The organism is Providencia sp. PROV073 (assembly GCF_033688125.1).
GTDB lineage: Bacteria > Pseudomonadota > Gammaproteobacteria > Enterobacterales > Enterobacteriaceae > Providencia > Providencia hangzhouensis.
Genome location: NZ_CP096353.1, coordinates 3,402,615 through 3,517,957 on the forward strand (window position 1 = coordinate 3,402,615; position 115,343 = coordinate 3,517,957).

The 115,343-nt window shown below is 40.6% G+C and carries 96 protein-coding genes, 3 tRNA genes and 2 riboswitches (2 of these 101 cut by a window edge); of the genes, 39 read left to right on the forward strand and 60 right to left on the reverse strand.

Going from position 1 to position 115,343, the window contains the following annotated elements; translation table 11 throughout:
- From lpxD to rpsB, 11 genes are all read right to left on the reverse strand, one after another.
- Positions 1-102 carry the beginning of a UDP-3-O-(3-hydroxymyristoyl)glucosamine N-acyltransferase gene (lpxD, locus tag M1F17_RS15515; protein ID WP_094961138.1) on the reverse strand. It extends 936 nt beyond the left edge of the window, so only the first 102 of its 1,038 coding nucleotides appear in the window; the start codon lies at positions 100-102; the stop codon falls past the left edge of the window.
- A gap of 3 nt (positions 103-105) precedes the next feature.
- Positions 106-600: a molecular chaperone Skp gene (gene skp, locus M1F17_RS15520; protein ID WP_036957991.1), complete on the reverse strand. Its 495-nt coding sequence runs from the start codon at positions 598-600 to the stop codon at positions 106-108.
- An 89-nt stretch (positions 601-689) separates the two neighbouring features.
- The gene (gene bamA, locus M1F17_RS15525) at positions 690-3,104 is read right to left on the reverse strand and encodes an outer membrane protein assembly factor BamA (protein ID WP_004257462.1); all 2,415 of its coding nucleotides are present in this window, start codon (positions 3,102-3,104) and stop codon (positions 690-692) included.
- A 42-nt stretch (positions 3,105-3,146) separates the two neighbouring features.
- On the reverse strand, positions 3,147-4,499 hold the full coding sequence (gene rseP / locus M1F17_RS15530; RefSeq protein ID WP_004257481.1) for a sigma E protease regulator RseP: 1,353 nt from the start codon (positions 4,497-4,499) through the stop codon (positions 3,147-3,149).
- 8 nt (positions 4,500-4,507) lie between these two features.
- Entirely contained in the window at positions 4,508-5,368 is an 861-nt protein-coding gene (cdsA, locus tag M1F17_RS15535) for a phosphatidate cytidylyltransferase (protein ID WP_004257484.1), read from the reverse strand.
- Between the two features lie 9 nt (positions 5,369-5,377).
- A complete protein-coding gene (gene uppS, locus M1F17_RS15540; RefSeq protein WP_004257489.1) occupies positions 5,378-6,133 on the reverse strand; it encodes a polyprenyl diphosphate synthase in 756 nt (251 codons plus the stop codon).
- 186 nt (positions 6,134-6,319) lie between these two features.
- Positions 6,320-7,513 (reverse strand): 1-deoxy-D-xylulose-5-phosphate reductoisomerase, encoded by a 1,194-nt coding sequence (gene ispC, locus M1F17_RS15545; RefSeq protein ID WP_094961136.1) that lies wholly within the window; start codon positions 7,511-7,513, stop codon positions 6,320-6,322.
- Positions 7,514-7,660: 147 nt separating this feature from the next.
- Positions 7,661-8,218, reverse strand: coding sequence for a ribosome recycling factor (gene frr / locus M1F17_RS15550; RefSeq protein ID WP_004257496.1), 558 nt, complete (start codon positions 8,216-8,218; stop codon positions 7,661-7,663).
- A 107-nt stretch (positions 8,219-8,325) separates the two neighbouring features.
- Positions 8,326-9,054, reverse strand: coding sequence for a UMP kinase (gene pyrH / locus M1F17_RS15555; protein WP_004257499.1), 729 nt, complete (start codon positions 9,052-9,054; stop codon positions 8,326-8,328).
- 191 nt (positions 9,055-9,245) lie between these two features.
- Positions 9,246-10,097 (reverse strand): translation elongation factor Ts, encoded by an 852-nt coding sequence (gene tsf, locus M1F17_RS15560; RefSeq protein WP_004908761.1) that lies wholly within the window; start codon positions 10,095-10,097, stop codon positions 9,246-9,248.
- Between the two features lie 142 nt (positions 10,098-10,239).
- Positions 10,240-10,965 (reverse strand): 30S ribosomal protein S2, encoded by a 726-nt coding sequence (gene rpsB, locus M1F17_RS15565; RefSeq protein WP_004257504.1) that lies wholly within the window; start codon positions 10,963-10,965, stop codon positions 10,240-10,242.
- A 649-nt stretch (positions 10,966-11,614) separates the two neighbouring features.
- Here rpsB and map point away from each other — a divergent pair.
- The 4 genes from map to M1F17_RS15585 all read left to right on the forward strand — a co-directional run bounded on the left by map (position 11,615) and on the right by M1F17_RS15585 (position 16,849).
- On the forward strand, positions 11,615-12,412 hold the full coding sequence (gene map / locus M1F17_RS15570) for a type I methionyl aminopeptidase (RefSeq protein ID WP_036957992.1): 798 nt from the start codon (positions 11,615-11,617) through the stop codon (positions 12,410-12,412).
- A gap of 109 nt (positions 12,413-12,521) precedes the next feature.
- Complete coding sequence (gene glnD, locus M1F17_RS15575) at positions 12,522-15,158, forward strand: bifunctional uridylyltransferase/uridylyl-removing protein GlnD (protein WP_318837054.1); 2,637 nt, start codon at positions 12,522-12,524, stop codon at positions 15,156-15,158.
- 63 nt (positions 15,159-15,221) lie between these two features.
- Positions 15,222-16,049: a 2,3,4,5-tetrahydropyridine-2,6-dicarboxylate N-succinyltransferase gene (gene dapD, locus M1F17_RS15580; protein ID WP_094961134.1), complete on the forward strand. Its 828-nt coding sequence runs from the start codon at positions 15,222-15,224 to the stop codon at positions 16,047-16,049.
- 419 nt (positions 16,050-16,468) lie between these two features.
- Positions 16,469-16,849 carry a DUF3461 family protein gene (locus M1F17_RS15585; RefSeq protein WP_004908747.1) on the forward strand — a complete coding sequence of 127 codons (381 nt, stop codon included), beginning with the start codon at positions 16,469-16,471 and terminating at the stop codon, positions 16,847-16,849.
- 83 nt (positions 16,850-16,932) lie between these two features.
- Here the strand turns inward: M1F17_RS15585 and M1F17_RS15590 are convergent, their stop codons facing one another.
- Genes M1F17_RS15590 through M1F17_RS15600 form a run of 3 tightly spaced genes read right to left on the reverse strand, consistent with a single transcriptional unit; the run spans position 16,933 to position 18,508 of the window.
- Positions 16,933-17,385 (reverse strand): flavodoxin, encoded by a 453-nt coding sequence (locus M1F17_RS15590; protein WP_004257522.1) that lies wholly within the window; start codon positions 17,383-17,385, stop codon positions 16,933-16,935.
- 21 nt (positions 17,386-17,406) lie between these two features.
- Positions 17,407-18,165 carry a tRNA pseudouridine(65) synthase TruC gene (truC, locus tag M1F17_RS15595; RefSeq protein ID WP_164455916.1) on the reverse strand — a complete coding sequence of 253 codons (759 nt, stop codon included), beginning with the start codon at positions 18,163-18,165 and terminating at the stop codon, positions 17,407-17,409.
- A 7-nt stretch (positions 18,166-18,172) separates the two neighbouring features.
- Entirely contained in the window at positions 18,173-18,508 is a 336-nt protein-coding gene (locus M1F17_RS15600; RefSeq protein ID WP_004257526.1) for a YqcC family protein, read from the reverse strand.
- Positions 18,509-18,763: 255 nt separating this feature from the next.
- Between M1F17_RS15600 and M1F17_RS15605 the strand changes: the two genes are divergently transcribed.
- Positions 18,764-19,660, forward strand: coding sequence for a DUF535 family protein (locus M1F17_RS15605; protein ID WP_094961133.1), 897 nt, complete (start codon positions 18,764-18,766; stop codon positions 19,658-19,660).
- 467 nt (positions 19,661-20,127) lie between these two features.
- Here the strand turns inward: M1F17_RS15605 and syd are convergent, their stop codons facing one another.
- On the reverse strand, positions 20,128-20,688 hold the full coding sequence (gene syd / locus M1F17_RS15610; RefSeq protein ID WP_318837055.1) for a SecY-interacting protein: 561 nt from the start codon (positions 20,686-20,688) through the stop codon (positions 20,128-20,130).
- Positions 20,689-20,833: 145 nt separating this feature from the next.
- Between syd and queF the strand changes: the two genes are divergently transcribed.
- From queF to xni, 3 genes are all read left to right on the forward strand, one after another.
- Complete coding sequence (gene queF / locus M1F17_RS15615; protein ID WP_094961131.1) at positions 20,834-21,679, forward strand: NADPH-dependent 7-cyano-7-deazaguanine reductase QueF; 846 nt, start codon at positions 20,834-20,836, stop codon at positions 21,677-21,679.
- A gap of 85 nt (positions 21,680-21,764) precedes the next feature.
- Positions 21,765-23,132: a nucleotide 5'-monophosphate nucleosidase PpnN gene (ppnN, locus tag M1F17_RS15620; protein ID WP_094961130.1), complete on the forward strand. Its 1,368-nt coding sequence runs from the start codon at positions 21,765-21,767 to the stop codon at positions 23,130-23,132.
- An 18-nt stretch (positions 23,133-23,150) separates the two neighbouring features.
- Entirely contained in the window at positions 23,151-23,906 is a 756-nt protein-coding gene (gene xni, locus M1F17_RS15625; RefSeq protein ID WP_094961129.1) for a flap endonuclease Xni, read from the forward strand.
- A 59-nt stretch (positions 23,907-23,965) separates the two neighbouring features.
- Here the strand turns inward: xni and rlmM are convergent, their stop codons facing one another.
- From rlmM to M1F17_RS15640, 3 genes are read right to left on the reverse strand one after another with little or no spacing between them, the layout of a single operon-like run.
- Positions 23,966-25,069, reverse strand: coding sequence for a 23S rRNA (cytidine(2498)-2'-O)-methyltransferase RlmM (gene rlmM, locus M1F17_RS15630; protein WP_094961128.1), 1,104 nt, complete (start codon positions 25,067-25,069; stop codon positions 23,966-23,968).
- Complete coding sequence (locus M1F17_RS15635; RefSeq protein WP_004908716.1) at positions 25,062-25,457, reverse strand: DUF423 domain-containing protein; 396 nt, start codon at positions 25,455-25,457, stop codon at positions 25,062-25,064. The genes rlmM and M1F17_RS15635 overlap by 8 nt, the downstream gene beginning before the upstream one ends.
- A 27-nt stretch (positions 25,458-25,484) precedes the next feature.
- Positions 25,485-26,426 (reverse strand): transcriptional regulator GcvA, encoded by a 942-nt coding sequence (locus M1F17_RS15640; RefSeq protein ID WP_004257564.1) that lies wholly within the window; start codon positions 26,424-26,426, stop codon positions 25,485-25,487.
- A gap of 699 nt (positions 26,427-27,125) precedes the next feature.
- Here M1F17_RS15640 and csdA point away from each other — a divergent pair.
- Together csdA and csdE are read left to right on the forward strand one after the other, a co-directional pair.
- A complete protein-coding gene (gene csdA, locus M1F17_RS15645; protein WP_036957995.1) occupies positions 27,126-28,331 on the forward strand; it encodes a cysteine desulfurase CsdA in 1,206 nt (401 codons plus the stop codon).
- Between the two features lie 18 nt (positions 28,332-28,349).
- A complete protein-coding gene (csdE, locus tag M1F17_RS15650; protein WP_094961126.1) occupies positions 28,350-28,808 on the forward strand; it encodes a cysteine desulfurase sulfur acceptor subunit CsdE in 459 nt (152 codons plus the stop codon).
- A gap of 41 nt (positions 28,809-28,849) precedes the next feature.
- On the opposite strand, the gene tcdA is transcribed toward csdE, so the two are convergent.
- Positions 28,850-29,665, reverse strand: a complete 816-nt coding sequence (tcdA, locus tag M1F17_RS15655) for a tRNA cyclic N6-threonylcarbamoyladenosine(37) synthase TcdA (RefSeq protein WP_004257579.1) — start codon at positions 29,663-29,665, stop codon at positions 28,850-28,852.
- Between the two features lie 30 nt (positions 29,666-29,695).
- Positions 29,696-30,817 carry a murein transglycosylase A gene (gene mltA / locus M1F17_RS15660; RefSeq protein WP_318837056.1) on the reverse strand — a complete coding sequence of 374 codons (1,122 nt, stop codon included), beginning with the start codon at positions 30,815-30,817 and terminating at the stop codon, positions 29,696-29,698.
- A 232-nt stretch (positions 30,818-31,049) separates the two neighbouring features.
- Between mltA and M1F17_RS15665 the strand changes: the two genes are divergently transcribed.
- The 3 genes from M1F17_RS15665 to M1F17_RS15675 all read left to right on the forward strand — a co-directional run bounded on the left by M1F17_RS15665 (position 31,050) and on the right by M1F17_RS15675 (position 31,359).
- Positions 31,050-31,126, forward strand: a tRNA-Met gene (locus M1F17_RS15665).
- Between the two features lie 61 nt (positions 31,127-31,187).
- Positions 31,188-31,264: transfer RNA gene (locus tag M1F17_RS15670), tRNA-Met, on the forward strand.
- Between the two features lie 18 nt (positions 31,265-31,282).
- Positions 31,283-31,359: transfer RNA gene (locus tag M1F17_RS15675), tRNA-Met, on the forward strand.
- A 141-nt stretch (positions 31,360-31,500) separates the two neighbouring features.
- Here M1F17_RS15675 and amiC read toward each other — a convergent pair.
- Positions 31,501-32,751 (reverse strand): N-acetylmuramoyl-L-alanine amidase AmiC, encoded by a 1,251-nt coding sequence (gene amiC, locus M1F17_RS15680; protein WP_004257585.1) that lies wholly within the window; start codon positions 32,749-32,751, stop codon positions 31,501-31,503.
- 362 nt (positions 32,752-33,113) lie between these two features.
- Between amiC and argA the strand changes: the two genes are divergently transcribed.
- Positions 33,114-34,457 (forward strand): amino-acid N-acetyltransferase, encoded by a 1,344-nt coding sequence (gene argA, locus M1F17_RS15685; protein ID WP_036957996.1) that lies wholly within the window; start codon positions 33,114-33,116, stop codon positions 34,455-34,457.
- Positions 34,458-34,561: 104 nt separating this feature from the next.
- On the opposite strand, the gene M1F17_RS15690 is transcribed toward argA, so the two are convergent.
- The 13 genes from M1F17_RS15690 to rppH form a co-directional block, all read right to left on the reverse strand.
- Positions 34,562-35,131 carry a hypothetical protein gene (locus M1F17_RS15690; RefSeq protein ID WP_094961122.1) on the reverse strand — a complete coding sequence of 190 codons (570 nt, stop codon included), beginning with the start codon at positions 35,129-35,131 and terminating at the stop codon, positions 34,562-34,564.
- Positions 35,132-35,184: 53 nt separating this feature from the next.
- On the reverse strand, positions 35,185-37,032 hold the full coding sequence (gene recD / locus M1F17_RS15695; RefSeq protein WP_144139801.1) for an exodeoxyribonuclease V subunit alpha: 1,848 nt from the start codon (positions 37,030-37,032) through the stop codon (positions 35,185-35,187).
- Positions 37,032-40,640 carry an exodeoxyribonuclease V subunit beta gene (gene recB, locus M1F17_RS15700; RefSeq protein ID WP_318837057.1) on the reverse strand — a complete coding sequence of 1,203 codons (3,609 nt, stop codon included), beginning with the start codon at positions 40,638-40,640 and terminating at the stop codon, positions 37,032-37,034. Before recB ends, recD begins: the two co-directional genes overlap by 1 nt.
- Entirely contained in the window at positions 40,637-43,534 is a 2,898-nt protein-coding gene (ptrA, locus tag M1F17_RS15705; RefSeq protein ID WP_094961119.1) for a pitrilysin, read from the reverse strand. Before ptrA ends, recB begins: the two co-directional genes overlap by 4 nt.
- Positions 43,535-43,551: 17 nt before the next feature.
- On the reverse strand, positions 43,552-46,926 hold the full coding sequence (recC, locus tag M1F17_RS15710; RefSeq protein WP_164455924.1) for an exodeoxyribonuclease V subunit gamma: 3,375 nt from the start codon (positions 46,924-46,926) through the stop codon (positions 43,552-43,554).
- Positions 46,904-47,290: a prepilin-type N-terminal cleavage/methylation domain-containing protein gene (locus M1F17_RS15715; RefSeq protein WP_164455926.1), complete on the reverse strand. Its 387-nt coding sequence runs from the start codon at positions 47,288-47,290 to the stop codon at positions 46,904-46,906. The genes recC and M1F17_RS15715 overlap by 23 nt, the downstream gene beginning before the upstream one ends.
- Positions 47,290-47,730, reverse strand: coding sequence for a DUF2509 family protein (locus M1F17_RS15720; protein ID WP_094961116.1), 441 nt, complete (start codon positions 47,728-47,730; stop codon positions 47,290-47,292). Before M1F17_RS15720 ends, M1F17_RS15715 begins: the two co-directional genes overlap by 1 nt.
- Entirely contained in the window at positions 47,727-48,332 is a 606-nt protein-coding gene (locus M1F17_RS15725) for a prepilin peptidase-dependent protein (protein WP_094961115.1), read from the reverse strand. The genes M1F17_RS15720 and M1F17_RS15725 overlap by 4 nt, the downstream gene beginning before the upstream one ends.
- Positions 48,333-48,498: 166 nt before the next feature.
- A complete protein-coding gene (locus M1F17_RS15730) occupies positions 48,499-48,810 on the reverse strand; it encodes a prepilin-type N-terminal cleavage/methylation domain-containing protein (RefSeq protein WP_318837058.1) in 312 nt (103 codons plus the stop codon).
- A 317-nt stretch (positions 48,811-49,127) separates the two neighbouring features.
- The gene (locus M1F17_RS15735; protein ID WP_164455932.1) at positions 49,128-49,979 is read right to left on the reverse strand and encodes a thymidylate synthase; all 852 of its coding nucleotides are present in this window, start codon (positions 49,977-49,979) and stop codon (positions 49,128-49,130) included.
- Positions 49,980-50,098: 119 nt separating this feature from the next.
- Complete coding sequence (lgt, locus tag M1F17_RS15740; protein ID WP_112307518.1) at positions 50,099-50,995, reverse strand: prolipoprotein diacylglyceryl transferase; 897 nt, start codon at positions 50,993-50,995, stop codon at positions 50,099-50,101.
- Positions 50,996-51,157: 162 nt separating this feature from the next.
- Positions 51,158-53,404 carry a phosphoenolpyruvate--protein phosphotransferase gene (ptsP, locus tag M1F17_RS15745; RefSeq protein WP_094961112.1) on the reverse strand — a complete coding sequence of 749 codons (2,247 nt, stop codon included), beginning with the start codon at positions 53,402-53,404 and terminating at the stop codon, positions 51,158-51,160.
- A 3-nt stretch (positions 53,405-53,407) separates the two neighbouring features.
- On the reverse strand, positions 53,408-53,941 hold the full coding sequence (rppH, locus tag M1F17_RS15750; RefSeq protein WP_004257639.1) for an RNA pyrophosphohydrolase: 534 nt from the start codon (positions 53,939-53,941) through the stop codon (positions 53,408-53,410).
- A gap of 112 nt (positions 53,942-54,053) precedes the next feature.
- A riboswitch (TPP riboswitch) is annotated at positions 54,054-54,151 on the forward strand.
- 58 nt (positions 54,152-54,209) lie between these two features.
- On the opposite strand from rppH, the gene thiB reads away from it, so the two are divergent.
- The 6 genes from thiB to rluA all read left to right on the forward strand — a co-directional run bounded on the left by thiB (position 54,210) and on the right by rluA (position 64,005).
- On the forward strand, positions 54,210-55,214 hold the full coding sequence (gene thiB / locus M1F17_RS15755) for a thiamine ABC transporter substrate binding subunit (RefSeq protein ID WP_096864076.1): 1,005 nt from the start codon (positions 54,210-54,212) through the stop codon (positions 55,212-55,214).
- Positions 55,190-56,794, forward strand: a complete 1,605-nt coding sequence (gene thiP / locus M1F17_RS15760; RefSeq protein WP_206277536.1) for a thiamine/thiamine pyrophosphate ABC transporter permease ThiP — start codon at positions 55,190-55,192, stop codon at positions 56,792-56,794. The genes thiB and thiP overlap by 25 nt, the downstream gene beginning before the upstream one ends.
- A complete protein-coding gene (gene thiQ / locus M1F17_RS15765; protein WP_144139815.1) occupies positions 56,787-57,497 on the forward strand; it encodes a thiamine ABC transporter ATP-binding protein ThiQ in 711 nt (236 codons plus the stop codon). The genes thiP and thiQ overlap by 8 nt, the downstream gene beginning before the upstream one ends.
- Positions 57,498-57,571: 74 nt before the next feature.
- Complete coding sequence (locus M1F17_RS15770; protein WP_164455936.1) at positions 57,572-59,923, forward strand: DNA polymerase II; 2,352 nt, start codon at positions 57,572-57,574, stop codon at positions 59,921-59,923.
- 377 nt (positions 59,924-60,300) lie between these two features.
- Positions 60,301-63,207 (forward strand): RNA polymerase-associated protein RapA, encoded by a 2,907-nt coding sequence (gene rapA, locus M1F17_RS15775; protein ID WP_004257655.1) that lies wholly within the window; start codon positions 60,301-60,303, stop codon positions 63,205-63,207.
- A 144-nt stretch (positions 63,208-63,351) separates the two neighbouring features.
- Positions 63,352-64,005 carry a bifunctional tRNA pseudouridine(32) synthase/23S rRNA pseudouridine(746) synthase RluA gene (gene rluA / locus M1F17_RS15780; RefSeq protein WP_110591266.1) on the forward strand — a complete coding sequence of 218 codons (654 nt, stop codon included), beginning with the start codon at positions 63,352-63,354 and terminating at the stop codon, positions 64,003-64,005.
- Between the two features lie 453 nt (positions 64,006-64,458).
- Here rluA and djlA read toward each other — a convergent pair whose 3' ends face one another.
- On the reverse strand, positions 64,459-65,274 hold the full coding sequence (gene djlA, locus M1F17_RS15785; protein WP_318837059.1) for a co-chaperone DjlA: 816 nt from the start codon (positions 65,272-65,274) through the stop codon (positions 64,459-64,461).
- A gap of 178 nt (positions 65,275-65,452) precedes the next feature.
- Here djlA and lptD point away from each other — a divergent pair, with 178 nt between their 5' ends.
- From lptD to apaH, 6 genes are all read left to right on the forward strand, one after another.
- A complete protein-coding gene (gene lptD / locus M1F17_RS15790) occupies positions 65,453-67,828 on the forward strand; it encodes an LPS assembly protein LptD (RefSeq protein ID WP_094961105.1) in 2,376 nt (791 codons plus the stop codon).
- A 192-nt stretch (positions 67,829-68,020) separates the two neighbouring features.
- Positions 68,021-69,340: a peptidylprolyl isomerase SurA gene (gene surA, locus M1F17_RS15795; protein WP_036958000.1), complete on the forward strand. Its 1,320-nt coding sequence runs from the start codon at positions 68,021-68,023 to the stop codon at positions 69,338-69,340.
- The gene (pdxA, locus tag M1F17_RS15800; protein WP_144139821.1) at positions 69,324-70,316 is read left to right on the forward strand and encodes a 4-hydroxythreonine-4-phosphate dehydrogenase PdxA; all 993 of its coding nucleotides are present in this window, start codon (positions 69,324-69,326) and stop codon (positions 70,314-70,316) included. The genes surA and pdxA overlap by 17 nt, the downstream gene beginning before the upstream one ends.
- Complete coding sequence (gene rsmA, locus M1F17_RS15805) at positions 70,313-71,122, forward strand: 16S rRNA (adenine(1518)-N(6)/adenine(1519)-N(6))-dimethyltransferase RsmA (RefSeq protein ID WP_180312103.1); 810 nt, start codon at positions 70,313-70,315, stop codon at positions 71,120-71,122. Before pdxA ends, rsmA begins: the two co-directional genes overlap by 4 nt.
- 18 nt (positions 71,123-71,140) lie before the next feature.
- On the forward strand, positions 71,141-71,518 hold the full coding sequence (gene apaG / locus M1F17_RS15810) for a Co2+/Mg2+ efflux protein ApaG (protein WP_004257676.1): 378 nt from the start codon (positions 71,141-71,143) through the stop codon (positions 71,516-71,518).
- A 2-nt stretch (positions 71,519-71,520) separates the two neighbouring features.
- A complete protein-coding gene (gene apaH, locus M1F17_RS15815; RefSeq protein WP_180312104.1) occupies positions 71,521-72,348 on the forward strand; it encodes a bis(5'-nucleosyl)-tetraphosphatase (symmetrical) ApaH in 828 nt (275 codons plus the stop codon).
- A gap of 73 nt (positions 72,349-72,421) precedes the next feature.
- Here the strand turns inward: apaH and folA are convergent, their stop codons facing one another.
- Positions 72,422-72,916: a type 3 dihydrofolate reductase gene (gene folA / locus M1F17_RS15820; protein WP_004257684.1), complete on the reverse strand. Its 495-nt coding sequence runs from the start codon at positions 72,914-72,916 to the stop codon at positions 72,422-72,424.
- A 238-nt stretch (positions 72,917-73,154) separates the two neighbouring features.
- Here folA and M1F17_RS15825 point away from each other — a divergent pair, with 238 nt between their 5' ends.
- Entirely contained in the window at positions 73,155-73,769 is a 615-nt protein-coding gene (locus tag M1F17_RS15825) for a LysE family transporter (protein WP_004257687.1), read from the forward strand.
- A 67-nt stretch (positions 73,770-73,836) separates the two neighbouring features.
- Here M1F17_RS15825 and ftsP read toward each other — a convergent pair whose 3' ends face one another.
- From ftsP to nudF, 7 genes are all read right to left on the reverse strand, one after another.
- Positions 73,837-75,252 (reverse strand): cell division protein FtsP, encoded by a 1,416-nt coding sequence (gene ftsP / locus M1F17_RS15830; RefSeq protein ID WP_004257690.1) that lies wholly within the window; start codon positions 75,250-75,252, stop codon positions 73,837-73,839.
- Positions 75,253-75,604: 352 nt separating this feature from the next.
- Positions 75,605-76,339 (reverse strand): 1-acylglycerol-3-phosphate O-acyltransferase, encoded by a 735-nt coding sequence (locus tag M1F17_RS15835; RefSeq protein WP_136134329.1) that lies wholly within the window; start codon positions 76,337-76,339, stop codon positions 75,605-75,607.
- Between the two features lie 109 nt (positions 76,340-76,448).
- Positions 76,449-78,704: a DNA topoisomerase IV subunit A gene (gene parC / locus M1F17_RS15840; protein ID WP_096864070.1), complete on the reverse strand. Its 2,256-nt coding sequence runs from the start codon at positions 78,702-78,704 to the stop codon at positions 76,449-76,451.
- Between the two features lie 33 nt (positions 78,705-78,737).
- Positions 78,738-80,633, reverse strand: a complete 1,896-nt coding sequence (parE, locus tag M1F17_RS15845; protein ID WP_094961099.1) for a DNA topoisomerase IV subunit B — start codon at positions 80,631-80,633, stop codon at positions 78,738-78,740.
- 87 nt (positions 80,634-80,720) lie between these two features.
- On the reverse strand, positions 80,721-81,302 hold the full coding sequence (yqiA, locus tag M1F17_RS15850; RefSeq protein WP_272666986.1) for an esterase YqiA: 582 nt from the start codon (positions 81,300-81,302) through the stop codon (positions 80,721-80,723).
- Positions 81,303-81,309: 7 nt separating this feature from the next.
- On the reverse strand, positions 81,310-82,149 hold the full coding sequence (cpdA, locus tag M1F17_RS15855) for a 3',5'-cyclic-AMP phosphodiesterase (RefSeq protein ID WP_004257710.1): 840 nt from the start codon (positions 82,147-82,149) through the stop codon (positions 81,310-81,312).
- Between the two features lie 143 nt (positions 82,150-82,292).
- Entirely contained in the window at positions 82,293-82,931 is a 639-nt protein-coding gene (gene nudF / locus M1F17_RS15860) for an ADP-ribose diphosphatase (protein ID WP_004257715.1), read from the reverse strand.
- 305 nt (positions 82,932-83,236) lie between these two features.
- On the opposite strand from nudF, the gene tolC reads away from it, so the two are divergent.
- From tolC to M1F17_RS15875, 3 genes are all read left to right on the forward strand, one after another.
- A complete protein-coding gene (gene tolC, locus M1F17_RS15865) occupies positions 83,237-84,625 on the forward strand; it encodes an outer membrane channel protein TolC (protein ID WP_036958003.1) in 1,389 nt (462 codons plus the stop codon).
- Between the two features lie 399 nt (positions 84,626-85,024).
- Positions 85,025-85,729, forward strand: a complete 705-nt coding sequence (locus tag M1F17_RS15870; RefSeq protein ID WP_004257725.1) for a DUF1190 family protein — start codon at positions 85,025-85,027, stop codon at positions 85,727-85,729.
- Positions 85,730-85,735: 6 nt separating this feature from the next.
- The gene (locus M1F17_RS15875) at positions 85,736-86,899 is read left to right on the forward strand and encodes a glutathionylspermidine synthase family protein (protein WP_004908587.1); all 1,164 of its coding nucleotides are present in this window, start codon (positions 85,736-85,738) and stop codon (positions 86,897-86,899) included.
- 81 nt (positions 86,900-86,980) lie between these two features.
- Here M1F17_RS15875 and ygiD read toward each other — a convergent pair whose 3' ends face one another.
- Together ygiD and ribB are read right to left on the reverse strand one after the other, a co-directional pair.
- Complete coding sequence (ygiD, locus tag M1F17_RS15880) at positions 86,981-87,784, reverse strand: 4,5-DOPA dioxygenase extradiol (protein WP_226617205.1); 804 nt, start codon at positions 87,782-87,784, stop codon at positions 86,981-86,983.
- A 225-nt stretch (positions 87,785-88,009) separates the two neighbouring features.
- Complete coding sequence (gene ribB, locus M1F17_RS15885) at positions 88,010-88,663, reverse strand: 3,4-dihydroxy-2-butanone-4-phosphate synthase (protein ID WP_206277514.1); 654 nt, start codon at positions 88,661-88,663, stop codon at positions 88,010-88,012.
- A 158-nt stretch (positions 88,664-88,821) separates the two neighbouring features.
- A riboswitch (FMN riboswitch) is annotated at positions 88,822-88,974 on the reverse strand.
- 233 nt (positions 88,975-89,207) lie between these two features.
- Here ribB and ubiK point away from each other — a divergent pair.
- Positions 89,208-89,474: a ubiquinone biosynthesis accessory factor UbiK gene (gene ubiK, locus M1F17_RS15890; protein ID WP_004257742.1), complete on the forward strand. Its 267-nt coding sequence runs from the start codon at positions 89,208-89,210 to the stop codon at positions 89,472-89,474.
- Between the two features lie 40 nt (positions 89,475-89,514).
- Here the strand turns inward: ubiK and M1F17_RS15895 are convergent, their stop codons facing one another.
- From M1F17_RS15895 to M1F17_RS15910, 4 genes are all read right to left on the reverse strand, one after another.
- Positions 89,515-89,868 (reverse strand): type II toxin-antitoxin system HicB family antitoxin, encoded by a 354-nt coding sequence (locus tag M1F17_RS15895; protein ID WP_004257748.1) that lies wholly within the window; start codon positions 89,866-89,868, stop codon positions 89,515-89,517.
- Positions 89,869-90,038: 170 nt separating this feature from the next.
- Positions 90,039-91,466, reverse strand: a complete 1,428-nt coding sequence (gene hldE, locus M1F17_RS15900; RefSeq protein ID WP_110591262.1) for a bifunctional D-glycero-beta-D-manno-heptose-7-phosphate kinase/D-glycero-beta-D-manno-heptose 1-phosphate adenylyltransferase HldE — start codon at positions 91,464-91,466, stop codon at positions 90,039-90,041.
- A 92-nt stretch (positions 91,467-91,558) separates the two neighbouring features.
- Positions 91,559-94,405, reverse strand: coding sequence for a bifunctional [glutamate--ammonia ligase]-adenylyl-L-tyrosine phosphorylase/[glutamate--ammonia-ligase] adenylyltransferase (gene glnE, locus M1F17_RS15905; RefSeq protein WP_164455952.1), 2,847 nt, complete (start codon positions 94,403-94,405; stop codon positions 91,559-91,561).
- Positions 94,406-94,417: 12 nt separating this feature from the next.
- Positions 94,418-95,380, reverse strand: a complete 963-nt coding sequence (locus M1F17_RS15910; protein ID WP_096864067.1) for an inorganic triphosphatase — start codon at positions 95,378-95,380, stop codon at positions 94,418-94,420.
- 280 nt (positions 95,381-95,660) lie between these two features.
- Here M1F17_RS15910 and M1F17_RS15915 point away from each other — a divergent pair, with 280 nt between their 5' ends.
- Together M1F17_RS15915 and M1F17_RS15920 are read left to right on the forward strand one after the other, a co-directional pair.
- Complete coding sequence (locus M1F17_RS15915; RefSeq protein WP_036958005.1) at positions 95,661-96,275, forward strand: TIGR04211 family SH3 domain-containing protein; 615 nt, start codon at positions 95,661-95,663, stop codon at positions 96,273-96,275.
- Positions 96,276-96,289: 14 nt separating this feature from the next.
- Positions 96,290-97,519, forward strand: coding sequence for a multifunctional CCA addition/repair protein (locus M1F17_RS15920; protein WP_094961093.1), 1,230 nt, complete (start codon positions 96,290-96,292; stop codon positions 97,517-97,519).
- Between the two features lie 39 nt (positions 97,520-97,558).
- On the opposite strand, the gene folB is transcribed toward M1F17_RS15920, so the two are convergent.
- Entirely contained in the window at positions 97,559-97,918 is a 360-nt protein-coding gene (gene folB, locus M1F17_RS15925) for a bifunctional dihydroneopterin aldolase/7,8-dihydroneopterin epimerase (protein WP_004257772.1), read from the reverse strand.
- Positions 97,919-98,026: 108 nt separating this feature from the next.
- Between folB and plsY the strand changes: the two genes are divergently transcribed.
- Positions 98,027-98,683, forward strand: a complete 657-nt coding sequence (plsY, locus tag M1F17_RS15930) for a glycerol-3-phosphate 1-O-acyltransferase PlsY (RefSeq protein WP_004257775.1) — start codon at positions 98,027-98,029, stop codon at positions 98,681-98,683.
- Positions 98,684-98,965: 282 nt separating this feature from the next.
- The gene (locus M1F17_RS15935) at positions 98,966-100,498 is read left to right on the forward strand and encodes a methyl-accepting chemotaxis protein (protein ID WP_094961092.1); all 1,533 of its coding nucleotides are present in this window, start codon (positions 98,966-98,968) and stop codon (positions 100,496-100,498) included.
- Between the two features lie 70 nt (positions 100,499-100,568).
- Here M1F17_RS15935 and tsaD read toward each other — a convergent pair whose 3' ends face one another.
- Positions 100,569-101,588, reverse strand: a complete 1,020-nt coding sequence (tsaD, locus tag M1F17_RS15940; RefSeq protein WP_094961091.1) for a tRNA (adenosine(37)-N6)-threonylcarbamoyltransferase complex transferase subunit TsaD — start codon at positions 101,586-101,588, stop codon at positions 100,569-100,571.
- Positions 101,589-101,918: 330 nt separating this feature from the next.
- Between tsaD and rpsU the strand changes: the two genes are divergently transcribed.
- From rpsU to rpoD, 3 genes are all read left to right on the forward strand, one after another.
- On the forward strand, positions 101,919-102,134 hold the full coding sequence (gene rpsU, locus M1F17_RS15945) for a 30S ribosomal protein S21 (protein WP_001144069.1): 216 nt from the start codon (positions 101,919-101,921) through the stop codon (positions 102,132-102,134).
- A 170-nt stretch (positions 102,135-102,304) separates the two neighbouring features.
- On the forward strand, positions 102,305-104,050 hold the full coding sequence (dnaG, locus tag M1F17_RS15950; protein WP_110591259.1) for a DNA primase: 1,746 nt from the start codon (positions 102,305-102,307) through the stop codon (positions 104,048-104,050).
- Positions 104,051-104,237: 187 nt separating this feature from the next.
- Positions 104,238-106,091, forward strand: a complete 1,854-nt coding sequence (gene rpoD, locus M1F17_RS15955) for an RNA polymerase sigma factor RpoD (RefSeq protein ID WP_004257799.1) — start codon at positions 104,238-104,240, stop codon at positions 106,089-106,091.
- Positions 106,092-106,161: 70 nt separating this feature from the next.
- On the opposite strand, the gene M1F17_RS15960 is transcribed toward rpoD, so the two are convergent.
- On the reverse strand, positions 106,162-106,554 hold the full coding sequence (locus M1F17_RS15960; protein WP_110591258.1) for a hypothetical protein: 393 nt from the start codon (positions 106,552-106,554) through the stop codon (positions 106,162-106,164).
- On the reverse strand, positions 106,555-107,886 hold the full coding sequence (locus tag M1F17_RS15965) for an MFS transporter (RefSeq protein WP_318837060.1): 1,332 nt from the start codon (positions 107,884-107,886) through the stop codon (positions 106,555-106,557). It abuts the gene before it with no gap.
- A 99-nt stretch (positions 107,887-107,985) separates the two neighbouring features.
- Between M1F17_RS15965 and M1F17_RS15970 the strand changes: the two genes are divergently transcribed.
- Positions 107,986-108,885, forward strand: coding sequence for a LysR family transcriptional regulator (locus tag M1F17_RS15970; protein ID WP_206277508.1), 900 nt, complete (start codon positions 107,986-107,988; stop codon positions 108,883-108,885).
- Positions 108,886-108,997: 112 nt separating this feature from the next.
- Here M1F17_RS15970 and M1F17_RS15975 read toward each other — a convergent pair whose 3' ends face one another.
- From M1F17_RS15975 to M1F17_RS16005, 7 genes are all read right to left on the reverse strand, one after another.
- Positions 108,998-109,297 (reverse strand): HdeA/HdeB family chaperone, encoded by a 300-nt coding sequence (locus M1F17_RS15975; protein ID WP_036958008.1) that lies wholly within the window; start codon positions 109,295-109,297, stop codon positions 108,998-109,000.
- A gap of 232 nt (positions 109,298-109,529) precedes the next feature.
- Positions 109,530-110,825: an MFS transporter gene (locus M1F17_RS15980; protein ID WP_112307502.1), complete on the reverse strand. Its 1,296-nt coding sequence runs from the start codon at positions 110,823-110,825 to the stop codon at positions 109,530-109,532.
- 93 nt (positions 110,826-110,918) lie between these two features.
- On the reverse strand, positions 110,919-111,380 hold the full coding sequence (locus M1F17_RS15985; RefSeq protein WP_094961087.1) for a RidA family protein: 462 nt from the start codon (positions 111,378-111,380) through the stop codon (positions 110,919-110,921).
- Positions 111,381-111,389: 9 nt separating this feature from the next.
- The gene (locus M1F17_RS15990; RefSeq protein WP_004257824.1) at positions 111,390-112,550 is read right to left on the reverse strand and encodes a M20 family metallopeptidase; all 1,161 of its coding nucleotides are present in this window, start codon (positions 112,548-112,550) and stop codon (positions 111,390-111,392) included.
- Between the two features lie 15 nt (positions 112,551-112,565).
- Positions 112,566-113,633: an alanine racemase gene (locus M1F17_RS15995; RefSeq protein WP_144139858.1), complete on the reverse strand. Its 1,068-nt coding sequence runs from the start codon at positions 113,631-113,633 to the stop codon at positions 112,566-112,568.
- An 11-nt stretch (positions 113,634-113,644) separates the two neighbouring features.
- Positions 113,645-114,304 (reverse strand): transcriptional regulator, encoded by a 660-nt coding sequence (locus tag M1F17_RS16000; protein ID WP_004257829.1) that lies wholly within the window; start codon positions 114,302-114,304, stop codon positions 113,645-113,647.
- Positions 114,305-114,588: 284 nt separating this feature from the next.
- Positions 114,589-115,343: the 3' portion of an ABC transporter substrate-binding protein gene (locus M1F17_RS16005; protein ID WP_004257836.1), read on the reverse strand. 346 nt of this gene lie beyond the right edge of the window; only the last 755 of its 1,101 coding nucleotides appear in the window; the start codon falls outside the window, past its right edge; the stop codon is at positions 114,589-114,591.

Sequence of the window (115,343 nt, forward strand, 5' to 3'; positions counted from 1 at the left end):
CGCTGAATGCATTGGAGCAATACCGGTGATGGTAATATCACCATCACCGTGTAATTGCGCATTCAACTGCTGAGCAAGGTCAGCCAATCGAATTGAAGACATCTATTATTTAACCTGTTTTTGAACCTGACTTGTAATGTCAACGCTATCTTTTGCATAAGCAACTGCATTTGCATCGATAACGACATCATAGCCTTCTTTAGCTGCAACAGCCTTAATAGAGTTCTGAATACGAGTTAAAATTTTAGTACGCTCTTCGCCTTGGCGACGGCGGTTGTCTTCTTCAAATTTTTGAGCTTTTTCAGCGAATTGATCACGTTTAGTCATGAGTTCAGATTCAAGCTTTTCGCGCTCACTTTGTTTCATTGTTGCACCATCACGACGCAATTTTTCAACACGAGTTTGCAAATCTTTTTCTAGATTTTGTAACTCAGTCGCACGACTTTTGAATTCACTTTCAAGCTGTTTAGCAACGGCTTCACGCGCTGGCATATTTTGGAAAATTTCACCAACATTGACGATAGCGATTTTCTCAGCATAAGCCCCCGCAGACATTGCTAAAGCAATACTCACACCCGCTGCACACAACAATTTTTTCACACTAAACTCCTTAACCCATACGTATGGCTGGAAATTTCGGTTGCTCCCACAAAAACATGGGAGCCTTCATAGATAGAAACTGGAATAGATTACCACGTTCTACCAATATTAAATTGGAACTGTTCTGATTTATCCCCTTCGTAGTCCTTAATCGGCTGCGCATAAGAGAAGACCAGTGGTCCAAGTGGAGACATCCATTGTAAAGCCACACCCGCAGAAGCTCGGATATTGCTTGCCTTACCATAGTCAGGCATACCTTCGCGCCAAGCCGCAGGAATACTGTTCCAATTAGTGTCCCATACCGTACCTGCATCAACAAAGAGAGAGGTACGAACGGAGTTCGAATACTTCTCGTCAATAAATGGAGTCGGAGTGATTAACTCAAATGATGCCGCGTACATCGCATTACCACCGACCGCATCACTTGATGGGCTTCCAGGCTCTGGGCCATCTTTTCCATTAATTTTCTTCAAATAAACCGCTTTTGGACCGATATTATTCGAACGGAAACCACGAATAGTGCTTGAACCACCCGCATAGAAGTTTTCATAGAATGGCATTTGCTTACTGCCAATACCATCACCATAACCTGCTTGTGCACGCCCCAGAACTACCCAAGTTTCGTCTTCGTCCAGTGGATAATACTGCGCTGTATCAAAGCGTAGTTTATAGTATTCGTTATCAGAACCAGGAATTGTCACTTTACCCGATACGTTCGTTTTATTACCCGATGTCGGGAAGAAACCACGATTTAACGAGTTATAAGTCCAACCTAAGTTAAGTGTGAAGTCATCCGCATCAAAGCTTTCTTTATTACGTCCGTTCTCTGTAACTGGTGGATTTTTACCCATAGAATCAAGGTAATCCCACATAGCAGCTTGAGCACGCATATCCGAAAGTCGGTTATGAACATAACCCGCACCGACGCGGAAAGAGTTATTTTCATTAAATGGGAAGCTTAAGAAACTGTCTAGGCCATACGTTTTGTTGTTATAGCCTGATAGATCCGCATCTTTCGCACTAAAGTCGTTATAGAAAATACGACCGCCTAAGCTCACACCATTAACGGTGAAGTACGGGTCAGTAAATGAGAATTCAACGTTAGTTGAGTAGTCATTTTTACTTGCGTTAATACCAACTGCGTTACCTGTACCTAACCAGTTATCTTGTGTAACCCCAACTTGGAAGCTCACACCACTTTCAGTACCAAAACCGATACCAAAGTTCATTGAACCAGTATTACGCTCTTTAACCTTGTAGATAACATCTACTTGGTCGGGGCTACCAGGTACACGTTGAGTCTCTACATCAACAGTTTCGAAATAACCTGTACGATTCAGACGTTCTTTACCTAGTTCAACTAAATCATTTCCGAGCCATGCACCTTCCATTTGGCGCATTTCACGACGTAAAACAGTATCTTTACTGGTGTCATTGCCTTGGAAACGAATCTCACGCACATAGAAACGGTTACCTGCATCAATGTTTAAGTGCAATTTAACTGTTTTATCTGCATCGTTGATTTCAGGTTGTGTCATTACTCGAGGATATGCATAACCATAGCGGCCAAACATATCTTTGATTTTGTTTTCCATACTTGTCACTTGAGCACCGTTATATAATTCTCCCGGTGTAATAGTGATAAGCTCTTGAATTTCAGTTAAATGATCAGCCGTATTACCATTAACTTCGACACCCGATATTTTATATTGGTCGCCTTCAGTAATGTTAATAGTAATATAAATACCTTTTTTGTCTGGGGTCAGACTGACTTGCGTGGAGTCTATATTAAAACGCGCATAACCACGATCAAGATAAAAACTGCGCAGAGTTTCTAAGTCACCCGCCAGTTTTTGCTTCTGATATTTCTGGTCAGCAGCGAGGTTCCACCAAGGAACATCATCACGCAATTGCAGCTTATTAACTAATTCTGCTGTAGTGTAATTTTTATTACCTACAATATTAATTTGCTGAATTTGAGCTGAAACACCTTCAGAGAAAACAAATTTTAAATCCACACGGTTACGTGGCAAAGGCGTTACAACAGCTTTTACTGTTGCATTATATTTACCAACGCTATAGTAAAAGTCTTCTAAACCTTTTTCGATATTTGCAATTGTCGTGCGGTCGAGTGCCTCACCAACGCGGATATTTGAAGCTTCCAAGTTCTGCTTGAGCATATCATCTTTAACAGACTTATTGCCTGTAAAGGTGATACTTGCAATCGTTGGCCGCTCTTTAACTTGAACGATCAGCGTGTTTCCATCACGCAGGACCCTAACATCTTCGAAGTTACCGGTTGAAAATAGGGAACGAATCGAACGGCTGATATCATCGTTATCAACTGAATCGCCAACCCTAACTGGCATGTTCAATAATGCTGCACCAACGGCGACGCGTTGTAGACCTTCGAAACGAATGTCTTTAACTACGAATCCGTCTGAACCGTATGCAGTGGCGCTGCCGAAAAGCAGCGACGCTATGAGCAACTTTTTCATCGCCATCGTTGTTATGCGTATTCCTTACTGGTCCCCAGCTTACAAAAATTAGAAGCGAGAGAAATCATTAAAAAGTGCAAGTCCCATTAACAGAATCAATGCCATTGCACCTATCCGAAAACTAAAGTCTTGTACTCGCTCAGACACCGGACTTCCTTTAATTTTTTCAATTAATAAGAAGAGCAAGTGCCCCCCATCTAAAACAGGCAATGGAAACAGATTGATGATACCTAAATTGACGCTAATAAGCGCAATAAACATCAAATAATATACCAAGCCTGACTCGGCGGATACCCCCGCACCTTTAGCGATAGATATCGGACCGCTTAAGTTATTGAGTTTGACATCCCCAACAACCAGTTTACCCATCATATTGACCGTCAACTTCATTAACTGCCACGTCTTATCACTGGCTTGGTAAAACGCAGAAAATGGCCCATATTGTTGCACCATCTTATATTCATCTGCTAACGGTAACACTGAAAGTTCTACGCCTGCAAACCCAATTTTCTCCCCACGCGGCCCATCTTGGCTATCAGGGGTCAACGTGAGTGAAATCAATTGCTGCGACCGTTGCACTTCAAGTTTTAACGGGACGCCCGGATTATTACGAATAATTCGTGTAACGGGATCCCACAGGCCCAGAACTTCCCCGTTAACACTCACTATTCTGTCGCCTTTCTGCAAACCTGCCCGTTCACCAGCTAACCCTTGCGTTACTTTTTGGATAACAGGGTCAATTCTTGCAGAGACAGGCATTATGCCTACTGACAAAATTGGATCTTGTTTCTCTGGATCAAACTGCCAAGTGGTTAAATCAACCGTTTTAGTAATCGGTTCATTATAACCACTGGGTAATACTTGTGCTGTCAGTTCACGGTCACCGATTTTACCGACCAATGCTAAACGAACTGAATTCCAATCAGGAGTTTCGATGCCATCAATAGATTTTAGTTCCATTTTTGGTTCAAAATTTGCAATTGCCGCAATAGAGCCTGGCTTTACGTCTTCAATGACAGGTTTCACAGAAGGAACACCAATCATAAAGACTATCCAATAGACAACAATTGCTAATAAAAAGTTCGCGATTGGCCCTGCACCAATAATGGCAGCTCGTTGACCGACAGTTTTATTGTTAAACGCTTGATGGCGACGTTCAGGAGAAACGCTACCAACTCGCTCATCAAGCATTTTGACATAACCCCCTAACGGGATTATCGCCAAAACAAATTCGGTACCATTCTTATCGACTTTGCGCCATAAGGTTTTGCCGAACCCTATAGAAAAGCGCTCAACATAAACACCACAGCGGCGAGCAACCCAGTAATGGCCGAACTCGTGTACTGTAATTAGCACACCTATTGCGATAATAAAGGCAACTAAACTCCAAATAAATCCCATGTATCTTCCTAAAGACCAAAACCGTTAAAAATTAACAAATTTAGCCCAGCAAAAACTGGGATTGCTGCTGTTAGGCTATCAATACGATCCAAGATACCGCCATGCCCTGGAATTAAATGACTACTATCTTTAATACCTGATTGACGCTTAAACATACTCTCGGTTAAATCACCAAACACAGATACTACAACAACAATAATTGAAGTCACTAGCAAATAATCAGGCATCACGGGGATTGGCGCAAAGGCGCTAAATAACCATGAAATAATCCCAGCAGTTATAAGGCCACCCACCAAGCCTTCCCATGTTTTACCAGGAGATACCTTCGGTGCCATTTTGTTGCGCCCGATAGTACGACCAAATGCATAGGCACCTGAATCAGCCCCCCAAACTAGCAACATGACATACAATAACCACCAAGCTCCAAAGAATGTATCACTTTGATAACCAACGGTTCTTAAAACCATCATTCCACAATAAAATGGGATAATCGTTAACACGCCAAATAATAAGCGAATAACAACTGATTTGCCCCAAGAAGCGGAGGCGGGATAGGTAACAACTAAAATAATCGCTATCCCCCACCAAATAAGGCCAGCCCATAAACCATACAAAATCATAGGCTCAGAGGAGAACTGATTTATATCGGAAATAAAAAATTGCATTGCAAGTAATATTGCAGCAAAAACAACCGCTAAGCCTATGCGCTTAGCTTGAGAGTGCCAGCCGACAAATTGTGCCCATTCCCAAGCACCTAAAGCACAAACCGCGATCACGACAAGCCCAAAATTCGCTGGGGAAAGTAAAAACAGCGCCGCAATAACAATCGGTATTAAAATTATCGCAGTAAGCAAACGATATTTCAGCACATCTTTCCCCTATTCTTTGCCCAGTTCATCATCTGATTCAGCTCCACCATAACGGCGCTCACGCTTACTAAAAGCATCAACTGCACTCTGAAACACCATTTCATCAAAATCTGGCCACAAAACGTTGGTGAAATAAAATTCCGCATATGCGACTTGCCATAATAGGAAGTTGCTTATGCGATGCTCCCCCCCAGTTCTTATGACTAAATCGACATTTTCTTGGTCATGCATACAAATATGGTTATCGATACTTTCTTCATTGATGTCATCAATAGAAAGCTCACCACTTTGTACCTTTGCAAATACTTGTTTTACACTGTTACTAATATCCCAGCGGCCACCATAGTTCGCTGCAATATTCAGTTTTAGCCCAGTGTTGTTTTGCGTTAATGCTTCTGCCTTATCAATTCTTTTTCTGAGGCGTTCACTAAAACGGCTAATATCACCAATGACTTTTAGTTTTACATTGTTTTTATGTAGGTTCTTAACTTCATTATCAAGAGCAAAAACAAATAGCTCCATGAGAGAACTGACTTCTTTCTCTGGCCTTCTCCAGTTTTCACTGCTAAAAGCATACAATGTGAGCGAACTAATCTTATTTTTTACCGCAAAGCGCACAGAATTACGGACAGATTCAACGCCTGCCTTATGACCTGTAATTCTGAGCTTCCCTCTTTGTTTAGCCCATCGGCCATTACCATCCATAATGATAGCAACATGCTTAGGCATCATTGAATCAGAGAGATTTTCACCACTAGAGTTCATTAAATATTAATCCTTGTGAGTACCACTTTGAGTATACAGACCAATAATAACTACTATTATTGAATTTGCTGATAAGACACATCCTTAAATCTCTAAGAGGTACTATGTTATTTTTCTTTTTTTAAACACATCACATATTAAAGAGTTATTATGGCTATCAGCAACTAAATAAAACACATACCAGCGTTAAATTGTCTGAGCGATTATTTTTTCTGCATTTTTACGCGCTCGTTCGTCGATTTCTAAGACCTCTTCAATCGAAACAGGTTCAGAAAAAACTTGGCTATCTAATACATTGCGATTAATTTTTGCTATATCCGTAAAGCGTATTTTGCCTTCGAGAAAAGCAGCAACTGTCATTTCATTCGCACCATTAAGTGCCGTCGTAGCGGCTTGCCCTTGGTGGCAGGCATCGATTGCGAGCTTCAAGCAAGGATAGCGTTGATAGTCAGGCTGAACAAATGTTAATGATGAAAGTGTTGCAAAATCAAGAGGTTTCGCACCAGACATGATACGCTTAGGATAAGCCATACTGTATGAAATTGGAGTGCGCATATCAGGTGTGCCCAGTTGTGCTATCACGCTGCCATCTTTATACCGAACCATGGAATGAATAACAGATTGAGGATGGATAATCACTTCCATTTGCTCGGCGCTCGCATTAAAAAAATAGCAAGCCTCGATATATTCTAGCCCCTTATTCATCATTGTCGCTGAATCGACTGATATTTTTCGCCCCATCGACCAATTTGGGTGGTTACATGCTTCATCAGGGGTCACATTATCAAGATGCGATAACGGTGTATCCCTAAATGGCCCACCTGATCCGGTTAAAACAATACTTGAGATACCGGAAGCTGATAAATCGGCAAAACCTAAATTCAGTTGAATAATTTCAGGTAAACTCTGGAAGATAGCATTGTGCTCGCTATCAATAGGAAATACTGTTGCATTGTGCTTACGAATCTCATTAAAGAATAAACGGCCACTAGTAATTAAAGACTCTTTATTCGCTAATAATATTCTTTTACCTTTGCGTATTGCCGCTAAAGTAGGAAGTAAACCGGCAACCCCAGTAATGGCTGACATAACTTGGTCAGCATCATCCAGACCAGCAAGGTCAATTGCAGCTTGTTTTCCTGACAAAACTTCAGTTTTACAATTATTCTCAGTCAAAATAGTTTTTAGCGCTTTTGCTGACGATTCATCCGCCATTGAGGCATATTTCGGATTAAACTCAAGGCACTGTTTCGCCATTTCAGTGACATTCTTTCCTGCCACTAGAGCAACGATTTGAAATTTTTCGGGATTTTGGCGAACAACAGAAAGTGTATTTGTACCAATTGAGCCTGTAGAACCTAGGATTGTCAGACATTTCATAGTGATTGAGTACTCTGTATTAATTCAATACTGAGATTATATCAGCTTAGAGGTTAGAAAGGATTTTTTAATAAGCTTGAAAAATAATAAAGCCACGCTAACGCACACTTTTACAGTTTGCATTGGTGGCTTTATTATTATGATGGATTAAAATTCCATCAACTCTGCTTCTTTTTGCGCTAATGCTTCATCAACTTTTTTGATGTAGCTATCAGTCAGCTTTTGGATATCATCTTGTGAACGACGCTCGTCATCTTCACTGATTTCTTTATCTTTCAGTAATGCTTTCACTTTGTCGTTAGCATCACGGCGAACGTTACGGACTGCGATACGGCCTTGCTCTGCATCACCACGAACCACTTTAATTAAGTCTTTACGACGCTCTTCCGTTAATGGAGGAAGTGGAACACGGATAACAGTACCCGCTGATGATGGGTTTAAGCCTAAATCAGATGCCATGATTGCTTTTTCAATCGCAGGTGACATGCTACGGTCAAAAACAGAAATAGCTAATGTGCGTGAATCTTCAACAGTGACGTTAGCTAATTGGCGCAAAGGTGTCGCTGAACCATAGTATTCAACAGTGATACCGTCTAATAGGCTTGGAGATGCACGGCCTGTGCGAACTTTACTAATTTGGCTTTTGAATGCTTCAAGGCTCTTTTCCATACGGTCTTGAGCATCTTTTTGGATTTCGTTAATCACGTTTTCAACCCTTAAGAACTGGTTATTAAAGGCCGCATGCGACCTCGCTTAAATTGTCTGAATTTATATTAGATAATACATTTAAACTCAGGTCATGTCTCTGAGTATTAATTGTGAGAAATCAGAGTTCCTTCATTTTCGCCCATAACAACGCGACGTAAAGCGCCCGGTTTATTCATATTGAATACGCGAATCGGTAAGTTATGGTCACGTGCTAATGTGAATGCCGCTAAATCCATCACTTTAAGTTCACGTTCCAAAACCTCTTGGTAACTCAGATTTTCATAAAGGACTGCGTCTGGGTCTTTAGCAGGGTCTGCTGAATACACACCATCAACTTTTGTCGCTTTTAACACGACATCCGCTTCAATTTCAATACCACGTAGGCATGCAGCGGAGTCTGTTGTAAAGAATGGGTTGCCTGTTCCTGCAGAAAAAATAACAACACGGCCGTGACGTAACAAGCTAATGGCCTCTGCCCAGCTATAGTTATCACAGACACCGTTAAGTGGGATCGCAGACATCAGTCTTGCATTCACATAGGCGCGATGTAATGCATCACGCATTGCGAGTCCGTTCATCACAGTTGCTAGCATCCCCATGTGGTCTCCGACAACACGGTTCATTCCAGCTTGTGCCAAACCAGCACCACGAAACAGGTTACCACCGCCAATAACCACACCGACCTGTATACCCAGTTCTATGAGTTCTTTAATTTCCTGAGCCATACGATCTAAAACGCTAGCATCGATACCAAAACCTTCTGCCCCTTGTAAGGCTTCGCCACTTAATTTAAGCAGAATACGCTGATAAACGGGTTTTGCATTGGTTGCCATGGTGTTCTGTCCTAACAGATATTTATTGGGGTAACACACGTAGAATTACAGTGTTCTACGTACCTAAATTTTGAATTAGTTTAAATATAATTTTTTTATACACAAGAATTCTAGCGCAATGCCTATGACGCTAACATCGCAGGGAATATACGTATATAAAACAGAGCCGCCAATTGGCGGCCCTTAGTTGATTACTTGCTCATTGCAGCAACTTCTGCTGCAAAGTCAGTTTCAACTTTCTCGATACCTTCACCTACTTCGAAACGAAGGAAACCAGAAACAGTAGCACCTTTCTCTTTCAGTAAGTCACCAACAGATTTGCTTGGGTCCATTACGAAAGGCTGGCCAGTCAGAGAGATTTCGCCAGTGAATTTGTTCATGCGACCGATAACCATTTTTTCAGCGATTTCGCGTGGTTTGCCAGATTGCATTGCGATGTCTAACTGGATTTGGTGCTCATGAGCAACAACATCAGCAGGAACATCATCTGGAGTCACATATTCAGGTTTGCTTGCAGCGATATGCATAGCGATGTGTTTCAGTAATTCTTCGTCAGCGCCTTCAGCCGCAACTAAAACACCAATACGAGCACCGTGCAGGTAGCTACCTACTTGTGCGCCTTCCAGGATAGCAACACGACGAATATTGATGTTTTCACCAATTTTCGCAACTAATGTTGTACGAGCTTCTTCGAATTTTGCTTTCAGCGCATCGATGTCAGCATTTTTGTCAGCAACAACAGAAGCCAAAACTTCTTTACCGAATGCTAAGAAGCCTGCGTCTTTAGCAACGAAGTCAGTTTCACAGTTCAGCTCAACCAGAGCACCTGTTTTACCACCGTTGAAAACTTCAGTCAGGATAACACCTTCAGCTGCAACGCGACCTGCTTTTTTAGCCGCTTTTGCTTGACCTGATTTACGCATGTTATCAATCGCTAATTCGATGTCGCCATTAGCTTCAACGAGTGCTTTTTTACATTCCATCATACCTGCGCCAGTACGTTCGCGCAGTTCTTTTACCAATGCAGCGGTAATTCCAGACATGTGATTTATTCCTCGATATTCCCCGTGGGAGTCTTCCCCACGTGGATAGTTCTGATTCATATATAGAAGGGGCCTAAATCAGGCCCCTTCTAACATATAGCAGTACCTGTATAGCAATACCTAAATAAGGGTTTGGGCCTTATTACTCAGCTTCTACTAAGCTTTCTTCTGCTTGAACAGCCAGATCTTGTGAACGACCTTCACGAACGGTGCTTGCTACAGCGCCCAGATACAGTTTGATTGCACGGATTGCATCATCGTTACCAGGGATAACGAAGTCGATACCGTCTGGATCAGAGTTAGTATCAACGATAGCAAATACTGGGATACCCAGGTTGTTTGCTTCTTTAATAGCAATGTGTTCGTGGTCTGCATCGATAACGAACAGAGCGTCAGGTAAACCGCCCATATCTTTGATACCGCCTAAGCTGTTTTCTAACTTACCAAGTTCACGAGTACGCATCAGCGCTTCTTTCTTAGTCAGTTTGTCGAAAGTACCGTCTTGTGATTGAACTTCTAAATCTTTCAGACGTTTGATTGACTGACGAACGGTTTTCCAGTTAGTCAACATTCCGCCTAACCAGCGGTGGTTAACGAAATACTGATCACAGCTGTTAGCAGCTTCTTGAACGGCTTCGCTTGCAGCACGTTTAGTACCGACAAACAGAATTTTGCCTTTACGAGAAGCAATTTTAGTCAACTCAGCCAGAGCTTCGTTGAACATTGGAACAGTTTTTTCCAGGTTGATGATATGAACTTTGTTACGCGCACCGAAAATGAAAGGTTTCATTTTTGGGTTCCAGTAACGAGTCTGGTGACCAAAGTGTACGCCTGCTTGTAACATATCGCGCATGGAAACAGTTGCCATTTAATACCTCTGTATTTAAGTAATTGGGGTTATGCCTCCACAAATCCCATGCTACCGACTCCAAAGCTGCGTTAAAACGCATAAGAGCACCCCGGTGCACGTGTCGATTTGTGTGTGTTATTACACAATTGAGTTTTAAGTTTCGCACATCCAATATTTTATCAACGACTTTATCTTGATGCCATAAAATGACATTTCGATGATGGTGATAAGAAATAAATGGATTGCCGGCGCGCTTTATACCATAAAACCAACCTAGAAGCCAACTTTTGTTGCTTTTTTCGCTCACAAAAATGCCTAAAAGTGGTTTTGATTTAAAGCCATTGACCTGAGCAATATTTAACCATTGCTCAGGTCAATTATAGACGCTATTTGGCAAGATAAAAAAACCTTATTTTTGCAATATCGTCTAGATGGCCTTCGTTACTATTTTGCATTTTGTGCTGTTAAAAGCTCAAAATGAACAAGCTCCACTCCTTTCCTTATCTACTATAAAGTGACTTCGACTTTCGAGTCCGCTCGATAGCTAGTTGGCAGAAAATGCGGTGGCTGTTACCATATATCTCATCGATGTAAAATGGGCTACCTATTTTTCCCCCTCTTTTTTAACATGCCATCAAATCAATGTTGGCATGAATGGACTAAATTCATGGCTATTATTATCAAAACTGAAGAAGATATTCAGAAAATGCGTGTTGCTGGCCGCTTAGCAGCAGAAGTGTTAGAAATGATTGCTCCGCACGTTGTGCCGGGTGTTAGTACGGGTGAATTGGATCGCCTATGTCATCAACATATTGTTGACGTACAGCAAGCTATCCCTGCGTGCCTGAATTATCACGGTTTTCCTAAATCTGTTTGTATTTCTGTCAATGATGTCATCTGCCACGGCATTCCTAGTGATGATAAAATCTTAAAAGATGGCGATATTGTTAATATTGACGTCACCGTTATTAAAGATGGTTTCCATGGCGATACCTCCAAAATGTTTATTGTTGGTAAACCAACTATTCAAGGTGAGCGCCTTTGCCAAGTCACACTAGACAGCTTATATTTAGCAATCCGGATGGTTAAACCGGGTATTCGCTTACGTACTTTGGGTAAAGCCATTCAAGAATTTGTCGAAAAACAAGATTTCTCAGTTGTGCGTGAATATTGCGGCCACGGCATTGGCCAAGGTTTCCATGAAGAACCACAAGTTCTGCACTATGATGCTGACGACAGTGGCGTGGTTCTACAAAAAGGGATGACTTTTACCATTGAGCCTATGGTCAATACAGGCGATCACCGTATTCGCACCATGAAAGATGGCTGGACAGTTAAAACCAAAGACCGCGGTTGGTCTGCACAATATGAACACACGTTAGTTGTGACGGATAACGGCTGTGAAATCCTCACTCTACGTAAAGAAGAAGAGCCGTTTATCTCTGCAGTATTAGTTAACGAATAATCTTCTCCATTGAGCCTTCCTAACCGAAGGCTCTTCCTCTGTTCATTTTTATCAAAAAACCGTAAGCTGGTAGCTACCCCCCTATTGCTATCAATACGGAAAGATAAAGATGACTGTAAATTCAGCTTCCTACCTCCCCCCTAATCAATTTAGTACTCATGACCTTGAACTTAATTTATTAAGACAACATGTCGATGATTTCGATCAGTGGCTGGAAGAGGCTTTCAACCAAGGTAAAGATGTTGTCGACCTTATTCACTTGCGAAGTGATTACCTTGATGCGTTACTCACTCGATTATGGCAATCCTTTCAATTTGATAAGCAGCCTGATATGTCACTAATCGCCGTTGGGGGTTACGGGCGCCATGAACTACATCCACTTTCTGACATTGATATTTTAGTTTTAAGTAAAAAACCGCTTCCAGAACACATCGCTAACGAAATTGGGCAATTTATCACTCTATTATGGGATTTGCGGTTTGATATCGGCCACAGCGTCCGTTCCCTCGCTGAATGCATTGAAGCCGGAAATGCAGACCTAACCACCGCAACTAATCTCATTGAATCACGGTTAATTTGTGGTGATGTCGCCCTGTTTTTACAATTACAAAAAACTATTTTTAGCGATGATTTTTGGCCTTCCGCGGTCTTTTTTGCTGCAAAAATTGAAGAACAACAAGAACGCCATCAACGCTACCATAGCACTAGCTATAATTTAGAACCCGATATTAAAAGTAGCCCTGGGGGATTACGGGATATCCATACCTTACTATGGGTCGGGCGGCGTCATTTTGGTGCAACCACCGTCGATGAAATGGTAGGTTTTGGTTTTCTCACTGAAGAAGAGCGCCAAGAACTCAAAGAGTGCCTAATATTTTTATGGAAAATTCGCTTTGCGCTCCATTTAGTGGTGAAACGTCATGATAATCGCCTGCTATTTGACCGCCAGTTTAGTGTGGCTCGGTTACTGGGTTATGAAGGCGAAAAAAACCAACCCGTTGAACGAATGATGAAAGATTTTTATCGCGTCACTCGCCGTGTTCGGGAACTCAATCAAATGCTATTGCAGTTATTTGATGAAGCTATTTTAACGCTTAACCCCAACGAAAAGCCCCGTCCTATTGATTCTCTATTCCAATTACGCGGATCATTGATTGACGTTATTGATGAAGAGTTATTTATCAAGCAGCCAGCCGCTATTTTAAAAATGTTTTACCAAATGGCTCGCTACCCAAATATTACAGGGATCTATTCCACTACTTTACGGCAACTACGTTATGCGCGGCGCAACCTTTCAGTGTCATTATGTGAAATCCCTGAAGCCCGAAAACTGTTTATCAAAATTCTACGCCACCCTCGCGCCATCAAAGGTGCATTTGTCCCAATGCACCTTCATAGTGTACTGAGCGCTTATACCCCACTCTGGAGCAATATCGTTGGTCAAATGCAGTTCGACCTATTTCATGCATATACCGTTGATGAACACACTATTCGCGTACTGCAAAAAATTGATAGCTTTACGTTAGAAGAAAATCGTCGTGATCATCCACTGTGTGTCAGTGTTTATCCCAAATTATTGCAACCTGAACTTTTACGATTAGCTGCCATTTTTCACGATATAGCTAAAGGCCGATCAGGAGATCATTCCGACCTTGGCTCTGATTTTGTTTATGATTTTGCCTTACTGCATGATTTTTCTGTCAAAGAAGCTGAATTAGCTTCATGGTTGGTTAAAAACCACTTATTGATGTCGGTGACAGCTCAACGGCGTGATATTCAAGACCCCGATGTCATTAAACAATTTGCAGGGGAAGTTAAAACTGTTTCACGGCTTAACTACTTGATGTGTTTAACGGTTGCAGACATTTGCGCGACAAATAGCACACTGTGGAATAGCTGGAAACAAAGTTTAATTCGTGAACTTTTTTTATCTACAGAGCATCAATTAAATCAAGGCATGCAGAGCACCCCTGACTTACGCGAACGCATTCGTCATCATCGTTATCAAGCTTTATCATTACTACGCCAATCATCAATTGATGAAGAAAAACTGCAGGGGTTATGGTCCCGCTGCCATGCCGATTATTTTTTACGTCATACGCCATCCCAATTAGCATGGCATGCTAAGCACTTACTAGCCCATGATTTGAGCCAGCCTTTGGTATTAATCAGCACACAACCTAAACATGGCGGAACAGAAATTTTTATTTGGTGCCATGATAAACCCCATTTATTTGCCGCTGTCGCCAGCGAATTGGATCGGCGAAATTTAAGCATTCACAGTGCTCAAATTTTTACTAACAAAGACAATATGGCCATGGATACCTTCGTCGTTCTTGAGCCTAACGGTAGTCCTCTGTCCAAAGACAGATACGACCACATCCGAAAAATGTTGTTATTAGCCGTTCAGCAACCAGAAATATCACTGCCTAAGCCACGTACTCTGCCGTCAAAATTACGTCACTTTACCGTGCCAACAAAAGTCAATTTTCTACATTCCACCAACGACCGTCGCACCTATATGGAACTGTTCGCCTTAGATCAACCAGGTTTATTGGCTCGCATCGGTCATATTTTTGCTCAAATGGAAATTTCTCTATATGGCGCACGCATCACGACAATTGGCGAAAAAGTGGAAGATTTCTTTGTTTTAGCTGATAAGGAACACAAAGCGTTGACTAAAAATATGCAACAAGAGTTATCAGAAAGGTTGACAGAGGCCCTAAAATCGAAGGATAAAATATAGCGTCCATCACATTTTTATGGTGAACGTTCACTTTTTATAACATTCAAGAGGAAAATACAATCAATGCAGCATTTACAAGCGATCATTGAACAAGCGTTCGAAGAGCGAGCCAGTATCACACCAAATACGGTATCAAACTCAGTAAAACAAGCCGTGTTAGATACCATTGCATTACTCGATAGCGGAGAACTACGTGTAGCTGAGAAAATTGCCGGTGTTTGGGTTACCCATCAATGGCTGAAAAAAGCTGTTTTGTTATCATTTCGCATTCAAGATAACCAAGTGATTGACGGTGCAGAAAGCCGTTATTTCGATAAAGTTCCAATGAAATTTGCGGATTATGACCAAGCTCGCTTCGAAAAAGAAGGCTTCCGAGTTGTTCCTCCTGCCGCTGTTCGTAAAGGCGCTTATATCGCTAAAAATAGCGTATTAATGCCGTCATATGTCAATATTGGTGCTTACGTCGATGAAGGCACAATGGTAGATACATGGGCAACCGTTGGTTCATGTGCACAGATTGGTAAAAACGTGCATTTATCTGGTGGTGTAGGGATCGGTGGCGTATTAGAGCCATTGCAAGCTAGCCCAACAATTATTGAAGACAACTGCTTTATTGGTGCTCGTTCTGAAGTGGTCGAAGGGGTGATTGTTGAAGAGGGTTCCGTTATTTCAATGGGGGTTTATCTGGGGCAAAGCACCAAAATCTATGACCGTGAAACAGGTGAAATTCATTACGGCCGAGTCCCTGCTGGCTCCGTAGTTGTTTCAGGTAATTTGCCATCTAAAGATGGTCGCTACAGCCTGTATTGCGCCGTCATTGTAAAAAAAGTTGATGAGAAAACTCGCGGTAAAGTGGGTATTAATGAATTATTAAGAACGATTGATGAGTAATTAAACGCCTAAAATCTCACGCCAAACCTGTTACTGGTTTTTATAATAAACTTTTATAGTGAGCCACTGTAATTAGGTTAAAAAACTAAAGCTATCCCGAATCGCATACCCCCGTATGCAACTCGGGTGGCCATATCAGTGTTACCTTTTAATATTAGCGCATTAATTGCAAAGAGAAGTTTGTCAATTTCTACAAATCGCGCATAATATGTCCGTGGCTTTTGCCGTTTACCTCTAATAAAACTGTATTATTTTATTTTTCATTATAATGATGCTGTTTGTGTAATAACATCATTATATCTATCACCCAAACGAATGGGATAGATAGCTTATTAACGAGAAATAGACCGATATTGTTACGGCCTGCTCACACTATCACTTTGTTCACCGACTCTGTCTCTACAGTAAAGCGAGCTAACATGTACGATAATTTGAAAAGTTTAGGCATCAGTAACCCTCAAGATATTGACCGCTACACCTTACGCCAAGAAGCGAATAATGACATTTTAAAAATTTATTTTCGCAAAGATAAAGGGGAGTTTTTCGCTAAAAGCGTAAAATTTAAATACCCACGCCAGCGTAAAACTATTGCGGATGGTAATAATAATTTCAAAGAAATTAATGAAATTAACACTAACCTACGTTACGCCATTGAAGAACTAGATCAAATTTGCCAAACAGATCAAACTGACATTGATTTAAAACACAAAATTCTCGATGACTTACGCCATCTTGAACATGTGGTTTCAAATAAGATCGCAGAAATTGAAGCAGATCTAGAAAAATTGACCCGTAAATAATTTACAGGTGAAATGATTAATTTACTGCGCCGTAGCACTGCCAATATTTATCATTAATATAGGTAATACTACGGTGCAGACATTTAAAGCAGCTCCGCCCATGCTTCAACCCAAGGCTTAGCAAACTCCTCAGGAACATCCACCTCAATTGCATCAATAAATAAAATATCGCCAATACGGGTCGCTGATTGTTCAGCTAACAGTTCATCGAAACGAATACCTGCGCCACAAAAACTTTCATAGCTGCTATCACCTAAAGCAATTATTCCGTAACGTAAATCAGGTTGATAACCGACAACATCTTTGATTTCACTATATAACGGAGCGATGGTGTCAGGTATATCCCCTTGCCCTGTAGACGAAGTCACAATAAGTGCAATTTCATTACCTGAATTATAAAGTTGCCAATCGCTCAAGGTGGGCTCATCAAAAACAACCACTTCATGCCCTTGCTGCTCTAAAATTTCTTGTGCCGTTTCCGCAACAGCTAAAGAGTTACCATAGACAGTTCCAACAAAAATGCCTATTTTTGACATAACATTCCCTCTATTTCATAGTTAACTTGATGAGTTAATAACGTTTATCCCTAATTTTGCAACTGTATCTGACCATCCAAATTGCTCAATTAATGACAACCATTGTGTATCCCACGCGGCCACTAACGATATATTTTCTTTTGTTATTGGGTGATTTAAATTTAATAAGCTGGCATGTAACATCAGGCGAGACACTGAAAAATGCGTATTCACCCCTCGGTTTTGGCGTAAGTCTCCATGCTTGCTATCACCAATAATAGGGTGACGAAGATGAGACATATGCCTTCTCAATTGATGTTTACGGCCAGTTTCAGGTTTTAACTCAACTAAACTAAATCTTGATGTTTCATATCGCCCAATCGCAATAGCACATTCAACTGTCGCTATCGGTTTACAGTGGGTAACGCATTCCTGTAAAACAGGTTCACGTGATGCATGTTTATCCGCAATTTTATCTAACTCTTCTAATAGCGGGTAATCGATGGTTTGCTCTTCGGTTAAATAACCGCGAACGACAGCGTGATACACTTTTTCTAACTGATGGTTTTCAAATTGAGCCGATAACAGCCTTGCGACATCACTCGATAACGCAAATAGTAATATACCTGATGTCGGCCTATCGAGGCGATGAATGGGGTAAACATACTGGCCAATTTGGTCACGTAGTGTCTGCATCACAAATACGGTTTCTTTACTGTCCAGCCAACTGCGATGCACTAACATACCAGCAGGCTTATTAACCGCTACCATATATTCATCGTGATAAATAATTTCCAGCATCAATAAATTACCCGCAGGTCTTAGTGGAGAAAAAACCATCTAACTCACGCAAATAATTGATAAGTAGAGTATATTGTTCTTCTTCATCATGCTTATACGCTTCTTCAAAATAAGGAGCGACCGCAAAATTAGTTGGCAGCGTAGCCCCTTGTTCAATTAACATTTGTAGACGAGGTATTAAAATCCACTGCAGCCACTCTATAGCCTCCATCGTATCAATACAAAAAGGCTCTACGCTGTTAAAAGCCTCGGGGGAAGGTGGCTGTTCATTCCAAAGAGATTTTAATTTCATTTCCTCTTCTAAGTGACGAAGTTTCTCAATAATACGTTGTTCAATATTCATACTTAAACTCATTTAGTGATGGCTGCAGCAAATATACGGTATTTTCTATCATAATTCTGTCGGATACATGGGGTTAAGCCTTAGCAAATACAAGTTTATTTATTTTGCATATTGATAATAATTATTATCGTAGCTATTAATCGAACAACTCATTTAATAAGATTCGTTTATGTTTTGTTGCAGATAGCACATGTAAGATTAAATGTTTTATCAATTTAGTACTTACAGAATAATTAACAACAAAATGGTTTATCTATGGGACGACTAAAACAGTGGCGTAAGGAAAATAAAGTCTGGAAAGCTTTAAACTCTAACTATATTGAATTAAAAAGAAAAATACGTATTTCAAAGCTACCTTCGTCACAATATCAGCATTATCAAGTTATGTGCCAAAACTACCGTAGTGCGCAATTTTCTTCAGTTATTGAAGGCGTTCCTCATTTTATCGAACGCCCTATAAATAAGTATCTACATAAAAGCTGGAGCGGAAAACAAAAATTATCAACCGCCAGCTACACGCTCAATTTAATTGAAAGTACATTCAAGCCCGAAGCTATTGAAGCTATGTTTTCTGCTAAGCGAGAAGGGCTTCTAGTGGCAAACATTGAATTAAAATCAGGGGAGCTTGCTCAATTAACATTGATTTACTCTCAATACCCTCGAGAAGGCGACCTCACTTTACACTTGAGAAATGAGACCGGTGACGATATTTATTTAATGAGTTTTTCCTTCGGCCCAGAAGGACAATTGTACGTGTGCTCTTTGCAAGGCCCTTCCACTGAACAAAGTGTCGATCAAGTTAGGTTGATAACTAAGCAAATGCACGGTATGAGGCCCAAAAATTTATTAATGTCAGCGGTTTATGCAATAGCAGCCTTCTTTGATGTAAAATCAATATTAGGAATTTCAAACCAGTGTCATATTAAGAGCCAGCATTTGAAATCAAGCTATGATACGTTTTGGCAAGAATGCGGTGCCACGAAAACACCTGATGGTTGGTTCCAATTACCTATTCAAGAACCCGTACGAGATATAGAGTCAGTGAAAAGCCAGCGTCGTGCTGAATTTCGCCGCCGAGAAGCGCTCCGAGATTCCATGACCCAAGATATTATTGCTTCGCTAACTAAAAATTCAATTAGATTAGAACATTGATTTAAATAAATTAAAGTATCTTTAATTTTTTCACATCACTCCGCTACAATAGGTATTAACTAAAAAAGCCAGTCAACCGAAGCTGACTGGCTCATACTTTAAAATTTACGCATCCTGCTAATGACTTCCCGTCATTCAACATCCTGTTGATTAAAACAAATTTATAGATTTATCACCTAATCGCGTTCCATCGCCTTGTTTTAAACAATTTTTACACCTCACATGAAGGTATAAAAAGCTAAACGAGTTTACCCTGTCCAGCGCGATAAGAATGCATTAAATCTATTAATGAAACAACCTAGCAAAATAAACAATAACACGGTAAAAATACGCAAAAAGTACAAACCAGATAGTAACGCCATGAAATTAAAAGTTAAATAATTATCATTACAATATAAAGAACATTTTTTAAGAAATTACTTAGCTTAATTGTAGGCATTTACTTACACAAACCCGCTTAAAAACACTTACCCCTGAGGCTCAACAACAACCACTAGCTCATCGAGAAAACTTGTTAAATTCGAAGAAAGTACACGCCTTTCCTGACTACCAAATTTTTCTAATATAATTTCCCCCGTGATATTACACATTGATATCATTTCAATCTCTGATTCCAACGTTGCAATGAATAGCGTGGGTGATAGTTTTAAACGCTTTTGAGTCACTAAATGACCAATTAAATTTTCTTGCAAACGGATGAAATCATCTTCATTCCACACCTGTACTAAACTCAACGTAATATCACGAAATGTGGCTTTCATATCGCCAGCAAGCTGTGCAGTATAAAAAACATGGATATCACCTTGTAAATTAATCTCCAATGCTGTCGCAACTTTATCTAAGCTCGCATCCTTTATTGGAAATGGTTGAGGTTCCCAGTAAACCCAGTTTTCACCTGTGCGGACAATACATGGCGATGGAATACCATATAAGTCTGTTGAGGCGGGAGGTAACCCCGTTTGTTGGTGCCATTGTGAAATATATTTCTGAGTAAAATTATGTAGTGCGGCAGAATGTGAAGTATTCATAATTATGTGTTTTTTGTCGTCAATTTAAAGAGAAAGGCGTCAATGTTGTCGATAAATGGTATTATGACAGAAGTTCACAGACGAAGAAAATATCCCAATTTTACCTATTAGCCTCATTTTCAGTTTATGAAGTATAAGGACCTATATGTCACACTACCAGAATAATCCCGCACTTAATAATTTAACTCTTGGAAAGAAAACGGATTATCATGATCAGTATGATGCCACATTATTACAAGCTGTCCCTCGTAGCTTAAATCGTGACCCTTTAGCCATTCACGCTAAAGCACTTCCATTTCACGGTGCTGACATTTGGACAATGTATGAGCTTTCATGGCTAAATCAGCGCGGTGTTCCCCAAGTAGCAATAGGCTCGATTAGTGTTGATGCAAATAGCGAAAACTTAATTGAATCTAAGAGCTTTAAGCTTTACCTAAATAGTTTTAACCAAACACGTTTTGAAACTTGGGAAAATGTGCGAAGCGCTTTGCAAAATGATTTAAGCCGCTGTGCTAATGGCCAAGTAAGCGTTACACTTCATAAATTAGAGCACTTTGCTCATCAACCTATCCAGCCATTACTTGGCGAATGTATTGATGAACAAGAGATTGATATTGATAATTATGAGTTTAATCGAGATTATTTGGCGAATAGCACCCAGCAACAAGTTGTTGACGAAACGTTAGTGAGCCATTTATTAAAATCAAACTGTTTAATTACCAACCAACCTGACTGGGGCTCTGTGCAGATCCACTATTGTGGACCCAAAATTGATCGTGAAGCCTTATTACGCTACTTGGTCTCATTTCGCCATCATAATGAGTTTCACGAACAATGCGTTGAACGCATTTTCACTGATATTATGCAATTGTGTAAACCTGAAAAATTAAGTGTTTATGCACGCTATACTCGCCGTGGAGGGCTTGATATAAACCCATGGCGTAGTAATGAAGAATTTACGCCAGAACTAGGTCGTTTATCACGACAATAAGTATATATAGTTGAAAAGTAAGTGTAATTAATACATTTGCAGTACAATTCACATATCAAGAACCCATGGGGTAAAGGAGTACTACTTGATTACTCATATCAGTCCATTAGGATCTATGGATCTACTCTCTCAACTTGAAGTTGATATGCTAAAACGCACGGCCAGTAGCGATTTGTACCAATTATTTCGAAATTGTTCTTTAGCCGTTTTGCATTCAGGCAGCTTAACTGATAGCAGTAAAGAGCTATTAGAAAAAAGTAAAGATTTTGATATCAATGTATTACGCCGTGAGCGTGGCGTTAAGCTTGAACTTATCGACCCACCAGAAAAAGCTTTTGTTGATGGTAAAATTATTCGCACCTTACAAGCAAACCTATTTGCCGTATTGCGTGACATTCTATTCGTCCATGCGCAAATTACGCATGCCAAAGAACAATTTAATTTAGACCTCGAAAATGGCACACATATTACCAATATGATTTTCTCTATCTTGCGTAATGCCCGTGCCCTGCATATCGATGAAGACCCGAGTATGATTGTTTGCTGGGGCGGCCACTCAATTAATGAAATTGAGTACCAATATGGCCGTAAGGTAGGTAATGAGCTTGGGTTGCGTGAGCTAAATATCTGTACAGGCTGTGGCCCGGGTGCCATGGAAGCACCGATGAAAGGTGCAGCAGTTGGCCATGCACAACAACAATACAAAAATAGCCGTTTTATCGGCTTAACTGAGCCTTCAATTATCGCAGCTGAGCCACCAAACCCATTAGTGAACGAACTCATTATTATGCCTGATATCGAAAAACGTTTAGAGGCATTCGTTCGATTAGGTCATGGGATTATTATTTTCCCAGGAGGTGTCGGTACCGCCGAAGAGTTACTGTATTTATTGGGTATTTTAATGGACCCAGCCAACAGTGAACAAGTTCTACCACTGATTTTAACGGGCCCAAAAGAAAGTGCGGAATACTTTGAAGTATTAGACGACTTTATTCGACACACTTTAGGTGATGAAGCCAGTAAGCATTACCAAATTATTATTGATGATGCTCAAGAAGTCGCTCGTGTAATGAAACGCAGCATGCCACAAGTTAAAGAAAATCGCCGTAGCACAGGTGATGCCTATAGCTTCAACTGGTCAATTAAAATTGCTCACAATTTACAACATCCATTCGAACCAACGCATGAAAATATGGCATCACTGAACCTCCACCCAGGGCAAGCACCTGAGAAACTGGCTTCAGATTTACGCCGCGCTTTCTCCGGTATTGTGGCTGGTAACGTGAAGGAATTTGGTATGAAAGCCATCGAAAAATATGGGCCATTCAAAATTCACGGCGATAGTGAGCTAATGAAGCGTATGGATGTGTTATTACAAGGCTTCGTTGAGCAACATCGTATGAAATTACCGGGTGGTACGGCATACGAACCTTGCTATGAAATCGTGAAATAAGTAAATGATGGCGTATTTATGATCCACTTATTAATTATTGATGCATTAAACTTAATACGCCGTATCCACGCGGTGCAAGGAAGCCCGTGTGGAGAAACTTGTTTATCTGCAATATCGCAGTTGATCGCCCATACTGATGCCACGCACATTGTTGCAGTGTTTGATGAAGAAGGACGTCACCAAAGCTGGCGCCATGAAAAACTCCCCGATTATAAAGCGGGGCGACAACCTATGCCTGAAGATCTGCATGCTGAACTCCCCACCCTAATAGCCTTATTTAAAGAAAAAGGGGTTCACTGCTGGCAGTCTGAAGGGGATGAAGCCGATGATTTAGCCGCTACCTTAGCAACACGCATTGCGGGATCGGGGCACACAGTTACCATCGTATCCACAGACAAAGGTTACTGCCAACTACTTTCCCCTAACTTAAGAATTCGCGATTATTTTCAAAAGCGCTGGCTAGATATCCCTTTTATCGAAAAGGAATTTGGCGTTTCTCCTAATCAACTTCCTGATTATTGGGGGCTTGCAGGGATCAGTAGTAGTAAAGTTCCCGGTGTTGCAGGGATTGGTCCTAAAAGTGCCACGACACTATTGCAACAATATCACTCTATTGAAAATATATTTGCCAATTTAGATAACCTTGAAGAGAAATGGCAGAAAAAGCTCATCAATCAGCAGGAAATTGCATTGATTTGCCGAGATATTGCGACTTTAAGAACCGATATCGCGATACGAGGGAATCTGAATCAGTTGCGTTATGCACCCAACTAATAGAAAACAGAAAAGCCACTTAATGATGAAGTGGCTTTTTTATTGACTGATTCTATAAATTAATAATACTCACGTGCCATTGGATTTGCCGACCATATCCTCATCACATGTACAGTTACTTCTTCGCGGTCATGATAAAGCTGTTTCGCTTGAATCAACACATTAACGCCTTGCTCTTTAAGCTGTGCTTTCATCTTTTCTAAGATATGTGAAACTTCTTCATAGCGCTTTTTCATCGGCAATTTTAAGTTAAAAATGGCCTCTCGGCACCAACCTTGAGCAAGCCAATCAGTCATTAGCGCAGCAACTTTAGCTGGTTTTTCAACCATATCGCAGACTAACCAAGTAATATTATGGGAAGTAGGCTTAAATTTAAAACCATCTTCACGGTGATGCTTAACTTGCCCTGTATCCATAAGGCTTTCCGCCATTGGACCGTTATCTACAGCATCCACCATCATACTGCGTTTCACTAATTGATAAGTCCATCCCCCTGGGCATGCTCCAAGATCGACAGCTTTCATCCCACTAGCTAGACGTTCTTCCCATTCTTCATAAGGAATGAAGACGTGGAAAGCTTCCTCAAGTTTTAAGGTTGAACGGCTCGGTGCATCTGATGGGAATTTTAACCTTGGGATCCCCATATAGAAATTTGAACTATTATTGGTATACGAATACCCGGTATAGCAGCAACCAGGGGCAATAAAGAACACATGAATAACGGGTCGCTTAAAGTTTTCGATTGGCAATAAGATTTTTTCTTTACGTAATGCATTACGTAAAGGTACCGTAAACTTGCGGCAAAACTTCAAGAGTTCTTTCGATTCATTGGTATCAGCAACTTCAACACGGAGATCTCCTGCCCGCACAACTTGCTGACTCAATGCATTTACAATCGGGGTAATACGGTCTTCAGGCGGTAAATCCTTAAGTAAATCCCCTATTACAATCATTTGACGAGCAAAAATTAATTCTCGAAAAGGCAACGTTCGTGCGAGTTTGTCCGCATCTTCTGCTTGGTAGCACTCAAAAATAACATAACCACTGTTTTCTTTTACGCGGGCAAAACCATAAATTTCTTTTTGCCCTGCTTTATCTGTAATTTCTGCTGCACATTCTTTTTCAAAGCCTGGACGGCAATATAGTGCAATTTTATTACTCATTGCGTGACGCCGATTTCCTTAGACGCATAGCGCCAATAACCACTAACAGCCAACCAATTAGGAAACATACACCACCTATTGGCGTAAAATAAGAGAAGTATTTTACCTGCAATAGTGCCATACAATAAAGGCTACCGCTAAAAAGAAGTATCCCAACAGAGAAAAACACACCTGACCAATAGAACCACAGAATTATTTTACGTAATAAAATTGCCCCTAGCACCATTAGTGCAACAGTATGCAACATTTGATAACGTAGCCCTATTTCAATCCAGTCCATTTGATGGACACTCATAATTGACGATAACGCATGTGAACCAATAGCTCCAAAAGCAACAGTAAAGAAGCCACTAATTCCTGCAAAAATTAACATCAAACGACTATTCACAGTAACACCTTTTATTTAAATACTTGATTACTGAATAAGCGCCACATCTTGGTCACCCGTAATAAAACCTAATTTTTCTTGTTCACTTGCCGCCTGCCCAAGAATCCATTGGCGAAATGCAGCTATTTTGCCTAAATCTGCCTGATTTTCTTGGCAAACTAAGTAGAATGCATTTTTACTAACTAACACCTCACTAAAGGGACAAACTAAGCGCCCTGCGTCAATTTCATTTTTAGCCATAACATTATTCGTCAGTGCAACTCCCTGACCATGAACAGCAGCTTGAATAACCATCGCACTATGACTAAAAATGGGACCTTGCTGTACATTAACGACATTTTGTAACTCTAGTTGCTTAACATATGCTTGCCAGTCTCTTCGTGAAGAATCGTGAAGTAACGTATGTTTTGCTAAATCTTCAGGAATTTTTAGTTGGCTATCTCCAGTTAATAAAGATGGTGAACATACCGGCATTAAATATTCAGCATAAAGCCTATCTGTTCTTAGCCCTGGCCAATTACCTTTACCGTAGAAAATAGCGACATCAACGTCATCTGCCAATTTATCTTCTTCTCTATCTACAGCTTGGATCCGCACATCAATTCCTGGATAGGCCTGGTTAAAGCCTGAAAGCCTTGGCACCAGCCACTGAATCGCAAAACTTGGGGATAAACTAACCGTTAATGCTCCTTTTGCACTTCTGGCTTGTAACTTACGCGTTGCCTCGTTTAAAGAAGAGAAAATCTCTTTAATATCAAGGTAATAACTTTGACCTTCTTCTGTCAATAACAATGATCGGTTGCGCCGACGGAATAATTTCAGCCCAAGGAAATCTTCCAAACTTTTCATTTGGTGGCTAACGGCCGCTTGAGTTACAAATAATTCTTCTGCTGCCTTAGTAAAACTTAAATGACGAGCAGCAGCATCAAAGACTCTCAGTGCATTTAGGGGCGGTAATCTTTTAGACATAATCACTTCTACTTGGCATCTTGTTATGCATTAGTTTTTTTCATCCGAAGCATTATAATTTGTCCCTTGAGGATACGCTAGTAAATACCTATAGTATGCACACTTCCTAAGCCGGAACGAAAAGTTACAGAGTTTAGTTACTTTGAAACTTTTGGCTTTGTGGTTGTGATGTTGTGTTTGCAAGTTGTCTGGTTGAACCAGACCTTTGTAGCTTTAGCTACTGTTTTTTCACTTCCTGTACATTTACCCTGTCTGTCCATAGTGATTTTATATAGTGCACCGCCAACGCGCGGTGCTTTTTTTTACTCTTTTTTTAATGCTATTTCGGTATTTACTTAAGCAATTTAACTTAATAAATACAAATAACTATAGATAATTGTAAGTGTACCGAAAAAACTTTCAGTAAGATATTTAAGATAAATCTTGAAAATTATTTACTAAGTACTTAAAAAAATAAATTTATAAACAAAAGGCATTGCATTGCAACGCAAAACACTGAATCATCTTGAAACCACATCTAGAAGAATTGCTAACAATTAATACCAAACGTAACAAAATATTTCAATGGCTAGATTAAAAAATGATAAGTTTAAATTAATCAGAAAGTAACTATAAATGTACTAATAAATGTACAATCAACTAATACCGCACTCAGTAAAATCAAAACACATTGAAATTTTGACTAAAAAGAAAATACTCATGGATCATTTTAGCGCCACCACATTTCGCCTCACCTTCCCAGCGATAGACTCATCAACACTATTTTTTGATAGTGCGGCAACAGCATTAAAGCCTATCGCCATGATCAATGCATCTAATGACTATTATCGCTTGTCTGGCAGTTCGGTATATCGAGGGCAGTCATCTGAATCATTGAAATTAACACGTGATTATGAGCAGGGGCGAATCCGTGCTGCAAAATATATTCATGCTTCCAGTGAAAAAAATATTATTTGGACACGCGGAACAACTGAGTCAATTAATTTAATTACACAAGGTTATTTTCGCTCAACATTAAAACCTGACGATGAAATTATTGTCAGTGAAATAGAACATCATTCAAATTTATTACCTTGGATTATGCTTTCACAGCAAACTGGCGCAAAAATTATAAAATGGCCGGTTGAAAAGAACCTGACATTGAGTCTTGATGTACTCCAATCTAAATTATCTGAAAAAACGAAAGTCATCGCTATCACTCAAATGTCCAATGTAACTGGCTATCAACCCGATATACAAACGGTGACTCAGCTCGCTCACCAAGTAGGAGCTTTAGTCGTTGTTGATGGCGCACAAGGTGTCGTTCATAGCCCGATTAATGTCAGTGAGCTGAATATTGATTTCTATGCATTTTCAGCACATAAGTTATATGGGCCAACTGGGCTTGGAGTTTGCTACGCCAAAACAGAACTTTTAGAGCAAATGACCCCTTGGCATGGTGGAGGGAAAATGTTGACCCACGTCACATTTGACGATTTCACTCTTGCACCTATTCCACAACGATTCGAAGCAGGAACACCGAATATTGCAGGGGTAATTGCCTTTTCTGCTACCCTAGAGTGGCTGGAAGGAATAAATTTAACACTAGCAGAAACATATACTTGCTCACTAATCGAATATGCTACTAAAAAACTGTCGGCACTTCCCGGCTTTATTCGCTATAGTGTGCCTGATTCTCCTTTGCTATCATTTAACTTCAAAGATATTCACCATAGTGATCTGGGTGCCCTCTTGACCGAACAAAATATTGCATTACGCTATGGTCAACATTGCACCCAACCATTAATGGATGCATTAAATATCAGTGGCTGCTTGCGTATCTCAATGATGCCGTACAACAACCGGGAAGACGTCGATAAATTTATCGATGCAGTCACCGTTTCACTTTCTATACTCAATGAATAAATCAATAAAGGAAGCCTAATGACTTCGACTAACCATGAACTTGCTCCGCACCCATTCGGTACAGAGATTAAAATTCAAGAAATAGTTGAACAGTTTTCCACACATAAAGCATGGGAAGATAAATACCGTTTATTAATTCAATTTGCGAGAAAATTGCCGGCGCTGTCTGATGATGAAAAGCTGCAAACTCAAGAGGTTAAAGGCTGTGAAAACCGAGTTTGGATTGGAGCACTTCTCAATGATGATGAAACATTTCATTTTTATGGGGATAGTGAAGGCCGAGTGGTGAAAGGGTTATTTACCATTTTGTTAGCGGCAATAGAGCAAAAAACAGCGAAAGAAATCATGGAAATTGATTTTAATAGCTTATTAGCTCAAACCGGCTTACCTAGCCAGCTCAGCGAATCCCGCCAAAATGGTATTCAATCGCTCATTACGGCAATTCAAAATATTGCCAATGAAATGACACCTGCGTAATTCATTGAATGAGGCTATCTATCGCAATAGCCTCATTCACTTTACTGCTGTTCCATTTCCCGTTGTGATTTTGCTATCATCTTTTTAAGTGCATGTGAGACAGCAATAAACCCAAAACTGGCTGTAACCATAGTCACCGCACCAAAGCCTGAAGCGCAGTCCATACGCTTAGAGCCATCCGCAGTGCTTTTTGCCGCACACACAGTGCCATCACTTTGCGGATAAACAAGCTGTTCAGTAGAAAAAACACAGTCAATCCCGAGCTTTCCTTTGCCATTTTTAACAACGTTAAAATCGGATTTTAAGCGTTCCCGCAACTTAGCGGCTAAAGGGTCTTGAACCGTTTTAGCTAGGTCTGTCACTTGAATCTGTGTTGGGTCGATTTGTCCACCAGCCCCACCTGTGGTGATAATGGGTATTTTAAAGCGTCTACAATACGCTAACAACGCAGCTTTAGGCCTTACACTATCAATGGCATCAATGACATAATCAAACCCCGTGCTAAGGTAGTGAGCGACATTATCAACAGTAATAAAATCATCAATAACATTCACTACACATTCGGGGTTAATTTCTAAAATACGATTTTTCATCACATCAACTTTTGGTTGCCCAACTGTCGACTTGATGGCATGTAATTGGCGATTGGTATTAGTCACACAAATATCATCCATATCAATTAATGTGATATGCCCAATACCTGAACGAGCAAGCGCCTCCGCGGCCCACACGCCTACCCCACCAATGCCAATGACACAAATGTGGGAACGTGCAAAAAGATGAAGAGCATGTTGCCCATATAAACGCCCGATCCCAGCAAAACGCTGCATCCAAGCATCAGAAAGCTTAGCTTGCATAATAACGAACAACCTCAGTTAAAACTGTAACTACATTGAACCAAATAGCGGCTGGCTTTTTTTCAGCACCCAAACTCGCCCGTAATGGTTATAAAAACCGGCCATTTTTCCGGCTTCATGGCCTATACCGTGGTAAATATCAAAATGATGCCCTTTAATCGCACCACCAACATCCAAGGCTACCATCATACGCATTTCGTACTGCCCCGTAAATTTCCCATTATTATCTAACACAGGGATCTCCGCGAGTAAGGCTGTTCCCGGTGGAATGAGGGTTTTATCTGATGCAACAGATGCTTTAGCAATTAAAGGAACCGCACTTGCGCCTCTAACGGGGACAAATGATTGCGGTTTAAAAAATACAAATGACAGATTTTCTTCTAATAGCTGGCGAACTTCTTGCTCGCTATGCTGATTCGTCCAATCATGGATAGCTTGTAATGACATTTGGCTCAGAGGAACTTCACCGCGGTCTACCAGCACTTTTCCGATACTTTTATAGGCGTGACCATTTTTACCTGCATAACCAAAGAAATTCAGTGGACTGCCATCCCCAAAATCAACATAACCACTTCCCTGAACTTCCATCATAAAATTTTCAACCGGCGAATTACTATAAGCTAAAATTAAATGATCACTCAGGGCACCATTATAAATTGCCGCTCGGCTAGGTAAGCGTGTTTTTCCTTTTGGCGGCATACCGTACAACGGATAACGAAATTCACCTTGAGCCATACGGCGCGCCTCGATCACAGGTGTGTAATACCCTGTAAATTGTACGTTTCCATAATTATCAGCGCCTTCCATTTGGAAAGCGGTTAAATTGAAATTTGCCAATTGAGCCGGGTTCCCCCCCGCCATCAACCAGTTTTCTATAGCATGATAGGTATCGTTGTTATTTTTAAACAATCGCGGTGATGCATTTTTAATTTCATTAACTTGTTGATTAAAATCTGGCGCATTTATTGGTCGCCCCTGTACATTCACTTGATTTACTTTCTGTAAATCTTGCACTAAGCGACCATCTTTATATTGTTGGCCTTTATCCGTTGGATGGGTTTGGCATCCAGCTAATAAGGAAAGAAATACGCTGGTTACTAACCATTTTTTTACTATTTGTTTATTGACGATTTTTGTTAGCCCTATATTCATGCTCTACCACCCAAATAAATCCAACAATCCAATATGAAGCGCACAATAGCAAACCCAATTAGGGAATGAAACGTGTAAATATATTTAGTTAGGTTATTTTCCTCTCTCTACTCACTAAAGAGCAAAAAACAGCCAGACAGAACAGATTTTGTTCTGTAAATGCTAAATTTTGAAAAAAAAACACGAAAAAACTTGCATCAGATCTCATCCCGAGTATAGTGCCCGCATCGGACGCGGGGTGGAGCAGCTTGGTAGCTCGTCGGGCTCATAACCCGAAGGTCGTTGGTTCAAATCCAGCCCCCGCAACCAATTACTGATTAAATCAGTAAAGTAACAAAAAATCTGCAGTATAAAGTCGTAAAAATTCAGTCGCGGGATGGAGCAGCATGGTAGCTCGTCGGGCTCATAACCCGAAGGTCGTTGGTTCAAATCCAGCTCCCGCAACCAATTTTTTACCTCTTCAGTCGCGGGGTGGAGCAGCATGGTAGCTCGTCGGGCTCATAACCCGAAGGTCGTTGGTTCAAATCCAGCCCCCGCAACCAATTCTTTCAAATATCCTTTCTAATTCAATTACCTTTTTAGTACCACTATAATAAATTCTATTTTTACCCATCGATAAAAACAAAAAAAGGCGACTCACACACGTTTATCACCTTTCTTTATTTTAATCTGATTTAAATTAATTAGTTGCGAATTGCTAATGCACCGCCATTACGGAAATAAGCTTTTACCCCTTCAAAAATGGATTCTGCCATTTGTTGTTGGAATTTAGCTGTTTTCAATTTCCGCTCTTCTTCTAAATTACTAATAAAAGCCGTTTCAACGAGAATTGATGGGATCTCTGGAGCCTTCAACACCGCGAACCCGGCTTGGTCAACTCTATTTTTATGCAACTTGTTAACTTTTCCCATCCGTTTTAGTACTTCATCACCAAATTTCAAACTGTCGTTAATCGTCGCTGTTTGCACGAGATCAAACATCGTATGGTCGAGATACACATCTCCACTTTTACTCACACCGCCCACTAAGTCCGCTTCGTTTTGTGTTTGTGCTAGGTAGCGAGCCGTATTACTGGTCGCACCTTTCGTTGATAGCGCAAAAACAGAAGAACCGCGGGCTGAACGGTTAGTAAATGCATCTGCATGAATTGAAACGAATAAATCAGCCTGCATTTTACGTGCTTTCGCCACTCGGACTTTTAACGGAATAAAGACATCTTCATTACGAGTCATATAGGAACGCATTTTAGGGTCTTTATCTATCAAAGCTTTTAAGCGCCGTGCAATCTGTAAAACCACATCTTTTTCACGTGTCTTATATTTGCCTATCGCACCAGGGTCTTCACCACCATGCCCTGGGTCGATCATAATAATAATGGGGCGATCCGTTCCTGCTTTTCCAGGCTTCTTCGCTTGAGCAGGCATGCTTTCCTCAAGATCACCTTTATTATAATCCTCAAGTAATGCCAATAGAGGATCATCATTGGTGTCAACACCTTTACCTGGATAAAAATCAAGAACTAAGCGGTGCTTAAATTCCGCAACAGGGGCCATCGAGAAGAATTGAGGACTAACTTTATTTTTAACTTCAAATACCAAGCGAACCGTTTTCGGATCAAATTGCCCAACTCTAACCAGTTTAAGGTAAGGATCACGTGTTTGAATTTGGGTTCCCATATCCTTTAATACATTATTTAACTGCACCCCTTCAAGATCGACCACAATACGCTCAGGGTTATTAAGCACAAACTGGCGGTACTTCAATGGAGTACTAGATTCCAATGTTACCCGGGTATAGCTGGATGCAGGCCAAATGCGCACAGCCACCACGCTGCTACTCGCAGAAAAACCGAATGGGCTAATGCTCAGTAACATAACTGCAGCTGCGCCCTGAATAAAACGACGCTTCGATGGGTTGTGATCTTGGTGACTCATCAATAATTCCGAACCTAGAACTGAAAAATAAAGTGATTTTAGGATAATTGCTAATAATTAGACTTGAAATACGCACTCTAACTAATCATTTGCACTCTGTCATTAAGAATATATCAAAGCATCTATAGAGTTACATTAATGAGTATAACCTAATCATACCGAGAGAAAATATTTGTGAGTGACTTTCTGTGTCAATTTTATGCAATTTAATTTTCGTAGAGTATATCTAGTTAAATTTAGAGATATGTAAACGATAAAAATAAAAATGTTACTTTTTTTATCCCATCTTTTACTTGATATTTCCCAACAAAAAGAATAAAAATACATTATTAACGAATAAAAATTCAATTAAGAGGGTTGTTATGAAAGAGCGCAGCACCGAGTTGGTTGATGAGTTTCGCCATTCGGTCCCTTATATAAACGCCCACCGCGGCAAAACATTCATTATTATGCTTGGTGGTGAAGCGATTGCGCATGAAAATTTTCCTAGCATTGTCAATGACATAGGATTATTGCATAGTTTAGGCATCCGAATTATTGTCGTTTATGGTGCTAGGCCTCAAATTGAGGATATCTTAGCTGAACACAAATATGATGCGGTTTATCATAAACATACTCGTGTAACAGATGCGAATACACTTGAATATGTAAAACAAGCTTCTGGAGCTTTACAATTAGATATCACGGCTCGGTTATCTATGAGCTTAGGTAATACCCCGCTTCAAGGCGCACATATTAATGTGGTTAGTGGTAATTTCGTTATTGCTCAACCTCTAGGGGTTGATGATGGCATTGATTATTGCCACAGCGGAAGAATCCGCCGTATTAATGAAGAAGCCATTAATAATCAGTTAGATAATGGTTCCATTGTGTTGATTGGGCCAGTTGCAGTCTCTGTCACAGGAGAAAGTTTTAATCTGACCTCTGAAGAAATTGCAACTCAATTAGCAGTAAAAATGAAAGCGGAAAAACTGATCGGTTTTTGCTCCTCACAAGGTGTAGTAGATAAAGAAGGCAATATTTTGTCTGAATTATTCCCAAATGAAGCAGAAAACCGTATTCAAGAGCTGGAATCTGAGGGCGATTACTACTCAGGAACCGTGCGTTTTCTACGTGGAGCCGCAAAAGCTTGTCGCCGGGGTGTCCGCCGTAGCCACCTATTGAGCTACCAAGAAAATGGTTCTTTAATTCAAGAATTATTCTCTCGCGATGGTATTGGTACCCAAATAGTCATGGAAAGCGCGGAACAAATCCGCCGTGCAAACATTAATGATATTGGTGGAATATTAGAACTTATTCGCCCATTAGAGCAGCAAGGGATTTTAGTTAGACGTTCACGTGAGCAATTAGAAATGGAAATTGATAAATTTACCATTATTGAACGTGATAACTTAGTCATCGCTTGCGCGGCGCTTTACCCTTACCCAGAAGAAAAATTAGGTGAAATGGCATGTGTCGCTGTTCATCCTGATTACCGTAGTTCATCTAGGGGAGAGGAGTTACTGCACCGTATTGCCGTACAAGCAAAACAATTTGGTTTAGACAAGCTATTTGTACTAACAACTCGTAGCATCCATTGGTTTCAAGAGCGTGGTTTTACCCCCGCGGAGATTGAGATGTTACCAATGAAAAAACAGGCTTTATATAACTACCAGCGCCGCTCTAAGATATTGATTTTAGATTTAAAAAACCAAGCTGATAAGTAAATATTAGAATATTCAAAATGATTGCTATTTAGTCAATTACTTTAACCCCAAACTATACAAGGATGCATAGTTTGGGCTATGGCTTTAACACAAATGAATAGCCACTAAGCTATCTGAATAACCCTTGCTTTCTCACACAAAGGAATGGAGTCTAAATGCGGTTGTATTGCAGCTTTCATCTCAGCGAAAGAAGTACCATAAAAATAAAATGCCGTTTCTGTCGGGCCATCCCAGACCCCATGAATACTCCCAATATCTTCCACTGCTTCATCTAGAGTATCGAATACTTCATTGATATCCCCATTTTCATAAACGTCATCAGCGAGCTCTGTCCCGTTGAAATAAATAGCCATACCTTCATCTGAGCCAAAATCGATTCGAACATCTTCGCCATGAATGAATAAACGAGAGCCCTTTGGAGCTAACATTGAAGAAAAAAGTTGAATAATTAAACTGATATTTTCGTCACTAGCTTCTTCAAGTGCTATTTCTATATCGCATTCTTGCGCTTCGCCATTATCACTTAATAATGTTCCACCACCTGTAACATGGATATTTTTACCCATGCTTTTCATGACTTCATTAAATGCATCTTCTAAATCACCACGCCTAATCGGTTCAAGTCTTGCATTTAATGTTACTGTAATTGCCGTCATTGCTTGCTGGTTATCCATCTCATTACCTTTACTTTTGGGTTAAATATTCACGTAACTTACATATAAACTAGTCACATTAATTGGGTCGCTAAACCACTTCGCCGCTTGGTTGGTGTTTCAACTGCTCGACGTAATACCTTTGGGCTGCCATAAAGAGATAGCTCTTTTTTAGCTCGAGTTATCGCCGTATACACAAGCTCACGGGTCATTACGGGAGAATATACATTTGGTAAAACTAATGCGGTATGAGCAAACTCCGAACCTTGTGATTTATGAACGGTCATTGCATAAGCTGTTTCATGTTGTGGAAGTCGGTTAGGTTGTACCCCACGAATAGTCCCATCTGGAAATTGAAAATAGGCTCTCAGTGCATTTTCTTCATCCGGTAAAATGATGCCTATATCCCCATTAAAGAGTCCTAATGGACTGTCATTACGGCTAATCATAATTGGCCGGCCTGCATAGTGTTTATTCAATAAATTATATGGACGGTTTATTATCCCTTGCCTATGAAATAATTTTTCCAATTTATCGTTAAGGCCAATGACGCCAAAAGGGCCTTCTCGCAGAGCTGTTAGTACCCGATATTGGTTAAATTTTTTCAAAACTTGCTCAGGATCTTCTTTATTTTTAACCGCTAGTAGATATTCCTTATAATTTTCAGCGGCATCTAATAAAATTTTCGCGTAATCATCTGCGGTTTCTTGAATATAATTATGTACATCTGGCCGCTGCTGATTTAGTAACTGTTGAACTCTAGAAACATTACCTTCATTTACAGCAAAAGCGAGTTGGCCAATCCCTGAATCTGCCGAAAAACGGTAGCTTTTACGCAGTAAACATAGGCTATCACGAATAACTGGGCCGTTTGGTGATGCATAAGATTCAACAGAATGCCCTGTTAACTCCAAAAGTTGAGACGCTCTTTCTGCACTATAACCGTTATCAGCAAACTGACAAATATCCCCTAATACTGCACCTGCCTCGACTGAGGCTAATTGGTCTTTATCACCTAGAAATATTAACTTTGCATTTTCAGGTAATGACTCAAGTAATTTGCTCATCATGGGTAAATCTACCATTGAGGCTTCATCAATAATCAATACATCAAGAGATAAACGATTATCTCGGTTATAGCGAAACTGCTGGCTCTCAGGTTGAGCCCCTAGTAAACGGTGCAATGTTTTTGCATGATTAGGCAAAACAGCACGTTCTTCATCGGTTAAAGGCATTTTTTTCATCGCCTCTCCGAGGGACTCCGTCAACCTAGCTGCAGCCTTACCGGTTGGAGCCGCCAACTCTATTCTAATTTTATGGTGATACTTAGTTTCAAGTTTAATTAATGCAGCAAGGATACGTGCAACTGTTGTGGTTTTTCCTGTTCCTGGCCCCCCTGATATAATTGACACCTTACTCGTTACAGCAACTGCTGCTGCAACTTTTTGCCAATCTATATCATCAGTAATGGGAAATAAGCTGTCTAGTACATTCTTAATTTGAACATTATTTTGCTTATCTATTAATGTATTAGAGAAAAATTTCGCAACATACTGCTCATATTGCCACATCCGTTGAAAATATAGATATTCCCCTGAAAGCACCAAAGGAGAGATTTTGTTTTCTGTTGATAATGACACTGCATTTGCTTGTCTGAGCGTTTGATAGAGCTCTTGCTCACTCGGCTCTCCCATTTTTTGCCAAAACGCAGTTGCTAACTCTGGGTGCCTTCCCGCAAACAATTTGTCGGGGTCAACATCCGCCAGTGCTAGGCAAACGTGCCCAGCCATAGTTTCTGCGCTAAGGAGTGCTGCAATCATAAGTACTATAGGACACTTATCATCAGAAATGCTGTAAGCAAATTGCACATCTAGAGGTGTAAAGATATGCTTCTCAATAGCTTGATTAAATAGGGATTTCATTAAGTTGCTTCCCCTTGCTGAACATTTTTAAATAAGCTATCTAACGCTTCAATAAAAGGCTCTATAGGGCGATAAAAGAAAATGCCGTTACTTGAGTGAATATTATCTATGCCTCGTAAAAATAAATAATAAACGCCACCAAAATGAGTTTCATAATCATAATTAGGCATTCTTTGCTTGAGGTAACGATGTAACGCTAACGAATATAGTTGATATTGCAAATCATAGCGGTGGTCTATCATCGCTTCAGCCATGGCTTCTTGGGTATAAAAACTGGCATCTTTCCCTAAATAATTTGATTTATAATCAAGAAGATAAAATTTGCCTTTCCAGTAAAAGGTGAGGTCAATAAACCCCTTTAAAATACCTTGAACTCTCTCAAAATTTAGCGGAGGACAACGTTGTGATAATGGGTCATATTGGTGCGTTATCTTATCTAAATGACTGGCACTCAATAGGGAATCAATAGGGAGATAAAACTGCATTTCATCCAATTGGTCTTGAGCCTGTAATGCAGATAAACATAACCCGTCTTCTGATAGTGGTGCCTGTACAATTGCATTCAGCCATTCTTGCAGCATCGGCGCCCACTGTATGTCAAACCCTGAAGATTCAAGTTTTTCAGACAACCATTCTTGAGAAACATGCCCACTAAAATCAATCTCCTCCATCAAGGTATGCAAAAATGTTCCCGGTGATGCACCTTTAGGAAATTGATGAGGAGTTAGGATAAGAGACTCGTCATCCTGTTGCTCCACATCAACACTAGCCTCAATATCCATATTAGGGGCTAATGAATTAGCAAATTGCAATGCTGAAACTGATTCTTCTGATTCAGTATGGCTTGAACCGTAACTTAACCCAGAATAGCTGGTAACACGCCAATGGTCATTAAAATGACGAGTCACTGCTCTTGCCGATAAGTTTACGCTATCATTTTGTTCTAACAATACGCGTTCCGACTTAGGCTGATTAATCACTGCAACATCAATAACGTCATTGCTAATTTCAGCCAGCATATCATTCAGTAGTAGGCTATCTCCTGCTTGCCCTTTTTGGATGACGTAACCCAGCGCAGATAAGTGTAAATCGGTTTCACCACTTTTTTTTCTGTTACCTTTAATTAATGGTGCAATACCGACACTACAGTGATAGATAGCCCTTGTGAGTGCTACATATAATAAGCGTAGGTCTTCTGCTAGACGCTCTTCATCAGCTAGAGCAACATTTTCTTCACTATCGTTTAAATCTAGCCGTACTGCATAATCCGTTCTATCGTGATATAAACCTTTAGATTGGGGTAGAAAATTGCTCGCAAAAGGCAACCAAACAATCTTATATTCAAGGCCCTTAGATTTATGTATGGTACTGATCTGCACCAAATGTTTATCACTTTCAAGACGCATTTGTTGTACGTCAGATTGATGATCAGGATGGGCAATTTGTTGCGCTAGCCAACGTGTTAGTGTGTGCTCACCTTCAAGCTGTAATGACATTTCTTGTAACAGCTCACCAATATGCATCACATCCATTAAGCGACGCTCTCCATCAGCACCTGATAACAACGTTTCTGCAATTTGCCTCTGCGCCATGACCATTCTAAGCATGGGGAGCACGCCTCGTTTTTGCCACACCATGCCATAACGAGCAAATTCATCTACAATTTTTTCCCACGATTTTTCATCATGGTTTAGGTCATCAATTTGTTTAGCGGTTAAACCCAATATTCCTGTCGCCAATGCACTGCGTAAAACACGTTCTTTTTCTGGTGTTAAAACTGCCTGTAGTAACCACAGTAAATCTCTCGCTTCTGGTGTTGAAAATACACTTTCCCGATTAGATTGAAACACAGAAGGGATATTTAACCGATTTAAAGCATCACGAATCAATACAGCTTCACGTCGGCTACGAACCAACACAGTAATATCAGAAGCTTCTACAGGAGTATGTGCTCCTTTATTGTCAAAATAGCTACTACCCTGAAACCCGCCTTGTAAATATTGTGCGATTTGCGCTGCACATTGTGAAGCTGTTGCCTGTTCATATTCAGCAACTGAGACACCTTCTGCTTCCACTTGCCAAAATGTAAGTGCTTTGACCACTTCGCCATCATGAATAAGTTTTTTACCGCTATTTTGCTTAGCGAAATTAACGGGTTGAAAAGGAATTTGCTCAAAAATAAATGGTGACTGACAGTGGCCAAATAAGTGATTAATAGCTTCAACCATATTTTGCGATGAACGATAGTTAGTCTCTAATGTGTAGTGAGCACTAACTTCATTTTTTGCTTCGATATAGGTGAAAATATCTGCGCCCCGAAAAGCATATATAGCTTGTTTAGGGTCGCCGATGAAAAGTAATGCGCTGTCATTAACTTCCCGATAAATTCTTTGAAAAATACGGTATTGCTGTGCATCTGTATCTTGAAACTCATCTATCATCGCAACAGGAAAGCGTTGACTAATAGCTTGAGCTAAAAATTTCCCACTTTCTTGAGCAAGAGCACCGTCTAAACGGGTCAATAAATCATCAAACCCCATTTCACCACGATTATGTTTTTCATTAGTAATCGCTTCCCTCACCTCTGAAATGGCCAGTGGAATAACCAGATCTTTTAGAGTTAATGATTGAGAAAGTAGCTCATCTATACTTTGGAAAACAATATGTTCTGGCCCTAAGCCACTTTTTGATTTTTTATGTAATACCGTTTGTGAGAAACGTTCAAGATCTTTAGGAAGCTGATAATCTTCTGTTTTTTCTTGAGCCCATTCGCCTATTTTTATCAGCCATGTAGGTAGAAAACGAGTACTATAACTTCGTTTATCCACATCTGAATCAGCGATAAGCTTCTCAAAATCCGCTGAGTTTTCTAACCAGGCCGTTTTAACTGACTCAATTAACAAGATTAGCCGCTGATGCCGTTCTTCTAGAGTTTCTACTTGTTTCGGTTGGTTAATAATTAAAGGAATGTCACCCTGCAAGAAAGGTTTAATCTCCGAAAGTAATGCTTCAGGACTAGCCCACAGTGACTGAATGACTTTCGTCATGGAGTAATTCAGAGGATAAAAATGGCGGCGCCAAAAGTCTGCACAAGCTTGTTTTTGAATCGGAAATTCATCTTGAATCATTGTTTGTTCGAACAATACTCCCGACTCAAATGCATTATGAACTAGCATTCTTTGGCAAAAACCATGGATAGTATATATGGCGGCTTCATCCATTTGCCTTTCCGCTGCCTGCAACCATTGCGCAGCGAATTTTCTTTGGGATTCCCCCGAAAGCTCAGCTAATAATTCAAGATACTCAGGTTGCGACTCGAAACCAACGCCATTTCTTAAGCAAACTAAGCGCATATCATGAATACGTTGACGAATACGTCCCCGTAACTCATTCGTCGCAGCCTCAGTAAATGTTACAACTAAAATTTCTTCAACACTTAACGGCCTAGGAAACGCATTAACGCCTCCCAGACCTAATAAAAGCCGCAGATAAAGTATACCAATTGTATATGTTTTACCCGTTCCTGCAGATGCTTCAATTAACCGCTGCCCACGCAGAGGTAAGGAAAAAACATTCAGTAATTGGGACTCTACCTGCACTTTATTCACTCAGCATCTTCCTTTATTGGTAAAATCTTTTGCAACTGAGAAGCTGTTGGGTAAAGCACCCAATCTTTCAGATGAGCATACCCTACTTTAGTATCAACTCCTTGGCCTATAACTTGGGAGCTTACTGCTAACCCCTTGTGCTTTATAACTGCATTTTCATAATACTCAATGACTTGTTCTTTCGTTGCTGTCCCTAAAGTTGCAATAACTTTTTCACGAGTATCAAAACTGAAAATATTTCTAGAAAAATCAGATGAATAACGGCCTACTTCCTCATAGAACGTTTGAGGTGGTTGATTCATCTCCGTGATAATGGATTGTTTATATTGATTAAATTCATCTATCGGCAGCTTTTTCAGTTTCTCTAATGCTTGAAGATAGAATTGTTGGTAACGAGTATTCAAGTAACTCGGTGTTTTGGCATTACTTTGAATTAAAAAGCCCATTCCCCACTGATCCCCCAGCCCTGCTTTAAAAGCAAATACTGCGTAACCCAGTTGCTCATTGGTTCTTAATTGGTCATAAAACCAAGGCTGAATTACCTTAGAAAGAATACCTGATAATACTGCGCCATCAATGCGGCTATAACCGTCTGGAATAAAGATTTCAGCAAGTGCATTATCTGAGCTATTCCCCTGTTTATGAAAATCTGCTAGGTAATTTTTGTCGATAACTACAATATCACCACGCCACCAATTGGTACCTTCGCTCTTTAATAATTGCTGTGCATCTTTAATAGTTTTAATGCTTTGCGACTCAGTCATATTACCAAAGACCAGCGCTTGTAATGCTGCACTCTTAACTATCATTTCACGGTAATTAGTGATGTCTTGCAATGAAATTTTATCTAGCTCGGCTAAACGCTGTTCTTGCTCAAAATAAGGTACACTATTAATACGCTGAAGCGGCTGCATGGCTAGTTCATAAGCTTTCGCATTATTAGCAACTTCAATTTGCTCTTTATACCAAGATTTTGCTTGAGCTAATTCTTGTTCCGTTGGCTCAAAATTCAGGTATAGCTTCGTCATGGATAAAAAGAGTTCAGGTAAATGTTGGGTGTAACCACTGGCATTTAATTGCAGACCAATTCCCTGAGAAACAGAGACAGACATACCAGCTACAGATGCCTGATATTGCAGTTCATCCATTTTCAATGAAGCGATATATTGTAATAAAGAGCCCGTTACTTGTTGCTTAGCATCTTTATCACCTTGGTTAGAACGTAATGATAAAGTGATACTCGCCTTTGGCTCATCTGCAAAATATTGACTTGGCATATATAACACTCGTGTATTGCCATCTTGATAGATGAATTCGGGGTGTTTATAAGCCTTATCAGTTTTAATTAGTGATAAATTATCAGCAATATAAGGGTTTAAAGCAGGCAATTTAAAATTCATTTTAGATTCTAAACTTGCCCAGGTTTTAAATTGTTTTGCTGTGATTTTATTGACCTGATACGGTGCATCGACAAAATAGGCTTTTTTGTTATTCGGTTCATTTGGACTAATAAACCAAATCCTCGCCTCTTGCGCGGTGAGCTCTGATAAACGCTGTTTAATCGCTTCAGGCTCATACTTATCTGCAATGTAATCTGAATCAAGAACATGATTAACAGGAACATCAATCATTTGGTCTGATAGCCATTCAATGTAGTTCATATCCCTGACAATTGAACCATAACGGAATGATAAATTAAGAACTTTTGCTATTTCATCAAAGTAACTTTTATTGACCCCATCATTTTTAATTAACTCAAGATAAGAAAAGATAGCTGCAATAATTTCGTCTCTTTTTTGTAACCCTTTATCAGTCAATGTCACATAAATAGAGAATGAACCATAGTTTCTATCTAAATTTGGAGTGGCAGAGGCACTGATACCTTCAGCAAGCCCTTGCGATATTAACCAATCAGCCAATGTTCCGGGGCTTCTATTACCAATTAAGTAACTAATATAGTTGTCACTTTTACTACGAAAATCTGCCATATTATTTTTAATACTGAATTCAATTTGTATGGCTTTTTGCGGTTGAGCTGGCACATAATGAATAATAATGCCTTTTTCATTATCCGTTACTGCTGGGATATTAACAGCGGGAACACTTGCGTTAAAATTAGGTATACGCCCAAATGTTTCCTGTGCAATATTCGCTAATGATTCGATAGATTGGTCGCCGTAAAGCACTGCATTCATTAGGTTTGCAGAATAATACTGCTTATAAAAACCCACAAGCTCATCTTGTAGTTTGCTATTAGGTTTATCTTTCAGAGTCTCTAAATTCCCCCCCGAAAAACGTGAGTTCGGGTGTAATGGGTTCAATGTTTCAGAACGTACTTGCCATATACGCATCCCGTCACGAGAACGTGCCATTGTAAGTTCTGCATTAACTGCATTACGTTCTCTGTCTGCATTAATCGGGTCTAAAAGTGGCTCAGCTAATGCATCTGCAAGCCTATCCGTCGCTTCTTTTAATGCACCATTTTCAACTTCAAAGTAATAAGCAGTACGATGAGAAGCGGTACTTGCATTATGGCTACCACCGTGTTTTTGCAAAAATTCAGAGAAACTACTTGGCTCTGGGTACTTTTTGGAACCCATTAAAACCATATGCTCTAAATAATGAGCCAGCCCTAATTGGCTATTTGGGTTTTCAATACTACCAACAGGTATCGATACCGCAGCCAATGATTTTGTTGCTTTGGCATCTGATACCAATAAAACCGTCATATCATTACTAAGTTTGATGGCTTTATATTCCCTAGGGTCTCTTTCACTTTTATTTACTGTTTCAGGCAAAACTTGCCAAAGTGGTTGCGCTGCTATTGCTTGACCACCGAAAAAAATTATCAGTAATAAAAATAGATGAGCGATATTTTTGGATAAATATTGCATCCTTTGTTGCTCTCCTGTCATTTCAAGTATTTTGTCATCGGTAATAAAAACCGTTGAGTGTTTGATAACAAAGATTTAATCATCGCATCATCAATGCTTCTACAAGTTCTTGACACATAATCGTCTTCCATCTCACCTTTTTGCATCTGACTTCCTTGTAAGCTTTGGAGCAAAGCAGATAATGCTTTTTGTTGAATTTCTTCACTCGAAAAATCGTACTGTTTTGTCTTTTTATCAAAGCAAGCTTTAACCCAACTCCAACCACTTTGAGAAAGAAGAATTAACGGGGAATTAAACCCTTCACAATATCCTACGACTAAATCTTGTAGATAAACCAATGCATCTTCTTTGCTAATAGCAGCAAACTGCCAAATACTATTATCTCTTCCTAGTGCAAGGCTTTCCCCTTCACCAATTTGCGAGTTAAATAGCAAATGTTCCACCCATAGCTGTACCCCATCATTAGCAGTTAAGTAAGCCGGGCGATATCGTACCATTCCTGTTTCATGAATATTTTTCAGTAAACCAGTAATTTTTATCCCATTTAACTGAAAATCTAATGGATAATCAAATAGCTGCATATCATATTCTTTAACTTTTTCAGCTAATGGCGATATCTCGTTCAACTGCTGTTCCCAAAAAAGTTGACCAAATTGCCTAGCAGGCAGCTGACCCGATGCTTTTAAAGCAGAATAAAAAGGCTCAATGTTCTTATCTTTGACAAGTAAATCTAAAATTTGATCATTAATTTTATATCGTTGTAATCTACCTAAGTTAAATGGCTCTTCTTCTGGCAGTTCGGTTTCTTCAATAGAAAAATGGACTTTCAAACGCTGTTGAAAAAATGCCCTGATAGGGTGACGATAAAATCGTAATAATTGTTCTAAAGAAATTTCAGTAATGGGCTCTCGAGTTTCAAGTATTGAACAAAATGGTTCATCAACTTTATTTGTTGTTTTTGCGGCAGGTAACCACTCACTCGCAAAACTCTGATAAGGCGTTTCAGGCAAGAAATTTTCTTTTGCGAATGGGACTCTATTATGCTGGATGACCAGATGCTCACTTAATCGTTTAGCGCTTTCATCAATAGTCAAAGTTTCATCACCAACTAAACAAAAGCTTTGGCAAATATAATCAATTAATTCAGTAACTAATACCGATGGATTACAAGGCTGATTATCACGAATAGAAAGCCCAATATAACTAACATAAAGTTGTTTAGATGCTGAATTTAATGCTTCTAAAAATAGGTATCTATCATCGTCCCGGCGTTTTCGGTCTCCACGAACAGGTTTTTCCGCCATCAAGTCAAATCCTAATGGTGGTATATTTCGTGGATAAGCACCATCATTCATACCCAGTAAGCAGACAACTTTAAATGGTACTGAACGCATTGGCATCAGAGTGCAAAAATTAACGGCTCCAGCCAAGAAACGTTGACTAATTTTTTCATCATCAAAGCGAACTGAAAGTTCATCACGAATTAAACGCAATGGAACTTGTTCTTCATATCCTGAAATTATCGCATTATCAATGATTTGATGCCACTGTTCTGTTAATAGTGCGAGAACAAGTTCAGTTTCCCCATCAACCATAAAGTAGCTATCAAGTAGTTGCTGACAAAGTTCTTTCCACTCTTCAAGTAGGCGTTCTTGTGCTAATAAAGAGCGCCATTCTCTTAGTGTATTAATTAATAGCGCTAATTTCCCGGCAAGCTGGGCGGCTAAGCCACTGCACTCATCATAAGGTAAAATACCATTCCACGGGCCATTTCTGCTATCCATTGCATAGCCAAGCAACATTCTACTTAAGCCAAATTCCCATGTATTTTGCCCTATCACTGGTAAAGCAAAAGAACGTACATTATCGTCATCAAGCCCCCAGCGGATCCCTGATTCATTAACCCAGCGGCGTAATAAACTTAACTCGCTTTCATCAATACCAAAACGTTGAGAAAAAGCAGAAACTTCAAGTAGGCTAAGAACTTGCTCCGTTGAAAAACGACTCTGAGGTAAGTCGAGTAGCATAATAAATGCTTGTAAAATTGGGTGAGCTTGCAGTGCTTTTCTATCTGAAATTGAAAATGGGATATAACGAGTTGATGCCGTATTACCAAAAACAGCCTGAATATAGGGTGCATAGCTGTCAATATCGGCCACCATGACTATCACATCACGCGGTGTTAGCGATGAATCTTGCTCAAAGAGAGAAAGCAAATGATCTTGTAATACTTCAACTTCCCGCTGTGCACTATGACATAAATGGAATGTTATCGAATCATCTAGCTCATTGATTGGTCGTTTACCAATACTCGTTTCATAATTTTCTAATGTTGTCCCTAATTGAGCATAGTTTTCGAGATCTAAAATATCCTGCTGAACATTCTCTAATAAATTGGCTCGTTCAGTATCAACATAGGCCGAAATTTCATTCGCATTATCGATTTGAGAAATAAAGTATAGGTTGTCTCTACCTAACCTTCCCCACGAGGCGAGTAGTGGATTTGCGATATCCTGTTCGCCATTTTCATTAAATAAATTAGGAATATGCTCTTCGAGTTTAAAGCGTGAAATTTCATGTTTATCAAGATAATGACGAAGTTTCCTTTGCTGCAACCTAGCTAAAAACGACGCACTTTGAATGTCCCCCCAATAATAGCGACATGGGTTAGTGAACATTAAATGAACATCTGTATGTTCTGCTATTGCATTGATAGCTTGTAGATAAACAGGTGGAAGAGATGAGATACCGCAAATAAAAATACGCTTTGGCAGCAATTTTCCTAAATCAGGGTTCAATGATAATGTATCAATAAAATGTTGATATAAATTAGCTCGATGCCAAGGTGGCTGTTTTAGTTCATTTGAATATTCAACAAGGCACTGCCATAGACGTTTTTGCCATAGTTGATTTTCACTTAGCCCCTCTATTAGTTCATTTTTTTGCCATACTCCAACCCATTGTGGGCGATAAACCAAATATTGGTCAAATAAATCAGCAATCCTACCAGCAAGCTGATGAAGTTTACGTTTATCTGTATCTTCTTGAAGATAATGCTTTAAAGGTTCAAATTCTTCCTCATTAATGACAGTTGGCAATATTGTCATTAGTTTCCATGTCATAGCTTGCTTGGTATAAGCGCTTTCTTTTGGAATATCCGGTAAGACTCGCCTAAACATGTCCCAAATGAACGTTGCTGGTAAGGGATAGCTAATATTTGCAGCAATACCAAACTGCTTAGCAAGTTCGATTTGCAGCCATTGTGACATTCCAGGGCTTTGTACTAAAATTATTTCTTGCTCAAAAGGGTGAGAAAGTGGTTCATTTTTCATTAAATGAGTCATTAGATCTTTTAATAAATCTAATTGATTAGAATGATACACTTGGAACATAGTACTCTCCTGTTGAGCAATACCAACGGCTTAATGAAAATGGCTGTTTTTTTATCGTTAACGATACCATTAACTCAGTACAGTTATCGGCTCGCGGTAAGCGAGTTGTTTGTATTTTCCACTCAGGGTAACGCAAATTTGGATCTATGGAAGAATTTTTCTCCTCTGATATTGGTTCCCCTAACATTGAGCTTTTCTCTAATGTACTATGTAACACTCTAATGGCCGAAGAATTCATATACAATTTATTAAAATTCAATATGATATATTGCGAATAGTTTACCAAAGCTACCAGTGAAATAGCAAAAATAACCACGCCAATCATTGCCTCTACTAATGCAAATCCTTGCTGCTTTGTTTTCATTAGCAAAATCCTTTTTTTATCACTGGGCAATAATCTAACCACCCTTTTTTACGAGAGAAAAACTGTTGCTTATTTGCATCCCATACTACCCATCGATAAACTTTAATATCATTCCCTAAGCGATAATGACTTTGCCCCGACAGCACGAAATCCGCCCCTTTGTAATGTTTTAAGCAACTTTTCCATTGTTGATTTTCCTCTTTCTGGCAAACCCAACGCTTTAATCCTCTATATTGACTATCCCAATGTAATGTTCCCCCCCAAGCAAGAGCTGACTCTGCTTTATTAAAAGCATCGAAATATTTAATTTCCTTATGCAACTCATCCCGAGCTCGTTCTTGGAAAAAATGCACCGATTTAATCAATAATGTGCCTATTGTGATAAAAATAATAACCATAAGTAGAGAAACGTTTCCCTGTTGTTGCTCTATATTCTTCATAGATTTCTAACTAAGACCGCTATTCGGTAATTAAATGTTTGATTAGGTAATAACTCTGTTTTAAGGCTTATTTCCATTTCAAGTAATTGGGTATTTTCCCGCCAATCAAATGCTAATTTTTTAACTTTGATTAACTTCTCATCAAATAATGATTGCCAACGAGTCCCATCACAATTTCGGACATTTCGATTGGACTCTAATTTTTCATTATTTAACCGATAACCAAAATAATCAGAATCTTTAGATTTGGATTTAATATCTTCCCACTTACCCGATAAATCTTGGTCATAAGCAAAAATAATGCACGAGTTATTCCCTTTGCTTAAAAATTTTGATGTGATTTTTAAAGGTTCTTCACCACAATTTAGGCTACTACAGTAACCTATCCTTCTAAAATCTTTTTCCATATTTATCAATGTTTGCCTTATATCCTTATCTATTTGGTATTGAATGTAAGTTCGATAGGTTTGTTTAAATAATGTAGGAATAGCACTCATCGCTGATACACAAACAATGCTACTGATAGCCATTGCCATTAATATTTCAATAAGTGTAAATCCCTGCTGTTTTTTTAATTTATCGTTATTTAAGGGGTTCAACATTTAGGTACCCCTGTCATTTTTTTATGACTACAGCTTCTAATACGGCCTAATGAAGAAATATAAATTGTGATTTGCTGATTCTGATTTTTTAGCTCTATACTAAAAGCACGGATCGTTCCCTGCTTACCATATAGCTGAATTGAAGTACGGCTTGCTTTACTAAGTTCTATTCCTTGGTGCCTTTTGCTGTTAACTTACCAACCTCTTGCTTGCTGTTCGCATCTTTAACATCAAGCTGCCAATCATTTCTACCAGCCTTAACGGATAATATTTGATACCTATTTAAATAGACACCTTCTGTCATTTGGCTATAAATAAACTCAGATACTTGCCTAGCCGCATCGATTAACCGCTGCCTTTCTACTTGCTGTTGCCATTGATATAAACCAGAAAAAATAACAAAAGAACAAATAAATAAAACAATCATAATCTCAATTAAGGTGAAACCACGCTGCGTTGTATTTAATTCAACTTTCATTTTGTTGTGACCCCACTTTTTATATGCAAGACAGAGATTGCCAAAAAAAATCTGTCTAGCGAGGTTTGTCATTACAAACTGCATAACGCTTCGCAACAAAATAAATAAATGCATAACAATACAAGTCAATTTGCGAGCTGCTTCGCAAAGAAATAGTTAATTCAAAATAAATGCAAGAAAGTAAATTAATTATGAACCAAGATAAAATTCATTAAGAAAGATGGGATAGATAAAGGAGGGAGGTTGATGAAATGTAAAAACACAATACTAAGATGGCTTTTCGATAAAACCATCTTAGTAAACAATTTATTCGCTAATCAAACAGTAAACGGATATTTGATAGCCTCATGGCACTGGTACCCTTCGAGAGTAAAATCATCCGAAGTCACCCATGTTTCGAGGTCTTCTAATGTCTGAATTTTGGGGTTAATAAACAATGAAGGGGAAGCAAACGGCTCACGTTTTAGTTGGACATCACGCATTAAAGTCAGTTGGTTTTCATAAATATGTGCATTCACAATTTTATGGTAAGCCTTACCTGCTTTATGCCCTGTAATACGAGCCATAAGAGCGAGCAAAACAAAACATTGTACTTGGTTGAAATTTAAACCGAGCGGTACATCACAGCTACGTTGGTAAGATGTTAAATGTAAGGTATCACCTAACAATGAAAAAGTATGAGTATGCATGCAGGGACGCAAGCAACCCATTTCAAATTCACCAGGGTTATAGAAAGTGATAATTTCTGCGCGGTCATCAATTCCATTTTTTAAGTTATTGACGACTTTTTTCAGCTGATCTAAATGTGTTCCATCTGGGCGTTGCCATGAGCGCCCTTGAACACCATATACGCGGCCCATATCATCCTCACCTTTGCGATAAGGGTTATTCAGCCATGCTTGGTTCTCATTTGCATTGGCATTCCATGTATTACAACCAATTTCACGAAATTGAGCCGCATTGTCGTATCCACGTAGATAACCAAGAAGCTCAGCTATCGCCGCTTTATAAAAGCTTTTACGAGTCGTAATCAAGGGGAATTGATTATTGCCCACATCATATTCAAGGTCAGCGTTAATAACGGTTAAACAACGAACACCTGTTCGTTTATTCTCAACCCATTGCCCTTCATCAATAATACGTTGGCATAAATCAAGATACGGCTTCATAGAGACTCTCTTTTAAAAAAATAACTTAAGTGGCTAACCTTTGTCTTGTTGTACTTCATTGCTTTATTTACAAAATAGTTATATTCAACAGACTAAGTTAGCCCCAATAATTGTACTTATTAACTCTTTTTAGGCTCTTTTAGTGGCTTATGGGCTGGCACATTTTTGCCATATTTGTAAGCCCAAACAATCATCAGAACTCCAATAATAATCATCGGAATTGATAGAATTTGTCCCATACTAATACCACCAAATAAACCAAGCTGTGCGTCTGGTTGCCTAAAGAATTCAACAATAATCCTAAATGCACCATAACCAATCAAGAATAACCCAGAAACACTCCCCATTGGACGAGGTTTACGCACAAATAAGTTCAAAATAAGGAACAGAACAATTCCCTCTAAGAACATTTCATAAAGCTGTGATGGGTGTCTTGGTAGCACACCATACTGCTCTAATATGGGTAATAACGAAGGGTCCTGTGCGGCAAGTTGAATATCTTCACTGCGTGAATGTGGGAATAAAAATGCCCATGGCGTATCGAGTGTTACTCGTCCCCATAGCTCCCCATTAATAAAGTTCCCAATACGGCCCATGCCTAAGCCAAATGGGATCAATGGTGCAACAAAGTCAGATACTTGCAGGAAACGACGGCGAGTACGGTGAGCAAACCACATCATGGCACATATCACACCGATTAGGCCGCCATGGAAGGACATGCCACCATCCCAAACCTTAAATAGATATAAAGGATCATCAAGAAAAACAGGGAGATTATAAAAGAAAACGTAACCTAACCGACCACCGACAAATACGCCAACAAAGCCAACATACAGCAAGTTTTCTACTTCGTTTTTTGTCCAGCCACTATTGGGTTTTGCAGCGCGACGCCCTGCTAGCCAAAGGGCAAAAACAAAGCCAACAAGGTACATAAAGCCATACCAGTGTAACGATACTGGCCCAATCGAGAACATAACAGGATCTATTTCCGGAAATGCTAAGTAGTTGTTACTCATTGTTCCCCACTTTTTAATCATTAAGCCAACTACTCGTCGACTATTACGTATTCAACAGGCTTCAATTTGTGAAGCCCCTGAAGCATACAACAAAAAGTATAGTCATTTATACTTGATATTTTTCAAACTAAACCAAATTAAATACTTACATCTTGTTGTAAGTTAAATCCCACCACGTACAAAACCGCCTAAATGGTGTTGCTCCATAAATTCACTCGCCTCTAGCCTGACACTATCACTCGTTTCCGCAGACAATAACTTCGGTACTAACTGCGACATCAAGGCTGGGTCAAGCTGGCGGATTAAATATTTCATGCGAGGAACACTACGCCCACTCATACTTAAGGAGCGATATCCTAGAGCAATTAATACCATTGCGCTGAGTGGCTGCCCTGCCATTTCCCCACAAACACTTACAGGGAGTTGAAGGCGTTGGCACTCTTCACTTACTTTTGCTAAAAAGCGCACAATTGAGGGATGAAGATTATCATATAGCGCCGCTACATGGGTGTTATTACGGTCAACAGCAAGTAAATATTGTGTAAAGTCATTAGTCCCGATAGAGATAAAATCAACGCGTTTTTTTATTTCCGGTAATAGAAATAGCAAAGAAGGAACTTCAAGCATAATACCAATTTGGGGCATCTCAACTGGCATTTTTAATAAAAAACTCACTTCGTCCCTTGCTCTTTTTATCAGCAAAATTGCTTCGTCTATCTCATTAACACTGGTCACCATCGGTAATAAAATACGTAAATTACCTGAAAACATATTCGCCCGTAACATAGCCCTTAGCTGGATTAAAAAAATCTCGGGCTGGTCCAACATGATGCGAATACCGCGCCAGCCTAAGCTTGGGTTTTCTTCGCTAATTGGCATGTATGGCAACTGTTTGTCAGCCCCTATATCAAGGGTTCTTAACACTACAGGCTTGGTAGGGAAAAGTTGTAAAACTTCTTTATAGAGTTGTTTTTGCTCATCTTCCGAGGGAAAACCATTGTGCAACATAAAAGGCAGTTCAGTACGATACAGGCCAACGCCATCAACCCCTGTGTTAATCTGTTGCTCGTAGCGCGGACTTAAACCTGCATTAAGGTAAATATGAACTTGTTCGCCGCCTTTAAGTGTTGCATCTTGTTCAAGAGTTCCTTCCGCTAAGCGACTAATAACATTTTCTTCTTCAATGATTTGCTGGTATTCCTGAACAATTAAATTTTCAGGTTCAATAAAGAGCTCACCACGGTAACCATCCAATATTAAATGGCGGTTATGTAATAACGAAGGCTCAATATCCGCCCCCATAATTGCAGGAATTCCCATAGCTCTGATTAAAATAGCTGAATGAGAATGCGTTGCTCCGTCACGCACAACCACACCGGCAAGTTGCTCAATAGGTAACTCCGCCAATACACTAGCACTTAATTCATCAGCAACTAAAATAAAACGTTCTGGCCATTGCTCATTTGCGGTAAGTGAATCATCAAGATGAAATAATAAGCGTTGACCTAATGCTTTTAAATCTGCCCCTCTTTCCCTTAAATAAAGGTCACGCAGGCGAGAAAACTGCTCTACATAATTTTCAATAACTGTTTTAACTGCCCATTCAGCAGTTGCGTTATCATTGATGGCGGCAAACAGATGTTTTTTTAGCTGCGGGTCACTCAGTAAATGATTATAGAGATCAAATATCGCCGCACTTTCTTTTGCCGAGCTCGCCATAAAACGTTTACTAATACGACGACATTCCGCTGTAGCACTTTCGAGGGCGGCGACAAGGCGTTGTTTTTCTTTGTCGATATCAATAGCGCTTGCTTGAAAAATACTATCTAAAGAAGGTTGGGAACTATCTTGCCATCCATAAGCCATTGCAATTCCTTGTGATACAGGAATCGCTTTAATTCTATTTTGCCGATATTGCCCAAAAATACCTTTTGCTTGTGCTTGCGACAAAATCACGGCGAGTTGCATCGACAACGTTACCATGAAAGATTCTTCGGTTTCATTAAACAGCCGTTTTTCCCGTTGCTGTACGACCAGCACGCCTAATAATTGGCGACGGTATACCACGGGAACACCTAAGAAAGCTTTTAATTGTTCTTCTTTAAGCTGAGGCAGGAATTTATATTGAGGATGTTCACGAATATCGGCTAGATTGAGCATCTCAGACTGGCGCCCTACGGCCCCTACGACACCTTCATCAAAACCTAGACGAATAGCAATCCCGCTAGGTTTTTTTAACCCGCGGGTTGCCATTAAGTAATAGCATTGGCGAGGGTGATCAGCTAAATAAATGGAACAAACGTCTGTTCTCATTGCTTTGCAGGTCTCATTCACCAACACTTCTAGCGCATCAGTCAAACTTGTCGCCATTGCAACTTTTTCGACAATTTCACGTAAACGCGTCAACATAGGCTACTTTGCTCCACGCCTACGGTTATTAAAAGAGGGCCGTTGTGGTAATTTTTGTTCCTGTAAAGGCATAACTACGGGAGCGAATTCTTTCATGACACGCCGATAAACTTCACGTTTGAAAGAAACCACCTGCCTAACAGGATACCAATAACTGACCCATCGCCAGCCATCAAACTCTGGCGATTTACTGCGCTGCACGTTTATATCGGCATCATTGCATTGAAGTTGAAGTAAAAACCAACGCTGTTTCTGCCCAATACAAACAGGTTTTGTATCCCAACGCACCAAACGCTTGGGTAATTTGTAACGTAACCAATTACGGGTAGATGCCAATAACCTGACATCCTTACGCTGTAGCCCGACTTCTTCGTATAGCTCACGATACATCGCCTGTTCCGGCGATTCCCCAGGATTGATGCCTCCTTGAGGAAACTGCCATGAGTGTTGACCATAGCGGCGGGCCCATAAAACTTGCCCTTGCCGATTACAAATTACAATTCCTACATTCGGGCGGTAGCCATCATCATCAATCACAGACTACCTCAATAACCAAATTTGAAAGATGCCTAATTGTTTCACACATACCTAAACTGGTAAACCTATATCAATACAGTTTGCAGATATGTCTGAAGTCACTACAATAGTGAACATCTCAACGGGGTGCCGAACTTATTTCGGCTGAGAAATAACCCGTAGAACCTGATCCGGTTAATACCGGCGTAGGGATTTGAGCCTCCGTCTGCATATCTGCACCGGTTTCTCCTCAAATCCTGTGTCACTATCTTTTAGCGCAGGAAAAAGCATGTTTAAAAACAAAATTATAGCATCGTTCTTTACCTTTGGTGCACTCAGTTTAAGTCAATTAGCATGGGCGGATAAACCAACGCTTACTGTTTATACCTACGATTCCTTTGCCGCAGAGTGGGGTCCAGGACCACAAATTAAAAAAAATTTCGAAGCGCAGTGCGATTGTGAATTAAAAATAGTGGCGCTGGGGGATGGTGTAGCCCTGCTAAACAGACTCAGAATGGAAGGAAAAAATAGCAAAGCAGATGTGATTTTAGGGTTAGATAATAATTTATTAGATTCTGCTGAAAAAACAGGCCTGTTTGCTCCTGCCGACATTAATACCAGTGCATTGAAGCTGCCTATTTCGTGGGATAGCTCAACCTTCATTCCTTATGACTATGGCTATTTCGCATTCATATATGACACTAATAAAATTAAACAACCACCAACAAGTATGGATGCATTATTAAATAGTGAAAATAATTGGAAAATTATTTACCAAGATCCTCGAACCAGTACGCCCGGACTTGGCTTAATGCTGTGGATTGAAAAACTGTATGGCGACAAGTCTGCGGATGCATGGCAAAAAATGGCAGGCAAAACACTTACCGTAACTAAAGGTTGGAGTGAAGCTTATGGCCTGTTCTTAAAAGGGGAAGGTGATTTTGTACTCAGTTATACCTCATCGCCGGGTTATCAAATGCTTAATGACCAAAAAGATAACTATGCTGCGGCATTATTTAATGAGGGTCACTATATGCAAGTTGAGGTGGCAGCAAGGCTGAAAAATAGCCCACAGCCGGAGCTTGCCAAGCAGTTCTTGCAGTTTGTCTTAACGCCTGAATTCCAAAATACCTTGCCAACAACAAACTGGATGTATCCGGTCATTGATATTCCCTTACCTGAGGTATACAACCAGTTACCTCTACCTGAAAAAGCCTTACAATTTAGTTCTCAAGAAGTGGCCAAAGAACGCCAAAATTGGACTCGTTTATGGCAAACCGCCGTCAGTCGCTAATTAATTTGTCTCTACTACCGGGGGCGTTGGCCTCCGGATTACTGATTACGGTTGCACTCATTAGTTTTGGTGCACTGTGGTTTTTTGCACCTGAAATTTCAATGGCTGACATTATTAGCGATAGCTATTTGTGGCATGTGATTGGGTTTACCTTTTGGCAGGCTTTTTTATCCGCCATTTTTTCTGTAATCCCTGCTATTTTTCTTGCAAGAGCACTGCACCGCCGTCGTTTTTTTGGACGAACCCTATTTTTACGCCTATGTGCAATGACATTGGTTCTTCCGGTATTAGTTGCCGTGTTTGGTATTTTATCAGTTTACGGGCAAACGGGTTGGCTGGCTAAACTTTGTCAATTACTGGGATTTAATTACACCTTTTCACCTTATGGCCTAAAAGGCATTTTGCTAGCACATGTTTTCTTTAATATGCCACTAGCGACTCGTATGCTATTACAGTCTTTAGAAAATATCGCTATTGAGCAGAGACAAATTGCAGCACAACTGAGGTTCAATGAGTGGCAGCAATTTACTATTTTAGAATGGCCTTATTTACGGCGGCAAATATTACCTACTGCTGCGTTAATTTTTATGCTGTGCTTTGCCAGCTTTGCGACTGTGCTCGCTCTGGGCGGAGGTCCTGCAGCAACCACTATCGAATTGGCTATTTACCAAGCTCTTAACTATGATTTTGATTTAGGGCGAGCCACTATTTTGGCATTAATTCAGCTGTTCTTCTGTGTCGGTTTAATGTTTATCTGCCACAAAGTAAATAGTGTATTTTCAGTAGGTTTTAGCCACCAAGCACAATGGGTTGACCCTGCTGATAACGCATTTCGTCGCATTCGAGATTTGTTGCTCATTGTCGCTGCCATGTTATTGCTACTTCCCCCACTATTCGCGGTTATTTTCGATGGGTTAAATGGGCAACTTTGGGCGGTATTGCAGCAACCCGCCTTATGGCAAGCCACGGCAACCTCTGTGTTTATTGCACTGTGTGCTGGTGCTGTCTGCGTGGTACTTACTTTAATGTTGTTATGGAGCAGCCGTGAATTGCGCTTACGCCAAGCGGCTCGTCTAGGGCAAGCCTTAGAACTTAGTGGGTTAATTATTTTAGCCATGCCCGGTATCGTGCTCGCGACAGGTTTTTTTATCTTTTTTAATGAAACGGTAGGCTTACCTGAATCCCCTTACCCATTAATTATCATGACTAATGCTTTGTTAGCCATTCCCTATGCGTTAAAAGTATTAGAAAACCCTATGCGAGACAGCGCTGAACGCTATAACCCATTGTGCCAATCACTTGGCATTTCTGGTTTTAATCGTTTCCGAATTATTGAACTTAAAGCATTACGCAAACCTATTTCCCAAGCTCTCGCATTTGCTTGTGTTATCTCAATTGGTGATTTTGGTGTTGTCGCGTTATTTGGCAATGATAACTTCCGCACACTCCCTTATTATCTTTATCAGCAAATAGGGGCTTACCGGTCAAACGATGGGGCTGTTACGGCCATGTTATTATTATTACTTTGCTTTTGCTTATTTAGCTTGATTGAACGTATCTCAGGAAAACACCATGATTAAATTGACTCAGCTAGATTACCAATACGACAACCTGACAATGTCATTTGATTTTTCTGTTCAGTCTGGTGAGTCTGTGGCAGTTATGGGGCCAAGTGGTGCTGGGAAAAGTACGCTATTAAGCCTGATTAGCGGCTTTCAATTTCCCCAAAGCGGAACGATTGTGCTCAATGGCGAAGACCATACTTTTAGCCCTCCAGCTAAGCGCCCTGTTTCTATGTTATTTCAAGAAAATAATTTATTTTCACACCTGACAATCCGGCAAAACATTGGTCTTGGACTGCAACCCAATTTACGTCTGAATAAAACGCAAATTCAGCGAGTTGAGCAAATGGCGAGCCGTGTCAGCCTGAGTGAATGTTTAGATAGGTTACCGGCACAACTGTCGGGGGGGCAACGTCAACGCGCGGCATTAGCACGCTGCATGATCCGCAATCAACCCATTTTACTGCTTGATGAGCCTTTTTCAGCTCTCGACCCTGCATTACGCCGAGAAATGCTGCTATTACTCAGGGAAATTTGTGCAGAAAAATCAATCACATTGTTAATGGTTTCGCATAATGTTGATGATGCTTTACAAATTGCCCCGCGGACACTGGTTATTGCAGAAGGGAATATTGCCTACGATGGTGATACTCAATACCTATTACAGGGACAAAGCGCTGCGTCTGCTTTACTGAGTATCACAAGCGTTTCCAATAATTAGCACTGTATAAATTCACACTATTCGCGTATATTTATCGTAACTATTTTTTATGCAAGTTTTATGCGAGTAGCCTAATGACCCAACTTATCGCTCCAGCAGAAAGAGGCTTTATTCTTAGCCGTCACTGGAAAGACACCCGCCACGGTGTTGAGGTCTCTTATTGGCTACTCACTGATAACCAACCTCAAAAGGTCACCGTTCCCTATCAAAAAGCCATTGGCTTTTTAGCTGAATCTCAATTCCCTCAAGTAAAACATTTATTAGATGAACAATCCAATATTACCTACCGGCCCCTTGAATTAATTGATTTTAAACGCGAAAAAGTCTATGCGATTTATTGCCACCAATATCGACAATTACAGAATCTTGAAAAAAGCTGCAACGAATTGGGTGTCGAATTATTAGAAACAGATATTCGCCCGAGTGAACGGTATCTAATGGAACGCTTTATCGCGGCCTCTGTCTGGTTTTCTCAAAATCAGCAAGGGGAGTTTCAACTAAAACCTTGCGAAGGCTACCGCCCCTTAATCAAAGCTGTTTCCCTTGATATCGAAACCAGCCAACATGGTGAACTCTATTCTATAGGGCTGTCTGGCTGTGGTGACAATGTGGTATTTATGTTAGGGCCAGAACAAGGGCCTGCATTGAGCTCTGAACATCGCTTAATCTATGTGAATAGCCGCCCGCAATTACTTCATAAGCTCAATGAATGGCTTCACCAATACGACCCTGATGCCATCATTGGTTGGAACCTAATCCAATTCGACTTACAAGTATTACAAAAGCATGCTGAGCGTTATGGCATCCCATTGTTGTTTGGTCGACAAAACAAAAAATTGGAGTGGCGAGAGCATGGCTTTAAGCAAGGGGTATTTTTTGCCGCTGCTGAAGGCCGGTTAATTATTGATGGCATTGATGCATTAAAAGCAGCAACATGGAGTTTTTCATCATTTAGTTTAGAGTTTGTCGCTCAAGAACTCCTTGGCGAAGGTAAAGCGATTGATACCCCTTATGACCGAATGGATGAAATCAACCGCCGCTTTGCTCACGATAAACCCGCTCTAGCACACTACAATATTCAAGATTGTATTTTAGTCCATCGGATCTTTGAAAAAACCGATTTAATGGCTTTCTTGCAAGAACGTTCAACAGTAACTGGCCTTGCTGTTGATAAAATGGGCGGATCTGTTGCAGCATTCTCACACCTTTATATTCCCCGTCTACACCGCCTTGGCTTTGTCGCTCCCAACCTGACGGAACATAAAATGCAACTGAACCCCGGGGGCTTTGTCATGGACTCCCAACCTGGGCTATATGACTCCGTATTAGTTTTGGATTATAAAAGCCTATATCCTTCAATTATTAGAACTTTTCTCATCGACCCTGCGGGTATGATTGAAGGATTAGCGCATCCAGACCTTGAATATTCTGTTCCCGGTTTTCGCCAAGCTTGGTTTTCTCGTACAACCCACTGTTTACCCGATATTGTCAGCCATATCTGGCAAGAACGGGATAAAGCTAAAAAAGAGCATAATGCCCCACTATCCCAAGCGTTGAAAATTATTATGAACGCATTTGCTGGGGTACTAGGCGCTGAAGGGTGCCGTTTTTTTGACCCAAGACTGACTGCATCAATCACCATGCGTGGCCATGAAATTATGCGTACAACCAAACGTTTGATTGAGTCACAGGGTTACCAAGTTATTTATGGGGATACCGACTCCACATTTGTATGGTTACGAGACGCCCACAATGAAGAGCAAGCGCAAAAAATTGGCTTTGCTTTACGTGATTACGTGAATAGCTGGTGGAAAAAACATTTAGCTGAAGAATGGCAATTAGAGGGGGTTTTAGAGCTTGAATATGAAACCCATTACCGCCGATTTTTGATGCCAACGGTACGTGGTGCTGAAATGGGGAGTAAAAAACGCTATGCAGGGCTGAGTAAAGACACCATGGTATTTAGAGGGCTGGAAACCATTCGCTCAGACTGGACCCCCTTAGCACAAATATTCCAAAAAGAGCTCTATACCCGTATTTTTTATCGCCAACCTTACCGTGAATATATTCGTGAATATGTGCAAAATATTCGTTCAGGCCAATATGATGACCGTTTAGTTTACCGTAAACGCCTGCGCCGAAAATTGACTGATTACCAAAAAAATGTTCCTCCGCATGTTCGAGCTGCTCGTACCGCTGATGACTATAATTTAAAATTACAGCGCCCTTTGCAATATCAAAATGGTGGTTGGATAAACTATATTATCACTCAGGCAGGGCCTGAACCGCTGGAAATCATCACGGCAAAACCGGATTACGAACATTATATTTCCAAGCAAATCAAACCAATAGCAGATGCTATCTTGCCTTTCTTACAAGATGACTTTGATACCCTGCTAACTGGGCAAATTACCCTGTTGTTTTAAAATTTATTCTACCTTTGATGTTTTTTTAACAGGTGACGATAGCCTTCGGTTGAATTAATATATCGCCCCTTTGGTGTCTCGCACGTCTGGCTACACAAATTATGCGTGATAATCAACAATACTCATTATAATTCAAATAGACTGACTCATTGTCTCGGCCACAAGCCCAGCAAACGCCTTAGTGCTCACTTTGCTGCAATTTGAATAATTAAATGTGTATAATTAATCATCAGGTAACGACTATTTTTAAAATAATTCGAACTCTTCCTTGTGTAACTATTAATGAGCTACACCAACACTGGGCGAAGACACTGATAAAAATTGTCTTAAAAAATCTAAAAAATAAACTCTCAATTTTATGGAATTAAGTTAAATCTATGCCATTTACTCTTGGTCAACGCTGGATCAGCGATACAGAAAGCGAACTTGGATTAGGTGCCGTCGTGGCAATTGATGCCCGAATGGTAACGTTGCTTTTTCCTGCTAGTGGCGAAAACCGCCTTTACTCTAGCAGTGATGCCCCTATTACCCGAGTGATGTTTAATGAAGGTGATACCATTACCAGTCACGAAGGCTGGCAACTTCAAGTTGAAAGCATTGAAGAAGATAAAGGATTATTGACTTACATCGGCACACGTTTAGATACGCAAGAAACCGGTGTGAGCCTTAGAGAAGTGTTCCTTGACAGCAAGCTCACATTCAATAAGCCGCAAGATCGTCTATTTGCTGGGCAAATTGACCGTATGGACCGTTTCGCTTTACGCTTTCGTGCGCGCAAATTCCAAAGCGAGCAAGTCAAACACCAAGCAACAGGCTTACGCGGTATTCGTGCAAGCCTGATCCCACACCAATTACATATTGCCAATGAAGTGGGAAAACGCCACCATCCGCGCGTATTACTCGCTGACGAAGTCGGCTTAGGTAAAACCATTGAAGCGGGGATGATTATCCACCAGCAATTAATGGCAGGCCGTGCAGAGCGCGTCTTAGTTATTGTTCCTGATAGCTTACAGCACCAATGGCTGGTTGAGATGCTACGCCGCTTTAATCTGCGTTTTTCTTTGTTTGATGATAGCCGTTACAGTGAAGCACAGCATGATAGTGATAACCCATTTGAAACAGAACAACTCGTTCTGTGTTCACTGGATTTCGTCCGTCGTAACAAGCAGCGTTTTGACCAATTAGTTGAAGCAGGCTGGGATATGATGGTCGTCGACGAAGCTCACCACTTACAGTGGAGTGAGACCGCCCCGAGCCGCGAATATCAAGTTATTGAAACATTAGCTGAAAATATTCCTTCTATTTTGCTATTAACCGCAACACCAGAGCAACTTGGCCAAGAAAGCCACTTCGCTCGCCTGCGTTTACTTGACCCTAGCCGTTTTCATGATTACCAAGACTTTATTGCTGAGCAAGAAAACTACCGTCCTGTTGCTGATGCGGTTTCACTGTTGCTGTCGGGTGACAAACTGACTAATGACCAGCAAAATTTACTTAACGAATTAATCAAAGAACAAGATATCGAACCACTGCTAAAGGCTGCAAATCTTGAAGGTGAAGATGGCAATGCTGCGCGCCAAGAGCTGATCAACATGTTAATGGACCGCCATGGTACTAGCCGCCTGTTGTTCAGAAATACCCGAAATGGCGTCAAAGGCTTCCCTCGTCGTGAATTACATTCGTTAAAAATGCCATTGCCCACCCAATACCAAACCGCAATTAAAGTGGCTGGTATCATGGGCAGTAAAAAAGACGTTGAAACACGTGCAAAAGAAATGCTCTACCCTGAGCAAATTTACCAAGAGTTCGAAGGTGAAAACGCCACGTGGTGGAACTTTGACCCGCGGGTTGAGTGGTTAATGGGCTTTTTGACCGCAAACCGCCATGAAAAAGTGTTAGTGATCTGCGCGAAAGCCGCAACTGCACTACAATTGGAGCAAGTGTTACGTGAACGCGAAGCGATTCGTGCTGCCGTGTTCCACGAAGGGTTATCGTTATTAGAACGTGACCGAGCTGCTGCCTATTTTGCATCTCAAGAAGAAGGCGCGCAGGTTCTATTATGTTCTGAAATCGGTTCTGAAGGGCGTAACTTCCAATTTGCTAACCAGTTGGTGATGTTCGACCTGCCGTTTAATCCAGACTTACTCGAGCAACGTATCGGCCGTTTAGACCGTATTGGACAAAGCCGTGATATCAGCATTCATGTGCCTTATTTAGAAAATACCGCACAATCTGTGTTGATCCGCTGGTATCACGAAGGCTTAGATGCCTTTGAACATACCTGCCCAACAGGCCGAGCTATCTACGATAAATACTACCAACCATTACTGCAATTTATGGCTGAACCGACAGTCACAGAAGGTTTTGATGATTTTATTAAAACCTGCCGTGCAGAGCATGACAGCTTGAAATTACAATTGGAACAAGGCCGTGACCGTTTGCTTGAAATGCATTCAAACGGTGGCGAGTCTGGCAATCTGTTGGCTGAAGAAATTGGTGAAGGTGATAACGATACCGAATTGGTTAACTTTGCACTCAATCTTTTTGATATTGTCGGTATTAATCAAGAAGATAAAAGTGATAACCTGATTATCCTCACACCTTCAGACCATATGTTAGTACCTGATTTCCCAGGACTTCCTCAAGATGGTTGCACCATCACGTTTGATAGAGAGCAAGCACTTTCTCGTGAAGATACGCAATTTATCAGCTGGGAGCACCCTATTATTCGTAATGGTTTAGATTTAGTGCTATCTGGCGATACCGGCAGCTGTGCGGTTTCTTTATTGAAAAACAAAGCGCTGCCTGTTGGCACCTTATTGACTGAACTGATTTACGTTGTGGAAGCTCAAGCACCTAAGCACCTGCAAATTAGCCGTTTCTTACCCGCAACTCCGGTACGCTTATTAATTGATTTAAAAGGTAATAACTTATCATCTCAAGTTGAGTTTGAAAGTTTTAACCGCCAATTAAATGCCATTAACCGCCATATGGCAAGCAAACTGGTCAATGCAGTACAAAATGAGGTTCATTCGGTATTACGCTTATCTGAGCCAATGATCGAAAAAGAAGCCAAGGCATTGATAGAAAATGCAAAAGAAGCGGCTGATAAGGCGCTAACGTTGGAGCTTTCTCGTTTAGAAGCACTAAAAGCGGTCAACCCAAATATCCGTGATGAAGAACTTGATATTATTGAGGAAGAACGCCAACAACTGATGACTAATATCGACCAAGCTACATGGCGACTAGATGCGATTCGTTTAGTTGTGGTAACTCATCAGTAGCCGACTTGCTGTGAGTACGCTGTCGCTCATTCAAATAGCTTATTATTAGTAATTTGAATTATAGTAAGCGTAAACTAAAATAGTCACTTATTTCTCCCTCATCTGAGGGAGAAATTATTTAAAAGCTTCGGAGTTACACACGTTATGATGGAACCCTACCAACCTGCTGTTGAACCTTGGTTGCATATACTTTACCAAGATGATCACATCATTGTGGTGAATAAACCTAGCGGGTTACTCTCTGTTCCCGGAAAAGCGCCAGAGCACCATGACAGCATTATGAGCCGTGTTCAGCGTGATTTTCCCGCCGCTGAATCCGTACATCGGTTAGATATGGCGACAAGTGGCGTCATGGTTGTGGCACTGCACAAAAAAGCTGAACGCGAACTTAAACGCCAATTTAGAGAGCGTGAGCCGAAAAAATTCTATATTGCTCGTGTTTGGGGTCATTTAGAAAAAGAAGAAGGCTTGGTTGATTTGCCGCTAATTTGTGATTGGCCAAACCGCCCTAAGCAAAAAGTGTGTTTCGAAACAGGGAAATCAGCACAAACCGAGTACCAAGTTTTACAATATGAAGAACAAGCCACTCGCGTAAAGCTTTCCCCTATTACGGGTCGTTCGCACCAACTTAGAGTCCATATGTTAGCGTTAGGTCACCCTATCCTTGGTGATCGCTTCTATGCTCACGATGAAGCCAAAGCGCTAGCTACTCGCTTACAATTACATGCTCAGGAATTATACATCACCCACCCTGAATACGGCACGCCAATGCATTTTACCTGCCCACCGGATTTTTAACGGTCTCTAATCGATTGATTAGATTTCAATATTACCAGTGCAGAAATTAACTCACTCTGTTTTTGCGCTGATTATTTTTCCGTTTGTTTTTATCCTAAGAACATACATAACTATGTAACTATGTAACTAGGGTGCGCGAGCGCAGCCAACAAAAAACGGGAGCGAAATAATCCATTTTAATTATTCCCCTGATTTCCCCTAAATAGTTCGTGTTGCAGCTAGGCGGCAAGAGAGCAAATCCTTAGGAGCGTAGATAACTACGTGACTAGGGTTCATGAATGAAGACAACAAAGCGAGATTTTTTGGTTTTTCTTCGTTAGCCTGATTTCCCCTAAATAGTTCGTGATGCAGCTAGGCGGCAAGAGAGCGAATTCCTAGGAGCATACAGTAGTATGTGACTAGGGTTCGCGAGCGCAGCCAACAACGCTGCGGCGCGAAATATGACGGGGAAATTTATTTGAAGCCGAGCTCCTTCTTAACTAAGTCATAAGCTGCTTGGATTGATTGCGCTTTCTGCTTCGCTATTTCCATCATTTCTGGCGGCAAACCTTTCGCAACCAATTTATCTGGGTGATGTTCGCTCATTAATTTACGATAGGCACGCTTAATTTTTGTTGGATCATCACTCGGGGACACACCAAGGACTTTACAAGCATCTTCAAGGGTTGGGCCATTCGATTGCTGATAATACCCTCCTGATTGCTGCTGAGAGTACCCTTGGCCAAATTGGCGACCACTTTGGATAATATCCAAGAACTGTTCAAACTGAACCTTAGAAATACCTAACTCTTCAGCAATGATAAACAGCACTTTTCTTTCGTTTGGGTGTAGCTGCCCATCTGCAAAAGCTGCCTGTAATTGAATTTCCAGAAACATCTGAATCAAGTCAAAACGGCCATAACAGGCCATACGTAATTGTTTTAATACATCACGTAATGGAAAGTTAGGGGATTTGCCTTCTCTAAATGCTTGTTGAGCCGCTTTTCGTGTTTCTCCGTGTAATTGCATTCTGTCCATTAAATTGGTTGCAAGCTGAATATCTGTCTCGGTTACACGGCCTTTGGACTTCGTTAAATGCCCCAAAATTTGGAAAGTGCTAGCAAAGAAAATAATTTGGCGATCACGCTTATTCATTCTCCCTGCAAATTTACGTTGAATCGATGCTTTATCAAAACCATGCCCAATAATTAACCCAATTAGCGCCCCCCAAAAACCCAATCCAGAGACGATTGCGAGTATAACGCCAATAATTTTGCCCCAATAGTGCATATATCCCTCAATTCTTCAATGCTCAAAATGCAATTTTGCATTATCATACTATTCATTCAGCTCTATGCATAACTACCCGCGCGTAAAGTTTCTTACATTATACTGGCGCAAAGTGGTTGGCTAAGTTAGTCTTTGAGCGTTTGCTGGCGATGCCAATGATGACGGAACCCCATATTTAATGATGAAAAAAAGCTATCCAACACTACTCGCCACCATGGTATGGGCGGCAATTTATAGTCAGCAAGCGCATGCTGACCTTGCACAGCAGTGTATGCTGGGTGTCCCTGTTTACACAAAACCGATTGTAAAAGGTGACCCTAACGACCTGCCGATTCACATTACCGCTGAAGATGTCCGTGGTGAATACCCTAATTTTGTTGAATATGAAGGTAATGTCGATATTCAACAAGGGAACCAAACATTAACCGCTGATAAGGTTAAGCTCACGCAAACAGAAACTGCGGGTGAACTTCCTGTCCGTGAAGTAACCGCCACCGGTAATGTTCACTACGATGACCCACAAATTATCTTAAAAGGCCCTTCTGCGTGGTCTAACTTAGATAATAAAAACACTGATGTGAATGATGGTAACTACATGATGGTAGGCCGTCAGGGACGTGGTGATGCGACGAAAATGAAAATGCGTGGTGAAAACCGTTATTCTATTATGGAAAATGGCACATTCACGACCTGTTTGCCCGGCAATAATAGCTGGAGCGTTGCGGGCTCTGAAGTGATTATCGACCGCGAAGAAGAAGTGGCTGAAATTTGGCATGCACGTTTTAAAGTGGGTGACGTGCCTATTTTCTATAGCCCATATATGCAATTGCCGATTGGTAATAAACGCCGTTCCGGTTTTTTAATTCCGACGGGAAGCTATTCAAGTAACGATGGGCTAGAGTTCTCATTACCTTATTATTGGAATATTGCGCCAAACTACGATGCCACGATTACCCCACAGTTTATGACCCACCGTGGAGTAAAATTAAATAATGAATTCCGTTACCTCATTGCTCCCGGTACAGGCACCGTGGCCTTTGATTTTCTAAATCATGACCGAGCTTATATCAAGGACAAAGAACGTGGTAAGCGTGAAGACCGTGATAGTGATGACCGTTGGTTATTCTATTGGCGCCATTCTGGGACTTACGCGGAACACTGGAACTTCAGCTCTGACTATACCAAAGTGAGCGACCCTAGCTATTTTACAGACTTTAGTTCCCAGTATGGCAACACCACTGATGGCTATGCCACTCAAAAATTCAGTGCAGGTTATTCAGATACAAATTGGAATACAAAAGTTACTCACAAACAATTCCAAATTTTTGCTGATAACCCCAACAAACGTGCTTATAAAGCAGAGCCACAAGTGGACTTCAATTATTATAAAAATAATTTAGGTGCCTTTGATGTGCATACTTACGCACAAGCCGCGCGTTTTACGAGTGTGGGGAAAAATAACCCTGATGCAACGCGCTTACACATCGAGCCAGAAGTAAACCTGCCATTATCTAATGGCTGGGCGAATATGAATAACAGCATCAAATTGTATGCGACTCATTACGACCAAGATATCCCACGCTCGAATACAGATAAAAGCTTAGAAAAAAATGTGACACGTGTTCTACCAATGTTTAAAAGCGATGCAAAAGTTGTCTTCGAACGAGACCTTTTCCAAGGTAGTGATTTCGTTCAAACATTAGAACCACGTGTCCAATATTTATATATTCCGTATAAAGATCAAGATAATATCAATAACTTTGACTCTTCATTGTTGCAGTCAGACTATAGTGGTTTATTCCGTGACCGAATTTACAGTGGCCTTGACCGTATCGCCTCTGCAAACCAGTTCACCACAGGTGTTACAACCCGCGTGTATGATGATGCTTTAGCTGAGCGGTTTAATTTCTCAGTAGGTCAAATTTATTATTTCGAACGCCCACGTGCGGGTGATTCAAATCGCCCAATTGATGATAAAAGTAACACTGGTTCATTATTGTGGGCCACTGACTCTATGTGGCGAATTGATGATAATTGGGGCTTGCGTGGTGGTTTACAATATGACCGCCGCCTCGGTAATGTCACCATGGGGAATGCGGTTGCAGAATACCGTTTAGATGCCGATCGTTTAGTTCAGTTGAACTACCGTTTCGTTGACCGCGATTATATTCAAGCAACCTTCCGTCGTGAAGATACTGCGAATGGCGGCTATACCTATACGCTGCCTGAATACCAACGTGGTATTTCACAAGTGGGAACTGTTGTTAGTTGGCCATTAAGCGAGCGCTGGGGTTTTGTGGGCTCATATTATTATGATACCAAACAACAGCAACCTGCGAGCCAACTTGTTGGTTTGCAATACAATACTTGCTGCTGGGCGGTCAACCTTGGCTATGAACGTAAGATAGTTGGTTGGCAAAAAGAGAAGTTCAGCAGTGAATATGACAATAAATGGTCAATCAATGTGGAACTTAGAGGCCTAAATAACAATCATAGTTTAGGTAGTCAGAAGATGTTAGAAAGTGGCATTATGCCTTATCAACGTGCTTTCTGATAAAAATAACATAGAGTTACTGTCAATAACTCAGGTGCAGTTAGGCGACAAGTGATTGAGTCGCTAGGAGCATACACAAGTATGTGACTAGTGCGAGTGAGCGCAGTCAACAACACTGCAACTTGAAGTATGACGAGTAAAAAGAGATTAGCCCGCTTTTGCGGAATCAAAGTCAATATTTATAGGACCATTATGAAGAATTGGAGAACGCTTATTCTGGGACTGATGTTCGCAAGCTCCACTGCTTTGGCTGCGCCTCAGCAAATGGATAAAGTGGCTGCGGTCGTCAATAACGGTGTTGTGCTGGAAAGTGACGTCCAGAATATGATCAACACAGTAAAACTGAATGCTCAGAACGCACGTCAACAGGTGCCTGATGATCAAACTCTGCGTCATCAGATCCTTGAGCGTCTCGTTATGGATAACATCATTTTGCAAATGGCTAGCCAAATGCAAATCAATATTCCAGATGAAGCCGTGGATGCAACTATTACTGATATCGCTCGTCAAAACGGTTTAACACTACAGCAAATGCAACAACGTTTAACCGCTGATGGCATCAATATGAATCAGTATCGTAGCGAAATTCGTAAAGAGATGCTGATTGCTGAAGTGCGTAACAATGAAGTTCGCCGTCGAGTGACTATTTTACCTCAAGAGGTTGATTCTCTTGCTGAACAAATGAGCTCACAAGCAAATTATGAGATGGGCGTTAATTTAAGCCATATCTTGATTCCGTTAGCAGAAAACCCAACACAGGAACAACTAAAAACCGCTGAAGCATTAGTGGATAAAATTTTAGCTGAACTGAAAAAAGGCGGAGATTTCGGTAAGTTAGCTATCGCTTATTCAGCAGATCCTCAAGCACTGAAAGGCGGTAATATGGGTTGGTCACGCCTGCAAGAATTACCCGTTGTGTTTGCTGAACAACTGAAAAATGCGAAAAAAGGTGATGTTGTCGGCCCTATTCGCTCTGGTGTCGGCTACCATATTTTACGTGTTAACGATGTCAGTGGTGGCAGCCAACCTATTTCTGTCACAGAAGTGAAAGCACGCCACATCTTGATTAAGTCATCACCAATTATGGATGATGCACAGGCAAGACAAAAATTAACCAAAATTGCTCAGGAAATTCGTTCAGGCAAAATCTCATTTGAAGATGCAGCAAAAGAAAACTCTGAAGACCCAGGTAGTGCGTTAAAAGGCGGTGAATTAGGTTGGAATATGCCTGATATCTATGACCCAGCTTTCCGCGATGCGCTAATGAGACTGAATAAAGGCGAATTAAGCCAACCTGTTCAATCAAACTTTGGATGGCACCTAATTCAATTAGAAGACACACGCAACGTTGATAAAACAGACGCGGCGCAAAAAGATCAAGCTTACCGTTTACTGTTTAATCGTAAATTTAACGAAGAAGCACAAAGCTGGATGCAAGAACAACGCGCTTCTGCTTACGTGAAAATAGTTGATGGTCGTGACAGCCAATCTACAGATGAAAAAACAAATTAAGCCTGTTGTTATCACCCCCGGCGAGCCAGCCGGGGTTGGTCCAGACCTACTTATTCAGCTAGCTCAACAGCAATGGCCTGTTGAGTTGGTTGCTTGTGCCGATCCTGATTTATTACGCCAGCGTGCCAAAGCGCTAAATTTGCCTCTGACATTAACTGAATATTCCCCCAATTCAATTAATGAAGAACAGCCTGCAGGTCACTTATCCGTTCTACCTGTTCATTTAGTAACGCCTGCAAAGGCAGGTGTACTTAATGTTGATAATGGCCAATATGTTGTGGAGAGCTTAGCAAAAGCATGTGACGGCTGTTTAAATGGCGAATTTTCAGCGCTTGTAACAGGTCCCGTACATAAAGGGATTATTAATGATGCAGGCATGTCATTTAGTGGTCACACGGAATTCTTTGCACAACGAAGTGGCTGTGAACGCGTTGTTATGATGCTAGCTACCGAAGAACTGCGTGTTGCATTAGCCACAACGCATCTGCCACTCAAGGACGTGTCGGCCGCTATTACCCAACAAAGCCTTCATGAAGTCATCACCATTTTACACCATGATTTACAAACCAAATTTGGTATTGAAAAACCGGCCATCTATGTTTGTGGTTTAAATCCACATGCAGGAGAAGGCGGCCATATGGGTACCGAAGAAATTGATACTATAGAGCCTGCACTTGAAAGCCTACGTACAAAAGGGATTAATTTGATTGGGCCATTGCCTGCAGATACCCTATTTCAAGCTAAGTATTTAGACCATGCAGACGCAGTGTTAGCAATGTATCACGATCAGGGCCTTCCTGTGTTAAAATACCAAGGTTTTGGCAGAGCAGTAAATATCACTCTCGGCCTGCCTTTTATCCGTACCTCTGTCGACCATGGGACAGCCCTTGAGCTCGCGGGGACGGGTCATGCTGATGCGGGAAGTTTTATCACCGCATTAAAGTTAGCTATCCAAATGACATCTAAGAATACATGAATAATCGAGTCCATCAGGGGCACTTTGCCCGCAAACGTTTCGGGCAGAACTTTTTAACTGACCAATTTATTATCGACAGCATCGTGGATGCCATGAACCCGCTGCCAGGTCAGTCCATTGTAGAAATTGGTCCCGGCTTAGGTGCCTTAACCGAACCTGTCGGTAGCCGAATCGATAAAATGACCGTAGTTGAACTTGACCGTGACCTTGCCGCACGTTTACACATTCACCCTCAACTAAAAGATAAATTGACTATCATTCAGCAAGATGCAATGACAGTAGATTTTGGTGAATTAGCCAAACAAGCGGGCCAGCCCCTGCGTGTTTTTGGTAACTTGCCTTACAACATCTCCACACCGTTAATGTTTCACTTATTCACATTCACCAATTCTATTTCTGACATGAATTTCATGTTACAAAAAGAAGTGGTGAATCGTCTGGTTGCAGGACCAGGTAGCAAAGCCTTTGGGCGCTTGAGTGTTATGGCGCAATATTATTGCAACGTGGTGCCTGTGTTGGAAGTACCACCAACCGCATTTACACCAGCGCCAAAAGTAGATTCAGCCATTGTTAGGTTGATTCCTCATCGTGAAAACCCGTATCCGGTAAAAGATATTAAATTTTTAAGCCGTATTACCACACAAGCTTTCAACCAACGCCGTAAAACGATTCGTAATAGTTTAGGAGATTTATTCAGCGTTGAAGAGTTAACAGAACTGGGTATTGATTTAAGCACCCGAGCAGAAAATATTTCTGTTGAACAATATTGTAAAATGGCAAACTATCTCTCTAACCGTTCAGAATAGTCTGTTGAAGGAGGCACTATGCTTAATGAGCCGAATGTAAGCATCCAAGTTCAGAGTGTCTATATAGAAAGCCAATCTCAACCCGATATTGCGAGATATGTGTTTGCTTACACTATCTGCATTCGTAATTTAGGACGAGAGCCTATTCAATTAATGAGCCGTTATTGGCTCATTACTAACAGTGATGGCCATAAGACCGAAGTTCAAGGTGAAGGCGTGGTTGGTGAACAACCGCTTATCCCACCAGGAAAAGAATACCGTTATACCAGTGGCGCAATCCTTGAAACTCCAATGGGTACGATGGAAGGTTATTATGTGATGATAAGCACACAAGGGGACAGTTTCCACGTTGATATCCCTGCTTTTCGTCTTGCTATCCCAACACTGATTAATTAATTATGTCGACATATTTAGTAGGTGATATTCACGGTTGTTATCGTGAGCTCCATGACTTGATGGAAAGTGTCCATTTTGATCCAACCAAAGACACACTGTGGTTAACAGGCGATCTCATTGCCCGCGGAACTGAATCACTGCAAGTTTTACGCTATGTAAAAAGCCTTGGTTCTGCCGCACGTTTAGTGCTTGGCAACCACGATCTCCATCTGTTAGGAATTTACTGTAAAATTAGTCGTAACAAGCCGAAAGATCACCTCGATGAGTTATTACATGCACCTGATCTTGACGAACTGATCAATTGGTTACGTCGCCAACCTTTATTACAAATTGATGAAGAAAAAAAGATCTTGATGACTCATGCAGGTATAACACCACAATGGGATATCGAAACAGCACGAATGTGTGCAAGGGAAGTTGAAGCCGTGCTGTCTAGTGATGCATATCCATTATTCATCGACTCCATGTATGGTGACATGCCAAATAACTGGTCTGAAAGCTTAATGGGGCTAGCTCGTTTGCGTTTTAGTACCAATGCCTTAACACGCCTGCGCTACTGTTTTCCAAACGGACAGCTAGATATGATTTGCAAGGAAAACCCTAAAAAAGCGCCCGCTCCGCTAAAACCCTGGTTCGATCTACCCAGTAAAATTCCTGAGGATTACTCAGTGTTTTTTGGTCACTGGGCATCCCTTGAAGGGAAATGCACTCCTGATAACGTTTATGCTTTAGATACGGGTTGCTGCTGGGGAGGGGAATTAACGCTATTCCATTGGGAAACTAAGCAGTACCACCAGCAAAAGTCATATCAAAAAAGCCGTAAAGAGTAATTTTTTGCCTAGTTAATTGCAAGTTATAGCAAAATGGCGCAATTAAGCGCCATTTTTGCATTCTAACTAAAAATTAGTCTCTTTTAGTTAAGATCTCAAAACAATAACCATGGGTATTGTTTTCGTCAGCTTCATGGTATTCGGTAAAAATAGAATCCCATTCATCAGGCTCATAAGCCGGAAAATGAGTATCTCCGATAACTTCAGCATCAACGTGAGTCAAATATAATTTATTCGCTAGCGGTAAAAATTGTTGATAAACTTTACCACCGCCAATTACCATCACCTCTTCAACATTTTCAATTGCTTGCGCTGCAGCCAATGCTTCTTCAATTGACGTTACCCAAATAACATCAGAATCAGTACCAGGAGCACTACTTAATACAATATTCACACGTTGTGGCAATGGGCGCCCAATTGATTCATAGGTAACACGGCCCATGATAACCGGTTTGTTTAACGTATTTCGTTTGAACCACGCTAGATCCCCCGGCAAATTCCAAGGCATCGCTTTTTCCATGCCGATAACCTGATCGATCGCCATTGCTGCGATTAAGCTAATATTCATCTACTCACCTTAGAAACAAGATATAAAAATTGAGCACACTATACGGAAAGAGAATTGCTTCGTCGACTAAATTTAAACTTCCTTAAACAGGTTTGAATCACTTATACTCGAATTGATAAACTTATGACTAAAAATAACATTTAAAAACAAAATGAACCCTCTAAGACCAGTCTAAATGTGAGTGTCATTAGCAGGTCATTTTTATTTACCAACATTGAACGGGAAAAGAGATTATAACATGTACGAAACGAGTATTATGGTTGCGACCATCGCTGCACTCGGTATGCTTTCTCCAGGGCCAGATTTCTTTTTGATTGTTAAAAATTCAGCACGCTATCAACGCTCTGCCGCATTAATGTCTGCATGTGGTGTGATAGTCGCTATCGCTTTGCATATGTCTTACTGTGTTGCAGGCCTCGCTGTCTTGATTACAACTACGCCTTGGCTGTTTAATATCTTAAAATACGCGGGTGCAGCCTATTTAATTTGGATCGGTGTCAAAAGCTTACTTCCGCAATCCGGCCATAGCGTTGATCTAACAACCAGTAAACACGAAATTGTTTCATTCAAAAAAGCCTTTATGCAAGGTTTTCTCTGTAATGTATTAAACCCAAAAGCCACGCTGTTCTTTTTAGCGGTTTTTACCCAAGTGCTAGATATTAATTCCACTGTTGGCGAAAAGCTGTGGTTTGCCTTTATTATTTGGGGTTTAGCCGTCATCTACTGGCCTATTTTAGTATTTTTAATCCAAAGTGCCCCTGTAAGAAAAGGCCTGGCAAAGGTGCAAAAATACGTTGATAAGGTTCTCGGCGTTGTATTAATCGCCTTTGGTATTCGAGTGGCGCTAAGCTAGCTTTGTCAACAACCTAAAGCAGGCTAAATGCCTGCTTATTGGATATTCAATATTGTTGTAATACGAATTATTGCATGGTGTCTTGCGGTGCAACAACCAACTGCCCTACAGACCCTAAATCCGCCTTCTCTAAATTGTGGCTATAAAATAAGAACGGGAAATGGTTATAGGACGGTTGCATCATTTGAACTAATAATTCAACTCGGCTATCAACCCACACAGTATCTTTCCAGCCATAATCTTCTGGCGGTGTTGGTTTACCATTACGGTTTAAGACCTTAAAGCGCACACCTTCAATGTGAAATGCTTGCGGTTCATTCGTCGTCACAACCCAACGTTCCCAATTGCCTTGGCGGCTTGAGAAATCAACCCTGTTTGTATCAATAGTCGCATTATTAATACCAAAACCATCATTAAGGTGAATATTACGTTGTGTAATACTGGATGTGACTTGCGTTTTATCTTCAACTAATTGTGCCGGTAAACCATCCGTTACCAATGACATTAATCCAGTTGCCTTGATAGTTAATACATTGGTTGAAATTAAGCTATTCGATGGTTCAAATAGCCCTTTTAAACGGTCCATAAAGGTAGCCGACTCGCCCGCAGTAATGGTTAACTCTTGCGTTTTCGCCATATCAATCAAGACTTCACGCCGTTCCCCCGGTGCTAATGGGAGTTCCTGAACACTAACAGGTACAGTTAATAACCCTTGATCAGATGCAATCAATGAAAATGGGCGACCATCACTGATTTTCATTACATAATAACGGGAGTTCGACGCATTTAATAATCGTAGACGTACCCACCCTCGAGAAACTTCAATGTATGGATTTTGTACGCCATTAACCAGTAATGAATCGCCTAAAAACCCGTTTTCATCGGCTTTGTATTCAGGGACGCCAAAATTATCTAAACGCTTATCTTGAATAATGACAGGAAAATCATCAACACCATAGTGTTTAGGTAAACGCAGGTTTTTCGTCACATCATCTTCGATGATCCACATCCCCAATAAACCATTGTAGACTTGCTCGCCCATTTTCCCTTGAGTATTTGCATGATACCAAAGCGTTGCTGCATTTTGACGTATCGGGATCACTGGAGACCAGTCCGCATTAGGTGAAATTAACCTTGCCGCTCCACCAATTTGTGTTCCTGGTATTTGCAACCCGCTGATTGTCATCGAAACGGCTTCAGGTAAGCGATTACTATAAATAAGCTTAATATCATCGCCATTTTTTACTTTGACTGTCGGCCCAGGGGAAGAACCATTTACTCCCCAAATATCGGCTGAATATTTTCCATCATAAGACCAATGAATTTTTTGTAATGTTAAAAATAATGGCTGTCCAGACCGTGATTCTAATAATGGTGGCACAGGTAAAGCTGTCGCCCCCTCTGCATTTGCATAAATTGGCACATAGGACAAACATAGAGCCACCCCCGCCGCTATCAGGGCTTGGCATCGATTGAATGACATAAATTCTCCGCTAAACAAAAATTCCAGCGCATTTTATTATTTAGTATTGTAGATTTTCAGCCTATAAAATGGCTAATTTATGATTGGACCCAGCAATATAACAACTTAGATACAACAATTTAAGGTCGCAATAATTTGTAAGCCATGATATCGCGAAAAAAGGCTAAATTCTAAAAATATCTAGCAAATGTGTAAAAATATAATTAATAAGATTATAAATAGTAAGGGTAAGTAATTAAAAAAGGAAATAAGACAGGTAGGAAACAATAAAGTCAATTTATGCTGTATTCAACCTAAAAGAATGGGCAATATTTGTATATTGCCCATTTTTAAATAAATTCAATGAATTAGGTTATTTGCCTTGTTTTGCCATTTCTTCGACTTCGAGATCGAGTTCTTTTATTTTGGCTTTCATTAAAGCATGGCAATGCTCAGATAATTCCCTCACTTGCTCTCGGCTATAAAGCGATGTATCAATAGGGTCTAGCATTTCAATAATAACAGTACCGTTATTCCAACGGTTTAACTTAATTTTACCTTGTGTACTAGAAACGCAAACAGGCACAATCGGTACCCCTGCTGCAATCGCTGCATGAAATGCCCCCGTTTTAAATGGCAGTAAACCACGACCACGGCTGCGAGTACCTTCAGGAAACATCCACACAGAAATTTTACGTTTTTTAATCTGGTCAGCAACTTGCGTGATTGTGTTATGGGCTTTAGAGCGATTAGCGCGGTCAATTAAAATATTACCCGTTATCCAATATAAAAAGCCAAAAAAAGGTATATAAACCAAGCTTTTTTTACCAACGGTTACCGTTCTTGGTAATACCCCATTTGACATAGTCACCATATCGTAATTGTTTTGGTGATTACCAATATAAATACTCGGGCCATAGCTCTTAGCTTTCTCGGGTACACGATTTATAATGTTAATCCCAAAAACGACTGATAACCGCCCGAACATGTGACCAAATGTCATTACGTGTTTTGGGTTACGAGGGCTAAATAGACAGTAAATCCCGCCCCCTACACACACCGCAATCGTATAAATAATAACAATGATCGCTCTAATAAGCGCTAACATACTAACCCCAAATTGTAAGAAGCTTTTCAGCTCCATGATGAATATTATCTACTTATAAACCTTGTGAAGTTCATACTAAAAAAGGTTTATAAGGTTTGTTCTTTGTTAATTATTCAGACTCTACTGGCTCAATATCAATACGCTCAATATTGTGCATTCCACGCGGTAACGACGTCCCTTTACGACCTCGTTCTGAACGATATTTTTGTAAGTCTTCTGCTTTAAACTTCAGCTTCCGCTTACCGAAATGCAAGGTCATTGATGCCCCCACAGGCAAAATCATCAACCAAGTCAATAAATCATCGCCAGTTGCCGCTTGCGCACCTGCAATATTGATAATTTTATTCCCTTTACCTTTTGAAAGTTGGGGTAAATCCGCCACAGGGAATATTAACATACGCCCTGCCTTGGTAATTGCCAACAGCAAATCTTCCTGTTCATTATGCAGTTCAATTGGTGCCAATACTTTTGCATTTTCAGGCAAAGAAATTAAGGCCTTACCAGTTTTATTTTTAGTGACTAAGTCATTGAAGGTACAAATAAAACCGTAACCTGCATCAGAAGCCATTAAATATTTCTGCTCATCAGGCGCCATCAATACATGTTCAATGGATGCACCTGGAGGCAGAGTTAATTTCCCCGTTAGAGGCTCACCTTGACTACGCGCTGAAGGCAATTCAAGCGGATCCACAGAATAACTTCGCCCTGTTGTGTCAAGGAATACCGCCGCCTGATTTGACTTACCTCGCGCAGCCCCTTTAAAACCATCTCCCGCTTTATAATTTAGGTTAGTCGGCTCGATATCATGCCCTTTAGCACTTCGCACCCACCCCATATCAGAAAGCACAACGGTAATCGGTTCTGACGGTAAAATTTCATGTTCGCTCATTGCTTTCGCTTCTTCGCGCTCATGCAATGGGGAACGACGGTCATCACCGTAATCTTTGGCGTCAGCTTGAATCTCTTTTTTAATCAACGTATTTAAACGTCTTTCAGACCCAAGAATCGCTTGTAAATCATCGCGCTCTTTGGCTAATTCATCTTGCTCGCCACGAATTTTCATTTCTTCGAGCTTGGCTAAATGGCGTAATTTTAACTCTAAAATAGCTTCAGCTTGGGTATCACTGATATTAAAACGTGACATTAAAACCGCTTTGGGTTCATCTTCTGTACGAATAATTTCAATGACTTCATCAATATTCAGATAAGCAATCAATAAACCATCTAAAATATGTAAACGTCTTAATACTTTTTCTAACCTGTGATTTAAGCGATTACGTACAGTTTGTCGACGGTAAGCGATCCACTCATTTAAGATCTCAACAAGCCCTTTTACCGCAGGTCGGTTATCTAAACCAATCATATTAAGGTTAACGCGGTAGCTACGCTCTAAATCCGTTGTCGCAAATAAGTGCGTCATAACCTGTTCAAGGTCAACACGATTACTACGTGGAACTATCACCAAACGTGTTGGGTTTTCATGGTTAGATTCATCGCGTAAATCTTCAACCATCGGCAATTTTTTCGCGCGCATTTGGCTGGCGATTTGTTCTAAAACTTTCGCCCCAGAAACTTGATGAGGGAGAGCCGTGATAACAGCATTACCATCTTCTTTTTCCCACACCGCACGCATGCGTACAGAGCCGCGCCCATTTTGATAAATCTTACGAATATCATCACGGGAAGAAATAATTTCTGCTTCCGTAGGGAAATCAGGTCCCGGCACAAATGCCATGATGTCATCAAGATTTAGCGTAGGTTTATCTAGTAAAGCCACCAAAGCTTGAGCCACTTCTCGGGCGTTATGTGGTGGAATATCTGTCGCCATCCCAACCGCAATACCCGTTGTACCGTTTAACAAAATATTTGGCAAACGTGCAGGCAACATTTTGGGCTCGTTTAGCGTACCATCAAAGTTTGGTACCCAATCGACGGTGCCATGGCCAAGTTCACTGAGTAAAATTTCAGCGTATTTGGATAGTCGTGATTCGGTATAACGCATTGCTGCGAATGATTTAGGGTCATCCGGTGCCCCCCAGTTTCCTTGACCATCCACCAGCGGATAACGGTAAGAAAACGGCTGCGCCATCAAGACCATCGCTTCATAACAAGCGATATCACCGTGTGGGTGATATTTACCGAGAACATCACCCACAGTTCTGGCGGATTTTTTATATTTTGCAGTGTTGCTTAAGCCAAGTTCTGACATCGCATACACAATACGGCGCTGAACAGGTTTAAGCCCATCGCCAATAAACGGTAATGCCCTATCCATGATGACGTACATCGAATAGTTCAGATAGGCATTTTCAGTGAAAGCATGAAGCGGTAAGCGCTCTACGCCATCATGAGTAATTTCACTCATTCAATTCGTTCCTTTCTCATCGCAATTCGGATATTAGACATCAATTTCAGCCATATCGCCTTTTTCTTGCAGCCAATTACGGCGATCTTCAGAGCGTTTTTTCGCAAGAAGCATATCCATGACCGCAAGTGTTTCTTGGTAGTTTTCATCATCGATAATTAGCTGTACAAGACGACGAGTATTTGGATCTAATGTCGTTTCACGTAATTGCAGTGGGTTCATTTCCCCCAGCCCTTTAAATCGCTGAACATTGGGTTTACCTCGCTTGCGGCTAAGGCGTTCAAGTACAGCATTTTTTTCGCTTTCATCAAGGGCGTAAAACGTTTCTTTGCCTAAATCGATACGATATAACGGCGGCATTGCCATATAGACATGCCCTGCTTTTACTAATGTTGGGAAATGACGGACAAATAACGCACATAGCAATGTAGCAATGTGCAAGCCATCGGAGTCCGCATCCGCAAGGATGCAAATTTTCCCATAGCGTAATTGACTAAGGTCTTCGCTATCAGGGTCTATTCCAATAGCAACAGAGATATCATGTACCTCTTGGGAAGCTAAAACCTCATCAGAAGACACTTCCCATGTATTGAGAATTTTACCGCGTAGCGGCATGATAGCTTGGTATTCGCGGTCACGCGCTTGTTTTGCAGAGCCCCCTGCGGAGTCCCCTTCTACAAGGAACAATTCCGTCATACTCAGGTCTTGCGAGCTACAATCGGCTAATTTACCCGGTAAAGCAGGGCCACTGGTGAGTTTTTTACGCACCACTTTTTTCGCTGCACGCATTCGACGCTGCGCGCTAGAAATTGCCATTTCTGCAAGCTGTTCAGCCACTTGCACGTTTTGGTTAAGCCATAAACTGAAGGCATCTTTTACCACGCCCGAAACAAACGCAGCGCATTGACGAGAAGACAGACGCTCTTTGGTTTGCCCCGCAAATTGTGGATCTTGCATTTTAACGGAAAGCACATAAGTACAACGCTCCCAAATATCATCTGCTGAGAGCTTAACACCACGAGGCAATATATTGCGGAATTCGCAAAATTCACGCATCGCATCGAGCAACCCTTGGCGTAAACCATTAACATGGGTTCCACCTAGTGCTGTTGGGATAAGGTTAACGTAGCTTTCCGTCAGTAATTCACCACCTTCAGGCAACCAAAGCAACGCCCATTGTGCGGCTTCTGTTTCCCCTGAAAATTCACCTGTAAATGGCTTTGGAGGTAACGCTTCAAGGCCGTCAATTGACTCCATTAGGTAATCGGTCAACCCGTCACTGTAGCACCAACTTTGCTCTGTATCGTTGAGCTTATCCTTAAACGTGATTTTCACGCCAGGGCATAAAACAGCTTTGGCTTTTAAATTATGAGTTAAACGAGTTACTGAAAATTTTGGACTATCAAAATAGCTGCCATCTGGCCAAAAATGCACGCTAGTCCCTGTGTTGCGTTTTCCACAAGTCCCTATTACATGTAAATCTTCAACCTTATCGCCATTTTCAAAGGCAATTTGATACACTTGGCTATCACGACGAACAGTAACTTCAATACGTTTTGATAACGCATTGACGACAGAAATCCCGACACCATGCAAACCACCTGAGAATTGGTAGTTTTTATTGGAGAATTTCCCCCCCGCATGTAATTGCCCCAGGATCAACTCAACCGCTGACACTTTCATTTCTGGGTGAATATCGACAGGCATACCGCGCCCATCATCAATTACTTCAAGGGATTGATCGGCATGTAAAATAACCTCAATATGGCTCGCGTGCCCCGCAAGCGCTTCATCGACGCTATTATCAATTACTTCTTGAGCCAAATGGTTCGGTCGACTGGTATCGGTATACATCCCCGGACGACGGCGAACAGGCTCTAAACCACTGAGGACTTCAATGGCCTCTGCGTTATAACTAGATTGAGTCATGTTGTCATTCTGCGGTAATAGGTGATTAATTGAACTATTCAATCAGTGAGTTACTGTTGATAATAACAGTGTTCATACGTTTTGACACTATTTCTCTGCCAATTGTAGGAAATCAACAATTTGAGAAAAGTAAGCGTCAAAACCAATAAAGGCATGATTACCGTCAGGTTCCACAGTTTGTTTGCACTTTGAAAGATAGGCAACAGCCTCTCGATAATCAAGTACTTCATCGCCCATTTGTTGTAACAACCAGATAAGCTGAGGGGAAGTTAATCTTTCAATGTATAAGGATTTTAGCTCATGAATGTGCTTTTCTTCCAACACATATTGTTCATGAGTATATGGGTTTGTATTGTCGCCTAAGTAATCTTGCAGTAAATCAAAAGGACGTACCGCAGGGTTTACGACGACAGCAGGAAGCTGATAACGCTCTGAAAACCAAATTGAAAAATAACCGCCGAGCGAAGAGCCGACTAACCCCATTTTCTCATGCTGATGCTGTTGGACAATATCATCCAACATAGCTTGAGCTTGCTGAGGGTAATTCGGTAACTGCGGTACAATCATATTAATTTGCGGATAATTCACCTCAATCCATTGCTTTAAGTTATTAGCTTTAGCTGATTGAGGGGAACTATTAAAACCATGAATATAAAGTAGAGTTGACATAAGCGAATTAATAACCGTCTGAGTCAAGGTCAGGGCTAAATTCCCTTGTATCTAAGCGATGAACGCGGGTTGTAATATGCCTTTGCCCTTGCTCATTAATACTTAATTCTAAATATCGCCAACCTGGCGCGACAGTATCAAGCGCAAAATTAGTACAGTGAGGCTTAAATTGCACACAGGTAGAAGGCGTTGCCAACAACCGAATACCGTGCCAGTTTTCATCCATTTCTTGGTGAATATGGCCACATAGCATCGCTTTAACATTTGAGTAGCTTTTTAAATAATCAGCTAAAATATGTGAATTTCTCAAACTGTGCTGATCAAGCCAAGTACAACCCGAGGCTAGAGGATGGTGATGCAGCATAATCAATGTAGTACGTTCAGGTTCAGCATCTAAGCTGGCTTTCATCCACTCTAACTGTTGTTCAGAAAGCTCGCCATGAGGTACATCTTGAAGTTGGCTATCAAGCATTAAGATTTGCCACTCATCACCAATTAAAACTTGTTTAGCGCTTGAAATCCCAGCAATTCTGAGTGTTTTGACCATAGCCGGTGGATAGTCATGATTACCAGGAAGCCATACGCAAGGAGCAGGAATACGCGCAATACCATCCGCAAAATGCTGATAAGCTTGTGGTGATTGGTCTTGAACTAAATCCCCTGTCGCCACAATTAAGTCGATTGGGAGATTTTCCTCTGAGATAGCATCAAGTACCGCCTGATAGCTACGGTAAGTATTTACCCCTAAAAGCGTATTTTCTGTATTAGCAAAAAGATGCGTATCAGTAACCTGTAAAATTCTCACAACTTTAGAGTTCTTTGCAGTCACTTCAAGCTGGCTGTCCAAAAGTATTCCTTTTCTTAAATATTATTTAGTACCTAATCTATTCATTACAACTATATAAAAGCTCAACATACTTACAACTATCTTAAAGCTTTACTTTCTAACTTTCTGATAATCAGCACACACTTCATCAGATTAATCGTTATTTAACACAGTTTCATCCACTTTTCATGAAGTTTTTGATAGTGAAGTTGTAACCATTGAATCGCTATCACTGTTGCTGCATTATCAATTGTGCCGTCTTCAACCCATTGAAAAGCTTGCTCTCGACTAACCACATGTACGCAAATATCTTCATTTTCTGACGCTAGCCCATGAACACCTTTCGCTTGGCTGCTATCAACTTCACCGATAAATACATGCATACGTTCAGTCGTACCGCCAGGGCTAGAAAGATAACTTACCGCTTTTTCAGTGCGACCAATAATAAGCCCAGCTTCCTCAACGGCCTCACGACGAATAACCTCTTCCGGTGATTCGTTTTGCTCTATCATTCCAGCTACTGCTTCAAGTAACCAGGGTGTTTCACTAGTCTCAATCGCTGGCAACCGAATTTGTTCAATTAAAACAACACTATCTGCTTTCGGGTCATAGGGTAAAACCACGCCAGCATGGCCGCGTTCAAAAACTTCACGGCGAATTTCTTTACTCCATCCCCCCGCGAAAAGGCGATGACGAAATTGATATTCAACCATTTGAAAAAAACCGTTAAATAATTTACGCTTGGATATAATTTCAACATCATTTTTGCCGTATTTAATTGGCTGCTCTATTTGTTTTGTCATTTCATTCTCCAAACCCAATTATTCCATCTTAAGGAAATAATTGTGGATTAAAACAGTTTTTAAGGTTTTTTAACCTTAGATGAGGTAATGTTTAATAAATTGAGACAAAATGGCACAAAAGGCTACCGTTAATAGAAGTGATACTCTGTTACAATAAGCGCCATTATTCAAATCAAAGAGCAACGTAGTGTCTGTTTTTAATAACTGTCTCTAAAACGGATAATTTAATATCTATCGCCTAGTTAGGCATGGTACGTTTTAGGCAACAGACTCAACTTAATTTGCTGTTTAATCAAGGAATCAAAATGAAGAAACTGCTTCCCCTTTTAATTTCGATGAGTTTTGTGGGTCTCAGTACCAATAGCTATGCAGAAGATTTACTACAGGTTTACCAAAAATCCAAAGAAAGTAACCCTGAATTAAGAAAATCATTAGCTGAACGTAATCAAGCTTTTGAAAAAATTAATGAATCTCGCAGCCCATTATTGCCACAATTAGGTTTAGGTGCAGGAGCTAGCTACGGCAGTGGTTACCGTGACGCAAGAAATACTGAAAGCACAGGTTTAAATGCTTCACTGAAACTCACTCAAGTTGTGTTTGATATGTCGAAATGGCGTCAATTGACTATCCAAGAAAAAACCGCGGGTATTTCTGATGTCACATACCAAACAAGTCAACAGCAATTAATTTTAGATACTGCAACTGCGTATTTTAATGTGTTAAAAGCGATTGACGCGTTATCTTATATTGAAGCAAATAAAGAAGCCGTTTATCGCCAATTAGACCAAGTTACACAACGCTTTAACGTTGGCCTTGTTGCCATTACCGACGTGCAAAACGCCCGTGCAAACTATGATAGCGTTATTGCACAAGAAGTCGCTGGCCGCAATGATTTAGAAAATGCGATTGAAAAACTGCGTCAAGTCAGTGGCGTGTACTACAGCCAACTTGCTTCTTTAAATATCGACCGCTTTAAAACCAATGAGTTGGGCGATATCAACGCTATCCTAAAAGAAGCAGAAGAGCGTAACCTCAGCCTATTAAGCGCACGTTTAGCACAAGATGTTTCTCGTGAAAATATTCGCTTAGCAGAAACAGGCCACATGCCAACAGTTAACTTAGATGCATCAACATCAGTCACAAATAGTTACCAACACGGCAGCGGTTATAATACTCCATATGGTGGTGGTGCGACCAACAGCTATAATGGTCAAAATAGCATTGGCTTAAATTTAAGCATTCCACTGTATACTGGTGGCGCAGTCAGTTCTCAGGTTGAACAAGCACAATATGGTTTCCAAGGTGCTAGTGAACAACTAGAAAGCGTTTACCGCAATGTGATTCAGTTAGTTCGTTCATCATTTAATAACGTATCATCGTCAATCAGTAGCATTAATGCCTACAAACAAGTCGTTGTTTCCGCACAAAGCTCATTAGATGCGATGGAAGCCGGCTATCAAGTAGGAACTCGTACCATTGTTGACGTGTTGACAGCAACAACTGCGCTATACCAAGCGAAACAAAACCTGTCTAATGCACGTTATGACTACATGATTAACCAACTGAATATCGAATTTGCTCGTGGCACATTGAACGAAGACGATATTGCCCGCCTAAATGCGAATTTAGGTAAAGAGATTTCAACCTCTGCAAGTAGTATTATTCGTAATACCAACGCGCCAAAAATGAATTAAAACTCTTAGTTTATTTGAAAATGATATAATGGCCCGCTTATATAGCGGGTTATTTTTTGAAGGAAGCCAAGTAAATCGTTTAGAATTGCTAATTTGCACTAATTGAACCGCTTACAACCCCTTTTCATTAGCCTCTGGCACAAATTCAGTTAATTCTCACTCTTATTACTGCGCGCTAGAGCAAAAAACAACCAATAGTTAACACATTGATATAAAATAAAAATATTATTTTTCCCTTTAACTAATACCATGCTAAATAGGAAAAAATAGCAAAAAGTTATCAAAATGATAAATTCAGCTCATTTCTCCTATATTTCTGCTTTAATTTTCAGCGTTTATCCCCTATCCTAGAGCTAACATCTAAAAACATCTTACTTAATTAAATTCAGGGTAATTACCATGACCATGAAGCGTACCAAAGATATTAATCAGAGCGCCTTCCGTAAGTCTTGGCGTTCATACCGTTTAGCGCCTGTGGCTGTTGCGGTCAGTGCCGTATTTATGCTTTCCGCTTGTGAAGAAAGTGATGAAACCGTCTCATTGTACACAAACGCACAAGACTGTAGCCAAGCGAACCCATCACAAGCAGAACAGTGCACTATCGCCTACAATAATGCGCTACAAGAAGCCGCTAAAACTGCACCTAAATATGAAACTCAAGCTGACTGTATTGCTGAGTTTGGTGAAGCTATGTGTACTCAAGCTCCGGCTCAAGCAGGTATTGCAGGCACTAGCTCAACAAATGGTGAACAAACGGCTCAAGCACAAAGCAGCGGCGGTAGCATGTGGATGCCATTAATGATGGGTTATATGATGGGCCGTATGATGGGCGGTAGCGCTGCATCACAACCATTATTCAGCTCAAAAAACCCAGCTAGCCCTGCCAATGGTAAGTTTGTTGACGCTTCAGGTAAAAGCTATGGCCCTGCTGTTGCAGGTGGCCGTTCCATGAGCGTACCAAAAACAGCCATGGCACCTAAACCACCAACAACTTCAACAGTTACCCGTGGCGGTTTTGGTGACACCGTAAATAAACAAGCGATGGCACAGCGTTCATCTTCTTCTGCAAAATCAACCTCTTCTTCCCGTTCGATGGGTGGTTGATAAGTAATGAAACGAGTTCCTATAGTAGAGCGCCCAAACTGGCGCGAAAAAGCTTCTGAGTTTGGCTTTGAATTTCATACTATGTATGGTGAGCCCTACTGGTCAGAAGATGCGTATTACCAATTTACTATGGCACAAATTGAAGAAATCGAAGATGCAACCGAGCAGTTGCATCAAATGTGCCTAAAAGTGGTTGAACGTGTTGTTGAAAGCGATGAGTTAATGGCACGTTTTCAGATCCCTAAGCATTGTTGGGAATTTGTTCGCAGCTCATGGAAAAGCGAACAACCTTCGTTATATTCTAGGCTTGACCTCGCTTACGATGGTATTAACCCTCCTAAGCTTTTAGAAAATAACGCGGATACTCCAACCTCATTATACGAGTCTGCATTTTTCCAATGGATCTGGTTAGAAGATCAAATTGAAGCAGGGAAATTACCTGAAAATGCCGATCAGTTTAATAGTATTCAAGAGCAATTGATCGAACGCTTTACGCAATTAAAAGATCAGTATGGTTTTCGCTTGTTGCATATGTCTTGTTGCCGTGACACTGAAGAAGATCGCGGTACCGTTCAATATCTACAAGACTGTGCAAATGAAGCGGGTATTGCCACTGAATTCTTATATATCGATGAAATTGGCCTAGGTGAAAAAGGTGAGTTTTCGGATACCCAAGATCAGGTGATTAGCAACCTGTTCAAGTTATATCCATGGGAATTTATGCTAAGAGAAATTTTCTCGACTAAATTGCAAGACGCTGGCGTACGCTGGTTAGAACCTGCATGGAAGAGCATCATTTCTAACAAAGCCTTATTGCCTATGTTATGGGAAATGTTCCCAGATCACCCAAATTTACTGCCTGCCTATTTTGCGGATGGCAAAACCCAGCCAGAACTCGAAAAATACGTTATTAAGCCATTATTTTCTCGTGAAGGCGCTAATATCCGTATTATCGAAAATGGTAAGGAAATTGCAGCCGCAGACGGCCCATACGGCGAAGAAGGTATGATTATTCAACAGTTCCATCCACTTCCACAATTTGAAGGTAACTACACCTTAGTCGGAAGCTGGTTGGTGAATGATCAACCTGCGGGGATCTGTATTCGTGAAGATAAAGAACTGATCACTCAAGACTTATCACGCTTTTATCCACATACGATCATCGACTAATCGTATTTAACGTTAAAAGGAAAGCCCAAATATAGCAATATGATTTGGGCTTTTTTGTTAGTCAATTCTATAGCAGAAAACTTACCCTACCTGAATAGACAACATACTTAACGATGCTGACACAATTCCCTCAATCGGTGTACTGATCTCTTCTTGCCCATCCCAAGTTCCTAAAATAGGTAAAATAGGCAAGTAATGTTCTGGTGATGGGTTCGATAATTTGCCATCCTCCCGTTCTAATCCTTTAGTCAGTGGGTGAGGCGTTTCATGACTTTGCAGATTGTCATATACAAATTTTTCAAAAGATATTGCCCACGGGTACGGCTCAGCATGAGAGTTCTGCCAATTCATCGCCCGTAAATTGTGAACAACATTGCCACTGCCCATAATCAGCACGCCTTTCTCCCTTAAAACACTCAATTTTTTACCGAGTTCATAGTGCCAAGTGGCGGGCTTGCTACCATCGATACTCAGTTGGATCACGGGGATATCCGCTTCTGGATACATACGCAGCAAAATTTCCCATGTACCGTGGTCTAATCCCCACTCTTGTTCATCAAGGTAAATTGGCTCAGGGGCGAGTAATGAAACAACTTGCTGAGCTAATTCAGGAGAACCAGGAGCTGGATATTCGATTTGATACAAGGCTTCGGGGAACCCGCCAAAATCATGAATCGTTTTTGGTTTTAACATCGAAGTCACAGCAGTACCGCGCGTATACCAATGGGCTGAAATCACCAAAATTGCGCGTGGCCGAGATAAGGCTTTACCGAGATTTTCCCACGCTTGAGTGTAAGGGTTATCCTCAATCGCATTCATAGGGCTACCATGACCAATAAAAATGGCAGGGATCTTATTTTTTACCATCGAAGTATTTAATGACATGATGATTTCAACTCCAACTCAATTAGTTTCTCCCTACAGCATACGCTTTCCAGCAAAAAACACAGTGGGCTAATTATGAGTATGATCATCAAAAAAATTGAAAAGGCCACGAGGTGTGCAACTCAGTGGCCTTTATAACATTCTATATGCTTAACAGACTATTTATTACCTAAATAACTAAAACCATTACATTAGATAATATTCAAGATATGACGAGAAAAAAGATTAGCTCGCTTTCTTTTCCTGCAACTGACGATACTGAACTAAGTCTTCAATCGTCACCACAGTCAAACCATGTTGCTGACCAAACGCAGCCACTTCTGGGGTACGAGCCATAGAACCATCATCATTGGTTAACTCACACAGCACACCGGCTGGCTTGAAACCTGCCAATATTGCTAAGTCGATAGACGCTTCAGTATGGCCACGACGCGTTAATACCCCGCCTTCACAGCCACGCAGAGGGAAAACATGTCCTGGGTGGTTAAGGTCTGAAGGAACGGCGTTATCTGCAATTGCAGCGCGAATAGTAGTAATACGGTCTGCGGCAGAAACCCCTGTCGTCACACCTTGTGCGGCTTCAATGGTCACAGTAAAGCCTGTTTGATTTTGGCTCGTATTGTTATCTACCATCATAGGTAGTTCGAGTTGCTTGCGGCGCTCTTCGGTAATACAAAGGCACACGATCCCACTGCTATAACGAATGGTAAATGCCATTTGCTCGGCGGTCATAGTTTCTGCTGCAAAAACTAAATCGCCTTCGTTCTCACGATCTTCATCATCAAGAACAAGAACACCTTTACCTTGGCGTAATGCCTCGATAGCATTTTCAACACGTTCGATAGGATTGCCAAATACAGAAAGTAGCGAATGATCCATGGTAAAAAACCTCTTAAATAGTTATTAACTAGTTACCAGAATCAAGGCAGTCTTAGGAATACGAGAAATGGTGAATATATAAATAGCCAATAAAAGGCATTTACCTATTCAGGTATGCAGAACACTATTGTGCGTAATCGCACAAACATGCAGATACTGTTAATTCTCTCCCATCCGGACTATAACCGTCGGCCCCAGATTCACACTGGGTCTGCTGACCTTTACCATAAAAATGATAAAGCGCTCGCGGGCTTCATGCGTGATGCATGTTTACCGCCGGTGGGGACTTTCACCCCGCCCTGAGATATACGCAATTAATATAACGCCAATAATTCAAGTTCGCAACGATGATAATCAAAATTGGCGAATGACTCACACTTTTAGCCAAAAAAACATGAATAAAAACTTAGAGTTATCAAGGTTAATTTCACTACCGGCTCTAAACCTCTCTCTAAATAATTCAAGCTAGCGCAAGGCAGCAAGAGGTATTAAACTAGTCCCAACAATTCACAACAATATTTTGATAAACTTAAGGACCCGCGAAATGCTCGATCCGAAAAAAATTGAACAAGTTGCCCGCCAAATTCAAGGCGCTTTACCACAAGGCGTACGCGATTTAGGTGAAGATTTTGATAAAAAACTGCGTTCACTGTTACAATCACAACTCGGCAAATTAGACTTAGTCAGTCGTGAAGAATTTGATATTCAAACTCAAGTCTTATTACGCACCCGTGAAAAATTAGCGAAGATGGAACAACGCGTCAGCGCACTCGAAGCCCATTTAAATGTAGAAGAAAAAACGGCTGAGTAATTAAATTGAAAAAGTGACACCGATTAAGGCGTCACTTTTATTATTTGATATTCAATTCACGCTCAAGCAGCTGAACAATATACTGATTTTTAGAAACATTATGCTCAGTTGTTACCGCATTTAAATAAGCCTCTAAGCGGCTTGGGTAACGTAGCGTAAATGACTTTACCGTTTCTTGTTCTTTGAACGGGTTAATCCCCTCTTCTTGGCAGCCTTCGATGTATTCTGCTAAAGAAATTCGCGCTTCTTTTTTTAACCCTTCAATGCTATCAGAAACAAAATCACAGTAACCACTTACATCTAAAAACTTACCACGAAACGCTTTAATTTCAGCTTCATAGATAACAGATGCAGGATGGCCGTCTATCGTCATCACATTACTGCTTTTAATCATATTCCACCCCTATCGTATTTTCCATGACGTCATATTGTGATATCAAAATCTAAAGCAAAAAAAATATGACGTCAACATTTGACGCCATATTGATTTTAAATAAATAAAAACCTCACGGCGTTTTTACATACCCACGTGAGGTTATTAACTTGCTAATTAATAATGATAAATTAACTGGTTTTCATGATATTTTTGATGATATTGGTTGTAGAAATACCATCTTCAAAGTTAAGTACTTTAACTTCGCCTCCCGCGGCCCATACCTCCGCACTGCCCGCGATCTCTTCAGGGCGGTAATCCCCCCCTTTAACTAAGATATCAGGCAAAACTTCTGCGATTAGACGCTGTGGAGTGTCCTCTTCAAAAGCCACGACCCAATCTACTGCCCCTAAAGCCCCTAGAACGGTCATACGCTGTTCTAATGGGTTAACTGGACGTGTTTCACCTTTTAAGCGGCGTGTCGAAGCATCGCTATTTACAGCCACAATTAGGCGGTCACCCAATTTACGCGCGTTAGCTAAATAAGACACATGCCCAGCATGGAGAATATCAAAACAGCCATTAGTCATCACCACACGTTCACCGCGCAGTCTTGCATTCTCAACCGCTTGTTTTAATTCACTTTCAGTCATAACACCAAAACCAGTGTCAGCACGGCCACGAATAGCGTTTTCTAATTCAATAGGCGAAACTGTTGAAGTCCCTAATTTGCCCACCACCACACCTGCCGCGGCATTAGCTAATGCGCAGGCTTCATGTAATGGGCGGCCAGATGCAATAGAGGCAGCGAGAACACCAATAACCGTATCCCCTGCCCCCGTCACGTCAAACACTTCTTGTGCTTGAGTCGGTAAATGCAATGGGGCTTCATCATGGCGAATTAAGCTCATACCTTGTTCTGAGCGCGTAATTAGCAGCGCTTTAAGCTCCAATGACTGAAGCAGCTTCATGCCTTTTTCTTCAACGTCTTGGTTGTTTTTACATGGCCCAACAATCGCTTCAAACTCAGACATATTTGGAGTCAATAAAGTTGCCCCACGGTAACGTTCGAAATTGTTTCCTTTCGGGTCAATCAAGACTGGAACATTGGCCTTGTTGGCGAGCGCTATCATCTTCTCAACATGAGTTAACGCCCCTTTTGCATAGTCAGACAGCACTAGTGCGCCGATGTGTGGCAGTGCTTGTTCTATGCGCTCCAGTACAGGGGCAACATCCACGTTTTCAAAACCTTCTTCAAAATCGAGGCGAATAAGTTGCTGATTACGTGAAAGTACGCGTAATTTAGTAATGGTTGGATGGGTGGGGATAGCCACAAAATCACAACGAACCTGCACGGCATTTAAATTTTTAGTGAGTGCTTTTGCCGCGTCATCAATTCCAGTTAACCCCACAAGGCGTGAATTTGCACCCAATGACGCAATATTCATCGCGACGTTAGCCGCACCACCGGGACGCTCTTCGACCATCGTGACTTTAACAACCGGGACAGGGGCTTCTGGCGAGATACGGTTTGCGGGACCATGCCAATAACGGTCTAACATAACATCACCAACCACCAGCACACCGGCTTGTTTATAATCCGGAAGAGTTACTTTCATCCTGCACTCCAGTCTTAAAAAGGAAATCTGATAATAATTAGCAACAATACTAGCATATTGCGCTGTTTAGCTAAATAAAATGCGTTTGTTCTTTATTCTTCAAGCCATTTTTGCCAACTTGCTAAAACTTGTTCACGTTGCTGAGAAAATTGGCTTATCTCAACACGGCTTGGCAGTGATTGTAATGCTAAGTGATGGAGCTCATTACGCATTGTGACATACGCTAGAGTTAAAGCATTCGCTTCATCTTCTGGCATAAAACCATACTGCGCCATCAACTCGAAAATACGCACATTATCAGACCAACGTGTTAGCGCATTATTTTCTGCGGCAAAACGCAAAACTAAGTATTGTGCGATAAATTCAATATCAGTGATCCCACCAGGATCCGCTTTTAAGTCGAATTCATTAACTTGATGACTTCCTAGGTGCTGATGCATTTTCAACCGCATATCACGCACTTGCTGTTGCAAAGTTTTAGGGTCTCTTGGCATACACAGAGTTTCGTGGCGAGTCTGTATAAATTGCCGTTGTAAATCCTCATCACCAAACACCATTCGAGCTCGAATTAACGCTTGATGTTCCCATGTCCAAGCATCATTTTTTTGGTAATCATCAAATGATTGTATGGTACTGACCAACATTCCTGATTCACCAGAAGGCCTTAGTCGTGCATCAACTTCATACAACACGCCAGAAGGGGTTCGAGTACTAAACAAATGAATAATACGCTGAGCAACACGCAAGTAAAATTGGCGAGCATCAATGGAACGTTCACCATTGGTGACAACATCTAAAGGGCAATTGAAGAGAAAAACGAGGTCTAAGTCAGAGCCATAGCCCAGTTCCCAGCCGCCTAGCTTTCCATAACCTAATACCGCAAACCCATATTGTTTTTTGTCACTTTGCTCTAGATGCGCTGGCTCACCATAGCGTTTTACCATTTTTTGCCACGCTTGGTGGACCACCGCATCAATAATTGCTTCCGCAAGGTAAGTCAGATGATCACTGACTTTCATTACCGGCAAAACACCTGAAATATCTTCAGCAGCAATACGCAATAATTGAGCTTGTTTGAATTGACGTAATGCTTCAAGTTGTTGTTCTTCGTCATCTTCAGGAACGCGCATTAAATATTGGCGCAGCTCATCACGGTAGGCCGTTAGCGGTAAGGGTTGGTATAATGATTGAGGGTCGAGCAACTCATCAAGTAACAATGGGTGGCGAGCTAATTGTTCCGCTATCATAGGTGAAGCCGCACATAAACGAATAACGTGCGTCAAAACCTCATCAAATTCAAGCATTAACTCTAGGTAAGTTGTGCGGCTAACAATGCTCAGTAACAGTGGTGTGATGCGCTCAATGACTTGCCCTGCATCATCACGCTCACCGACTTTAGCCAATAATTTAGGCATTAATTCATCAAGAACATCTCGCCCTCGAGGACCAATGGTGCGTTTATTGAGATCATGACGGAACATCACTATACCGTGAATGATACGTTGTGCAATCTCTTCACTTTTAGACGGCAAATAGCTGGCTAATTCTTCTTTTGATAATTCACTTTGCCATAATGTGATATAAATTTCATCGAATACATCAATGTTCTCAGAGTCATCTTCCTGGCCTATTTGCTCGGTGAATATTTGATGCACAGCTGCCATTTTCTGACTCAAAACCTGATAAAATGCAGGCCAATCAGCAAAGCCCATCCCCCATGCTAAACGCGCTTGGTTTAAAGCCTCTTCAGGGAGTGTTTGTGTCTGTTGGTCATCGATACTTTGCAGTAAGTTTTCGACTCTACGCAAGAAAAGGTAGCCATCTTGTAGAATATTAACCTGATCTTCGGTTAACAATGCGAGTTCACGGATCCCTTGTAACGTTGAAAATAAAGATTGCGACTGTAAAACAGGTTCTCGTCCACCTCGAATGAGTTGGAAAACCTGTGAAACAAATTCAACTTCGCGGATCCCTCCAGCGCCTAATTTGATGTTATTGACCAAACCACGACGCCTAACCTCTCGCTCAATCATATTTTTCATATTGCGTAAGGATTGGATCACGCTAAAGTCGATATAGCGACGATAGACGAAAGGACGCAAAAGCTTTCGCAAACACTCCTCATAATGGAGGCTATCAGCGCCCATAATACGGGCTTTAACCATCGCATAGCGCTCCCAGTCTCGCCCTTGTTCTTGGTAATAATCCTCAAGCGCAGAAAAGCTAAAAACCAGCGGGCCGCTATCTCCAAATGGACGTAAACGCATATCGACCCGATAAACAAAGCCATACTCCGTCACTTGATCGAGTACGCGGATCAATTTTTGCCCTAAGCGCGTAAAAAATTGCGCATTATCTAACTCTTTTCGGCCACCTTGGGTAACCCCATTTTCTGGATAAGCAAAAATCAGGTCAATATCAGAAGAAAAATTGAGCTCTCGGCCTCCCAACTTCCCCATCCCTAAGACCAATAGCGACTGCGGTTTTCCTTCTGCATTACAAGGTGTTCCCCATGACTGACGATATTCTTGATACAACCAGTCTCGCGCTGCAACAACCAAGCTTTCCGCCAATATACTGAGCTGATAAATCGTTTCTTTTTGCGTGCTTATTTCTAGCACTTGCATCCATGCGCAGCGCACTAACATATGATGACGAAATGAGCGCAACACTCGCATCAAGTGGTCTTCGTCGCTAACAGATGACAAATCTTGAGCTAACCATGATGCATAACTTTTCCATTCATCGGCTTGTGGTGGTCGAGAGCGAATTTCAAGTAAAAACCGCGGATGTGCTAATACTTGCTTTAACACAAAATCACTGAATGCAAGCACTTGAATTTCTTGTTCATTTAACGGTAATAATTCATTCGTTTGTTCCGCTAACTGGCTTAAAACGCGTTCACCTTGGCTTTGTAATAACTCAGGAAAAGCATGCATATTATCAATACCTTAATGGGCTTCTTGATAGGTTAAAGCACTTAACCACTGGATAAAGGCTAATTTACACTTTAACCACTGGCTGCTATAGCAAAAATCCTCAGCACTAATTGCTTCATCGGCAATATCTGAACGTAATTGTTCCAGTGGAGTGTCATGAATAAAGTGAGGTACAGAATTTTGGTAATGCACTAAAAATGCCTGAACAAAACGTAAAAACTCACTGAAGCCTTGGCGTGCATTGCTGCCATTTGCTAACCAGTAGTCTTCATGCTGCTGGCAAAGTAATTGCATATGCGTTAATGATTTTTCGAGGGGGTACTCTTCATAGTCAAACACCGAATTTGGAGGAGTTAATGGCGCTTTTGTCGGCGATAACAATGAATAACCACGTGCAGCTTTGCTAAGTGATGACAAATGTAAGCCGTCGATATCTGCAAATTTCTTCGCTAAATTGAGTACATCAGCAATAAAGCCTTTTTTTAGTTCTAGTTCAAACTCTTGAATAGGCAAATCCTTTGCGCCAGAGGAAATTTCACCTTGGTCAAAAACCACTTCTATTTCGCTATCTTCAAAAGTCACTAACCACTTTTCACGGGTAAAATTGGTGCTAAAGAGGATATTTAATTCAGACTGAAGCTGTGAAACATCAGTGCCTTCAGGCCAAATTTCAGCCGGTAATGCGGCTAAATCAAGCTCAGGTGAATCAATGTCAACATTATATTCAGGCCGTTGGTGTAAGCCGCCTATCGCCTGCCCAGCCGTTTTCATTGTCATTTCATAACGACCATCACAACCGCGGATACGTAAGCCCATATCCCACTGACGTAACTGCTTATTTGCCGTATCAAAGTAGATATTGGTTAACTTCGTCGGCTCACTGTATTGGTGAGACAATGTCGATAGACACTGTCGTACAGCCTCTATTGCGGAACTCTTAGCGGCAAGTTTGAGTTCAACCTCTACGTGGCTCATACATATCCTTATTTAATTATTTCACTTCACTCATATTACCCCAATCAAGCTAAGCTGAGAAAAGAAACTGTGTGATAAACAAAAATTCTACCTGTCATATTTCTTTCAGTGAGTTATATTGAAAACAAAGTAAAAATAAGGGTAATTTAGACAGTTAGGATAGTTCTCATTCTCCTTTAGACTGTAGAGACATCTGCGTTTAGGATTTGCACCCTCGCGTTTTACTCATTAGTATTCAATTAATATAAAACTCATTCACCATCAAAAGACTGTAAATACCATGCGAAAAATTCCATTATTATTAATTTCAATCATGGGGCTAGGCCTTTCCTTAAATTCACATGCAGCAGAAAAACGTTATGTGTCAGATGATTTATCCACATACGTTCATAGTGGACCTGGCACAAAATATCGTATTGTAGGTACGCTCAATGCCGGGGAAGCGGTTGAACTGCTTTCCACAGATAACAAATTTGCACAAGTTCGCGATGAAAAAGGTAGAACGGTCTGGTTACCTGTTGACCAACTCAGCAATACTCCAAGCATGAAAACCCGCATTCCAGAACTTGAAGCTGAGAATCAAAAGCTACGTCAACAACTCGACAATATCGACAGTACGTGGAATACACGAACTGCAGATATGCAGCAAAAAGTGGCTGATAATGACAATATCGTCAGCCAGCTAAAAGCCGAAAATGAAAAATTAAAAAATGAGTTGATCAAATCCGGTAAAAAGCTAGAGATTGCAGAGGTCAACTTAGATGATCGCCGTCGCGAATTAATCTTACAATGGTTTATGTATGGCGGTGGTGTTGCCGGTGTTGGCTTAATTTTAGGTTTGATTTTACCGCACATTATTCCGCGTCGTAAAAAACGTAATGATGGTTGGATGTAATTGAGGCCATTCAAATGAAAGTCTATCTCGTGGGTGGCGCAGTGCGTGACCAACTTCTTGGACTACCTATTTCAGATAGAGACTACGTGGTGGTTGGTACAACCCCCGAGGCAATGCTATCTCAAGGTTTTCAACAAGTAGGAAAGGATTTTCCGGTTTTCTTGCACCCAAAGACCCATGAAGAATACGCTTTAGCCCGAACAGAGCGTAAAATTGGTGCGGGCTATACTGGTTTTAGCTGCTATAGCGCACCTGATGTGACCATTGAAGATGATTTGCTACGTCGCGATCTGACAATTAACGCGATAGCACAAAGTGAATCAGGTGAAATTGTTGACCCATACCAAGGCGTGAAAGACCTCAAGAGCCGTGTTTTACGCCATGTTTCTGATGCATTTTCTGAAGACCCTTTACGGGTCTTGCGGGTTGCTCGTTTTGCTGCTCGCTACTTTGAGCATGGTTTTACTATCGCACCAGAAACATTAACCTTGATGCAAACAATGGCCGCTACAGGGGAATTATCTTACCTCACCGCTGAGCGCGTTTGGACGGAAACAGAAAAAGCGCTGAAATCAAATTCTCCACAGGTGTATTTTGATGTTTTACGCCAATGTGGTGCATTAGCTGTACTTTTTCCTGAAGTTGATGCGTTATTTGGTGTTCCTGCCCCTGAAAAATGGCACCCAGAAATTGATACGGGTATCCACACTCTAATGGTAATGAAAGTGATTGCCGAGCTATCTAATAATGTGGATATTCGCTTTGCTGCCTTATGCCATGATTTAGGTAAAGCGCTGACACCGCCTGATATTTGGCCGAGTCATCCAAACCACGGTGAGGCAGGTATTCCATTAATAGAAACTCTCTGCGCAAGATTAAAAGTACCAACTACGGCTCGTGACTTAGCCCGTCTAGCGGCACGCTATCATGATAAAATCCATGTTATCAATAAATTACCTGCTAATGAGCTAATTGCGATTTTTGATGGGCTTGATAGCTGGCGTAAACCAGAACGTATTGAACAACTGAGTTTAATCAGCGAAGCTGATGCAAGAGGCCGGTTAGGCCTTGAACAGCAAACGTACCCACAAGGGATATATTTCAAGCAGGCTTTTACTATCGCACAAGCGGTTGATGTCAAACCTATCGTTGAACAGGGATTTAAAGGCCCTGAAATTCGCCAAGAACTTACAAAACAACGCATTGAAGCGGTAACAGATTGGCAGCAGCAACAAATCATCTAACGACCATAAAACTGGCGGCTAAACACCGCCAGTCATCATTTAAGCGGTTTTCATGCCTCTTTCTATAATAACCCCAACCTGCTTGGCTCGCGCCACGGCTCCCGGCTTAGCCACCTTAATACGAACCCATGGGCTAGCAAACTGTGTCATCAATAACTGTGCAACTTCTTCAGCAACACGTTCTACTAACCCAAACTTGTTATTCCCTACATGAGCTAGGATAGCCTGACTAACTTTGGCATAATCTAGGCAATATTCTACATTATCGCTCATAGACGCGCGTTTGTTATCCCATCCCATTTCGATATCGAGCACGAGTTTCTGTTCAATATCTTGTTCCCAGTCATATACACCAATCGTGGTGATGACTGATAATTGCTCAATAAATACGATATCCATCACGTCATTTTCTCATTTATGTACTGAATTGATACCACTTCAGCAAAAATATGCGTATTATCCAAGACTGAAGTGAATTTATGGCCTTAACCGTTTTTGGAGTTAGCTATGAGTGCAACCGCGCTTGGCATGATAATCTTCGCCTATCTTTGTGGCTCAGTTTCGAGTGCGATACTGATCTGCCGTTTGGCGAGACTACCCGACCCCCGTCAACACGGCTCTGGTAACCCTGGTGCAACTAACGTATTACGTGTAGGCGGTAAAGCAGCCGCTGCCGGAGTACTCATTTGTGACGTATTAAAAGGGATGATACCCGTTTGGCTTGCTTATTATTTAAATGTGCAGCCATTCTATCTTGGCTTTGTTGCAATTGCAGCCTGTCTTGGGCATATATATCCCATTTTCTTTCGTTTCAAAGGCGGAAAAGGGGTAGCAACCGCATTTGGTTCAATTGCTGCTATTGGTTGGGATCTTTCTGGTTTAGTCGCAGGGACATGGTTACTTACGGTATTGCTTAGTGGTTACTCATCACTCGGCGCGATTGTCAGCGCCTTACTTGCCCCCTTCTATGTTTGGTGGTTTAAACCTGAATTTACCTTCCCTGTCGCCATGCTGTCTTGTTTAGTGTTAGTTCGCCATCACGGTAATATACAACGCCTTTGGCGCGGTCAAGAAAGCCGTATTTGGCAAAAACTAAAAAACAAAAAGCAAAAAACCAATAAAGAAATAGCCCAAGAAACCAAAGAACAAGAACTAGATGACTAATCGTTAATATCGTTAATATGATTTTTCCTAAGAAGAGCTGATTTCAGCTCTTTTTTTATGCTATTTGCCTTGTTTAAAATTTCCAAAAACTCCCCCAATAACAACCGTTCGATATCTCTCCTTAAAACTGTACTGATAGCAATTTGTGCTACGTTACATTTTTGCCATAACCAGCGCACACTTTTAAAAAAAAGTTAAATAATTGCAAATTTATTACTAAGGAATATTTAAAAGCTGTCGACTATATAAAAGGAAAATTAAACAATAATAATGGTATTTATAATGAGCAGAACCCCTTATATCACTCAAAACGAATATGTATTAGATGAAAATATCACCTTGATGACAACCAGCGATTTGCAAGGAAATATTGTCCACGCTAATGATTTCTTTGTACAGGTTAGTGGTTATGAATTAGATGAGTTATTAACACGTCCACACAATATTATCCGCCATCCGGATATGCCCAAGGAAGCTTTTGCCGACATGTGGGCAACACTTAAAAAAGGAGAACCTTGGACTGGTATTGTGAAAAATCGTCGCAAAAATGGCGACCATTACTGGGTTCGAGCCAATATCATTCCAATGGAACGAAAAGGGGCTATTACAGGCTATATGTCTATTCGGACACGCGCAACACGTGAAGAAATTGCTACGGTAGAACCCATCTATGACGCAATGAATGAAAATAAAAGCCAACGAAAAATTTTTAAGGGAATTGTGCTTTCTAAAAAAATGCCATTTCACTTTTCAACATATTCAACGCGTTCGCGTATCCGGCTAATCATGAGTTTGTTATTTATTCTTTGGCTCATCATGGCAAGCTTCATTCCCCAGCCAATCGCACCTCTTATGATGATGAGTGCCTGTACATTTATCACGTTACTGATCGGTAATGTGGTATTTGAAAAAATGCTAGCAGCGCCATTGGAAGACATCACCAAACAAGCACTTGGTATTGCACGAGGAAATCGACATAGCGTTAACCATATGCAGCGCACAGATGAAATTGGCTTAGTATTACGTTCTATTGGGCAACTGGGGTTAATCTGCCGCTGGTTAATCAAAGATGTCTCCGAACAAGTTGATAACGTTCGCAAAGGCAGTGAATCTTTGGTTTCTGACTGTCATGAATTAGAAACACATACTCAGAGAACCGTCGGATACATGCAACAAACCGTTGCGACAATGAACCAAATGTCCGTTTCTGTAAAAATGAATGCCGATAATACTATTCAAGTTGATCAACTTTCCAATACCACCAGCGAAACCGCAGTCAGTGGGGGCGCAATGATGGAAGCTGTTGTTGATACCATGAATGAAATTGTCAGTAGTACCAGCAAAATCAATTCCATCACTGATGTGATTAAAGACATCGCATTTCAAACTAATATACTCGCGTTAAATGCGGCGGTAGAAGCCGCGCGTGCAGGTGAACAAGGGAAAGGCTTTGCTGTGGTTGCCAATGAGGTCCGTAGCCTTGCAAGCCGCAGTGCAAGCGCAGTGAATGATATTCGCGAATTAATTAATGATTGTGAAAAGAAAGTCAATTCAGGAAAAAATCAAGTCCATACGGCAGGAGATACCATGAAGGAAATTGTTGACCAAATACAAAACGTCACTCAATTGATCACCCATATTAGCCAAGCGACCTCTGAACAAGCGGCTGGTATCGCCGACATTACCCAAGCAGTCAGTGAGCTCGAAACCATCACACAACAAAGTACATTACTGGTAGAGCAAAGCACAGAGACATCAACGATGGTAAAAGCACGCTCAAGCCGACTTGAAGATGCTGTTGTTGTTTTACATTAATATCTAATTGAATAGCAAAAGGGCTGTCATCCAGCCCTTTTTACAAAAAATATGAATTCATTAACAATGATTATTTTTCTAAGGGTGGTAATTCAGCCAAAGGCCAGCGCGGGCGAACTGTTACACCAAGCCCTGCCGTTGTTCCACCTTTAAGACGAATAAGCCCCGCTAACGCAATCATCGCACCGTTATCTGTACAAAACTCAGGGCGCGCATAAAAAACTTCACCACCGCGCTGTTTGAGAACGTCTTCCATTTTAGCTCTGAGAGCTCGATTAGCACTAACGCCGCCGGCCATCACCAAGCGTTTAAAACCAGTTTGCTCCAATGCACGTTTGCATTTAATCGCAAGCGTATCTACCACCGCATCTTCAAAGGCTCTCGCAATATCTGCACGGGTTTGGTCGTCATCCGCATTTTCACGAATAGTATTGGCTGCAAAGGTTTTTAACCCTGAGAAGCTGAAATCCAGCCCTGGTCTGTCGGTCATTGGACGAGGAAAAACAAAACGACCTGCTGTGCCTTGCTCTGCCATTCGAGATAACACAGGGCCTCCAGGGTAGTCTAAGCCTAATAATTTAGCTGTCTTATCAAACGCTTCACCTGCCGCGTCATCGATGGACTCGCCAAGTAGCTCATACTCACCAATTCCCGTCACACTGATAAGCTGGGTATGCCCACCTGAAACCAGTAACGCAACAAAAGGGAATTCAGGGCTTTTCTCTTCTAACATCGGTGCCAATAAATGGCCTTCCATATGGTGAACGGCCACGGCAGGAACATTCCATGCAAAAGCTAATGAACGCCCAACAGTTGCACCAACCATTAAAGCCCCCACCAAACCAGGGCCCGCAGTGTAAGCTACAGCGTCGATGTCTTCACTGGTTAAATTGGCTTCTTTCAACGCCGCTTGAATTAACGGCACTGTTTTACGAATATGATCACGTGAAGCCAATTCAGGCACGACACCACCATAGTCTGCATGAACTTTAATTTGGCTGTATAATTGATTGGCTAATAAGCCACGCTCATCATCATAGATTGCGATACCAGTTTCATCGCAAGAGGTTTCGATACCTAAAACACGCATTGCACTACCCTTGTTTATTGCATAACCGCAAGTCTATCACTATTTTCGTTCAATCGCGTAATTAATGTTGTCAAAAGGCTGACTTTCCTGACTGTATAGTCTATAATCAGTCCCCTGTAATAAAAAATTTCGTGTGGCTAATTCTCATTATTATCTGGTTTTGTTTGCTTTTTCATCAAATGAACTGCTAATCAGGTAATCTTGTGTGATTCAATTTTATACGGCACTTTACAAACCCGTACTCATTGAAGTAAAATTCCGCACCATTTTAAATGAAGGCTGGTGAATCAGTACCAGCAACAAACCGATTTCTATTGAGGTGAGAGGCACATGCCGGTAATTAAAGTACGTGAAAACGAGCCATTCGACGTTGCACTGCGTCGTTTCAAACGTTCCTGTGAAAAAGCAGGTGTTTTAGCTGAAGTTCGTCGTCGTGAATTCTATGAAAAACCAACGACTGAACGTAAACGCGCTAAAGCATCAGCTGTAAAGCGTCACGCTAAGAAACTGGCTCGCGAAAACGCACGCCGTACTCGTCTGTACTAATTGTTTGCGGTGAAAGCCGCATTCATTGCAGACGATAGCTAATACAAAACTTTAGTTTCTCTCGTAGTCACTCAGTTTTTGTAGTAGTAAATAGCTAAGCAGTTAAAGGCCGTGCTTTCCACAAGGAAGCGCGGCTTATTATCGTTCATCAACAGGCGAAAAAGAGGCTTATGGCTGGACGAATTCCGCGTTCATTTATCAATGACTTGTTAGCAAGAACCGACATCATTGATTTAGTCGATGCAAAAGTCCCGTTAAAAAAACAGGGTAAAAACCATCACGCTTGTTGTCCGTTCCATAATGAAAAAACGCCTTCTTTTACTGTAAATGGTGAAAGGCAATTTTATTACTGTTTTGGTTGTGGTGCGCATGGCAATGCCATCGATTTTTTGATGAATTATGACAAACTCGATTTTGTCGAAGCTATCGAAGAATTATCTGCACTACACGGCCTTGATGTCCCATATGAAAAAGGAACGGGTTCAAGCCAAATAGAACTTCATCAACGGCAAAATTTATATCAGTTGATGGAAAAAATTAATCAATTTTACTGTGCTGCCTTAAGTCATCCTTCTGCTAATAAAGCGAAAGATTATTTAAGCCAACGTGGTTTAAGCACTGAAATTATAGAGCATTTTTCGATTGGCTTCGCCCCTGCGGGCTGGGACAACTTGCTCAAAAAGTTTGCTGTAAACCCAGAAAGTCGCAAACAGCTTGATGATGCTGGCATGTTAGTGACAAATGATAATGGCCGAGTCTATGACCGCTTTAGAGAGCGTGTCATGTTCCCAATTCGGGATAGGCGCGGTCGTGTGATTGCCTTCGGTGGACGCGTATTAGGAGATGCTCTTCCTAAATACTTGAACTCCCCTGAAACCGATATTTTCCATAAAGGTCGCCAGTTATTTGGCCTTTATGAAGCAACACAAAACAGTAATGAATTATCAAAATTACTGGTAGTTGAAGGTTATATGGACGTTGTTGCACTTGCTCAGTACGATATCCGCTATGCGGTTGCTTCACTGGGTACATCAACAACCTCAGAACATATTCAGTTACTTTATCGTTCAACAGATACGGTTATTTGTTGCTATGATGGTGACCGCGCTGGCCGAGAAGCGGCATGGCGAGCACTTGAAACAGCCCTACCTTATCTGACGGACGGCCGTCAATTGCGTTTTATGTTTTTACCAGACGGCGAAGACCCTGATTCATTAGTACGTAAAGAAGGCAAAGACGCTTTTGAGCAACGCATGAAGGATGCTCAAACCCTTTCTGCTTTTTTATTTGATTCACTTGTGCCACAGGTAGATTTAAAAACGCAAGAAGGGAAAGCAAAATTTAGTAAACTGGCTATCCCTTTGATTAAGCAAATACCTGGTGAAACGCTGCGCCTTTATATGGCACAAGAGCTAGGAAATTTTATTGGTATACCGGATATTTCTCAAGTTCTTGCTATGATTGATAGAGAGAGCACAGAACAAGTTAACTATCAGGCTCCCAAATTAAAACCAACCACAATGCGAATACTTATCGCGCTGTTGGTACAGAATCCGAACTTTTCGGAGCTTGTTCCCTCATTAGAGGGAATTGCCCATATTCAAATGCCGGGGCTTTCTCTATTTCAGGAATTGGTCGATGTCTGCCGTTCCACCCCCGGAATGTCAACTGGGCAGTTGCTAGAGCGTTATCGTGATAATAAATTTGCGAAACAGCTTGAAAAACTGGCAACGTGGAACGATATAGAAATAGAGGAGATAGCGGAAAATACTTTTATAGATGCCTTAAACCATCTATTTAATAGCGCACTCGACGAACGTTTCGACTATTTGATAGCAAAAGAACGAACTGAAGGGCTGACCCCAGAAGAGCGCGAAGAAGTCCGCTTAATCACTCTTTCCAGAGTGAAAACATAATCTAACCCAAAACAGAATTAATATTTTAAACGGCTTAAGTGCCGATAAACACAAGGCAAATGCCTGTAAAATGCTACGAAAATAAAGGGCGTAGCGAATAATAAATATTCCCTTTGTATGTTCTTGTTGGCCGAATGTTTCGCCGACCGACACCAATCTAAATACTCAGAAGTGTGGATACCGTCTTATGGAGCAAAACCCGCAGTCGCAGCTTAAGCTACTCGTAACCAAGGGTAAAGAGCAAGGTTACTTAACCTATGCTGAGGTCAACGACCATCTGCCGGAAGATATCGTCGATTCAGATCAAATCGAAGATATCATTCAGATGATTAATGACATGGGCATCCAGGTCATGGAAGAAGCACCTGATGCCGATGATTTAATTTTGGCTGAAAATACTTCCGATACTGATGAAGATGCAGCAGAAGCCGCTGCACAAGTGCTGTCCAGTGTTGAAAGTGAAATCGGCCGTACAACCGATCCTGTTCGCATGTATATGCGTGAAATGGGAACCGTCGAGCTTCTCACTCGAGAAGGCGAAATCGACATTGCAAAACGTATCGAGGATGGTATTAATCAGGTTCAGTGCTCTGTTGCTGAATATCCTGAGGCTATCACTTATCTTCTTGAGCAATATGACCGTGTTGAAGCAGGAGAAAGCCGTTTATCTGATTTAATTACTGGCTTTGTTGACCCTAACGCGGAAGAAGATCTTGCACCAACAGCGACTCACGTTGGCTCTGAATTACCACAAGAAGAGCTTGATAAAGACGATGACGAAGACGAAGAAGATGAAGACGGTGATGACAGCGATAGCGATGACGATAACAGCATCGATCCTGAATTAGCACGTCAAAAATTCTCTGATCTTCGTGAGCAATATGAAAAAACGCGTCAACATATTAAACAATATGGCCGTAGTGATGCAAAAACGGCTGCCGCTATTGAGCAGCTTTCCGAAGTATTTAAAGAATTCCGTTTAGTTCCTAAGCAATTTGACTATCTGGTCAATAACATGCGTGAAATGATGGACAGAGTTCGCTTACAAGAGCGTACCATCATGAAACTATGTGTTGAGCAGTGCAAGATGCCGAAGAAAAACTTCATTACTTTATTCAGTGGTAATGAGACCAGTGAAACTTGGTTAACTGCTGCAAAAGCAATGAACAAGCCTTGGTCAGAAAAACTACTTGAAGTTGAAGAAGAAATTCTGCGTTGCCTACAAAGACTGCGTCAAATTGAAGAAGAAACGGGTCTGACTATCGAACAAGTTAAAGATATCAACCGTCGTATGTCTATCGGTGAAGCGAAAGCACGCCGTGCGAAGAAAGAGATGGTTGAAGCAAACTTACGTCTGGTAATTTCTATCGCTAAGAAATACACCAACCGTGGCTTGCAGTTCCTTGACCTGATTCAAGAAGGTAACATCGGTCTGATGAAAGCCGTTGATAAGTTTGAATATCGCCGTGGTTATAAGTTCTCAACTTATGCAACTTGGTGGATCCGTCAAGCTATCACGCGTTCAATTGCAGACCAAGCACGTACTATTCGTATCCCGGTTCACATGATTGAAACTATCAACAAACTGAACCGTATCTCTCGCCAAATGCTGCAAGAAATGGGCCGTGAGCCATCGCCAGAAGAACTGGCAGAACGCATGCTAATGCCGGAAGATAAAATTCGTAAAGTACTGAAGATTGCTAAAGAACCTATCTCTATGGAAACCCCTATCGGTGATGATGAAGATTCACATTTAGGTGATTTTATTGAAGATACAACTTTAGAGCTGCCTTTAGACTCAGCAACGTCAGAAAGCTTACGCTCTGCAACTCACGAAGTGTTAGCAGGCTTAACCGCCCGTGAAGCAAAAGTGCTACGCATGCGTTTTGGTATCGACATGAATACTGACCACACCCTTGAGGAAGTTGGTAAACAGTTTGATGTTACCCGTGAGCGTATCCGTCAGATCGAAGCGAAAGCGTTACGTAAATTACGTCACCCAAGCCGCTCAGAAGTTCTGCGCAGCTTCCTTGACGAATAATTGATTTATTTATATCTAAAAACACCTGCTCCGGCAGGTGTTTTTTTATGGTCACTAAAACCATGGAAAGCTACACTACCGGTGTTTCATGCAAATAAACCCAAACACACTTTTCGGGTTCGACCCTGATACATGCAGTCGAAATTCTTAACGACTCAATACCATTTATTTGCTGTTTTTCTTGATACTGAACCCAGCAATAGCCATTGTCTTCGCGCAATGGAATCAGATTAATACACTCTGTAGAAAATGATGTTCTAGCCCCTACATTCTGACTAAATAACTGAGTCACTGCATTTAATCCAATACAATGGCCTTGTGTGGTAACCATTTTGAAGTTGTCATCGAAGCTGGCTAATAACGGCGCCAAACTTTTATTACCACGACGCCCTGTAAAAATATCCTCAATAAGAATATGTAAATCCACCACGCTTTGCTGCGCTCTTTCCATTGTTTCACTCATTTATTTTTCCTTGAACACTGAAATTAATGAAAGTAACCCGAGTATTGATGCAATAAGAAACGTAAGTTGATAACGTAATAAATCACTCGAGAAAGTCATTAAGCTAAATATAGAAATAAATACGACTGCACCAACACTAAATGCGACTTGTCGATTAATATTCCATAACACGCTACCTTGAAGTAAATCTTTGTCTTTGAAATCCATCAACGAGCTAATTTGTGCAGTATTGGCGCTCAACCCTCCACCCATCCCCATCAATAAATAAGCAATTATCAATAAACTGAGCTGGCTGGAAGATGAGACCCAATAAAGCAGAAAAATACCAAGGCTATGTAATGTAATACCAATAATAAATAATCGTTTTTTTCCTATCTGTAAGTAAAGACGTCCACCAGTTAACATTGATATTACCGCCCCCAATGCATATAGCACCATAAATAGCCCGGTTTTTGCTGCACTGAACCCCATGTTCTCTTGTAGATTAAAAATATTGAGTAAATTAACTCCCGTAAAAATACCGGGAACAGCATAGTAAACAATAAAAGCATTACGCAGATTGCTATTTTTCAATAACTGAAAATTTAAAATAGGTTCTCGACATTTTTGGGCATATTTAAGGTAAACAATAAATACGAATACAGAAGTAAAAAAGCTCGCCAAAGCCAATAGTAAATTGTGATAATCATTATAAAAAGAAAATGATAATAATAGGCTTAACAAACTTAAACTCACCATTATTAGCCCCAAAATATCTGGCTTTTCTCTTATTTTTTTCCCATCATTTTTTATCCATATCCAAGCGAGTACTGCCGTTAGTAGTGAGAAAGGTAAATTAGAATAAAAGACCCAATGCCAAGACAAAGAATCAATAATTAGGCCGCCAATTGTAGGTGAAAATGCGGGAGCAATTAACGCGACTGTCATAATCAATGTTGATATACGCTGACGATCATTATTTGGAAATAATGCAAAAACTAACGCCTGACCTACCGGAATTAATAACCCTCCCGCAGCCCCTTGGATAAAGCGCCAAAAAATTAAGCTATATATTGAATCACTGCTTCCACTGAGCCAAGCTGCAATAGAAAAAAGTAGCATGGAATAACACAGTAATTTTTGGTTACCTAACCTACCTGCTAACCATAAGCTGATTGGCATCACCAGAACTAAACCTAAAATATAGGCATTGGCAACCCAAGCCACTTGAGATTGGCTTGCTGAAAATGATGCAGCAATGTCAGGCAATGCTATCGCTGACATAAAAATATTAATACAATCAATAAAGAAACCGAGTAAAAATACTGTGGCAATTTTGTATCGATAAGTCATGGGCTTCCTCCGGTGGCAAAGAATAGGTTTAAGTACTTTCTTTGTCGATACAAGGGAGGTAACATGATTGTTTAATAAAAAAGAACAATCTTTATCATTATGCAAAGAAACCTTAAAAAGATTATCAGTTTTCTACAGGTTGTTGATTCGGGTTCATTCACTAAAGCCGCAGATATTTTAGGGCTAAGTCGCTCTATGGTTAGTGTCGATATCAAACAATTAGAAGGTCAGCTTAATGTAAGCTTGCTAACACGAAACACGCGAAATATTGCATTAACAGAGGTAGGAAAACATTTTTATGACGACTTTAAACGTATTCAAAATCAAATAAATGAAGCATTCGAAAAAAGCCAAAATTTAGGAACGAATATTGCTGGTTTGCTACGTTTTTCATCAACGAGTGAATTTGGCCAACGTTTTATTTTGCCGCTACTCCCTGAATTTTGCCGCCTTTATCCTAAGTTAAGGTTACAATATTCATTTAACTCATCATTAGATGACCTGATCACAGAAAAACTCGATTTATCTATTCGATTAGGTAATTTAAAAAATTCATCTCTTAAAATGAAAAAACTGGGTGAATATGAGATTTACTTAGTCTCCACTCCTGAATTTCTAAAAAAATACCCAATCAAACAACTCACTGATTTAGCAAATGTCCCATGGATTAACCATGCGCTATTAAACTGGCAAGATCCTCAATATTTTTTACAGAATTCAAAAAATGAAAAATATTACTTACCTTTAATTAAAAGCCAATATGAGTCTAATTCTGCGGCCGTTATTCACCATATGGTGCTAGCCTCTTTAGGTATTGCTATCTGCCCTGCTTGGATGGTTGACGACGACTTGCAGCATGAGCGTTTAGTTCATGTGTTACCCGAATACCGTTTACCGAAACAAAATATTCAATTACTTTATCCAAATACTTTTGTTTTACCGGCTAAGACACGTGCATTTATCGATTTTTTAGTCGATAAATTAGCTGTAAATAAATAAAGATATATCGATTCAATGTTTCTAAAGTGTAGTTTCTAATCTACCACAGTATAAAAACTCATTTTTCTCATTGTTAATGGCTATTATGCCCTCCATGGCATAATAGTTAGCATTATTTCTTAGATGCTAAATAATCTTGCAGAGTGCCTTCCGGTTTTTTCTTACAAAACTCAACAATCTGAGGGACCTCAGCAACACTTTGCTCTGTTAGCGCAACATAATCTCCACCTTTAAATTGCGTTTCTTGGTTTGTTACCCATAACGCAACAGGTGCCCAGCTTTGAGGATCTAAATTAATAAATTGCTGGCAAGTCATATTCTCAGGTGTAACCGTATTTTTGTCAGCTGCCATTGAGTTAAATGAAATTGTAGATACAGCAAATAATACACTAGATATAATAACCTTTCTCATTTTAAACTCCTTTGGAAAATTAAAAACATATAATCATGTGGCTGGTTATTATTAGCATATTATTTATGAGAATTACATATTCCAATTTTGATGATTAAATTTATACTGAATTAAAAAATCGAATAACAGACAATAAAAACAATCAATTACAAACAATGACCTAATTAGAGCATCAATATAAGATTTGTTTTTTATAGAAAAGCCACTTATAAAAAGTGGCCATAAAATTTAACTATACTACTTTTACTTCCATCTCTGCAGGGTCTTTAATTGGTTCATTAACAAAGAAGAAATAAACCAATGATGCAAGGAATGCGACCGTTGCACAAACAACAAGGGCTAAGGTAAATGAATGTGTTTGGTCAATAATAATACCGGTAATAATCGGAGCAAATGACCCTCCAATAAAACCACCGAAATTTTGAATACCACTCACTGAGGTAATTAAACGAGAAGGCACTGAAACTAAAATCAATCCCCAAGCAGAAGTCCCTGCAAAGTGAATAGAAAACAAGGCCATACTAATACAAGCAACAGCTGAAAATGTGCTGTCAGTATAAGCAGCAGGTAGTGTAAATATGGCAGCAAATAATAAGCCTAAGCAAATCATCCATTTACGGCTTTTCATTTTGTCAGCACCACGTTTCACCACATAGTCTGCAACAACACCATTTACGAGCATTCCAAGCGCACCAAATAAAAAGGGTATTGCGGCAACCCAGCCAGTTTTTTCTAGACTTAAACCTCTGGAGTTTTCAAGATAAGCGGGCAACCATGTTAGATATAGCCAAACCATATAACCCACACCATTAAACCCAATAATCATTCCCCATAAAGAACGTTGTTTAAATAATGATGCCCATTCTTTGAAAGAAACTTTATTCGTTGAAGATGGTGGAGCTCCGTCATTTAAATAGTTTAATTCATCATCTGTTAATTCTAATTGTTCACGATTACGATAGAAAATAAACCAAAGTATAGACAGAATAATCCCACTAATACCGATAATAATAAACATTGTACGCCAGCCAAAAGCTAACATTAATGCAATGAGCAAAGGTGGAGCCAGCGCTTGAGCTAACGTAGAGGACATATTAACAATCCCCATAGGTAACCCTCGTTCACGAATATTATACCAATCATTAACGACTTTAACGCCTGTAGGTAAATGTGGGGCTTCACCAATACCTAAAATAACTCGCGCAATAATTAAATGGGTAAATGAAGATAATAGCCCTGTAACCGTTTGTGCTAACGACCATAAGAACAAACCAAAGCCATAAATCTTTTTAACTCCAAAGCGCTCCATTACCATACCTATAGGTAATTGGCATAACGCATAACCAAATGAAAATACTGATAACAGTAATCCCATTTGGGTTGCACTAAATCCTAATTCTTTACTTATTGTAGAGTTAGCAATAGAGAGTGATGCTCTATCTAAAAAGTTAATGATACCTGCTATCAACAAAAATGTAAGCGCAATAAGCTGCCAGCGCTTTAGTCTTTTACTCGCATGTAGTGACATAATTAAGTACCTTTAAGACGTAACAGGACCCTGCGGAATAATATTTACTCCGCAGATTTATTTTATTAATAATCTTTAGTTGTTATCTATTATTTACGACTTTAGCTTTAATATTAATTCTATTTCCACTGGCGTATCAAAAGGCAATGTATTCGTACCTATTGCTGAACGTGCATGCTTACCTTTATCACCGAGTATTTCAATTAAAAAATCTGAAGCTCCATTCATGACTTGTGGCTGGTTTTTAAAATCATCAGTGCTTTGTACAAAGCCCAATAATTTTATACATTCATCAATTTTATCTAAATCTCCTAAATAGGCTTTTAACGAGGAAAATATATTAACAATACACTGTTTTGCTGCTTCTTGGCCTTGCTCGACTGTTAATTCTTTACCTAATGTACCACTATAAATTAATACTCCATCTTTTTGACAATCATGGCCTGATGTATAAAGTAAATCACCATACTGCTTAATAGATACATATGAAAACTTTGGTGCCTCTGGTGTGGCAAGTTTAATTCCTTTTTCTTCTAATTTCTTCTCAATATTCATTCAATTTTCCTATTTATTCAGCAATGTATTTGCCATGTCATAATAAATTTCAGCCGCAAGATATAACTCTTTTATTTCAACAAACTCATCTTTAACATGAGCTTGAGCTAGTCCCCCAGGCCCCATAATAAGTGTAGGGATCTGGCTGGTAACCGAGAAAAAAGGCGCCTCACATGTCGCTTCAAATATTTCAGGTAGCGCTGTTTTTTCTGTGAAACGGCTCACTGTATCTAATGCAACTTTAGTTAATTCGTGATCCGCTGGGATATCTGAAGCGGGAATAAATAAGTAATTGTCTAAGTGATAATCTATCTCTTCACCTTTATTATATTGCGCGATAGCTTGATGTAATCTCGCTTCTATTTCTTGTTTTTCTTCCCCTGGAACGAGTCTTCTATCTATTTCAATATCACAATGCTGAGGAACAATATTCGGAGCTGTGCCACCATTAATAGTGGTTATAATCATTGAAGCACTACCTAATAGTGGATGACTAATTTCCTCAACAGAAGCGCGATGTTGTTCTATAGCAGGTAGTATTTTAGACATCTTAGAAATTGCACTATCAGGATAACGAGTTTTTGCTGCATGGCCTGCAGTGCCTTTAGTACTTAAATTATAGCGGCTAACGCCTTTATGTGCGATGCATACACCAAGAGAAGTTGGCTCACCAATAATGGCATAATCTGCAGAAATTCCATCTTTAATATAATGCAGCATGCCAAGATTAATTCTCTCCTCATCCACATTAAATACTAAAGTTAAATTACCTGAAAATGTATCTTGATTACGTTTTAATAATGTTGCCGTATACATCATTGCAGCAACACCAGATTTCATATCTGCAGCCCCTCTCCCAAAAACCTTTCCATCTTTAATCACAGGGTCGAATGGCTCGGTACTCCAACCACAGCCACAAGGCACAACATCTATATGACCGTTAAATAATAAATGTTTACCTTTTCCTGAACCTTTTAAATGTGCAATAACATTTGGACGACCAGGAGCTACCTCTTGCATTTCAACATCAATATTTTCTTGTTTAAAATAATGATATATAAATTCAGCAACTTGTTGTTCTTCCCCTGGCGGGTTTTCGGATTTATGCCGAATTAAGGCACAAAGAAGCTCTAGCAACTCATGTTGTTGCTGTTCATTTAATTTATACATTTTATTCTCCGATATTTAATATCGTGCGTCTGGTGTAATAATATGGCCTATTTCATTATTATTTAATGCATATATTTTGTTTGTTAAATTAGGAATGACACAACTGTGATTCGGTATAATATTTAATACATCACCAATATTTAATTTAATTTGTTTTGGGTCATAGCGAAGATAGCCATGTTCTTCATTTAATTTAACTAGTTTTATATTTGGGTCTTCCACTATATAACCAAAGCCTGGTTCTGCAGATTGGTCAGAAGTTAATGTTTTTGTCCCTGCATCTACTGTTGCATACCCCTCAATAGGAATACTCACAACAGTTGTTCTTATTGTTAAAGCGCAATCTTCAGGCGTATAAATACCACCATAGATAGCATTCATATCTCCAAAAATAAAGTTCCCAGCCCGTGACTCTGTAATCCCTTTTAATTCATCAGCATAGAATGAAGATAGTGTTGACCCGCCAGATGTCCGAGGCGCTGTAATACCCAATTTTTCTAACCGTTCTTGGCAAGATAATAAAAGATCTGCTTCTGCTTTTGCCGCTTTACGTATTTCAGGCTCGGTTCGGTATTGGTATATTGTTCCTGCATAAGTAAATACACCAATAATTTTCAAATTAGGTAATTTTTGTATTGCCAGTGCAAATGGCTCTAAGTCATCTAATTGAATACCTTCCCGGTGAGCACCATAATCAACAGCAATATAGACCTCAATAATTTGGTTTTCTTGCTTTGCTGCTGCTGATAATTGTTCAGCTCCTTGTAGGCTATCAATAATCGTTCTTAATTTTATTTTTTTAGCTAACTCAATAAATTGCTGACATTTTTGTTCACCAATCATTGGGTAAGCAAGCAGAATATGATCAATTCCGCCTTTCGCCATAACCGTCGCTTCTTGCAATGTGGCACATGTAATTCCTTTTGCACCACAGGCGATCTCAAATTTCGCTAATTCTACTGATTTATGTGTTTTTATATGCGGCCAGTGTTCAATACCTTGCTGTGTTAGCTTGCCTGTCATGCCTCTGACATTTTTTTCAAGTTGCTGTAAGTCTAAAGCAACGTAAGGCGTTATTGGCATAAAAACCTCTCTTATTCTTCATTATTGTCTTCCCCTTTTAATTCCGCTAAATAGGTATAAAGGGTATATTTGGAAATATTTAAAAACTCACAGATTTTCTCACCTGCTTTTTTGATTAAGAAAGCACCTCTATCATCAAAGAATTTAATTGCATCCATTTTTTCTTTTTTACCCATATTGATGACAGGGACTTTGATAACCTGCATGCATTCTTGAATAAGGTGATCTAAAATTTCATTGACGTCCGTGACAAAAACTTCCTTAACCGTATCTTGCTCAATACTATTACGTTGTGTAATACCTTGAATGGCTTTTTCTGCGGCAATAAATTCTGAGATATCTTGATTAATACAAAGCGCCCCAGAAACTTTGCCAGTTTCATCACGTAAATAAATTGAAGTTGAACGCAACATTTTCCCATCTTTGGTTTGGGTAAAATAATTGTATTTGTCGCCATCAACATCTGTCCCACGCAGTACCTCAAGCCCTAAATTACTACTTGGGTCTCCCACCTTTCGTTTCGTAACATGGCCATTAATAATTGCAACAATACTACTTTCTAACCCTTTGCTATGGTCATGTAATACCACTTCACAATTGTCGCCAAATTGGCCCGCAATTCCTTTCATAACTGCCAATAACATTTCAAAGTTGTCTTGAATAATTTTCATCTTCTACCAAACTTATTTTAAGCCTAACTAAATATTAGTTAGATAATAATGGAGACTCAATCAAGATTTGAGCAATTTGTGATCTATCTCTTGATTCTAGCTAACAAATTTTTAGTTGCCATGACTAACATAGCAATACTCCCAGTTTATAAAAAAACTGGGAGATATGATAGAACAAAGGGTTTCAGAGAGTTTATTGATAAATGGGAAGCTATGCAGAGACAAATTAGCGACCTAACTTTTTGTTAGTTTCTATTACCAACAAAAAGTTAGCAGCCCTATTTTTATAAACTCACCCAAAACACGCCAGTTTCTCGGATCTCTGTAAATTGATTTTGGAATTCGACTAAGTTTTGTTCTGGATTTAATGCGCTAAATCGTTCTGGATGCATAAATTTAGCCATAGCTTCAATGGCAAATATATTCATCGGATTGTTGTAAAAATTATGGTAAATCGCCATAACGCGCTTTTCTTTAACTGCCGTTAATGATGAGATCCCTTGTCTATCCATTAATACTGATAACTGCTTCTGCACGTTAGCTTTATTTGCATTATATCCTAAGCTTACTGCGAGCGAACGACGATTAAAGTTGTGCCAATCGGCGCCTGTCAGTAAATAATATTCTGGGTTTAATGTAATAATATTCTCAATGGAACTTTCAGCCCCTTTTGCAGGAAAGCTATCTGCAACTAGATTATTTCCACCTGCCAGGGCCGCTAAAGAACCGTAACCTGAACGACCATAAAGTTGACAACAATTATCGCTAAATAACCCTGCATTCGCTTCAATCAAAACAGTTGGAAATGGCTGAGCTAATTGGCTTTCAATCGCATCTAATTTTTCTTGATACAGTTTCGCAAACTGTTCAGCTCTTTCTTGTGTTCCTAATAATTTCCCTAATAATAAAATACTTTTCGGCGTGTTTTTCGCGATATCCATTCGAAAATCAATAAAAATAACTTGAATACCGGCGGCTTCAAGTTGCGGTAAAATTTGGCTATCACGCATCGCACCATAATTAGCCTTATGCATAATTA

Excerpts from the sequence above, each read along its gene's own strand:
- M1F17_RS15600 (WP_004257526.1), bottom strand. The coding sequence starts at position 18,508 with ATGAATATTGAACAACGTATTATTGAGAAACTTCGTCACTTAGAAGAG.
- M1F17_RS15980 (WP_112307502.1), bottom strand. The coding sequence starts at position 110,825 with ATGTCACTACATGCGAGTAAAAGACTAAAGCGCTGGCAGCTTATTGCG.
- rapA (WP_004257655.1), top strand. The coding sequence starts at position 60,301 with ATGCCATTTACTCTTGGTCAACGCTGGATCAGCGATACAGAAAGCGAA.
- M1F17_RS15735 (WP_164455932.1), bottom strand. The coding sequence starts at position 49,979 with ATGAAGCCGTATCTTGATTTATGCCAACGTATTATTGATGAAGGGCAA.
- ptsP (WP_094961112.1), bottom strand. The coding sequence starts at position 53,404 with ATGTTGACGCGTTTACGTGAAATTGTCGAAAAAGTTGCAATGGCGACA.
- M1F17_RS15995 (WP_144139858.1), bottom strand. The coding sequence starts at position 113,633 with ATGCCAATAACGCCTTACGTTGCTTTAGACTTACAGCAACTTGAAAAA.
- ptrA (WP_094961119.1), bottom strand. The coding sequence starts at position 43,534 with ATGCAATATTTATCCAAAAATATCGCTCATCTATTTTTATTACTGATA.
- glnD (WP_318837054.1), top strand. The coding sequence starts at position 12,522 with ATGACTGTAAATTCAGCTTCCTACCTCCCCCCTAATCAATTTAGTACT.
- truC (WP_164455916.1), bottom strand. The coding sequence starts at position 18,165 with ATGCTGGAAATTATTTATCACGATGAATATATGGTAGCGGTTAATAAG.
- rluA (WP_110591266.1), top strand. The coding sequence starts at position 63,352 with ATGATGGAACCCTACCAACCTGCTGTTGAACCTTGGTTGCATATACTT.
- M1F17_RS15605 (WP_094961133.1), top strand. The coding sequence starts at position 18,764 with ATGGGACGACTAAAACAGTGGCGTAAGGAAAATAAAGTCTGGAAAGCT.
- M1F17_RS15690 (WP_094961122.1), bottom strand. The coding sequence starts at position 35,131 with ATGGATAACCAGCAAGCAATGACGGCAATTACAGTAACATTAAATGCA.
- ribB (WP_206277514.1), bottom strand. The coding sequence starts at position 88,663 with ATGGATCATTCGCTACTTTCTGTATTTGGCAATCCTATCGAACGTGTT.
- bamA (WP_004257462.1), bottom strand. The coding sequence starts at position 3,104 with ATGGCGATGAAAAAGTTGCTCATAGCGTCGCTGCTTTTCGGCAGCGCC.
- M1F17_RS15935 (WP_094961092.1), top strand. The coding sequence starts at position 98,966 with ATGAGCAGAACCCCTTATATCACTCAAAACGAATATGTATTAGATGAA.
- glnE (WP_164455952.1), bottom strand. The coding sequence starts at position 94,405 with ATGCATGCTTTTCCTGAGTTATTACAAAGCCAAGGTGAACGCGTTTTA.
- pyrH (WP_004257499.1), bottom strand. The coding sequence starts at position 9,054 with ATGGCAACCAATGCAAAACCCGTTTATCAGCGTATTCTGCTTAAATTA.
- thiP (WP_206277536.1), top strand. The coding sequence starts at position 55,190 with ATGGCAAACCGCCGTCAGTCGCTAATTAATTTGTCTCTACTACCGGGG.
- parC (WP_096864070.1), bottom strand. The coding sequence starts at position 78,704 with ATGAGTGAAATTACTCATGATGGCGTAGAGCGCTTACCGCTTCATGCT.
- M1F17_RS15990 (WP_004257824.1), bottom strand. The coding sequence starts at position 112,550 with ATGTATAAATTAAATGAACAGCAACAACATGAGTTGCTAGAGCTTCTT.
- M1F17_RS15730 (WP_318837058.1), bottom strand. The coding sequence starts at position 48,810 with ATGAAAGTTGAATTAAATACAACGCAGCGTGGTTTCACCTTAATTGAG.
- M1F17_RS15640 (WP_004257564.1), bottom strand. The coding sequence starts at position 26,426 with ATGTCTAAAAGATTACCGCCCCTAAATGCACTGAGAGTCTTTGATGCT.
- tsaD (WP_094961091.1), bottom strand. The coding sequence starts at position 101,588 with ATGCGTGTTTTAGGTATCGAAACCTCTTGCGATGAAACTGGTATCGCA.
- plsY (WP_004257775.1), top strand. The coding sequence starts at position 98,027 with ATGAGTGCAACCGCGCTTGGCATGATAATCTTCGCCTATCTTTGTGGC.
- apaH (WP_180312104.1), top strand. The coding sequence starts at position 71,521 with ATGTCGACATATTTAGTAGGTGATATTCACGGTTGTTATCGTGAGCTC.
- M1F17_RS15915 (WP_036958005.1), top strand. The coding sequence starts at position 95,661 with ATGCGAAAAATTCCATTATTATTAATTTCAATCATGGGGCTAGGCCTT.
- M1F17_RS15965 (WP_318837060.1), bottom strand. The coding sequence starts at position 107,886 with ATGACTTATCGATACAAAATTGCCACAGTATTTTTACTCGGTTTCTTT.
- argA (WP_036957996.1), top strand. The coding sequence starts at position 33,114 with ATGAAAGAGCGCAGCACCGAGTTGGTTGATGAGTTTCGCCATTCGGTC.
- mltA (WP_318837056.1), bottom strand. The coding sequence starts at position 30,817 with ATGAATATAGGGCTAACAAAAATCGTCAATAAACAAATAGTAAAAAAA.
- rsmA (WP_180312103.1), top strand. The coding sequence starts at position 70,313 with ATGAATAATCGAGTCCATCAGGGGCACTTTGCCCGCAAACGTTTCGGG.
- queF (WP_094961131.1), top strand. The coding sequence starts at position 20,834 with ATGTCACACTACCAGAATAATCCCGCACTTAATAATTTAACTCTTGGA.
- M1F17_RS15715 (WP_164455926.1), bottom strand. The coding sequence starts at position 47,290 with ATGAAAACAAAGCAGCAAGGATTTGCATTAGTAGAGGCAATGATTGGC.
- xni (WP_094961129.1), top strand. The coding sequence starts at position 23,151 with ATGATCCACTTATTAATTATTGATGCATTAAACTTAATACGCCGTATC.
- tcdA (WP_004257579.1), bottom strand. The coding sequence starts at position 29,665 with ATGCAAGCTAAGCTTTCTGATGCTTGGATGCAGCGTTTTGCTGGGATC.
- rseP (WP_004257481.1), bottom strand. The coding sequence starts at position 4,499 with ATGGGATTTATTTGGAGTTTAGTTGCCTTTATTATCGCAATAGGTGTG.
- pdxA (WP_144139821.1), top strand. The coding sequence starts at position 69,324 with ATGAAAAAACAAATTAAGCCTGTTGTTATCACCCCCGGCGAGCCAGCC.
- folB (WP_004257772.1), bottom strand. The coding sequence starts at position 97,918 with ATGGATATCGTATTTATTGAGCAATTATCAGTCATCACCACGATTGGT.
- recD (WP_144139801.1), bottom strand. The coding sequence starts at position 37,032 with ATGAAATCCCTATTTAATCAAGCTATTGAGAAGCATATCTTTACACCT.
- M1F17_RS15910 (WP_096864067.1), bottom strand. The coding sequence starts at position 95,380 with ATGAGCCACGTAGAGGTTGAACTCAAACTTGCCGCTAAGAGTTCCGCA.
- thiB (WP_096864076.1), top strand. The coding sequence starts at position 54,210 with ATGTTTAAAAACAAAATTATAGCATCGTTCTTTACCTTTGGTGCACTC.
- M1F17_RS15970 (WP_206277508.1), top strand. The coding sequence starts at position 107,986 with ATGCAAAGAAACCTTAAAAAGATTATCAGTTTTCTACAGGTTGTTGAT.
- dnaG (WP_110591259.1), top strand. The coding sequence starts at position 102,305 with ATGGCTGGACGAATTCCGCGTTCATTTATCAATGACTTGTTAGCAAGA.
- M1F17_RS15590 (WP_004257522.1), bottom strand. The coding sequence starts at position 17,385 with ATGTCAAAAATAGGCATTTTTGTTGGAACTGTCTATGGTAACTCTTTA.
- M1F17_RS15920 (WP_094961093.1), top strand. The coding sequence starts at position 96,290 with ATGAAAGTCTATCTCGTGGGTGGCGCAGTGCGTGACCAACTTCTTGGA.
- rpsU (WP_001144069.1), top strand. The coding sequence starts at position 101,919 with ATGCCGGTAATTAAAGTACGTGAAAACGAGCCATTCGACGTTGCACTG.
- folA (WP_004257684.1), bottom strand. The coding sequence starts at position 72,916 with ATGAATATTAGCTTAATCGCAGCAATGGCGATCGATCAGGTTATCGGC.
- ygiD (WP_226617205.1), bottom strand. The coding sequence starts at position 87,784 with ATGTCATTAAATACTTCGATGGTAAAAAATAAGATCCCTGCCATTTTT.
- csdA (WP_036957995.1), top strand. The coding sequence starts at position 27,126 with ATGGATCATTTTAGCGCCACCACATTTCGCCTCACCTTCCCAGCGATA.
- thiQ (WP_144139815.1), top strand. The coding sequence starts at position 56,787 with ATGATTAAATTGACTCAGCTAGATTACCAATACGACAACCTGACAATG.
- map (WP_036957992.1), top strand. The coding sequence starts at position 11,615 with ATGGCTATTATTATCAAAACTGAAGAAGATATTCAGAAAATGCGTGTT.
- apaG (WP_004257676.1), top strand. The coding sequence starts at position 71,141 with ATGCTTAATGAGCCGAATGTAAGCATCCAAGTTCAGAGTGTCTATATA.
- M1F17_RS15725 (WP_094961115.1), bottom strand. The coding sequence starts at position 48,332 with ATGTTGAACCCCTTAAATAACGATAAATTAAAAAAACAGCAGGGATTT.
- tsf (WP_004908761.1), bottom strand. The coding sequence starts at position 10,097 with ATGTCTGGAATTACCGCTGCATTGGTAAAAGAACTGCGCGAACGTACT.
- csdE (WP_094961126.1), top strand. The coding sequence starts at position 28,350 with ATGACTTCGACTAACCATGAACTTGCTCCGCACCCATTCGGTACAGAG.
- rpsB (WP_004257504.1), bottom strand. The coding sequence starts at position 10,965 with ATGGCAACTGTTTCCATGCGCGATATGTTACAAGCAGGCGTACACTTT.
- M1F17_RS15870 (WP_004257725.1), top strand. The coding sequence starts at position 85,025 with ATGACCATGAAGCGTACCAAAGATATTAATCAGAGCGCCTTCCGTAAG.
- M1F17_RS15975 (WP_036958008.1), bottom strand. The coding sequence starts at position 109,297 with ATGAGAAAGGTTATTATATCTAGTGTATTATTTGCTGTATCTACAATT.
- M1F17_RS15825 (WP_004257687.1), top strand. The coding sequence starts at position 73,155 with ATGTACGAAACGAGTATTATGGTTGCGACCATCGCTGCACTCGGTATG.
- M1F17_RS15720 (WP_094961116.1), bottom strand. The coding sequence starts at position 47,730 with ATGAAGAATATAGAGCAACAACAGGGAAACGTTTCTCTACTTATGGTT.
- M1F17_RS15960 (WP_110591258.1), bottom strand. The coding sequence starts at position 106,554 with ATGAGTGAAACAATGGAAAGAGCGCAGCAAAGCGTGGTGGATTTACAT.
- nudF (WP_004257715.1), bottom strand. The coding sequence starts at position 82,931 with ATGACAAAACAAATAGAGCAGCCAATTAAATACGGCAAAAATGATGTT.
- M1F17_RS15985 (WP_094961087.1), bottom strand. The coding sequence starts at position 111,380 with ATGAATATTGAGAAGAAATTAGAAGAAAAAGGAATTAAACTTGCCACA.
- dapD (WP_094961134.1), top strand. The coding sequence starts at position 15,222 with ATGCAGCATTTACAAGCGATCATTGAACAAGCGTTCGAAGAGCGAGCC.
- rpoD (WP_004257799.1), top strand. The coding sequence starts at position 104,238 with ATGGAGCAAAACCCGCAGTCGCAGCTTAAGCTACTCGTAACCAAGGGT.
- M1F17_RS16000 (WP_004257829.1), bottom strand. The coding sequence starts at position 114,304 with ATGAAAATTATTCAAGACAACTTTGAAATGTTATTGGCAGTTATGAAA.
- ubiK (WP_004257742.1), top strand. The coding sequence starts at position 89,208 with ATGCTCGATCCGAAAAAAATTGAACAAGTTGCCCGCCAAATTCAAGGC.
- lgt (WP_112307518.1), bottom strand. The coding sequence starts at position 50,995 with ATGAGTAACAACTACTTAGCATTTCCGGAAATAGATCCTGTTATGTTC.
- ftsP (WP_004257690.1), bottom strand. The coding sequence starts at position 75,252 with ATGTCATTCAATCGATGCCAAGCCCTGATAGCGGCGGGGGTGGCTCTA.
- surA (WP_036958000.1), top strand. The coding sequence starts at position 68,021 with ATGAAGAATTGGAGAACGCTTATTCTGGGACTGATGTTCGCAAGCTCC.
- recC (WP_164455924.1), bottom strand. The coding sequence starts at position 46,926 with ATGTTCCAAGTGTATCATTCTAATCAATTAGATTTATTAAAAGATCTA.
- uppS (WP_004257489.1), bottom strand. The coding sequence starts at position 6,133 with ATGAACTCTAGTGGTGAAAATCTCTCTGATTCAATGATGCCTAAGCAT.
- ispC (WP_094961136.1), bottom strand. The coding sequence starts at position 7,513 with ATGAAATGTCTGACAATCCTAGGTTCTACAGGCTCAATTGGTACAAAT.
- parE (WP_094961099.1), bottom strand. The coding sequence starts at position 80,633 with ATGACTCAATCTAGTTATAACGCAGAGGCCATTGAAGTCCTCAGTGGT.
- M1F17_RS15895 (WP_004257748.1), bottom strand. The coding sequence starts at position 89,868 with ATGATTAAAAGCAGTAATGTGATGACGATAGACGGCCATCCTGCATCT.
- tolC (WP_036958003.1), top strand. The coding sequence starts at position 83,237 with ATGAAGAAACTGCTTCCCCTTTTAATTTCGATGAGTTTTGTGGGTCTC.
- M1F17_RS15835 (WP_136134329.1), bottom strand. The coding sequence starts at position 76,339 with ATGTTAGCGCTTATTAGAGCGATCATTGTTATTATTTATACGATTGCG.
- M1F17_RS15770 (WP_164455936.1), top strand. The coding sequence starts at position 57,572 with ATGACCCAACTTATCGCTCCAGCAGAAAGAGGCTTTATTCTTAGCCGT.
- yqiA (WP_272666986.1), bottom strand. The coding sequence starts at position 81,302 with ATGTCAACTCTACTTTATATTCATGGTTTTAATAGTTCCCCTCAATCA.
- hldE (WP_110591262.1), bottom strand. The coding sequence starts at position 91,466 with ATGAAAGTAACTCTTCCGGATTATAAACAAGCCGGTGTGCTGGTGGTT.
- M1F17_RS15875 (WP_004908587.1), top strand. The coding sequence starts at position 85,736 with ATGAAACGAGTTCCTATAGTAGAGCGCCCAAACTGGCGCGAAAAAGCT.
- amiC (WP_004257585.1), bottom strand. The coding sequence starts at position 32,751 with ATGAGTCACCAAGATCACAACCCATCGAAGCGTCGTTTTATTCAGGGC.
- rlmM (WP_094961128.1), bottom strand. The coding sequence starts at position 25,069 with ATGAGTAATAAAATTGCACTATATTGCCGTCCAGGCTTTGAAAAAGAA.
- syd (WP_318837055.1), bottom strand. The coding sequence starts at position 20,688 with ATGAATACTTCACATTCTGCCGCACTACATAATTTTACTCAGAAATAT.
- lptD (WP_094961105.1), top strand. The coding sequence starts at position 65,453 with ATGATGAAAAAAAGCTATCCAACACTACTCGCCACCATGGTATGGGCG.
- djlA (WP_318837059.1), bottom strand. The coding sequence starts at position 65,274 with ATGCACTATTGGGGCAAAATTATTGGCGTTATACTCGCAATCGTCTCT.
- M1F17_RS15585 (WP_004908747.1), top strand. The coding sequence starts at position 16,469 with ATGTACGATAATTTGAAAAGTTTAGGCATCAGTAACCCTCAAGATATT.